The sequence below is a fragment of the Acinetobacter sp. CY17 genome (assembly GCF_059515825.1).
Genome location: NZ_JCAKMX010000001.1, coordinates 57,672 through 171,478, shown reverse-complemented (window position 1 = coordinate 171,478; position 113,807 = coordinate 57,672). Strand labels below are relative to the sequence as shown.

The window sequence follows — 113,807 nt, the reverse complement described above, 5'->3', positions numbered from 1 at the left end:
AGTGCCCATTGTGAAATCTCCAGTACCTTTAAGTTTTTATCAGACCTGTACAAAACCATGGGTTTAAAGGTGCCCAAATTTGCCATTGAGTTGCCATTTTTTGCCCCTGAAACCGACGAACTCATGGAAAATTATGCCCGTGTTTATGGTGAGAATTTAATTTTTGACCGTGGTGAAGCAGTTTTTTGGTGTGATCGTGCAGTTTTAGATAAGAAGATTCCCTCAGCAGATGCCATGACCTTTAAAACCTATGAACATAAGTGCATAAGTGAGATGAATCGGTTAAAAATTGATGAAAAAGAACCGGTTTTACTGCAACGGGTGTATGACTATTTAAAGTTACAACAAGGCATGTTGCCAAGCATGGCACAAACGGCACACGTGTTACAAATTCCAGAGCGTACGTTAAGACATCAATTACAACAGCTAGGGAGGAGTTATAAAGATATTCGTGAACAAATTATGAAAGATAAAGCCTTAGAATTAATTGAATATAAAGAATATTCCATAGAAATGATTGCTGAGCTGTTAGGTTATTCAGAGCCAGCTGCTTTTAATCATGCGTTTAAACGTTGGTTTGGACAAAGTCCGCGCCAATACCATAAATAAGCCAAAGTGTTATAGCACAATGCTGAATCTTGGTTATACTCCTTTAAGCTCAAAATAGTATGCAATGATATGTCTGACTTAACTTCAAACCCATTATCGCCCGCAGAGCGCTATGCCCAAGCTTTAGCGTCTGGGCAGTTTATGCCTGATGAGGCGCAAGCACAGGCTGTGCATGAGTTAGATCGTGTGTGGCAAGAACTGATCCAACGTTATAAAGCCGCAAAAAAACCATTTGCACGCTTTCGTCGTCAAACTGCACCACAAGGCGTATATATGTGGGGTGGGGTTGGACGTGGTAAAACTTGGTTGATGGATCAATTTTATAATGCTGTCCCATTTCGTCGTAAAACCCGTATGCACTTCCATCACTTTATGCAATATGTGCATAAAGAGCTGAATAAATTATCGGGTCAGCAAAACCCATTAGATATCGTTGCTGATCAAATCTATAAAGATGCTGTGATTATTTGTTTTGATGAATTTTTCGTGTCTAATGTGACTGATGCGATGATCTTAAGTGATTTATTCCAAAAATTATTTAAGCGTGGCATTACTTTAGTGGCAACGTCCAATATTGCACCCGATGGTTTATATAAGAATGGGATTCATCGTGATCGTTTTCTGCCAACCATTGAAATGGTTAAGCAAAACTGTGTGATTTTAAACGTAGATGCTGGTGTAGATTATCGTTTACGGGTGTTAAAACAAGCACAACTATTTAAATATCCATTGAATCCCGAACATGAAGCATGGATGCAACAACGTTTTGATGCCCTGACGCAAACACAAGCTAAATCTAGCGATGATATTGTGATTAATAATCGTCAGGTGAAAACGATTTGTCATACTGAAGATGTGTTGTGGTGTGATTTTGCTGATTTATGCTTAAAACCACGTAGCCCAGCCGATTTTATTGAAATTGCCAATATTTATAATACTGTGTTGGTGAGTAATATTCCGCATTTGACCGATTATTTGGCCGATGGTACGCGTCGCTTTATTTATTTGGTCGATGAATTTTATGATCGCGGTGTAAAATTATTACTGACTTCAGAAGATAATATTATTGAGATTTATTCAGGTGAAAAACTTGCCTTTGAGATTGAACGTACCCGTTCACGTTTACTTGAAATGCAGTCCGATGATTACTTAAATGCGGCACATCGACAAATTCAAGATAATAATCCTGAAAAAGCCGAAGTCTAAAATTAAGCGCCTACGGGCGCTTTTCTTTACTTGTAGCATGTAAATAAATCTAAAAAATTGCGTTATCGATGGTTTTTTGAACGAAAATCTGAACTTAAGTCTAATTTAGACATTTCAAAAACTTTATACACTATAAAAGAGCATTCATTCTGATGATGTTAATAAATCAATACTGTGTTTAAAAAATGCCCATTATTTTGTTTATTAATAATCCTATTCAGAACGGTATAAATGGGTATACTCGGAAGCTCTTGGAATAAAAAATAGCAATATCAGGAAAGACAATGACTGCACGTATTCAAAAAGGCAAGTTAGCGATTGCTAAAGAACTTTACGATTTCATCGAAAATGAAGCACTACCAGGTTCAGGTCTCGACAGTGAGACTTATTGGAGCAACTTCGAACAAGTCGTTGTCGATCTTAGTCCAAAAAACACAGCACTCTTGGCTAAGCGTGACCAAATTCAAGCACAAATTGATGAATGGCACCGTAATAACACTTTTGAATTAGAAGCTTACAAAGCCTTCTTAACTGAAATTGGCTACTTATTACCAGAAGTAGAAGATTTCCAAATTACCACAGAAAATGTCGACGAAGAAATTGCGACCATTGCAGGCCCACAGCTGGTTGTACCTGTACGTAATGCACGTTACTGCTTAAACGCTGCCAATGCACGTTGGGGTTCTTTATACGATGCACTTTACGGTTTTGACGTAATCTCGGAAGAAGATGGTGCAGAAAAAACCAAAGGCTACAACCCAAAACGCGGCGAAAAAGTAATTGCCTTTGCAAAAAACTACTTAGACGAAACTTTCCCTTTAGCGAATGGTTCACATGCCGATGCAACCCAATATACTGTTGAAGGCAATGCATTGGTTGTAAGCTTAAAAGATGGCTCTACAACTACAATTGCTGATGCATCTAAATTTGTGGGCTTTAATGGCGATGCTGCTGCACCAACAGAAGTTGTGCTTAAAAACAACGGTCTACATGCAATTATTCAAATTGATGCATCAAGCGCAATTGGTCAAACAGACGCGGCTGGCGTAAAAGACGTTGTATTAGAAGCTGCTGTAACTACGATTCAAGACTTAGAAGACTCAGTTGCTGCGGTTGATGCTGAAGAGAAAGTAGAAGGCTACCGCAACTGGTTAGGCTTAATGCGCGGTACTTTAGAAGAGTCTATTGAGAAAAATGGTAAAACAGTTACCCGTAAACTCAATGCTGATCGCACTTTCAAAAACCTTGAGGGTGGCGAAACTAAAGTTCACGGTCGTTCATTAATGTTGTTGCGTAATGTCGGCCATTTGATGACCAATCCTGCAATCCTTGTAGATGGTCAAGAAATCTACGAAGGTATTATGGATGCGTTAGTAACACCGTTATTAACCATTGCGGACATCCGTGGCGAAAACACGATTAAGAACTCGCGTAAAGGTTCAATGTATATCGTGAAGCCAAAAATGCATGGTCCTGAAGAAGTGGCATTTGCGGTAGAACTGTTTGAACGTGCTGAACAAGCGCTTGGTCTACCTGCCAAGTCAATCAAAATTGGGATCATGGATGAAGAACGTCGTACATCTGTGAACTTAAAAAACTGTATCGCGCAAGCCAAAGATCGTACCATCTTCATTAATACAGGTTTCATGGACCGTACTGGTGATGAAATTCATACCTTTATGGAAGCAGGTCCATTCGTACGTAAAGGCGAAATCAAAGGTCAAATTTGGTTCCCAGCCTATGAAAACCGCAACGTCATGGTGGGTTTACAAACAGGTCTACGTGGTAAAGCGCAAATTGGTAAAGGCATGTGGCCAAAACCAGACATGCTGCTTGATATGTACAAAACTAAAACTGAACATCCAGAAGCGGGTGCAAGCTGTGCATGGGTACCATCACCAACAGGTGCGGTGATTCACGCGATTCACTACCATCAAATTAATGTGGCAAACCGTCAGCAAGAACTTCTTGCAACAGAAGCATTGCCATTAGATGACTTATTGACACCACCACTTGCCAAAGACACCAATTGGACAGAAGAAGAAAAGCTCAAAGAGCTTGAAAACAACTGCCAAGGTATTTTAGGTTATGTGGTACGTTGGGTTGACCTTGGTGTTGGTTGTTCTAAAGTGCCGGATATCAACGATGTTGGCTTAATGGAAGACCGTGCAACTTTACGTATTTCTTCACAGCATGTGGCGAACTGGTTACGTCACGGTATTGTAACCCGTGCACAAGTTGAAGAAGTAATGCAACGTATGGCAAAAATCGTGGATGAGCAAAATGCCAATGATTCACTTTATACGCCAATGTCGGCTGACCTTGCCAATAACATCGCATTCCAAGCAGCCTCTGATTTAATTTTCAAAGGTGGTGAACAACCTGCTGGTTACACCGAGCCACTACTACACGCAGCGCGTTTAAAATTAAAAGGTTATACAGGTGACTAAACCTATGTAATTTAAAAAGCCTCTTCGGAGGCTTTTTTTATGCCTTGCGTATCACTGTTTAGCAATATGTATAAACAGGTAATAAATCGTGGCGGAGGTAGGCAGGTTTTTTCAGCTTCTGTTAAAGTGATGGCAGATCAAAATAAGGACTATCATCATGCAGGCTTACCACAATTTAAATCAACAATTTATTGCCGGTGAATGGCAGATCGGTAATTCAACACATCATTTAGAAAATATTAATCCTTATAGCCAAGCGCTCATTTTTCAGTTGCAATGTGCCAATAGTGATGATGTCGATACAGCTTATACCGCAGCCTCATTGGCTTTTCGCCAAGGGGTATTACACAGTAAAGAGACGCGAGTCAAAATTATTGAGAATTTAGCCCATATTATCCAAAAACGCCGTGAAGAGATTGTGCAATGGTTAATTAACGAATCTGGTAGCACACGCATGAAAGCTAATATTGAAGTAGATGCAGCCTTGGGTATCATTCAATATAGCGCGCAATTTCCAGATTGGTTCAAACAAGAACATTTAAGCAGCCAAGACCCCAGCCGTCAAAGTTATGTCCTACGTAAACCTTTAGGGGTAATTGCGGTCATTAGCCCATGGAATTTCCCCTTTCATTTGTCTATGCGCTCAGTGGTCACAGCAATTGCCTGTGGTAATACCGTGGTGTTAAAACCGGCCAGTGATACCCCAGTGACAGGTGGAACCTTATTGGCAAAATTATTTGAAGAAGCCGGTACACCGAGTGGGGTGCTGAATGTCGTGGTGGGCAGTGGTCGTGAAATTGGAGACTATTTTGTAGAGCATCCTACGCCTAAACTGATTTCTTTTACCGGTTCAACCGAAGTGGGGCAAGGGGTAGGCAGTAAAGCCTTGGCCAGCTCACGGATAAAACGCTTGGCTTTGGAACTCGGTGGTAATGCGCCTTTGGTCATTTTAGATGATGCTGATTTAGATTTAGCCGTTGAATTAACCATTATGGGGCGTTTTTTACATCAAGGGCAAATTTGTATGAGTACTAATCGTGTGATTGTAGATCAAATTATTCATGATGCATATGTGGAAAAACTGCTTGAGGCTGTGGCAAAAATTCCAGTGGGCGATCCAAACTTAGCAGAAACGATGATTGGTCCGATTATCAATCAATCTCAAGTCAGTAAGCATCAAGCGATCATTCAATATGCCCAAGATTTAGGCGCTGAATTGATCTATGAGGGGGGTATTCACGGTAATATTGTTGCCCCACATGTCTTTACTCATGTGGATCCCTACTTTGAGATTGCTCAGCAAGAAAGTTTTGGCCCAATTTTACCGATTTTAAAAGCCAAAGATGAACAACATGCTGTAGATTTAGCCAATAACACTGAATTTGGTTTGTCTAGTGCGGTATGTACCCAAAACATTCAACGTGGTCAAATGTTTGCTGAAAAAATTGATGCAGGGATGACGCATATTAATGGTATTACCGTTGCTGATCATGCCAATGCACCTTTTGGTGGTGAAAAAAACTCAGGCCTAGGGCGCTTTAACGGGCACTGGATTTTTGAAGAGTTTACTCGTAGCCATTGGTTGACCCTACCACAATAAAAAACCTCAGCTTAGAGCATGCTTCACGTTATAATAGCTGAAGTGTTGTAGAGGTGTTTTTTAGCATGTGTGCGAACTTTAAACCGCTAACCCGTAGCCAACAGCGTGAGTTACAACTCCCTGAGATTCCTTTTGACTATCCTGAGGAAGTTTATCCTAACTATGCTTTACCTTTACTGTTTAAATCCAACCAAGGTCTAGAGTGGCGTTCGGTCAATTTTGGCTTGGTACCTAAATGGGCAGAAGATAAATCAGTCGCGACACGTACTTACAACGCCCGTAACGAAACCTTATTACAAAAGCCAAGTTTTGCCGAAGCTGCGGCTAAAGCTAAATTTGGCGTGATTCCCGTGCATGAGTTTTACGAATCAAAATATTTTGATGGTAAACCACAGCGTTGGGGGGTACGTCGCCGTGATGGCAAGGGATTTTATATCGCTGCGCTGTATGAAATTTGCAAATTAGGTGATGAAATCGTACGTTCAGCCAGCATGATTACGATGGATGCGATTGATCACCCGATGATGAAAGACTTTCATGAGCCGGGACCGATTAAACGTTCAGTGATTGTGATCCCTGAAGCACGTTTAGGGGAGTGGCTGAGTTTAAAACAGCCCAATTTAAGTTCTTTTGTTCAAGGTTTTCCAGTAGAGGAGTTTGAATGTTCACACGTGTCTAAGGCGAAAATCGAAAAAGTGAGTCCACAACTCAACTTTTTCGATGCGCTATAGCATTAATGGGCCAAGTTCTTAAAGATTTGTTTGAGGCCATCCATCATTTTCTCAATTTGTAATGGGGTTAAGCCATCAAAAGATTGCTCTAACACAATACCCGTTAAGTCATTTACCTTTTCCGTCATCTCGATGCCTTTTTGTGTTAATACCACGCGTGTAATACGTGCATCATCTTCGCATGAATAGGTGTCGACTAAACCTTCATCTTTGAGTCGATAAATAATTTTTGTGGTGGTTGACATTTTAGACACCACCATTTGAGAGAGGTCAGAGACACTAGCATTGGGTTTACTTTGTAATGCCACTAAAATACGACGACGTGAATTGTCTAGACCATACTTTTTTAAGGCATGATCGACATTGTTGACGTATTGTGCATGAACTTGCATGATCCAATAAAAAGGAAACTCTTCAAAATTCGTATTATGCGACGAAGGCAAAAATTTAGCATATTTTTTAGTCATGTGATGTTATTCCTGTTACCGGTATTTTAGTTTTAATTGCGTCACAATTATTTGTTATTTTATGTGAAAACTCAAGTTGCTATATCAATTTTTTTGCCTTTTTGCCACCCAAGTCCATGAGGGGTGTTATGGCGTTGACAAGACACTTGAGTATACAAGGTCTAGATTTAAGATTTGATCCCTTGTTTAAGGGGGTTTATATAATAATCAATAAAAAATAAAGCATTTTTCAGCTAAAAATATGTGGCGTAGTGTGTAATAGATCACATATTTTAATAAAAAAAATAAAAAATATAATTACAACTGCGGCAGTTTATGCATAATGAAATTATCTCTAGTTGCAAAGGTCATATTGAATGGATCCGTCGCCGGGGGCGTATTTGCCCACACTTACGATTTCAATGAATCAATCCGGAGTTCTTGACTAATGGAATTTTTATTAGATCCGGGAATTTGGGTTGGTTTAATAACTCTAATTATTTTAGAAATCGTTTTAGGTATTGATAACCTCGTTTTTATTGCCATTTTGGCAGATAAACTTCCTCCAGAACAACGTGATAAAGCACGTGTTCTCGGTTTAACCCTTGCATTGCTGATGCGTTTGGGTCTTCTGTTTGCGATTTCTTGGCTGGTCACCCTAACACAGCCGTTGATTACTATTTTTGAACACAGCTTCTCCGGACGCGACCTGATCTTATTAGGTGGTGGTCTATTCTTATTGTATAAAGCTGTTTCAGAATTACATGAGATGATGGAAGGTAAACCGGAAGTTAAGAGCACAAATAGCAAAGTGGTGTATGCAGGTTTTGCTGCAGTCGTTGCACAAATTGTGGTTCTTGACGCGGTATTCTCATTGGATTCAGTGATTACAGCCATTGGTATGGTTGATGACATCCGTATTATGATGGTGGCCATGGTGGTTGCTATGGTGGTGATGTTGGTGGCGTCTAAGCCCCTCACAACCTTTGTAAACCGTCATCCAACTGTTGTCATCTTATGTTTAAGCTTCTTGCTATTGATCGGTATTAGCTTAATTGCTGAAGGTTTTGGTTTCCATATTCCAAAAGGTTATATCTATTCAGGCATTGGTGTTGCCATTTTAATGGAAGGCTTTAACCAATACCGTTTACGTAATACAGCCAAACATGCGGCTAAAATTCCGTTACGTCATCGTACTGCCGACTCTATTTTAAAATTAATGGGCGGAAAAATTGAAACTGATGATGAGACAAGCCATTCACCAGCACAAGAAGCATTTGCTGATGAAGAACGTTATATGATTGGTGGGGTATTGACCCTAGCAGAGCGTTCTGTTGCCTCAATTATGACGCCACGTAGTCAAATTTCATGGGTTGACTTAAATGATTCACCAGAAATGATCCGTGAAAAAATTCTATCTGTACCGCATAGCTTATTCCCGGTATGCCGTGGTAGCTTAGATAAAGTCATTAGTATTGTACGTGCCAAAGAATTATTAGATGTCCTTGATGATGAAGAGCAAATGAAAGCTTTAATTCGTCTACATCGTCCAATTTATATCTTTGAAACCATGAAGGTTATTGACGCGATTAATACTTTGCGTACTTCGAAGGGTTCATTGGTCTTGGTGAGCGATGAGTTTGGTAATGTACAAGGTTTAATTTCACCGCTTGATGTATTTGAAGCCATTGCAGGTGAGTTCCCTGACGCTGACGAGCAACTTGATTTAATTAAACTCGAAGAAGGCAAATGGAAAGCTACGGGTATGTTGGATTTATATCAGCTAGAACTTGAATTGGGTATGCTTGATTTAGTCGAAGAAGATGCTAGCTATATTAGTGTTGCAGGCTTAATTCTTGACCAGACTCAAGGTGAAGTGACCGTAGGCACAGAACTTGAGTATAAGGGTGTGCATTTTAGTGTCACAGAGCTTGATGGTAATCGTATTAAAACCGTCATGATTCAGCACTAAGTTAAAAAGCCTCACTTATGTGAGGCTTTTTTTATAGCAGTAGGGCATGTGCAAGTACAGGCCATAAATTTTGATGGCTCTTTTTAAACATGAGCATATGCCCAATTTGGCTGTGTTGGTAATCTTCTGGGTTTAACTCAAACATTGACGTCTGTGCATTGGGGTAACGCTCTAATAAATCTTTTACATTATGGGGTGTTGCGATTTGATCATCACTAGAAAAAATTGCAGTGATTGGACAAGAAATTTGCTGATGATAATCTGCCTGAAGGGCTTGCTTAGCGTTTAGAATATAACCGGGCTGACTACAAAACTTGGCCCAATCCCGTCCAACGTTTTGGGGGAGATTTTCTCCCATGCCGATGATTTGAGTGGGTGAAAAGCCTTTGAATATATGCCCTAAAGGAAAAAGGACATAAAACATGAGTGGAGCCAAAAGCTGTGTGCGACCTTTGAGCCCACCTAAATAGCCACTCGAACCTGCCACAGTAACAAGTTTGGCAACCTGTTTAAAATTATGCATCACGCCTAGCAGCTGCCCTCCAGCACTATGTCCCACCAAAAGCACTTGTTTAGCTTGGCTAAGATGCAGCAATGTATCTACAGCCGCAGGTAGATCATATTGCCCCCAATCTGAAATTGAGGCTCTGCTATGTTTAAGTTTGCCGTGTAGTGATTGCCCAATACCACGAAAATCAAAGCTCATAACATCATAGCCTAGCGTGGTCAGATAAGTGGCAAAGTGTCGATAGAAGCCTTGTACAATGCCTGTCGCAGGTGCGATGAGAACTGGTAAGTGACGTTTTTGAGCTTGATGAGGATAAAATTGTGCGGCGAGGGGGTAGCCATCTTGAGCATAAAAGTAAAAATTTTGTATAGACATAAGTGTGCGCAAATTATTGTTATGTCATGTGACTATAACGCAATGATAAGCAATTGAGGTGACGCTATAGTCAAAGATGGATGCAACGCATCCATCTGCTAATCATCTTTACGATATTTATGTTCAATGATCGCCCAGATCAAAAATACCAGCGATACCATTAAACCATAAACAAAATATTCGGCTTTCAGATTACCTTGGATGCTGCCGTAAATGGCCAGCGTTAAGATCAATGCAAAGGTGGTGCTCAAGTAGATGAGAGCATTGCTGTTCTGCTTTAGAGCATTCTGAAAGAATGATTTATTAAAGTCTTGAACTGACATCTCCACGCCTCCTTGTTGGATAAACCCTATTGTTATAATTGGTTGGTTTCTATTGTTGTACGTGTATTTTTTTTAAATAGCAAGTGATCTGTCACAAAATTGACATCATTTTATGATTTTTATTGTGCTGGTTTGAGTGGTATTTAGGCTTTACCATAAAGCTCAATTAAAATTATAGCTGTTTGTTCAGGCAGCATGTTTAGATGAGGTGTGCTGCTATCATTAAAATCATGTAGAAACAATAAAGGTCTGTTTGGGTAAAACCTGACATTTATTGCTTAAGCTTAAAATTGTGTTTGGGTAAAACAACAATTTTAACATTCGAAAAAATCTTATTTTTTCGCGTTATCCACGATAATACAGATGATCAGCACCACAAGAGATGGGATTAACCATGCTAAATTTTGTGCGCTTAATGGTAAGTGTGCCAGTACGGCAGGTAACCATTCTTCAAAGCCTGCTACTTTTAGACCGTCAATAATACCAAACACCAATGACACAGCTGTAACAGGTGCAATCACACGTGAAGGTTTGTTAAAGAAGCCCCAGCAGAAGCCAAGCAAAATGACAACAATTGCAGGTGGATAAATTGCGCTTAGTACAGGTACAGACACGGCAATCAGTTTAGTTAAGCCTAAGTTTGAAATGACAAAGGCAAAGCCAACTAAAATAAATACCCACGCTTTATAACCAATTTTGGTAATTTGCGAGAAGTATTCAGCACATGCACAGGTCAGGCCAATCGCTGTTACCATACATGCAATAAAGATCATGGCAGCAAGGAATAAGGAGCCAAAATCACCAAAAGCATGTTGTACATAAGCATGTAGGATCACTGCGCCGTTGGCTGCATTGGCTGCTACATCATGACTACCAAGACCCAGTTTAAATAAGCTTAAATAAACTAAAGTTAAACCAATACCTGAAATCAGGCTGGCAATCACAGCATATTTGGTAATTAATTTGCTATCTGTTACACCACGTGAACGGATGGCATTAATAATCACAATACCAAATACTAAGGCGCCTAGCGTATCCATGGTTAAGTAACCATTGACGAAGCCCTCAGAAACGGGACTATTAATGTAGTTACCTACAGGCTCATCAATAAAGCCGGCAGGAATGACGAAAGCCGCAACACCTAAGATTACTAACGCTAAAATCTTAAGGGGTGACAGTACATAGCCAACAGTATCTAAAATTTTATTGGGATAAAGCGAAACTAAAGTGACAAAGGCAAAATAAATTGCACTATAGATCAGTAAGCTAGACGCTGAAGTACCAAAGTATGATGAAAAACCAATTTCATAGGATACGGTGGCAGTACGCGGTGTAGCAAATAACGGGCCTACCGCTAAGTAACACACCACCGTCAGAATAAGACTGGCAACTTTACCTAAGGGAGAGCTTAAGCGTTGAATAGAGCCTTCTACACGAGATAAGGCCACAATAGTGATCACTGGTAAACCAACAGCAGTGATTAAAAAGCCAAAAGCAGCTAACCAAACATGGTCACCTGCTTGTTGTGCAACGATCGGAGGGAAAATAATATTGCCCGCACCGATAAACAGTGCAAAGGTCATAAAACCTAGAGCAATAATATCCCGGGTACGTAAACTCGTCATAATGGGAGAACAACTAGGTGGAACAAAAAAAAGCAATTTTAGAGCAAAGCATGTTTTTTTGGTAATTAAATTTATATAAATTATGAATAGTTTTTATATGAGCTGATTTGATTTTGATCGAATTGTAAAAACTGGGTTGATTTATAAGTTTGATTCAAGAACAAAAAATGCCAAAACTTCAATTTTAAGCGATTTGATTTTCAAATCATCGTTGGAATTCAGTATGCTATGCTATATAGATTAAATGCTTAATAAATCAACAAACACATCGATAAAAATGAGAATTATTCTGTTTTATAGGGCATGCTCAGCATCTGCGTGAAAAAAGGTCTATACTACGGATACGCTTAAAGAGGATAAAATTCATGCGAGCTCCTGCCATTACCATTAAAACTGCGCAAGATTTAGAACATCTACGTATCTCTGGCCGTTTGGCTGCACAAGTTTTAGAAATGATAGGTCCGCATGTCAAGCCCGGTGTCACGACAGAATATTTAGATGATCTTTGCTACGACTTTATTGTCAACACCTTAAAAGTGACCCCCGCTAATATTGGCTATTATGGCTATACCAAAACCACGTGTATCTCACCCAATGAAGTGGTATGTCACGGTATTCCAGCAGCCACTATTGAACTCAAAGACGGTGACATTATTAATATTGATGTGGCCATTATTAAAGATGGTTACTTTGGTGACACCAGTCGTATGTACTATGTCGGTAGTGTGCAGCCTGAAGCTAAACGCTTGGTTGATACCACCTATGAAGCGATGGTGGCGGGTATTCGTGCGGTTAAACCCGGTGCTACTTTAGGCGATGTGGGCCATGCAATTCAAACTGTCGCTGAACGTGAAGGTTATAGTATTGTGCGTGAGTACTGTGGTCATGGCATTGGTAAGGTGTATCATGAGCAACCGAATGTGGTGCATTATGGTCAACCGGGGCATGGTTTAAAATTAGAAGTTGGGATGGTGTTTACCATTGAACCGATGGTCAATGCAGGACGTGCTAGCGTTAAAGAACTCAAAGATGGTTGGACAGTCGTCACAGTGGATGGTGGTTGGTCGGCACAATGGGAACATATGGTGGCGGTCACTGAAACGGGCTTTGAGGTATTATCACCTTGGCCAGAAGGTACAGGAAGTTACATGCCAATTGAAGTGGCTGAATAAAGACAAAAAGCTGATCAACGATCAGCTTTTTTTTCAGTTAAATGTTCAACGAGGTAGTCAATGAACACCCGTACAGCAGGCAGTTGACCACGTCTTGAAGGATAAACTGCATGAAAAATACCATGTGCTGCGCTCCACTCGGGCAACACCCGCACCAGTTCACCTGATGTTAAATAATCGTGCACAATGCTATCGGGTAAAAGTGCAATGCCACAATTTTGACAGGCCAGTTGTGCCAGGAGCATTAAATCAGAGCCCATTACAGTTGGGTTGACTTTAATTTTCTTCTGCTCCTGCTTTTGATTGTGCACCACAATATATTGATCTAAATGCTCATCAGACATACTTAAAATATGGTGTTGCATTAGATCTTCAGGGGTTTTTAACTCACCAAATTGATTTAAATAGGCTTGGCTGGCAAATAAATGCTGCTCGATATGGGCAAACTGGCGAATAATCAGATTTGGGTCACTGTCTAGATTAGAGCGTACCCGTAGCGCTACATCAATCCCTTCATTGATTAAATCGACACGGCGATTACTGACCAAGAGCTGTACTTTAATTTCCGGGTAAAGCTTTAAAAATTGCGGTAATATTTTCGCAATTTCATTTTGTGCAATCGATACCGGTAAACTGACTTTAATTACACCGCGTGGCTGAATAGTTAAATGATCAACTAAATCATGCGCTGCTTGCGCTGCATTAATCATCACTTGCGCATGACGATAGATGTTGAGGCCAATCTCAGTCACTGCAAAGTGGCGCGAGCTGCGCTGAATTAAACGCACGCCTAAGCGTTCTTCGAGCTGATACACCCGACGACTCAATTTAGATTTGGGAATATCGGTCGCGCGTTCTGCAGCACTAAAGCCACCATGTTCTACCACTTGAGCAAAACAATAAAAATCATCCAGATCTGACAACATATCCTATGCCAATTATGCAACGATAAAAGATATTACATGTTGATTGTTGCATCTTGTCAATGCAAATTTATTGATGAATAAATAGCCTAAGTATTTATAGAATCAATATTGGCATGTAATTTTTTTTGCATGTTGAAATATTAATTTTTACACTAGCAGAAGTTTCTATTTGAGTTTTTGTCATGGCCTATCAACTGATTCAACTTGAGCATCAAGCTACAGATTCAATTGCTTGTCCGCATTGCGCGCACTGGGTGATTAACTGGCAAGAAGAGCAATATGTACAACCGTGTGAGCATACCTTATTTATTGCCATGGATATTGGCTTTGAATATATTACTGATGAATTTGAACAGACCATGCCGCATAGCGTAGATGAGTTGCATGCCAATGATGACCAAATGAATATGTTTGCTGCCATTGATCAAGCGACCTATAGCAACTTCTTAATTTTAAAAGCAGATTTAGGTATGCAAGGCTATTCACGCTACTTGGGCTTTACCCTCTAATATAAAAAAGCACCCGAGGGTGCTTTTTGATTTAGCCTTCGACTTCTTCTTCAACATCGTCATCGGCGGTGTCCATGCCCAGTTCTTTAAGTTTACGGGTCAAGGTATTACGCCCCCAGCCAAGTAACTCAGCAGCATGACGTTTACGTCCACGGGTTTGTTGTAAGGCGGCATTAATTAAAGTTCGTTCAAACATAGGCGTCGCAATGTCTAAAATCTTCATTTCTCCATTTTTGAGCTTTTGCACGGCCCATTGACCTAACAGCTCATCCCAATGATGAATAGCAAGACGATCTAGGGCCGCTTGACCATCACCCAATTTTTCAATTGGAATTTGTTTAAGCTCTGAAGGTAAATCTTCAGGATAAACCTCACGACCTGTGATCATGACTGTGAGCCAACGACAGGTATTTTCTAACTGACGCACATTGCCTTGCCATGGCAATTGCTGCATGTATTCTTGCGTTTCAGGGCGTAAGATTTTTGGACTCACGCCTAATTCTTTACCTGCGCGTGCTAAGAAATGCTGGGCTAGCATTGGAATATCTTCGGCACGGTGGGCAAGTTTTGGAATATGAATCCGAATCACGTTTAAGCGATGGTATAAATCTTCACGGAAACGTCCATCATGTACCAATTTTTCTAAATCTTGATGCGTTGCAGCCACAATCCGCACATCGACCTTCACTGGAATATGTCCACCGACACGGTAGAACTCACCATCTGCCAACACACGTAATAAACGGGTTTGGGTTTCAAATGGCATGTCGCCAATTTCATCTAAGAACAGCGTGCCACCATTGGCTTGTTCAAAACGACCTTGGCGCTGCGTATTGGCACCAGTAAAGGCCCCTTTTTCATGGCCAAAGAGTTCGGTTTCAATCAGGTCTTTGGGAATCGCCGCCATATTCAGTGCAATAAAAGGCTTAGCACTGCGCGGTGAGTGACGATGCAGCGCATGCGCCACAAGCTCTTTGCCTGTCCCAGATTCACCATTAATCAGTACAGTGATGTGGGATTGCGATAAACGACCAATGGCGCGGAACACTTCCTGCATAGCAGGTGATTCACCAATAATTTCAGTCGATTGAATAGGTGGGGCTGTTTTCGCCGATTCTTGTTGTTGTAGCTTCGTAATATGCAAAATGGCACGATTGACTAAAGCCAAAGCTTCATCAATATCAAACGGTTTAGGTAAATATTCAAAAGCACCTGTTTGATAACTCGACACCGCCGACTCTAAATCGGAATGCGCAGTCATAATGATCACAGGTAGGTCAGGGTAATTGCCTTTGACTTTGCCTAAAAAAGTTAAACCATCAATACCAGGCATACGAATGTCGGTTAAAATGACATCTGGTGCATCAATACTTAGTTGGTCGAGCGCAGATTGCGCTTCTTCAAAGCTGGTGACATCAAAACCTTCTTCTTTAAAGGTCTTTTCCAGTACCCAGCGCATGGCGCGATCATCATCAATCACCCAAATTTTATTTCGCGACATGACTCGCCTCCCAAGGTAAATATAAGCTAAATGTTGTTTTGCCTGGCACCGATTGGCACTCAATCATTCCTTGATGTTGATGCATAATGTTTTGTGCAATGCTCAGGCCTAGACCGGTGCCTTTGGCGCGTCCGGTCACCAGTGGATAAAAAACGGATTCGATAATATCTTCAGGCACACCTGGTCCATTATCTTCGATGTCAATACGCACCATTGAACGGTGAATCACCCCATTAATGGTAACTAAACGTTGAATACGGGTTCTTAAAATCAGTTGCGGTTGTTCATCAACAAAGAAATCTTTATTTTCATTCATGGCTTGTACCGCATTGACGCTGATATTGAGCATCACTTGAATGAGTTGATCACGATCCGCCAATACATCAGGCAGCGACAAATCATAATCACGAATTAACTGCACGCGTTTTTTGGTTTGATTGGCAATTAAAGAGCGTACTCGTTCTAAAGGTTCATGAATATTGACCGGTTCGTAACTTGGTAGTTGACGTGAACCGAGCATGGTGTCGGCTAAATTTCTTAAACGATCCACTTCACTAATAATAATGTCAGTAAATTCGGCATATTCTGGGTCATTGAGACTACGGGCTAATAACTGCGTGGCACCGCGAATACCCGCCAATGGATTTTTAATTTCATGTGCTACACCGCGAATGAGTTGACGTGCCACTTGATGCTGTTGAATAAAATTTTCTTCTTTGGAAATTTTCAGCATACGATCACGGGGATTCAGCTCAATAATTAATAAAGGGTGATACGGTTTATCGTAATTTAAAGCAGATACAGTATAATCAACATGAATGTCTTTAAAGTTGACATTAATGGTGGCTTCACGGCGCGTGTAAGGCTGGCCAGTACTGAGTGTATTTTTAAGCGCTTCTTTGGTATTAAACTCATCATCTGGCATATGCAATAAATTGAGTACCGGTTGACCAGATGCACGTAATAAACTCATATCAAATAAGGCTTCACAAGCCGAATTTAAATAGAAAACATTAAGATCACGATCGGCTAACAAAATCGCCGTGGTCATATTGTCCACTAAAAGGCGATAGTCGATCAGGTTGGGTTGATCCATTAGTGGCAACGTCCTGTATTAAAATAGCGCAGCGGCAGCGTCATAAAGCAAATCATCTTGATATAAAAGTTCTGAATTGAGGCAATTTAAGCAAGATACACGCCAACTTGAAAAAAATGCTGCAAATTGGTCAGCTTTGAAGAATGCGATGCGCTTAAATTGTTCTGAAATAAAAAAGGTATACCCAATTCATTGGGCACAGTAAAGTATTTTTGAACCAAAATGGTGCATGCATGTTTATATTGCTTAAATTATGGTTGTATTTTGGTGCATTATGCAAAGAGTGGCCTAAGCAACTATTTTTATAGACAGAAAAGACATACAATACGCCCATTCTAGTGGAGCGCAGATTCATGAAATCCCCCAAAGTCGGTTTTGTTTCTTTAGGTTGTCCTAAGGCATTGGTCGATTCTGAACGAATTCTAACTCAGTTAAAGACTGAAGGTTATGATGTAGCATCAGATTATGACGGTGCTGATTTAGTCGTTGTTAATACCTGTGGTTTTATTGAATCTGCAGTACAAGAGTCTTTAGACGCAATTGGCGAAGCCATGAGCGCGAATGGTCGTGTGATCGTAACAGGTTGTTTGGGTAAAGACGAAGACAAAATTCGTCAAATGCACCCAAATGTCTTAAAAGTCACTGGCGCAGCAGCTTATGAAGAAGTCATGGATGCGGTACACGAGTACGTGCCTGAACCGCCAAAACACAATCCATTTATTGACTTGGTGCCTGAACAAGGTATTCGTTTAACGCCAAAACATTATGCTTATTTAAAAATTTCAGAAGGTTGTAACCATCGTTGTACTTTCTGCATTATCCCAAGCATGCGTGGCGATTTAGTCTCTCGTCCTGTAGGTTCGGTGCTGTCAGAAGCACAAGCATTAAAAAATGCCGGTGTAAAAGAAGTTTTAGTCATCTCCCAAGACACTTCTGCATATGGTGTTGACACCAAATACAAACTGGATTTCTGGAACGGTCAACCAGTCAAAACCAAATTCTTTGACATGTGTGAAGCATTAGGTCAACTCGGTATCTGGGTGCGTTTACATTATGTTTATCCATATCCACATGTGGATGCGGTGATTGACTTAATGGCACAAGGCAAAATCTTGCCGTATTTAGACATCCCATTCCAACATGCCAGTCCGCGCATCTTAAAGCTGATGAAGCGTCCTGCACACAGCGAAAATACTTTAGAGCGTTTAAAAGTATGGCGTGAAAAATGTCCTGATTTGGTGATTCGTTCAACATTTGTGGTGGGCTTCCCAGGCGAAACCGAAGAAGATTTCCAAATGTTGCTTGATTGGCTCAAAGAAGCTGATTTAGATCGCGTCGGTTGCTTCACATATTCACCAGTTGAGGGTGCAACTGCTAACGATCTACCAGATCATGTGCCAGAAGAGATTAAGCAACAGCGTTATGAACGTTTTATGCAAGTACAGCAAGAAATTTCTGCGGCAAAATTGCAAAAACGTATTGGTCAAACCATGACCGTGCTGGTGGATGATTTAGAAGATGAGTTCCCAGTGGCTGTGGCACGCTCATATGCTGATGCACCAGAAATTGACGGTAACGTTTTTGTCGAAGATATCGATAAGAGCTTAATTAAAGCTGGTGATCTACTTGAAGTAGAAATCACTGATGCTGACGAATATGACTTATATGCGAAACTGATTCGTATTAAAGCCTAACCGATACCGATAACAAGATTGAGTTTGGAGTTTATTAACATGGTAACTGATTCTAAAAATCCACGTTATGGCCGTATTTTGCTAAAACTTTCAGGTGAAGCATTAGCGGGCAACAAAGACATGGGGATTGACGCACAAGTGCTCGATCAAATGTCTTTAGCAATTGCGCACCTTGTGGGTTTAGGTGTGCAAGTGGGTATTGTTGTCGGTGGTGGTAACTTATACCGCGGTAGCCAATTACAAAAAGATGGTTTAGTGGGTCGTGTAACAGGCGATCAAATGGGCATGTTGGCGACTGTAATGAATGGTTTAGCCATGCGTGATGCTTTGGTACGTCGTAACATTAAAACCCGTTTAATGTCAGCATTACCGATTGGCACTGTGGTTGAGTCATACTCAAGCCGCGATGCGATTCGTCACTTAACCCAAGGTGAAGTCTGCGTATTTGTGGCAGGTACAGGTAATCCATTCTTTACCACAGATACCGCAGCTTGCTTACGTGGTATTGAAATTGAAGCCAACTTGATCTTAAAAGCCACCAAAGTAGATGGTGTATACAATAAAGATCCAAGCAAACACGAAGATGCAGTGAAATATGACACCTTAACCTTTGACCAAGTGTTAGATGAAAAGTTAGGTGTGATGGATTTAACTGCAATTTGCTTATGTCGTGACCATAATGTGCCGCTACAAGTGTTTGATATGAACAAATCAGGTGCTTTATTGTCTGTGGTCATGGGCGAGAAAGAGGGTACACACGTCACCAATTAGACGTGTGCCCAAAAGCACTTTATACTACTTACTATTTTAGAATTAACTAAGGAAGATCATATGATTAACGATCTTAAAAAAGACGCTGAAGTTCGTATGCAGAAGTCTTTGGAATCTTTAGAACAAGGTTTTAACAAAGTCCGTACTGGCCGTGCGCATCCATCGATTTTAAACGGTGTGATGGTACCTTATTACGGTTCTGACGTGCCTTTAAACCAAGTGGCAAACGTCGGCGTTGAAGATTCACGTACTTTATTGGTACAACCTTTTGAACGTTCAATGGTATCTGCAATTGATAAAGCAATCCGTGAATCTGATTTAGGTCTTAATCCAATCACTGCTGATGCAATTCGTGTACCAATGGCTGCATTGACTGAAGAAACACGTAAAGACATGCAAAAAGTAGCACGTTCAGAAGCTGAAAATGCCAAAGTTGCGATCCGTAATATTCGCCGTGATGTATTGGGCGATATCAAAGCATTATTGAAAGAAAAAGAAATTTCTGAAGATGATGAGCGCCGTGCAAGTGATGAGATCCAAAAAATCACTGACAAACACATTGCAGAAGTAGACAAGCGTTTAGCTGCGAAAGAAGCTGAATTGATGAAGGTCTAATCAATGACCGCTGAAGACATCACACATCTTCCGAAACATGTTGCCATCATCATGGATGGCAACAATCGTTTTGCCAAAAAAAATCAGATGCAAAAAGGCGATGGCCATCGTGAAGGGAAAACTGTTCTCGATCCGATTGTGGAATATTGCCGTCAAGAAAAAATTCGTGCTTTAACAGTTTTTGCTTTTTCAAGCGAAAATTGGAATCGTCCGCAATTTGAAGTTGACTTGCTGATGAAGCTGCTCGAAGACACGATACAAGAACAAATTCCACGTATGGAGAAATTTGAAATTTCCTTACGTTTTATTGGGGATCGTTCGCGTCTTTCGCCACATTTACGTGAGTTGATGTTGCATGCAGAACAAAGGACTGCTAAGTTCACTGAAATGACACTGTGTATTGCAGTCAGTTACGGTGGTATGTGGGATATGGCACAAGCCGCAAAACAGCTCGCTTGTGATGTTATGGCCAATCAATTGGCGATTGATGACATCACCACGGAACGTTTTGGTGCTTATATTAGTATGTCGGATTTACCGCCTGTGGATTTATTAATCCGTACTGGGGGAGATTTTAGATTATCTAATTTCTTGCTTTGGCAAGCCGCTTATGCAGAATTGTATTTTACTCAGACACTTTGGCCTGAGTTTACAGTGGAAGAGCTTGAAGATGCCTTTCATGTGTTTGCAGGACGTGAACGCCGTTTTGGTAAAACTTCTGAGCAAATCCAACAAGAGAAAAATGAGAATTAATCGATGTTAGAGCGGATCATTACCGCATTGGTATTGGTCGCAATTGTACTTTGCTGCATGTTTGCGACAACTTCACCATATCCAATGTTAGTCTTAATGACAGGTGCTGCAGGGGTAGCAGGCTATGAGTGGTATAAGCTCATGCCGAAAACAGCAGACAGCCTGATCAATACACCTCTGGCCTATGGATATGGGATTTTAACTGCAGCACTTTCTGCTTTAGCACTTTATTTTAACGATATTGTTATTTTACTTTGGTCGGCCTCGATTTTATCGTGGTGCTTAAGTGTATATTGGGTAAAATCTTATCCAGATTATGATGCATGGTATAACCCAAGTCTAAAAATTATTGGGGTTGTATTAGTTGCTGCGGCAATTACCGCTATTTTTAGTCTGTGGAGCAGTTCTCCATGGTGGCTGATGTACCTGTTCCTCTTGGTATGGGGTGCAGACAGTGGTGCGTATTTTGTAGGTCGTAAATTAGGAAAGAATAAACTGGCACCCTGTGTAAGTCCCAATAAATCTTTAGAAGGTTTATATGGTGGTGTACTAACCGCTATGCTAATTGTGGTGGTGGTTGAAGTGGTTTATTTAGATTTAAGCCTAGCACAGCACTTACTGTTTTTGGGACTTTCTGTACTTACCGTATTTAGTTCAGTGCTTGGCGACTTATTTGAATCCATGATTAAACGCCGTGCAGGAATTAAAGATTCAGGCCGTATTCTACCGGGTCATGGTGGAGTACTTGATCGTATTGACTCTTTACTGGCTGCTGCACCGATTTTTGCAGCGGGCATGTATGTTTTAAAATTAATTGGCGTAGATTTATAAATGTCACAAGCTGTTTGTATCTTAGGTGTTACAGGTTCCATTGGTCAAAGTACCTTAAAAATTTTACAACAACATCCTGAGCAGTATGCTGTGTATGCAGTCACGGCGCATAGCCGTATTGATGCACTGGTGGACATTTGTAAACAGCATCAGCCCAAAGTTGCTGTTGTACCGCAGCATAAAGTCGATGAGCTTGCACAGAAGCTTAAAGCGGCTGGCTTATCACAGATTGAAATCCTAAGTGGTGAAGCCGGTTTAATTGCCGTGGCCGAGCATCCAAGCGTAGATGTGGTGATGGCAGCCATTGTTGGTGCGGCAGGGCTATTACCAACTCTTGCTGCAGTCAAAGCCGGTAAGCGCGTGTTATTGGCCAATAAAGAAGCTTTGGTGATGTCTGGTGACATCATGATGCAAGCTGCACGTGAGCATGGTGCTTTGTTGTTACCAGTGGATTCAGAGCATAATGCGATTTTCCAATGTTTACCAAGTAACTATTTAGACGCCGAGCGTCATGGTCAGCCAAAGTTGGGTGTGCAACAGATTTTGCTCACCGCTTCAGGTGGACCATTCTTAAACCATGACTTAGAACGGTTAAAAACAGTCACACCTGCCCAAGCCTGTAAACACCCTAATTGGTCGATGGGACAAAAAATCTCAGTTGATTCAGCGACTTTAATGAATAAAGGTTTAGAGCTCATTGAAGCCTGTCATTTATTTGCAGTGTCTGAAAACTATATTACCGTAGTGGTGCATCCTGAAAGTATTATTCACTCGATGGTGCAATATGTCGATGGCTCGACCTTGGCGCAAATGGGTAATCCAGATATGTGTACTCCGATTGCTCATGCGTTGGCATGGCCTGAGCGCTTAAGTACGCATGTGCCGCCGCTCGATTTATTTATCAATCAGCAATTGAACTTCCAAGCGCCAGATGTTGTTCGTTTTCCTGCCTTAAAATTGGCACGTCAAGCCATGCAAGCCGGTGGAACAGCGCCGACTATTTTAAATGCGGCCAACGAAGTGGCTGTGGCAGCGTTCTTGCAAGGTCAAATTGGCTTTACACAAATTCCACAAGTCGTAGAGCACAGTTTAACTACAATGGCGCACGCAGCAGCTGGCTGCCTTGAAGCCATTTTGGCGGCAGATCAACACGCGCGTGAGATTGCGTCTGACTATATTCGAACAGGAAGCTAAAACATGAGTGCCTTATTTATGATTGTGGCGGCAATTCTATTGCTTGGGCCGTTAATTGCGATTCATGAATTTGGTCATTATTTTGTGGCACGAAAACTCGGTGTCAAAGTTTTAGTCTATTCGATTGGTTTTGGTCCGACCTTATTGAAATGGACTTCGAAGAAATCAGGGATTCAGTATCAATTGTCAGCATTGCCTTTAGGTGGCTATGTCAAAATGCTAGATGAGCGTGAGGGTAATGTTGCAGCAGAAGATTTACCACATGCTTTTAACCGTCAGCATCCGTGGAAACGAATTGCGATTGTGGCAGCAGGCCCTTTAGTTAATTTGGTGTTTGCCATATTACTGTTTTGGGTCTTATTTTTACCTGAGCAAACCCAGCTGAATACCCGAGTTGGCAAGGTCATTGAAAATACGCCAGCTGCCAATGTGTTACAAGTGGGTGATAAAATTGAGGCCGTGGATGGCACGCAAACACCTAATTGGGAAAAGCTGAGCTTTGCATTGGTCGATCGTGCGGGTGAGACAGGTCAAATTGCCTTAAGTATTGACCGTGCTGGACAAGATCAAGTTGTGCAGCTCCCTATTCAAGATTTCTTAAAAGATCAAAGCCAATCGCCTCTTGATGAATTAGGCTTCTTGCCATACCGTCCAACGATTCCTGCGGTGGTATCGAAACTCACCGAAGATGGTGCAGCGATTCGTCAAGGTATGCAGGTGGGTGATCAAATTATCGCCATAGATGGCGTAAAAATGAACGATTGGTATGCTGTGGTTGAAAAAGTTCAAGCATCACCTGAAAAACTATTAAAAATTGAAGTGTTACGTGATAATAAAACTGTTTTGCTTGAGGTGATGCCTCAAGGTAAACGCGATAATATGGGACGGGTAACAGGAATGCTGGGTGTACAAAGCGATCCTGGCAAAATTACTATCCCAGCTGAATACAAACAAACCATCCAATATAGTCCAATTGAAGCTTTGGGTATGGCGACAGATAAAACTGTACATATCTCAAGTATGATCTTGAATTCTATGGTAAAAATGGTAAAAGGTTTGATTGGTCTAGACAATTTATCTGGTCCAATTACCATTGCGAAAGTGGCAGGTCAAAGTGCCGAAATGGGATGGCAAACCTTTATTGGCTTTATGGCGTTAATGAGCGTGAGTTTAGGAATTTTAAACTTATTACCGATTCCGATGCTTGATGGTGGCCATTTAGTTTATTATTTTATCGAGTTGATTCGAGGCAAACCTGTTTCGGAACAAATACAATTGGTTGGATTGAAAATTGGTATGGTACTGCTCGGAAGTATGATGCTTCTGGCATTATTTAATGACTTTATGCGTTTATAACAAAACGTAATGGAATAAACTAACAGCGGAAAAGACTGGCATGCAGCACAGATATTTATTTATGCCTTTGGCACTAGCTAGTGCTATGGCAGCAGTACCACAAGTATATGCAGCGGAAGCGTTTGTCGTACGTGACATTAAAGTAGATGGTCTCGTACGTTTAACCCCGGCGCAAGTATATAGCGCATTGCCAATTCAAGTGGGACAACGTGTTGACGATGCTGCAATTGCCGAAGCGATTCGTGCTTTATACGCAACAGAAAACTTTGATGATATTAAATCAGCCCATTTAGAAGATGTATTAGGCTTCCAAGTGGTGGAACGTCCATTAATTTCTAGTGTAGAACTCAAGGGCAATAAACTTATTCCTAAAGAAGCCTTAACTGAAGGCTTAAAGAAAATGGGCTTGGCAGAAGGTCAGGTTTTAAAAAAATCATTATTACAAACCGTTGAATCTGAGCTTGAACAGCAGTACATGCAGCAAGGTCGTTATGATGCTGATGTCAAAGTCATTACAACACCACAGTCGAATAACCGTGTTGCGGTGACTTTAGAATTTGTCGAAGGTAAAGCGGCTAAAGTTGTTGATATTAATTTAATTGGCAACACAGTCTTTAAAGACGATGAGATTAAACGTGCCTTTGCGGTTAAAGAAACGGGTTGGAATTCCATCCTGTCTAAAAATGACCGTTATGCGCGTGAAAAGATGGCGGCGAGTTTAGAAGCATTGCGTGCTTTATACTTAAACAAGGGTTATATTAACTTTGATATTACCAATTCAAGCTTAAATTTAAGTGAAGACAAAAAAAATGTCTTTATTGAAGTGGCAGTAAATGAAGGCGAACAATTTAAATTTGGTGAAAGCAAGTTCTTAGGTGATGCCTTATATGCACCAGAAGAATTAAAAGCCCTACAAGTTTATAAAGACGGTCAAACGTACTCGCAAGAAAAAGTCAATTCGGTTAAACAATTACTACAACGTAAGTATAGCAATGCGGGTTACTACTTTGCTGAAGTCAATGTGGTGCCACAAATTGACAACGACAGCAAAACTGTAGGATTAAACTACTACATTAATCCAGGTCAACAAGTCACGGTGCGTCGAATTAACTTTAGTGGCAATGTGAAAACTGCCGATGAAGTATTACGTCGTGAAATGCGTCAAATGGAAGGCGCGCTTGCTAGCACAGATAAAATTGATTTATCTAAAGTTCGTTTAGAACGTACCGGCTTCTTTAAAACCGTTGATATGAAGTTGGCACGTGTACCTAACGTACCGGATCAAGTTGATATCAATGTTAATGTCGAAGAACAGCATTCAGGTACAAGTACGCTTGCGGTAGGTTACTCACAAACCGGCGGTATTACCTTCCAAGCGGGTTTAAGTCAAACCAACTTCTTAGGTACCGGTAATAGTGTCGCGATGGATTTATCGCGCTCTGAAACCCAAGATTACTATAACCTAAGTGTGACTGACCCGTACTTCACCATCGATGGTGTGCGTCGTGGTTATAACATGTACTACCGTAAAACCAAGTTAGATGATGACTATAACGTTAACAACTATGTGACCGATAGTATTGGTGGTGGTTTAACCTTTGGTTACCCAATTGATGAAAACCAAAGTATTAGTTTTGGTCTAAATATTGACCAAACTGATATCTCAACTGGACCATACGCATCGACTTACATTAATGACTATTTAGAAGACCAAGGTACGGACAGCTTCTTAACCTATAACTTAAACTTAGGCTGGTCATACAATACTTTAAACCGTCCAATGTTCCCAACCAAAGGGACATTGCACCGTGTCAATGCGGAAGTGGCATTACCCGGTGGTGACGCTGAATATCAAAAAATTACCTATGAAGCACAAAGCTTCTTCCCACTTGGTAAAGACTTTGTACTACGTGGCTATGGTAAGTTAGGCTATGGTAATGATCTACCGTTTTATAAACACTTCTATGCGGGTGGTTATGGTTCGGTCCGTGGTTATGAAAACAGCACCTTAGGGCCTAAATATATTACCCAGTTTGATGCGGATAATAATTCAGAAAATCCATATTATGAAGAAGTGGGTGGTAATGCCTTGGTGCAATTTGGTACAGAACTGGTGTTGCCATTGCCATTTAAAGGTGATTGGACCAGTCAAGTACGTCCTGTCGTGTTTGCTGAAGGTGCTCAGGTCTTTGATACCACATGCGATGTGCCAAATGAAGCACGTGATCAACAGTCATGTAAAGATAACTATCAGTTTGACTTAAATGAAATGCGTTATTCGGTAGGTGTTGGCTTTACTTGGATTACCATGATTGGTCCATTATCCCTGAGTTACGCTTTCCCGCTCAATGATAAGCCAGGCGATGAAACCAAAAATATTCAATTTGAAATCGGTCGTACCTTCTAAGGTCGACCTTCAAAAAAATGCATAGGATAAAACAATGAAAAAATTAGTAATCGCAGCCATGGCAGCTTTAGCAGTCAACCTAACGCATGCAGCAGGCTATGGGGTGGTTGATCTTGAGCGTGTGGTGCAAAATAGCAGCTATTTGAAACAGCAAAATAGTAATTTGCAAACTACTATTAAGCCACAAACCACACAAATTGAACAGCTGCAAAAAGACTTGACTGCCATTCAGCAAAAAGGTCAAGCTGCTAAAACTCAAGCTGAGCGTGAGAAGTTGGCCAAAGATTTTGAAGCCAAAGCAGAGCAATTAGCAAAATTGCAACAGCAAGTTCAAACTACTGTGCAAAGCAGTATGCAAAACGTGAACAAAACCTTTGAAGGTCGTATTAAAGCCACTGCTGAACAATTGCGCCAAGAAAATAAGCTTGACTTGATTGTCAATAAAAATGCTGTGTTTGCTTATGACGTAAAAGCAGATTTAACTGATAAAATGATTCAAAAGGTTAATGCAATTAAATAACTTATGACTCATTCTTCATTTACCTTGCAAGATCTTGCTCGCCGTGTTCAAGGCGAGTGGATCGGGCAAGCAGATCTTCAATTGTCTAAACTTGCCAGTTTAGAACACGCACAAAAACAGCACATTGGTTTTGTGAATGGGGATAAATATGTAGCCCAAGCATTGGCTTCAAAAGCGGGTGCTTTAATTGTCACACAAGATTTATTGAAGCAATTACCTGCTGACGGTAATTATATTGTGGTGGCCAATCCCTATTTGGCATTTGCGATTTTAACTCACGTCTTCGAGCGTAAAGTCAGCAAACAGGGCATCGAAAGTACAGCACAAATTGATCCATCTGCCATTATTGCAGATACAGCTTATATTGGTCACTATGCGGTGATTGGTGAGAACTGTGTGGTTGGTGAGCATACTGTAATTCAATCACATGTCAAAATTGATGATTTTGTTGAAATTGGCAAAGATTGCTTTATTGATTCTCATGTGACCATTACTGGTGAGAGCCATTTAGGGGATCGTGTGCGCGTGCATGCCAATAGCGTGATTGGCAGTGAAGGTTTTGGCTTTGCCCCTTATCAAGGTAAATGGCATCGTATTGCACAATTAGGTTCGGTGCGTATTGGCAATGATGTGCGTATTGGCTCAAATACCAGTATTGACCGTGGTGCCTTGGATGACACAATTTTAGACAATGGTGTCATTATTGATAATCTTGTGCAAGTCGCACATAACGTCAAATTGGGTGCAGGCACAGCCATTGCTGCGAAAACAGCCATTGCGGGAAGTACTACAATTGGCAAAAACTGTATCATTGGTGGGGGATCTGCGATTTCAGGTCACTTAAATATCGCCGATAACGTGACTTTAACTGGAATGTCAATGGTGACAAATAATATTTCTGAAGCTGGAAAATACTCTTCAGGCATTGGATTATTTGAAAATCACAGATGGAAACGTACTGTGGTGCGCTTAAGACAATTAGCAGATGTGCCATTGACCCAAGTTGTGAAAAAAATTGATGATATACAGACTCAGATTGAGTCCCTTGAATCAACTTTAAAATTGCGTAAATAATTATGAACATGATGACAGAGTCAACTCCGCCAGCATTCACGAAACCAGAATTGCCAATGACAATTCAAACTATCCGTGAATATTTACCGCATCGCTATCCGTTTTTATTGGTGGATCGTGTGGTTGAAATTAATGATAACAGCATTGTTGGTTATAAGAATATCACCATTAATGAAGAGTTTTTCCAAGGACATTTTCCTGAATACCCAATTATGCCGGGCGTACTGATTGTAGAAGCTTTAGCGCAAATCTCGGGTATTTTGGGCTTCGTCATGAGCGGACAAAAGCCAACTGCAGATTCTTTATTCTTATTTGCAGGTGTAGATAAGGTAAGATTTAAGAAACAAGTGGTTGCAGGTGACCAACTTGTATTAAAATCTGAATTGTTAATGCACAAACGTGGAATCTACAAGTATGCTTGTACAGCCACGGTTGATGGCGTCGTTGCAACCACTGCGGAAATTACAGTTTCGCACCTAAAAGTCGAGCAGGCATGAGTAATACCGATTTAATCCATCCAACCGCCATTATTGATCCATCTGCTGTAATTGCAGCAGATGTGAGCATTGGTCCATACTGTGTTATTGGTCCCCATGTCACAATTGGGGCTGGGACAAAACTACATTCGCATGTGGTTGTCGGCGGTTATACCCGTATTGGTGAGCAGAATGAAATTTTTCAGTTTGCCAGCGTAGGTGAAGTTTGTCAGGATTTAAAATATCGTGGCGAAGAAACGTGGTTGGAAATCGGTGATCATAACAGTATCCGTGAACATTGCAGCTTGCATCGCGGTACAGTACAAGACCAAGGTTTAACCAAAATTGGTAGCCATAACTTATTGATGGTCAATACCCATATTGCCCATGACTGTATGGTCGGTGATCATAATATTATGGCCAACAACGTGGGTGTGGCCGGTCACGTGCATGTTGGTGACTATGTGATTTTGGGGGGGAACTCCGGAATTCATCAATTCTGTAAGGTCGGTTCTTACAGTATGGTGGGTGCAGCGTCTTTAATTGTGAAAGACGTGCCTGCTTATGTGATGGCTTCGGGTAACCCAGCACATGCTTTTGCTATGAATTTTGAAGGCATGCGTCGTAAAGGTTGGTCTAAAGAAGTGATCCAAGTGTTACGTGAAGCATTTAAACTGGTGTATAAATCTGGTTTAACCAAAGATCAGGCGGTCGAAAAAATTCGCGCTGATTTGCTACCACAATGTGCTGAGGTCGGTCTTTTTGTTGATTCAATTGAACAATCTGAGCGTGGTATCGTGCGTTAACCAAAATTGTGAAAAAAGACACCTTAGGGTGTCTTTTTTATTTTAAAAATCCAGCCTCTTCAGAATTTGGATAGTTCTTCTTAAGCATTGCTTCGTATTCACTCGCAAGCGTTGGATTGTTATCCACATTTTTGGCCATGCTATATAATCGATACAGAGCAGAGGCAGCTTTGGCTGAGTGAGGATATTGATGCACCACTTCAGCATAATTGGCTTGAGCACGTTTATAGTTAATGGGTTCGATGGCTAAATAAAACTCACCCATCCAAAAATAAGCATTACTCACATAAATACTATTGGGATGGTTTTTAATAAAATTGCGCATCGGTGCAATAGCTTTGGCGGCACCACCTTGTTTATAAACTTCTAAAGCAATGGTATACGCAGCACGATCTAATTCATTGTCATATTGTGCCGCAGTAACAACAGTTGGGGCAGCAGTCGGCTGAACTGGATCAGGGGCTTGAACCGTTATGCCACTGGGTACAGTATCTTGTTGATTATCCTCCGCTTGCGCTGGGCTCTCTTCAGTCTGTTCCGTATCAAGCTTTTGTTGTAGTAATTCTAAGCGCTGATCTAAATCGGTATAACGATTGTTCAACTCATGATTAAGCTTTTCGTTGGCATTTTCCAATTCTTCAATTTTGCCACGTAAATGACGTAATTCTGTTTCTAATTGTTGATTTTTTTGGATCAATTGCCAATTGAGATTGGTTGAAACCTGCTCTGCACCTGTACTGGCTGCAACAGGGGTCGAAACAGATGTGGCTTGAGTTAAACCACGTGATTCAATGGGAATATTAGCAAAACTGAGCGTTGTTGCGAACAAAGCACAGCCAAACAAAATGTGCTGATTGAGCATCATATTAAAAAATCCATATTTGTGATTATGGGCTTAAAACCTGAGTCCATTAAAAACACATGCCTATCGAAAAGCAAGTCTTAGATGCGGGCTAAAGTTGCTTTTATGTAGCAAAATGGCTTGGTATTTATAAAGTGTTCTTAATTTAATCAAACAGATAGCTTTATTGCTTTTTTTAGTGCTTAGGTCTTGCATGTGCTTCAAAAATCTCTATAATCGTTCTTGCAATGGTAGCCCTGCTGGTTACTTCGCAATTGTATCCTATGAACCCCGCCAGGACCGGAAGGTAGCAACGGTAATAGATATATGATGTGCCGAAGGCTTGCTGGTAGGGCTGCCACCAAATTCTTATAATAATAGCCAATATCTATTTTAAATGTCTCAAGTTTTATTCGTCTTCTTCTCGACGGCTAATTGCCTTAAAAATCGTATCTAAATCAAAACCACGATATTGCAAAAAGCGTATTTGTTTGGCTTTTAGCTTTGGATCTTTGCTGACCGCTACACCATATTTTTTGACTTTAAGTTGATAGGCTTGTTCTGCCCAATCTATCTCTTGCATTTCCTCCTGAATTAAATTGCTGTCAATTTTCTTATTTTTAAGTGCCAATTTAATGCGTGCCGGACCTTTGCCTTTACGTTGCTGGCTAGACAAAACAGTTTCTGCGACACGTTGATCACTTTGATAAAGTTGACTAGCGAGCTCTTCAACCAATGCCAGCACTTCATCACGATCCTCTGCATACAAGGCTAATTTTTCAATGAGCTCAGCTTTGGAATACTCTTTACGGGTCAGCACAGCAAACGCATAAGAACGTAAGCGTGAGCCTTTGAGTAAACCACGTTGTGATTTTTTTTCAGGCATGTCAAAACTTAAAGCTTCATAGCCTTGTACAGCATCATCAGTGCCGTATTCACGTTTTAATGCTTCATAATAAATAATTTTGCTAAATTTAGCATCACTCATGAAAATATCCTTAAAAAGACAAAAACGCCCCGTAGGGCGTTTTTATAAATATTGAGTTATTCTGCTGCTTCAAATTCAGCATCATCATCCTGATCATCGGCAGGCGCTTGATTGGTAGTAAGAAGTTGCTCACGAATCAAGCGTTCAATTTCTTCAGCCATCGCGGTATTTTCTTCTAACAAACGAATCACGTTGTTTTTACCTTGACCAATTTTGCTGCCTTGATAAGAGTACCAAGCACCTGCTTTTTGCACGATATCTTGTTGTACTGCAAGATCAACCAATTCACCTAAATGATTCACACCTTTACCATATAGGATTTGGAACAAGGCTTCACGGAAAGGCGGTGCCATTTTGTTCTTAACCACTTTAACTTTGGTTTCTGAACCAATAATCTCATCGCCTTCTTTGACCTGACCAATACGACGGATATCCAAACGCACAGAGGCATAGAATTTAAGGGCGTTACCACCTGTTGTGGTTTCTGGGCTACCAAACATCACACCAATTTTCATACGAATTTGGTTAATGAAGATCACCATACAGTTTGAACGCTTGGCATTACCTGTAATTTTACGTAAGGCTTGGCTCATCAAACGTGCTTGCAGACCCATATGTGAGTCACCCATTTCGCCTTCAATTTCGGCACGTGGGGTGAGGGCTGCGACTGAATCGACTACGATCATGTCAACTGCACCTGAGCGCACCAACATATCAGCAATTTCAAGGGCTTGTTCACCATGATCTGGTTGAGAAACCAAGAGATTGTCAATATCAACGCCTAATTTACGTGCATATTGTGGATCGAGTGCATGTTCGGCATCTATAAAGGCACAGGTGCCACCATTTTTTTGACACTGGGCAATGGCTTGTAAGGTCATTGTGGTTTTACCTGACGATTCAGGACCGTAAATCTCAATGATACGACCTTTAGGTAAACCACCAATGCCTAGTGCAATATCTAATGTTAATGAGCCTGTAGAGATGGCTTCAACGGCTTGTACCGTATTTTCGCCTAAGCGCATTACTGTGTTTTTACCAAATTGTTTTTCAATTTGGCTTAAAGCGGCATTTAAAGCTTTGCTTTTATTTTCATCCATCTTACAACCTCAAAACTGTAGATTCACGATTCACCCAAGTGGATGCCTATGGGTCAATAGTGACAGATTTTATTTTAATGTTCTAGTTTAATTGATGTAGGTGCGACATTCTATGACGCAGTGTATTAATCGTCTAAATACGACCAATGTTGCTCAAAGCCCGCATCATTATCATGTTTAAAACGTTGGATGTCACGACGATCTTTTTTGCTTGGACGATGATCCGGTCGTGCCAGATTATGCATTTTACGTTGGGTAGCAATCAATTCACGTTTAGCAATACTGACTTCAGTTTCTTCATACAGCAATTGTGCGACAGGTGCTGGGCCACGCACATCGGAGAGTGCCTTCACCAGCACGGTTTTTTTCTCAATGCCTTGTGCGATGGTAAGTTCCATACCAACACGTACTTCACGCGACACTTTAACACGCTCACCATTATGATGGACTTTACCGCCTTCAATGGCATTTTTAGCAATCGAGCGAGTTTTAAAAAAGCGTGCCGCCCACAGCCATTTATCAATACGCATGCCCACAGCATCTTCAGCTAAAGAAGATTTACGCATATTTTTTCTGTTCCTCAACCTGTTGCAACATGGGAATTAAATCGGTGAGATGCTCAAGCATTGGATAGTTGGCTTGAGTTTTCGCCTGTTTTGTAGATGAGGGCTGTGCAATGGTAATCAAGTTTTTGATGCCAAACTTTTTTGCGCCATTTAAGACTTTTTCTGTGTCATCAATAAAATAGCAATGTTTGCGATCAAATGGATAATGAGCGTGTAATTGTTGCCAAAATTCGACAAACTCTTTGGCATGACCTAAAGTTTCTGAGCTGACAATCACCTCAAAATACTGGGCTAAATCCATAGCTTTAAGTTTAAATTCAAGCCCTTTACAATCTGCATTGGTGGCCAGCCAACATGGATAACCTTGGGCTTTTAAAAATTCTAATAATTCAATACAACCATCACGTTTTGCTACTTTGTGCTGAAACTCAATTTGCATCGCCAATACGTCTACACCCACTTTACTGGTCCAAAATCGTGACGAATACCAGTTTAAAGTATGGTTGTGTTGTTGATAAAAGCCATACAGATGTTGTTTGCTGTGTTCAAGCGAACAGCCATGAGTTTGTGCATAGCGCTCAGGTAATAGCTCATTCCAAATAAAATCGTCATACGCTAAATCTAATAGCGTTCCGTCCATATCAAAAATGATCACCGGTTTTTGCATGACGCTTGCCTCATAGTCTACATAGGCCTCAAGCAACAAGAGGCTTAAAAAATCGAAAAATGAGTATACCTGATTTCGCTAAATGTGGTGTTGAGTCTCCAGCATTGTAGCGTGCTGTGCTTAAGATTTGTGATCAACCTTGCATTTCAAGCACAGGCCCATAACAAAAGCCCTTGAGTGAGGGAGGTGGTTTGGCATTACAATAGGGTTTTAAATTGTAAATAAAAAGAGATCGGCAATGTTTATCCGCACTCAAGCACCTAAAGATGCCTTAATAACAAAAATTTTGCCGCCGATGATGCATGCCTGCGAAATATTGCGTGAAGAATATCAACATTACTGTGCAGGTGGCAGCTTTGATGTGAATCAAAAAAGTGATGATTCACCAGTAACCCAAGCAGATTTTAGGGTCAATCAGTACTTAACTGAAGCTTTGCAAGCCGTTTCGGATTTACCTTTGCTTTCTGAAGAAGGTGACAAAACTGGCCGTGAAACTTGGAAAGAATTTTGGTTATTAGACCCTTTAGATGGCACTAAAGAGTTTTTACATCAGCGCCCGCAATTTACCATTAACTTAAGCTTAATTGAGGGGCATGAGACTGTTTTTGCAATGTTGGCTGTACCAGAAGACTATACGGTTTATATTTGCCCATTACAGGGCTTACCACTTAAATATGACGCTAAGATTGATGCATGGTTGCAATATCAAGCGCCTGCAGTCAATCAAGCCATTCAGGTGGGTTTAAGTCAAAGTAGCCAGCAAAAAGCGCAGTATGTAGAGTATCTTGCCGCTTTAGCGCAAATTACCCCGTATTCGATTTTTAAGTCAGGCAGTGCTTATAAATTTTGTATGATGCTTGAAGATAAAGTGGATATTTATCCACGTTTTCACCCAACGTGTGAGTGGGATACCAGTGCTGGACAATGTTTAATTGAACGTATTGGCGGTGGCTTAATCGATTTTCAAGGACGCCCATTTGTGTATAACCAGCGTCAAAGTTTACTCAATGATGGATTTTTGGCCTATCGTAGCCCCGAAATGAAACAACTTGCCTTACAAGCACTTGGACGAATGTCGAACAAGCATTGAGCTAGAAAATGAACATGTTATAGTGAAGTCTATCTTTTCATTGTGACAGTACTATGGCACTCGATTTGCTTCCTAGCAGCATGTTACATGCACTGGATCTACTCCCAGATCCTAAGACGCCTGTCACGCTGTTTACGCGGCATTCCTTGCGTGAAGACGTGAAGGGGCAAGGCTTAGCAGGTTATGACCTACAACTTACCAGACAAGGGCGTGAATTGGCTGAGGCGTGGGGTGAATATTTAATTGCCAAGAGTGGTCGCCAAATTCAGCATTGTATTTCAAGCCCCATTCAGCGTTGTGTTGATACAGCTGCCTTAATGATTCAAGGTGCTGATACTGTAGATACCGTCAATACGCATCATATTGAAATTGTAGAGCAAGGCTTATTGGTTGAACCGGGCAGTTTTGTCTTAGATATAAAAAAAGCAGGGCCATATTTTAAACGCCAAGGTGCTTTAGGATTCATCAATAGCTTTGTCAATAATGCCTTACCTGGCATGAAACACCCGATTAGCGGTGTGGTTGATGTACTAGAATTGATTTATAACACTCATCCGCGCAATAGCTATGGTTTGAGTTTGGCAGTGAGCCATGACACCATTATTGCCGCAATTTTAGCCATTATTTCTGAACGCAATGAAGTAACGGTAGAAGATTGGCCACAGATGATGGAGGGGTTATTTGTCTGGTTTGAAGGGGGTGAGTTTTTAGAGTGTCAATTAAAATGGATTTGGCGTGGTCAATTACATTGTCTTGATATTGCGAAATTTAATGCTGCACAATAAAAAAAAGCCCTATAAAAGGGCTTTTTTTTAATGCATAAATTAGTTAGCTAATGCTTTAACTTGTGCATTTAAACGGCTCTTATGACGAGCAGCTTTGTTTTTATGGATGATGCCTTTGTCAGCCATGCGATCGATTACTGGAACCGCAGTTTTGTAAGCTTCTGAAGCAACAGCATAATCGCCAGCAGCAATAGCAGCTACTGTACGTTTAAGATAAGTACGAACCATAGAACGTAAGCTTGCGTTGTGTTTGCGTGCTTTAACGTTTTGACGAGCACGTTTTTTAGCTTGAGCAGAGTTTGCCACTCGTGCACTCCTTGAAATAGATTAGTCTGGGCGGGCTGCAACTCAACTGAAAACCAACATCAGAAGAACTATACCCAGCCCGTAAACAAGTGCCATATTTTGATTTAACATTGCTGTTAAGTCAAGCCTTGACACGCCGTGATGCCATTTTAGCCGTATAAAAAACTTAAAGAAAACCTAAGATTACTCAGATTAAGTGGAGATTGTACAAAAAATGATTAATTCGATCAAAAAAGTCTTGGTGGTTGGCGCCACTGGACTGGTGGGCAAGGCCTTGGTTTTACAACTGAATGCACTAGATTGCTGTGAAGAAATCACACTGATTGTACGCCGTGAAAATAAAGTATTTTTACAGCAAAAAAAAATTCAACAAATTGTGTTAGATGACTTTTTATTGCTCAATTCTGAGCAGCTAAGTGGCTATAGTCATGTATTTAGCTGTTTGGGTACCACAATAAAGCAAGCAGGTTCTAAACGCGCCTTTTACAATGTGGACTACAAAATCAATGCGCATATTGCCCATTTACTCTTAAATACAAAGACACATTTTCTGCTACTGAGTAGTATGAATGCCAGTGCAAAATCGTTATTTTTCTATGCAAAAGTCAAGGGTCAGCTTGAAGATAAGCTAAAAAGTTTAAATTTATACCGTTTGTCGATTATTCAGCCGTCTTTGTTAATTGGAGAACGTGAAGAGAGGCGAATTTTAGAGGATTTGGGACAAAAGCTGTATCAGAAAGTTGCCCATCATCTGCCTAAAAACTTGAAGTACCGCCCCGTCACTGCCCAACAAGTGGCTCATACTATGGTCGATGCTGCGCAAAATCAGGATAAAACGTGTGAAATTTATGCTAATTTGCGTATACAACAATATGAAACATAATAGAGGGTTAAGCACGTGGCAGCATTTGTAACTTGCGATTTACTTGACGATCATCCAGAGCTTGATTTACAGGTGCTTTCACCATCCATTGATGGTAAAGCGTTTAAAAGCTATGGGGCATGCAAAACCTTTGGTGGCCAGGTGGTGACGGTCAAATGTTACGAAGATAATTCTCGTGTTAAAGAGTTATTAGCAAGCGATGGTACTGGTAAAGTCTTGGTGGTCGATGGTGGGGCATCGATGCGCTGTGCCTTAATGGGCGACTTGATTGCAGAATCTGCAGTGCAAAATCATTGGAACGGCGTGGTAATTTATGGCTGTGTACGTGATGTTGATGCTATTGCGGCGCTGGATTTAGGTGTATATGCCTTGGCAGCGACGCCGCAAAAAAGTACCCGCAAAGGTGTTGGTGAAGTGGATTTAACCTTAAGCTTTGCTGGTGTTGTCATCCGCTCAGGCGATTATTTATATGCTGATAACAATGGCATGATTATTTCGCGTAAAGCCTTGGTTAAGCTCTAATGGTTATAACACCCATGCAATAGCATGGGTTTTTTATTAAGTAATTTATCTTTGGACTAATGGGCTTGCTAAAAACTAAACCAATGGCCTGAGTATAAGTAGCGCAGTATGCTATGTCCGGTTAAAAGCAGTTACACTGTGCATTGGCTTAGTAAGGTAAATACGATGTTTGATAAAGTACGTCAGTTGTTTAAAACTAAAGAAGATCCACGATTGGTATTTATGCGTGAGCATCACATAGAATGGGATGACAGTCTTGGTTATAGTGTAGGCGGTGTGGTATTAAATGAGACGTTGTCTGAGCGTTTGGAGTATTTTTCCAACCGTCGCTTAAGAAAATTTGATGATTTAAAAGCGCTCTATTTTGCCGCCATGCTGATTAATGAAAAAATTGATTTGGAAATGGCCACAGGCCGTTATGTGGCACGTTTAGGCAATACACCAGAAAACTTAACTGAGTTTAAAGCGATTATTGCACTTTTAGGTGATTACTACCGTCAATTTCTACGTGAAAAACGTTAGGTCAATGTGGATAATCGATTGCACATAAAAATTACATAAAGCTTGAAAAACATCATGTTAAGATAGAAGCCTGTCTTTCATGCTTAGAATGGCCATGTTTCAAGATTCCATTACACAGCTTCAATTAAAACAACTTAAAGTCGGCGAAAAACGCTGGATCGGTAATTTGCAAGGTTCAGCCGCCGCGCTGTTATTGAAAGAAATCGCCAAAAATTTACCGCAGCTTTTGGTGGTGGTGGCACGTAATAATCAGCATTTGGCCCAGCTTGAAAGCGAGCTTGAATTTTATGGGCTTAAACCCACCATTTTCCCTGATTGGGAAATTCTGCCCTATGACCGCTTATCGCCACACCAAGACATTGTCTCTGAGCGTTTGGCGATCTTATCCAATATGCCAAAGCAAGGTATTTTATTGCTTTCTGCCTCAACCTTGGCTCAACGTGTGGCTCCGACGTCTTGGGTCTTAGGCGAACACTTTGATATTCATGTGGGGCAAAAGTTTGCCTTAGAGCAGCAAAAACAACGTTTGGTTCAAGCCGGCTATCAGTTGGTAGATACGGTGTATGACCATGGTGAATTTGCAGTGCGTGGCAGTATTATGGACATTTATGCCTCTGGACAAGAAGCCCCGATTCGGATTGATTTATTTGATGATGAAATCGAAAGCCTAAAATTCTTTGATCCAGAAACTCAGCGCACTACCAAGACCTTACAACACTTTACCGTGTTACCAGCCAAAGAGTTCCCACTCAAAGAAGCGCGTAGCCTGTTTCGTGATCGTTATGCGGAAAGTTTCCCAAGCGCCAATCCTAAAAAAAATCAACTTTATCAAGACGTATTAGAAGGTATTGCGTCACCGGGGATTGAATTTTATTTACCGCTGTTCTTTGATGCCAAAGCCATGCAAAGCCAAAGTACGCTATTTGATTATTTACCCGCCTCTGCAATTGTGATTACTGATAAATATGCCGAAGAGGGGTGGAGCAATTTTTATAAAGATGTCGTCACGCGCTATGAACAACGTCGTCATAATATCGACCAGCCGTTATTACCGCCTGAACAACTATTTTTAGCACCCAATAGTATTTTAGAGAAACTGAATACTTTTCCGCGTTTAATCGCTTCACCTGAGGCTTTTAGTACAGATAAAGCGGGTCATTTTAATTTAGCTACCCAAGCCCCGCCACGTTTACCGGTAGATCCAAAGCGTGAGAAACCATTTGCAGAAGTCAAAGCCTATGTCGATGCGGCCAATCATCCGGTGTTATTGGTTACAGAGAGTGCCGGGCGCCGTGAAACCTTAAAAGATGCCCTACGTAGCAGCCTGGGCGAAATTCCAGTGGTAGAGAGCTTTGAGGCCTTTCAGCAGTCCTTATTTGCCATTGCTATCACTCATGCGCCTTTAGATCGTGGTTTACTCATCACTGATCAACTCAGTGTGATTTCCGAAAATCAGCTCTATGAACATCGTGTGGTGCAGCGTCGTCGTAAACGCCAGCATGAGATTTCCGAAGAATATTTAATTAAGAGCTTAACCGAGCTGTCGATTGGTGCGCCTGTGGTGCATATCGATCATGGTGTAGGTCGTTATGCAGGTTTAGTGACTTTAGAGATTGATGGGCAAGATCATGAGTTTTTACAACTCGATTATGCCGATGGCGCCAAAGTGTATGTGCCTGTCACGAATTTGCATCTGATTAGCCGTTATAGCGGTGGTGATCCAGATTCGGCACCGCTGCATAAAATTGGTTCGGATGCTTGGAACAAAGCCAAACGTAAAGCACTCGAGCAAATTCATGATGTTGCGGCAGAATTATTACATATTCAAGCACGTCGTCATGCCAAACCCGGTTTTGGTTTTGAGGTAGATGAAAAAATGTATATGCAATTTGCGTCAGGCTTTGCTTATGAAGAAACTTTAGATCAAGCCAATGCCATTGAAGCCACGTTATACGATATGCAACAAGCCAAACCGATGGATCGTTTGGTCTGTGGTGATGTTGGCTTTGGTAAAACCGAAGTGGCGATGCGTGCAGCCTTTATGGCGGTGCAAAATGGCAAACAGGTGGCGGTATTGGTGCCTACCACGCTATTAGCACAGCAGCATTATGAATCTTTTAAAGATCGCTTTGCAGATTGGCCAGTACGTATTGAAGTCTTATCACGTTTTGGTTCGAGTAAAAGTCATCTCAAAACCTTAGAAGATTTAAAAGATGGCAAAGTGGATATTGTGGTCGGCACGCATAAAATCTTGCAAGAAAACGTGGAGTTTTCTGATTTAGGTTTAATGATTGTCGATGAAGAACATCGCTTTGGGGTACGTGATAAAGAACGTATTAAAGCCATGCGTGCCGATGTGGATATGCTGACCTTAACTGCAACACCAATTCCGCGTACTTTAAATATGGCGTTTGGTGGTATGCGTGATTTATCTATTATTGCCACACCACCCGCGCGTCGTTTAGCAGTCAAAACCTTTGTGCAAGAACAAACCGATGAATCTGTCAAAGAAGCCATTTTACGTGAATTGCTACGTGGTGGTCAGGTGTATTTCTTACATAACGAAGTCGATAGCATTGAACGGATGGCAGAAAATATTCGTCATCTAGTGCCAGAGGCGCGGGTAGCTGTAGCCCATGGGCAAATGCGTGAGCGTGAACTTGAGCAAGTCATGCAGCAGTTCTATCACAAAGAATACAATGTCTTGGTCTGCTCAACCATTATTGAAACAGGCATTGATGTCCCTAATGCCAATACCATTATTATTGAACGTGCCGATAAATTAGGGCTTGCCCAGTTGCATCAATTGCGTGGTCGCGTCGGGCGTTCGCATCACCAAGCCTATGCCTATTTGTTGGTGCCATCAATAAAAGGCTTAAAAGGCGATGCCGAAAAACGCCTTGATGCCATTCAACGTGCTTCAACTTTAGGTGCGGGTTTTATGTTGGCCACCGAAGATTTAGAAATTCGTGGTGCAGGTGAGCTATTAGGTGAACAGCAAAGTGGTTCGATGCATGCCATTGGTTATAGCTTGTATATGGAAATGCTGGAAAAAGCCACCAAAGCCATTCAAAACGGTAAAACACCGAATTTTGATGCACCGCTGGCGCTGACTTCAGAAATTAGCCTGCATTTACCGGCTTTAATTCCAGATGAGTATTTAGGTGATGTGCATCAGCGTTTATTGTTCTATAAGCGTATCAGTAATGCCACCACCCAAGACAAACTTGATCATATTCGTATGGAGTTGATTGATCGTTTTGGTATTGCCCCGCAGGCGGTCAAACATTTATTTGCGGTGCATCAAATTCGTTTAAAAGCAGAAACTTTAGGTATTACCAAAATTGATTTAAGTGCACATGGTGGGCATTTTGAGTTTTCGCCCGATACTCCAGTACAAGCGGGCAGCATTATTCAAATGATGCAACAACACCCAACTTATTTTAGGATGCAAGGTGGACAGCGTTTAAAGGTAATGCTGTTGCAAGAAGAGCCTGAAAAACGCTTGCAGTTTGTCAATGATATGCTGGACTATTTACTCAAAGACATCGCTAAAGCTTAAGAGGCTCGGCTTAAAGCTCGGGCAGGGTGAAAGCTTTGCCCGTTGTATTTTGATATTTATACTGAAAGCTTTATTCGGGCGTACTCAGGGCGAAATTGATGTGATAGTATTAGCCATCACTTTCATTTTGCGTCATAAATAAAGAATATGTTTAGTTTGCATCCACAACTTGCTCAAGATACATTTTTTGTCGGCGACTTTCCGCTCTCTACATGTCGTTTAATGAATGATATGCAGTTCCCTTGGCTTATTCTAATTCCACGCGTACCAGGGGTGACAGAATTATACGAACTCAGCCAAGCTGACCAAGAACAATTTTTACGTGAATCAAGCTGGTTATCTAGCCAATTATCACGTGTTTTCCGTGCCGATAAAATGAATGTTGCTGCTTTAGGTAACATGGTGCCACAACTACATTTTCATCATGTGGTGCGCTACCAAAATGATGTGGCATGGCCAAAACCAGTATGGGGTACGCCGGCTGTGCCATATAGCAATGAAGTGTTAGCGCATATGCGTCAAACTTTAATGTTAGCCCTACGTGGTCAAGGTGATATGCCATTTGATTGGCGTATGGACTAAGTCTGCGCTATAGGACGAACTCGTGTTGCCATTAGATTATTGGCTAGATCGCGAACCCAAGCAATTTAGCTATTTCCATCGTTTGATGGGATATTCGATGTTGTCCTTGGGTTTGTTGGTTTATACCTTTACCACTGATGGCAGCTATGCACCCCTGTATTTACCACTCTTGTTTATGGTGGTGTTGTTACTTAGCCCACGTTTAGCGCAGTGGTTACAGTATCGCTATAGCGTGCAAGTACAACGCAATATCTTGTTTTTAATAGATATTGCCATGGTTGCAGCGGTGCTCTCTGCAGTACATTTAAATCTGATAATTACCTTTTGTACCTTTGCTGCGCTGATTTACAGTACAGTTAATAGTAAAATTTCCTTCTTTATGATGTCTTTGGCAGGACTTTGGGGCATTACTGTCTTTTATCTTGCCAATATTTTTGTCTTTGGTTTTGGGGAGTATTTTGCCTCAGCCTCTACAGAACTTACGGTTTTGGCCTTTATTTGTTTAATTGCTTATTTTACTGTAGGGTCCGTTTATCAAGCACGCCGTGTTTATAGCGCTTCACAAAAACGTGAATACTATTATTCACAAATGAATCGCTATATGGAGTTTGCTAACCAACTGAGTCGTTATGCGCCGCAGCAATTGTGGCAATCGATTATGAAAGGTGAAACCGAAGCCAAAATTGAATACAAACGTAAAAAAATGACCATCTTCTTTTCAGATATTGAAGGTTTTACAGAACTCTCAGAAACGTTGATTCCTGACGATCTTGCCTTTGTCCTGAATGATTATTTAAGTCATATGACCGAAATTGCCAAACAATATGAGGCAACGGTTGATAAATTTATGGGCGATGCAATTTTAATTTTCTTTGGTGATCCAACCACACAAGGGGTTGAGCAAGATGCCAAGACCTGTGTAGATATGGCAATGGCCATGCGTCAGCAAATGAAAATTTTACGTGAACGTTGGATCAAGATGGGCTATCCAGCCTTACATATTCGTATGGGGATTAGTACAGGCTACTGCCACGTCGGGAATTATGGTGCTTCGCATCGTATGGCCTATACCATCGTTGGGCGTGATGCCAATTTGGCTGCCCGCTTACAAAGCGCAGCCGATGTAGATGAAATTCTGATTTCCGATGATACCTATCATTTAATTAAAGATGATTTTCTATGTGCGCCTAAACAACCCATGTTTTTAAAAGGCATTCAGTTGCCAGTAAAAACTTGGCAGGTCATGGAAAAACACAGCGCACGCCAAACCGAATATCAGCGTTGGTTCGATTATGAATATAAGGGCTTTCATCTATTGTTAAATTTAGATGAAGTGCAAAATTTTGAATATCCAGAACTGATTCAAGTGTTAGAAAAAATGGTGCAACGTATTCAAACCCAGCAACGCTTAGTCAACGCCCATGGTGTAGTGCGTTTAAATCTAGAAGATGAAGTGGTGGTAGATATTTTGGACGCCCCTACACGCTAACAGTGTCAAAGCTTGAGAGAAATGGGTGGAATCAATATCAGTCAACGCTGTCATTTAAGCAGGGGTGAACAGTATTTTAGCTGATTTATTTTGCGCCTATAGCACGATTATTTGCAGTAAATTTATACCTAATTCCACATTTATCCTGCCAAAGACAATAGGATTTTTGCCCCAAATCTCGTAACATAGACTGCTCTATATGTTGTGAGGTTTTCTATGTCATCCCCAACGCCCTATCAGGTGTTATGTGTATGTTTAGGCAATATCTGTCGCTCTCCTACGGCAGAGGTGGTGCTTAGGCAACATTGTGAGGCAGAAAAACTCTCCATCGATATCGATTCTGCTGGGACCAGTAATTATCATCCCGGTAAAGCGCCTGATCTACGCAGTCAACAGCATGCAAAATTGCGTGGTTATGACTTATCGCACTTGCGTGCACGTCAGATTCAACTTAATGATTTTATTCAATTTGATCTGATCTTAGCGATGGATCATGACAACTTAAAGAATCTAGAGGCCTTAGCACAACAAGCCAAACAGCACTTTGGTTTTGTACGAGCTGAGTTAGCTTTAATGAGCGCACATGATCCGATCTATCCAAATCAAGCTGTACCTGATCCGTATTATGGTGGTAGCGCTGGTTTTGAACGGGCACTTGATCAGTGTGAATCGAGTAGTCGCGCATGGGTCGCTTATTTTCAACAACAAAATTCACAGGTTTAAGAGAAGCCATGAATATTCAAAACAACGTGCAACTTAAACCGTTTAACACCTTAAGTCTAAGCTCAATTACCTCCCACTACGTTAAAATTCAAAATGTGGCGGATGTGCTGGATGCTGTGGCTTATGCGCATTTAACTGATTTAAATATTTTGGTGTTGTCAGGTGGCAGTAACATGCTTTTGCCTGAGCATGTGCACAGTCTAGTCTTGCATATGGATATTCAAGGCATTGATGTTGTCGCAGATGATGCTGAGTACCAGACTGTACGGGTGGGTGCAGGTGAAAACTGGCATCAATTTGTACTGTGGACGACACGCCAACAATTATATGGATTACAAAATTTAGCCCTGATTCCGGGTTTGGTGGGGGCTTCACCGGTACAAAATATTGGTGCCTATGGGGTTGAGGCGGGTGAATTTATTCAGTCAGTCCAAGTCTACGACCGTCAACACAAGCAGTTACGTTCCATTGTAGCGGCTGATTGTGATTTTGCTTATCGACATAGTGTGTTTAAAGATGAGCCAGATCGTTACATTATTACCCATGTTACCTTTCATTTACCCAAACGGGCCGAACTGAAGCTTGGCTATGGCGACTTAAAAGCAGCAGTGGGCGAAGAAAAAACCTTAGAAAACCTACAACAACAAGTAATTCAGATCCGTCAAAGTAAACTGCCAGATCCAAAAGACTATCCAAATGTCGGTAGTTTCTTTAAAAATCCAGTGGTGACTTCACAAGTCTTTGCGCGAATTTCGCATGAATTTCCTCATTTACCACACTATCCGCAGGCCAGCGGTCAGGTTAAATTGGCTGCAGGTTGGCTCATTGATCAAGCGGGTTGGAAAGGCAAACAATTGGGCAAAGTGGGCATGTTTCATAAACAAGCCTTGGTCTTGGTCAATTATGCCGATGCGAACCTAAGCGATGTACAGGCCACTTACCGTGCGGTACAGCAGGATGTGTATCGTAAATTCCATATTCAGCTTGAACCTGAGCCCGTGCTGTTTGCAAAAGATGGTTCACTTTGTGCGCATACGGACGCCTAATTGATGTTGCGATTGGTGCGCTTTGCGGCGATCTTTTTTGTCTTTCTCGGTGTATTTATTGTATTTTTATATTCACCGTTTTATTCAAAATTGGTGGTGAAAACACTGAATCAATTTGTGCCGGTAGATGTCAATCCAGTAGCGGCCAGCAGTCAAAAGCGTGGTGTGCTTAGTCCTTCAGAAAATTTGGAGCCGGGCTCTGAGCTGTGGATTGCGCGCCAAGCCTATCTGGCTGTCATGAAACAGCAGATGCAAAGCAATAACTCACATACGCTGACCTTGGTGCATGCACGTTATAAGGCTTTACAACAAAAAATTGAGGCGCAAAAGCAGGAGCGTACTCAACATGAGTTGGCTTTGCCCTTGTTTGCCGCAGAGCATGAAGCATCATTAGCCCAAGAAAATCAGCTTTACAGCTTTGATTTACAAAGCTCAGCCAATCAAGCACTCATGCAGCAATATCGTGATTTTTTAATCACGCATCCGCTTGACATCGATGCAACGCCAGTAGATGAAGAGATTTTCCAAGATATTGCACTGATTCATCAACAGAATGCACAACTGACACAGACAGCGCATGAACCTTATGCCATTGTGGTGTTAGGGGGCGGTTTGACCTTAGCCAAAAATGGCAAAGATATTATTGTCAATGACTATACGCGCTTACGTTTGGAAACCACTTTAGGCATGGCCAAACAATATCCAATGTTGCCTATTGTACTCAGTGGAGTTGAAGCACCTTATATGCAGCGCTGGTTAAAACTACGTGGACTAGATGCTCAGCTTTTGGAAAATCGTAGCATGAACACCTGTGAAAATAGTCGTTTTAGTTCTTTATTATTACAAAAAAAAGGTGGTGCGCCACGCGTGATTTTAATTACTGATGCTTATCATATGCCACGTACTCGGCGTTTATTTGCTTTAAATGGCATTCATACTGTGCCAGTTGAAGCCCCAATGCCCACCGAATTAACCCAGTGGCAACCCAGTATGCAAAATTATGATCATAGCCGCCGTGCCAATTATGAAATGTTAGCCACTCTACGTGATGTACTGTTAGGCTCAAGCGATTGCCGCGAGGTGCCATAAATGTCCAATATTCCATTTTTAAATCCGAGTATCTTAAAACAACTTAATTTGCCGGTACCGAGCCGTGAACAGACACCACAATTTTTACCTGAATTAAACTTAACTCAGCCAGATCAACCTTCTGTAGAAATTCAAGCCTATCGGCGCTTATATGGTTTGGATCAATTGGAGGCTGAGCACTGGCAGGGCTTTATTCAAATGCCATTGTTTAAGCTGCATGTACAAGTGTTTAAGCCCAAAGTGGAGCAGGTTAAAGGCACGGTATGGGTACTACATGGTTACTTAGAACATAGTGGGATTTATCAGCCGATCTTCCATGAATTGCTCGCGCAAGGTTTTAGTGTTTTAACCTATGATTTGCCAGGGCATGGCTTAAGTGATGGTTCACCGGCCAATATCCAAAATTTTGATCATTATCAACAAGTATTACATGCGGTCTATCATCGGGTCAAAGATGCACCGCAGTTGCTTGGTCCTTGGCTGGGAATTGGACAAAGTACTGGTGGGGCAATTTGGATGCATCATTTACTTGATTTTGCTGAGCAACGTAAAAATCCTTTTGTACAGCGTGTGTTGCTCTTATCGCCTTTAATTCGTCCGGCCAAATCGGCCTGGTGGCATAATCCTGTGGGATTGGGGATTATTCGTCGTATTAAACGCCAAGTGCCACGCCATTTTAGACGCAATAACCATAATCCAGAGTTTTTACGCTTTATCCGTTTAAAAGATCCGTTACAGCCGCGCATGATGGGCATGGATTGGATTTTAGCCATGTCAAAATGGATGCTGCAAATGGAATTGCGCCCAGCTTGCCGTATTCCTGTTTGGCTCGCGCAAGGGGCGCAGGATCAGACCGTAGACTGGCGTTATAATATTGAATTTATTCGACGAAAATTCCGTCTGCAAACTTTATTAATGTTAGAAGAAGGCTCACATCAGTTGATCAATGAGCGCGCTGATATTCGTGCTGCACTCACCGGATTGATTCCTGCCTTTTTACATGCCCAAAGCAGTGGCGATTATTATTAACATACCTATGAAAAAGAGGCTGTAAGCCTCTTTTTTTTAAAACTGTTCTAATTGAGCTAAATTCCACATTCGATAATAGAAATTATCTTCATCTTTTAAATGTGGATTTAATAACTCATTGGGCTTGAGCCAAAAATGCAATTGGGCATAGTTTTTAATTTCGCGATCATTGACACGCTGTGCTAAATGATGAGCCTTTACATCGGCAGGGTGACATAAACCTGCTGAGGCAATCATTTCAGCTAAGGCGTGCATGGTATTTTGATGAAAATGGAACACACGCTCAGCTTTGGTGTCGACATGCAGCGCTTTTTGGCGATCTTTATCTTGGGTAGCCACACCAACAGGGCATTGATTGGTATGACAACTCTGTGCCTGAATGCAACCAAGAGCAAACATAAAGCCACGTGCTGAGTTACACCAATCGGCTCCGGTGGCCATAATGCTGGCAATATCAAAAGCACTAATAATTTTACCACTGGCGCCTACTTTAATTTGCTCGCGTAGACCTGCACCTACCAAGGTGTTATGTACAAATAATAAGCCTTCTCGTAACGGCGTTCCCATGTGATTAATTAGTTCAATAGGCGCGGCTCCTGTGCCACCTTCAGCGCCATCCACCACAATAAAATCGGGGATAATTTGCGTATGTAGCATGGCTTTGACCATACTCATAAACTGCCACGGTTGCCCAATACACAATTTAAAGCCCACGGGTTTACCACCGGATAAATCGCGTAATTGTTGAATAAAGTGCATCATTTCAATGGGGGTGCTAAAAGCAGGATGACGTGATGGCGAAACACAATCTACCTCACGACTCACTCCTCGAATTTGCGCAATTTCTGCACTAATTTTATCTTTAGGTAAAATACCGCCGTGACCAGGCTTCGCGCCTTGTGATAGTTTAATTTCAATCATTTTAACTTGGGGGAGAGCAGCTTGTTTAGCAAATTTCTCTGGATCAAATTGGCCATCTAAAGTTCGACAGCCAAAATAACCACTTCCCAATTCCCAAATAATATCGCCACCATGTTCTAAATGATAAGGACTAATACTGCCTTCACCTGTATCATGATAAAAATTCCCCATCTGTGCGCCTTTATTTAAAGCTCGAATGGCATTGGCACTTAAACTGCCAAAACTCATGGCAGAAATATTAAAAATAGAGGCTGAATAGGGTTGGCTACAGGCGTGATTACCAATGGTAATACGAAAGCTTTGTGGGTCTGCAGGTTTACACGGGTTGAGGGCATGGGTCATAAAACGATAATCGGCTTGATAGACATCAATAATCGAGCCAAAAGGCTTATCGGCATTTTCATTTTTAGCCCGTTGATAGACCAGACTGCGTTGCATACGTGAAAAAGGCAGCGCATCTTGATCAGATTCAATAAAATATTGACGAATCTCAGGACGGAAATCTTCAAATAAAAAGCGAAAATGTCCCATAATTGGATAATTTTTTAAAATAGAATGCTTATTTTGGAGCACATCATATAAACCCACTAAGCTGAGTAGACCAGTGATCAGCCAAATACTATTGATGACTGTATCTGACATAAAATAATACAAATAGTGCGGGTCATAATATAAACGTAACCAAGTAAGAAATAATGCTAAAAAAATACAAGCGAACCAAATCGAATGTCGTGAAAAGAAAGTATTAAGTAATTTATGTCTGACGAGTTGAGCCGGTCCTGCCATTTCAGCGTGTCCTATTTTTGTCGTTTTAGCTACTGTGCCAAGATTTAAGTACACGCTCAAGTAGGGAATTGTGAAAGTATTTTTAAATCAAGGGATATTAAAACTACCCAATTTAAATTATGATTGATAAAAAAATAAATGATAAGTTTAAAATAATCCAGCTGAGCGATGACCTGATCAGCTGAAATAATTGGGGGAGCTCAAGATGAGCCAAACACAGCAGTATGCAAACCCCATCGGGATTTATAGCCAAGATGTGCAATTTTTTCAGCGTTTTTATGCCTTACTTCAACATATGGGCCATGTCACAGTCACGCTTTTTGAGCAAAGCACACTACAGCATCATCATGAAAAGTTATGGATTATTGATTTAAACGCAGCTGAGGTAGACGCGGTATTACATCGTTTATTACAGCAGAGTAAAGATGTATTTGTAGTGGCAGATTTAAGTCAAAGTGATGGCATTATTCGTGCGATTCATGCAGGGGTAACAGGGTGTACATTATCTGAACGTGATGATGCAGAAATGCTGTTAGCATTGCGAAGTTGGAGCAGTGGCGATGCCCCGATTGACCCCGCGATTACCAGACGGCTATTAGCGTCATTATTACAGCAACTGCCGCAGCAACAAAATATTCACGCACTGGTTAGCTCTGAAATTGAACTGACCAACCGAGAAAAACAAATTTTACAACTGGTGGCAGAAGGGCTATCTAATCAACAAATTGCCGAAAAACTGTATGTCTCCAGGCATACAGTTGATAGCCATATTAAACATATTTATCGGAAGCTTGAGGTGACCAAACGCATGCAAGCGGTCAGTACAGCGCGCAATTTAGGCTTATTATAAAAATGCCCAAGCGAACTTGGGCATTTCTCTGATGTCTTAAGCTTGCTGGTCTTCAGCAGGTAATAACATCAAAATAGATTCATTGAGTAAGCTTGCAATATCCTCTAATAAATCAGCATCATAGAAGCGATCGTCCATCAATACCACTTCGCCATCTGCCAATTGTTTTAAAATATCGCTTGAGGCATCACTTAGACATAAGCCTTCACCATTGGCCCAAAACAAGGTTTGACCGTCTTCTTCGCTATACAAGAGGCGCGATGCAGGTTCTAGCATCAATGAATAGCCTAAGCCTAAAGCATCTTCTAGGTCACCCGTACCAATTTCTTCAGCTTCAGGAATATTTTCAGGATATTTCGCTTCAGACATTAAACTCATAATTGCATCTTCAAGCACATTTGAGTTTTGCAGCTGTGCCATGAGCTTGTCTTTTAAATATGCCAATTCATTTACAGTGACTTCACCCGCCGCACTGAGTTGATCACGAATAATATCGCGGATTGGATTACGTAACACTTCATTGGCAGAGAATTTATCACTGACGCGATCCATCATATCGCTGACATTTGGCATACGGAAACCAAAAGAGAAAGTCAGACATTCATCTTCAGCCACACCATAGTGCGATAAACCCGGTGGAACATACAGCATATCACCCGGTGCTAACACTTCATCAAAATGCACATCCATTTCTGGCAATAATTTTAATGGCTGATTAGCTAAAAACTCGGTGTCGGCATCACACATTTGACCAAGCTGCCAACGACGATGACCATGAGCTTGTACTAAGAACACATCATAAAAATCGAAGTGTTTACCTACTGAACCACCTTTGGGTGCATAAGAAACCATGATGTCATCACGACGCCACTGTGGAATAAAAGGAAACTTTTTCCAAAGTGCTGCTAAATCAAAAGAATAATGATCGACAGCCTGAACCAAAACGCTCCAAAGTTTAGGCATTTTTTGGAAATCGGCTTTAAGTAGAGGTGATGATTTGACTGACCATTGATTTGGATCACGGTCTTTTTGTTTGATTAAACGTGCAGTGACGTTTTCATCGAGTGCCAATTCCATGACATCGTTTGGTTCTAACAAGCCAACAATTTCAGGCATGGCATTACGAATCAGGAGAGGTTTTTTTTGCCAATATTCGGCAAGGAATTGTTCAGCGCTGATACCGCCTAAGACGTCTAAAGTTTGGGACATAACACATACTACAACTAAATTTTGCTTATTGTCCCTTGAACGCTATAAGTTCTGCAAGTGACAGGGCTTTAAAAGCTTGTATTTTCTTATAGGCCAGCATAATGCAAGGAGATTTAGAATTGGTGGGAACAGTGATTCTTAAGAAATTGGACATTTATTTGGGCTTATATGTTAATTTTATATAAGAGATTTTATGTTAATAATTTCATTTATCTTAGCAAACTTAAAAAATTATCAAAACTATCAGAGACTTCGACTAATTTTAATTTAGGTTGTCCATATTGATCTTTAATATATTGATTATGGTGGATAAGAACTATGTTAGGACGATTAACGTCAGATCGGTAGTCAAATCCGATATAGTCACCACCACCATTGAGTCCAAAGATGACTACTCTGTCATGCCCATATATATCCTGATCTTGAAAGTTTTCAATATCATCACCTCCTATTGGCTTTCCAAAACAACAAAAGCTTATGCTAGATTCTTCGAGTATATTGTTAGAATCTTTATATTCAAAGCTATTCTCCATAAATTGCACGCCATTGTGGGAAGCAATCAGCTTTTTATAATTTAAAGGAAAATTAATTTTATTATCTTGCTCAAAACTCTCTATGACCTTTATATCGATCGGTCCAAAGTCATACATAATATTTAAGTTTTGATAAGGCATTTGATTGTTTACCTGCTGAGAGTAGTGAAATTTCGTATAACAGCCATTATGTTAAATGGCTTTAATTTTGCTTAGCCTTATATTCATTAAATGCTTGAAGCATTCGCTCTTTCTGTTCTTTGGCAGCATCTGGATATGAGTAAAATCTTTCATAATCTTTTCTAAATTGGCTGCTTTCAATTCTTTTAGCTAAGTCATCAATAAAACTTTTTCCTTGAGTCTGATATTGCTGAATCGTTTGTTTATCTAGGCAGATCGTTTTCGCCCAAGAAACTGCACTCATATTTATACAAACATTGAGGTATATATTTTCGCTATCCTCATATAGTTCCCAAAAATAAGGCTCTATTTCTATAAGTTGCATTTTACTAGTATTTCCAAACTTTTAATTATTTCTAAAATTAACATAATACCGGTTATACGAAATGAGTCTTATTAGTTTATAAAATTCAATGATTTAATCAAAAAACCTAGATTTAAGCAGTTGGGCTTTTTAAGTAAATTAGATCGTTCCACGCTTAGTATTTACACGATACTTCACGATTTTATGTAGAAAGATTAAATATAAAACAAGCTATTGCTATTTCACTTAAAAATGCTGTGCAGATCAAATATGCTTGAGACTTTTTTATTAAAATATTATCAAAAGACCAAGTTAAATGACTCGGTCTTTTTACAAAAAAAAGCCTAGATTAAGGCACTAAAACCTTTAAATCACGCAAAATTTGGCACAGCTTAATCATCGGCATACCCATTAATGTGGTTTGGTCTTGCCCAATCATCTCTTCAAATAAACTAATGCCTAAACTTTCACATTTAAAACTACCGGCACAGTGTAACGGTTGTTCAATTTCAATATAGCGTTCAATTTCAGCTTGAGACAGGCGGCGGAACTTGACTTTATAGTGTTCAACAATGGTTTTTTTAAAACCCGTTGATTTCTGTTGCACGCTTAAAGCTGTACTAAAGTAGACAATTTTATTTGAATTGGCTTGTAGCTGACGAATGGCCTTGTCAACAGTTAACGGTTTTCCCATAAAAATATCAGGTGCACCCTCACGCCAAGCTACTTGATCAGAACCAATCACAATCGCCTCAGGATGTAATTCGCTAATCGCTTTGGCTTTTTCAAAAGCTAAACGTTTGGCTAAATCATCAGCATGATTTTCACCTTGTGGGCTTTCATCAATATCTGGCACGATAGTTTGATAATCAAGATGTAAGCGATCCATTAAGGCTTTACGCGTTTGACTTGATGAAGCCAAGATGATTGAAGAATTATTCATTACACTGCATATTCCATAAGCACGTGAAGAGGGACGTAAGATAAAACGGCTTGATGGCACGCTTGTACCTTAACAGGCGGGGCAACGCCGGCTTGATAGGCTTCTACCCACCGGCTGACACAAATACACCAAAAATCACCCGGATGTAGGCCAGCGAAGCCCACCTCAGGCAAAGGAGTAATTAAGTCATTGCCAATTTTTTGTGAAAAATTGAGAAATTCTGCGGTCATTTGGGCACACATGGTGTGCTGACCGAGATCAGTGCTGGCAGTGTGGCAGAATCCATTGCGAAAGTATCCTGTAATCGGATCATAACAACAGCTGGCTAAAGGCTCACCTAACACATTAAAACGATTGAGTTTTGGATCTGGATGAATCGACATAGGCGCTGAAATCAGAAAAGACTTTTGCCTATCATAGCAAAACTTTGCATTTAGGCGGCTTTTATACAAAAGTTGCTAACCTTTTTTTGCATAATCATTTAAAATCACCGCGTTTTTGATATTTATAAAGTGAGCTATACATGAACTTTCAGCGTATGACTGACCTCGATTTAGCAGGCAAACGTGTTCTAATCCGTGAAGACTTAAACGTTCCTGTAAAAAATGGCGTAATTACCAGTGATGCGCGTTTACGTGCCGCGTTGCCAACAATTAAAGCCGCTGTAGAAAAAGGCGCTGCAGTCATGGTGTACTCACACTTAGGTCGTCCTGTAGAAGGCGAGCCAAAACCTGAGCAATCGCTTGCGCCAGTTGCTGCGTATTTAACACAAGCACTTGGTCAAGAAGTGAAATTATTCACTGACTATTTAGATGGCGTAGAGGTAGCGCCAGGTCAAGTGGTATTACTTGAAAACGTACGTTTTAACCACGGCGAAAAGAAAAATAATCCAGAGCTTGCACAAAAATATGCCGCGCTTTGCGACGTATTTGTCATGGATGCTTTTGGTACAGCGCACCGTGCTGAAGCTTCAACTGAAGGCGTGGCACGTTTTGCTCAAGTTGCCGCAGCAGGGCCTTTACTGGCAGCCGAACTTGATGCTTTAGGCCGTGCCTTACAAACGCCTGAAAAACCAATGGTGGCGATTGTTGCAGGTTCTAAAGTTTCAACAAAACTTGACGTATTAACGTCGCTTTCTGATATCTGTGATCAATTGATCGTAGGTGGTGGTATTGCCAATACATTCTTAGCAGCAGCAGGCTATAACGTAGGTAAATCATTATGTGAAAATGATTTAATCGACACAGCCAAAGCCATTGCTGCCAAAGTTTCTGTACCGCTTCCAACGGATGTTGTTGTTGCTGATGCTTCAGAAATCAATTTTGATGACTTCTTAGGTTCACTCGCTGCTGCCAAAGCAACTGTAAAAAAAGTAGCAGATGTATCTGATAACGATATGATTTTAGATGTAGGTCCAGAAACTGCGCAAGCATTTGCAGAGATCTTAAAAACCTCTAAAACCATTCTTTGGAACGGCCCAGTGGGTGTGTTTGAAGTGGATCAATTTGGCGAAGGCACAAAAGCATTATCTTTAGCAATTGCTGAATCTGCTGGTTTTTCAATTGCCGGTGGTGGTGATACTTTAGCTGCAATTGATAAATATGAAGTTGCTGACAAGATTGGCTACATCTCTACAGGTGGTGGTGCATTCTTAGAGTTTGTAGAGGGTAAAACCCTACCTGCAGTTGCAGCGCTGATCGAACGCGCATAAGTTTCGGTTGATTAAATCAAAGAGGTTGACTACGGTCAGCCTTTTTTTTATTGGTCTTCATCAAAGTGTCATATTAAGTTTTTAGAATCTGCTCAACTTAAAGCATCCTTGTTGCTAGGAAAACTAGATGAAATTGAAAATCACGCTTGCAGCACTTATCCTTGGTCCATTACTTTTAACAGGTTGTGGTAAAAAAGAAGCACCAGCAGAGGCAGGTGCAGAACAAGTGGCAACCACTGAAGCTACGACTGTTACTGCAGAACAACAAGCAGCAATTGATGCTATCGATCAACCTGTATTAGATGAAAACAATACAGATGTACCTCAAGAGATCGCTGATGCTGAGCCAAAGGTGCAATAGAGCGCACCTTAACATCAGTGAAGTGCCTAAAAGTCCTCGCAATCGCGGGGATTTTTTATGAAATAGTGTTTTTTGTTGCTGAATTACATGGCATGACCATGTAGAATATGCCGCATTACCTGGGAGGATATTATGGCTCTTATTTCATTGCGCCAGCTCTTGGATCACGCCGGCGAACATGCTTACGGCGTACCAGCGTTTAACGTAAACAACTTAGAACAAATGCGTGCGATCATGCTTGCTGCTGATCAAACCAACTCACCTGTTATTGTGCAAGCCTCTGCAGGTGCGCGTAAATATGCAGGCGCTCCATTCTTACGTCACTTAATTTTAGCGGCAATCGAAGAATGGCCACATATTCCTGTGGTAATGCACCAAGATCACGGAACCAGCCCTGATGTGTGCCAACGTTCAATTCAATTGGGCTTCTCATCAGTGATGATGGATGGTTCACTAGGTGAAGATGGTAAAACACCAACTTCATACGAATATAACGTGGATGTGACCCGTCGTACAGTACAAATGGCACACGCGTGTGGCGTTTCTGTAGAAGGCGAAATTGGTTGTCTTGGTAGCCTAGAAACAGGTATGGCAGGCGAAGAAGATGGCGTAGGCGCTGAAGGCGTTTTAGATCATTCTCAACTATTAACTTCTGTTGAAGAAGCAACTCAATTCGTTAAAGACACCAATGTGGATGCTTTAGCGATTGCGGTAGGTACTTCACACGGTGCTTACAAATTCACGCGTCCACCTACAGGTGATATTTTAGCCATTGACCGTATTAAAGAAATTCATGCGGCATTGCCAAATACCCATCTTGTGATGCACGGTTCAAGCTCTGTGCCACAAGAATGGTTAGCAGTGATCAATGAATACGGTGGTAACATCGGCGAAACTTACGGTGTACCTGTTGAGCAATTGGTTGATGCGATCAAACACGGTGTGCGTAAAATCAACATCGATACTGACTTACGTTTAGCCTCTACAGGTGCAATGCGTCGTATGATGGCTGAAAAACCAGCTGAATTTGATCCACGTAAATTCTTTGCTGCCACTGTTGAAGCAATGAAACAAATCTGTGTAGATCGTTACGAAGCATTTGGTACTGCGGGTAATGCAGACAAGATCCGTCCAATTTCTTTAGAGAAAATGGTAGGTTTCTACGGCAAATAATTTGCTATAGATTATCTTGTAAAAAAAGCCCACACTATGTGGGCTTTTTTTCGGCAGTTAGGATGCTAAAACAAGTATGGTATTTATTTTTTCTGCTGCTTTATGCAGTGTATTGGTATCAATTCTTCTAAAAATCGCCAAATTAAAAGGCTATCAGCCCTTACACATGATTAGCTGGAATTATTTAAGCGCGAGTGTTTTGTGTTGGCTGTGGTTTCAGCCAGATTTAACCCATATTTCTATACATGATACGCCGTGGTGGCTCATTATCGCTTTAGGGATCACTTTACCCAGCATTTTTTTATGTTTATCTCAAGCCTTAAACCATGCTGGAATTTTAAAAACTGAAATCGCCCAGCGACTTTCCGTGACTTTGTCCTTAACAGCAGCCTATTTTGTTTTTAATGAGAGTTTTAATGCTTTAAAACTACTTGGTATTGCTTTAGGGCTAGCGGCTATTGCTTTAATTTTATACTCACATCGTGGCGGCCAACAGGCATCCTCTCAGAGCTTAGTGTATTTGCTACTGGTATGGATCGGATATGCGCTAGTCGATGTATTGCTCAAATATACCACAGGTTTAGGGGTGCAATTGAGTGTGGCTCTAAACCTGATGTTTATTTGTGCTTTTATCATTTCTTTGAGCTTTATTAGGCTTCGCTATAAAACTTGGGGAAGTTTAAATAATATTGGGGCGGGTTTAATTTTAGGCTGCTTAAATTTTGCCAATATTGCACTGTATGTTAAAGCACATATGCTGCTCAAAGACAGTCCTGCGATTGTATTTGCCGGTATGAATATTTTAGTGGTGGTCTTGGGCGTTATGGCTGGTGTGTGGCTATTTAAGGAACAACTCAAACCAAGTTCGGTACTTGGCTTGAGTCTGGCTTTAATCAGTGTATTTTGCCTAGCATTTGCAATGTAACATGTAGGTAACTTTTGGCAACCAGCACAGGGTGCATAAACAGATCAATAGTTTCTGCACTACCTAACAAACGCCCTTGAGCTGAACAATGTGGACAGCACGGGTATTGATGTAAAGGATGTGCCTGTTCAAGACGCATATAAACTTGATGACAGCTGCCACATTCAAATTTCACGGGCAAGGGAGCAATAATTGACATAGTTATTCTACCGTTTTTATTTTGTATAGAATATACTCGATTTTTGTGAAGAAATTAAGTCATGAAGCGACCAATGGGCAAGCGAACTTGCCCAAGTTGTAACAATTTATAGATGAGTAAAAATTTGTGCTTTAGGTAGGCGTGATTTAGGCAGTTTGGCATTAAAATCATTTTCACTGCGATAACCTAAAGTCAGCAGTACAGATGGAATTAAACCTAAAGCATCCAGCCCAAGCTCTTGCGTCAGAATCTGCTCATCAAAACCACCAATTGGCGTAGTATCAATGTTTTCAATGCCTGCGGCAAGCAGCATTTGGCCTAAAGCAATAAAGGTCTGATTCTCTGCCCAGCGCCCAATATCACCTTTTTCATTGCGGTAATAATCAATATAACCTGTACGCGTGTCTTTTTGCCCTTGTTTGGCTTGTGCATCCTTAAAACGCCCACTTTGATCATCTTGCTGTAACAGTTGCTCTAAATGCTCAGCATTAATATCTGCTTTGGTACAAAATAAAATGGTATGTGAGGAATCTAAAACCTTAGGCGCGTTATAGGCATATTTACCCACTAAAGCTTGCGCAATGCGTTGCTTGGCTGCTGTATTGTCAGCGACAAAAAAATGCCATGGCTGGATATTAATTGAAGAGGGCGCAAGACGCAAAACTTCAAGCAATTGATTAAACTGCTCAGCCGGAATTTTCTTATTCGCATCATAGGCTTTAGTGGTATAACGACTTTGTAAAACTTTAAGCAGATTCATGTACAACGTCCAAAATTATTTTTAAGTTATTTTAGGATAAAATTCATGTTATTGGGCAGATATTTAAGCTTTTATTCACAGCTCTCACTGTATTTTAGACTTGGTCATTGGTCAAAAAAGGCGTATTAATAACAACAAGAATACACATGAAGACAGCCAATATGAGATTTGAGAACCATTTTAAACAGCGCTTAAAGACTCAACAGCAAATTGGTTTATGGGTTGGGCTTGCTGATGCTTATGGCACTGAAATTGCCGCCAATGCTGGTTATGACTGGTTATTGATTGATGGTGAACATGCACCGAGTGATCTAAGAACTACATTGGCGCAGCTACAAAGTATTGCGGCCTATCCATCACAAGCTGTGGTGCGTCCACCCATTGGCAGCGTGCAGTTAATTAAGCAACTATTAGATATTGGCGCGCAGACTTTACTGATTCCAATGATTGAAAGCGTTGAACAAGCTGAGCTGATGGTCAAAGCCGTACGTTATCCGCCCTATGGAATCCGTGGGGTTGGGGCGGCGCTGGCGCGTGCCACACGTTGGAACAGTATTCCCAATTATTATGCCACAGCCCATGAAAATATCTGCTTGCTGATTCAAATTGAATCTGTCGCGGGTTTAGAAAACTTAGATGCGATTTTACAAGTCGAGGGGATTGATGGTATCTTTATTGGCGCAGTGGATCTATCTGCCACCATGGGCTATGAAGGCAATCCGAATCATCCTGAAGTACAAAAAGCCGTGATCGATGCGATTAAACGGATTCGTATGGCAGGTAAGGCGGCAGGAATTTTATCCACCACGCATGAAGTTACGCAGCAGTATTTAGATTTAGGTACAGAGTTTGTGGCTGTGGGAGTAGATACCAGTGTGTTGATGAACGCATTGCGCGACTTATTGGCGCAATATAAAAACGATACCAATCGGCCTAAAATTGAAGCTGGCTATTAACTGCTCGAAAAGCCTACATGGTTAGGCTTTTTTAGTATTTAAATTCTGATAGTTGCCAGTCTGACTTAGTGTCATTGATAACCAAAATTTGCGCGCTATTTTCACGCCAATCACCGAGTACAATACGCGGTTTACCCTCTACATCATGAATATTCGGACGATGGGTATGACCATGAATCAGCACATCGACCTCTTGTAAGGCAAGTTCGACGGTCTGCAGGTTAACATCCATCACGCTATAGCTTTTCACTTGATTGGCTTGTTGACTTTTTTTACGAAAACCATTGGCGAGTTTTTGTCTAAAACTTAAAGGCGTGGCTTTTAATAGCCTAAGCAAAAGCGGATTGCGGATAATTCTTTTAAAGCGTTGATAGGAGACATCATCGGTACATAAACCGTCGCCGTGTTCTAAACGAATCCGTTGCTTATTCACTTGAATATGATGAATATCGTTTAACAAAATGCCATGAAACTGATCCAGAAACTTCTGTCCTAAAGCAAAATCACGATTGCCCACCAAGAAGTAGACTTGATTGCCTTGTTGATGAAATTTTTCTAAGGCGCTCACAATGTCATTGAGCCATGGTGCAGGATTGTCATCACCAATCCACGCATTAAACCAATCACCTAAAATATATAGTTGGGTATGTTGATCTTGATACTGGTTCAATAAAGCCAAAAACCCTCGAATGAGTCGAGGGTGTTCAGGTGACAAATGTAAATCAGCGATAAACAGATAGGTCACAATCGATTCCTTTGAATCTCCCTAAATCCCTCTTTATCAAAGAGGGACTTCTCCTCCCTTTCATAAAGGGAGGTCGGGAGGGATTCTTATTCAGAAATGATTTTTGCAGATTCAATCACAACGTTTTCTAGAGGAACGTCAGCGTGGTAGCCACGGTTGCCTGTGCGAACGCCTTTAATTTCGTTGACAACGTCCATACCCTCAACTACTTTACCAAATACAGCATAACCCCAGCCCTGTGCAGTTTTGCCAGTGTGGTTTAAGAATGTATTGTTAGATACGTTGATGAAGAATTGTGCAGAAGCAGAATGAGGTGCTTGCGTACGTGCCATTGCAATGGTACCGATGTCATTGCTTAAGCCGTTATCTGCTTCGTTTTCAATTGCATCACGTGTTGCTTTTTCTTTGAAGTTTTCGTCCATGCCGCCGCCTTGGACCATGAAACCATCAATCACACGGTGGAAAATTACGCCGTCATAGAAACCGTCACGTACGTACTGTAAAAAGTTTTCAGCAGTTTTTGGTGCTTTTTCTGTATTCAGTTCAAGAACAATACGGCCTTTATTGGTGTTTAATTCAACTTGAGGAAAACTCATTGGGTAATCTCCTAAACATGGACACTAAAGCCATGGGTTTTTTGGTTGAGAGAAGCATAAGCAAACTGTAAACTACATAGCAAGCAAAAAACGTGATTTTCTTTGTGAAAAACTGGAAAACGCGTTTTAATTATCCTAATTTTTTATTTTAGAAGTGATTTTACTGTTATGAAGCCAAATGATGTTGTTGCGTCTCTGCCAAATACCAATGCCTCAGTCGATGCTGCGCAGCAAGAACAACAGCCAGGCTTAGACTTTGTACGTCAAGTCATTACTGACGACTTAGCTGAGGGGCGTACGCAAAAAGTGGTGACGCGTTTTCCACCTGAGCCAAATGGTTACTTACATATTGGTCACGTGAAAGCCATCTGCTTAAACTTTGGTATTGCGGAAGAGTTTGGTGGTGCATGTAACTTACGTTTTGACGACACTAACCCAGATGCTGAAGAACAAGAATATGTAGATGGGATTGCTAACGATGTAAAATGGTTAGGCTTTAACTGGGATGGCGCACCACGTTATGCATCAAGCTATTTTGATCAACTCTATACATGGGCGATTCAGCTGATTAAGCAAGGTGATGCCTATGTGGATTTACAAAGCCCGGAAGAAATTAAGTTAAACCGTGGTAACTTTATTGAACCAGGTAAAAACTCTCCGCAACGTGATGCCAGTGTAGAAGAAAACCTTGAGCGTTTTGAAAAAATGCGCAGTGGTGAATATGCAGAAGGTCAAGCGGTCTTACGTGCTAAAATTGACATGACGTCACCAAACGTACATATGCGTGACCCAATTATGTACCGTATTTTGCATTCCGAGCATCACCAAACGGGCGATACGTGGAAAATTTACCCAATGTACGACTATGCGCATCCATTATCAGATGCGATTGAAGGCATTACCCATTCATTGTGTACTTTAGAATTTGTCGATCACCGTCCATTCTATGATTGGGTTGTGGCAAAAGTACAATCACCATCGGTACCACGTCAGTACGAATCTAGCCGTCTAAATGTAGATTATACCATTACCTCTAAGCGTAAATTACGTCGTTTAGTGGAAGGTGGTTATGTACAAGGGTGGGACGACCCACGTATGCCAACGGTTGTCGGTATGCGTCGCCGTGGTTTTACTCCTGAAGGCTTACGTGACTTCTGTAAGCGTGTTGGTGTCACTAAAGTTGATGGCAGTATTGTTGATGTGGCGATGCTTGAATTCTGTATCCGTCAGTCTTTAGAAAATACTGCGGCACGTGGTATGGCGGTACTCAATCCACTGAAAGTGACTTTAACCAATCTACCAGAAGCGATGGATTTGGTTCATGCACGTCATCCAAATGTGGATATGGGCGAACGTATTATTCCATTGACCCAAGAAATCTTTATTGATCGTAAAGACTTTGAAGAAGTGGCACCAAAAGGCTTTAAACGTTTAATTCCGGGCGGTGAAGTTCGTTTACGTCACGCGTACGTGATTAAATGTGACGAAGTGATTAAAGATGAAAATGGTGAAGTGATTGAGCTGAAATGTTCGATTGACCCAGCCACTTTAGGTAAAAATCCTGAAGGTCGTAAAGTGAAAGGTGTGATCCACTGGGTATCTGCGACAAAAGGTGTAAAAGCAGAAGTGCGTATTTATGATCGTTTGTTTACAGAAGCAGACCCAGAAGTGGGTGATGATTTCTTGGATAACTTAAACCCTGAATCACTCAAAGTGGTTGAAGCGATTGTGGAACCTGCTTTGGCGACCGCACAGCCTGAAGATCGTTTTCAATTTGAACGTGAAGGTTACTTCGTGGCGGATCAACATGATCACAGCAGCGAAAAACCAGTGTTTAACCGCATTTTAGATTTAAAAGATAGCTTTAAACCGGCTAAATAATCGACTCTACAACACAGGCATATTCTGTTTGAATGTGGTGGCTCAAGTTTAACTTCAACAAGACCTTTAAAAGCTCAACTTCGGTTGGGCTTTTTTTATATGGCTTTAAAACGTGACTGAAACTCGGCTAAAAATGGAGTGATTTGGTACGTATGGGCTTTGGCATAGCGCTGTTCGCTACGCTTTTTACGAAAGCTTGTGATGATTAATTTAGACTTGGCCCGAGTGATGGCAACATAAAGTAAACGCTGTTGCTCAGTGAAGAGGTGTAACCCCTCTTGTTGATGTAATGGATCAGGAGAGTGTAATTTTTTAATAACTGGATAACTCGGAAAATAACGGTCAACTAAATCAGGCAAAATAACCTGATCAAACTCTAATCCTTTCGCACGATGCATGGTGCTGACAATCACATAGTCATTGTGGGTAATTAAATCTGACTCTTTGGCATTTTGGTAGAAATCTAAGGCTTTTTGCCAGTCACTTAAGCTACGTAAGGATGCAAAGTGCAGTTGACTATGTCGGCCAAGTTTATCTTGTAGTTGCTTGCGTTCAGATGGCTCATATTGTGCATAGAGATGGGGTAAATGCTGCTGAACATAATCAAAAAATAAATCCATGAGCGCCTCAAGATTGAAACTATGCTTGGATAGATAGTACTGGGCGGCTTTAAATAAAGGACTAAACTTGATATTAAAGTGTTCTAAGCAAGTTTGACTACGCTGATATAAACCTACCATCGCCTGCTGATTTTCAGTTATTTTATGGGCAATCATCGGCAATAGATTAAAACCTGCTTTCACATCATCTAAAGCATTATGGCTATTGATGCCTTGGAGTTGAAAGGTATTGAGTAAATCTCCTAGCTTATACGAACTTAAATGTGGATACAGTTGCCGCATCAATTGCAGTGAGCAAAATTTTATACGCTGTAGATACTTTGGCAGTACATCAGGTGCATAGCGTTTTAAGTTTTCAATCAGCATTTGATCATCAAAGTGCAGATGATGTGCAATTAAGGCATACGGTTCGCTTTGATCAAGTAGCTTTTTAATTTGTATAGAAAAATCCTGTGCGTGCTGTTGTAACAGCACCGCACTAATCTGATGAATTTTTTGGCTTTGGCTTAAGTCTTGTTGGCTATGGCAATAGAGGTCTAATTCCTGTTCTGAGTTAAAGGCTGCAATTTGAATAACGTCATCTTGCGTTGGATTGAGGCCTGTGGTTTCAGTATCAATAAATAGCAGTTGCTGTTGTTGATACAGATATAAAAACAGCTCATGTTGAGAGGCAAAGCCATCGGGCACCTGCTGAAAATCCTGTAGCGTTAAACCATAATGTTTTAAATCATGTTGTAATTTAATCGCTGCGAGTTCTGCATCTAAGTGAGCCAAATGCCGTGGCGGATGCATTTCGATATTGCCAAAATGCCAAAGCATACGTGCCCAAGCAGCCTGATCATTTTGGCTGATTAAACAGCGCCAAAACGCGATAAAATCTAAATAGATAGGGCGGCTGAGTAAATCATGTTGGGTGACACAAAAATGTGTAATACCTTGCTGCTGCAGCTGTTGGGAGAATGCTTGAACCTGTTGATTGCTGTGGCATAAAACTGCACTGGTGTGCTGATCGTGGCAGGCTTGGGCTAAAATCTCAAAAATCGCAGCATACTGTTGATCATCAAATTCACGCTGTATATGTATGAGGGCAGATGGATCTGCAGCTTGAGTGGCTTGCGCTGCAATAAAAAATTGCTTGCTGAAATGAGCTTGCCGATAGGCATTGCTTAAGTCAACTAGATTTTCAGGATTACGAAAATTCTCCAGCAAATGATAAGCCTGCTGACCCAAGCGTTGGGTGGTGACTTCAATCGAGGCACCTAGAAAACGATAAATCGACTGATCTACATCACCTAATAGTACTAGGTGAGCGTCGGGTGCTTTTAAATAATCAATAAACAACCAATGCAGTGGAGATAAATCCTGTACTTCATCAATTTGTAGCCAGCTATACTGCTGAGTAGGCGCTGTTGCTTGTCGAATGAGTTGCTGTAACAATAAATCATCATAATCTTGGACTTGATAATAGTGTTTGAGCTCCTGATATTGGGCCTGTACATACACCGCACAAGCCAAGGCGAGATGAATGTCATCAGCAGCAATATTTTCATCTAAACATTTTAGTTGCTGCCAAATAGACTGTTTATGCTGTAGATTGAGTAAAGCACTAGCTGAGCAAAGCAGCGGTAAAATAAGGCAGCGAATTTTTTCAATTTGCCATGCATGATAAGCTTTATGGGCAAAAATGGCTTGTTGAGCATGTTCAATCTGCGACTGATCAAAGCTTAAAATGGCTGTAGCATCTAAGTTAAATTGTTGATAACAGCTAAAAAACTCTGCTTGAATATACGAGAAAGACTGACTTAATAAATAATTAAGCTGGTGCATACTTTGCTGTAACAATTTTTGTTGCAAAGCGCTTTGCATTAAGCCTGCTGGCTGTTTTTGCTGCTGCTGGCGCATAAAACAATAGCGATGTAAATTACCAATAAACAAGTTCTGTGGCAGTTGTCCTAAACGTTGTTCAATCTGAGCGCGCATATTTAAAGCAGCACGATTGGTAAAGGTTAAGCACAGCATCTGTGCTGGCGCTATGCCTTGTTGCAAGGCCTGATAAATGCGCTCAGTTAAAATGGCTGTTTTGCCGCTCCCCGCAGGTGCAAGGCAAGCGTGTTGACCTCTAGATAAGGCAATCACATGTGCTTGGGCAGGACGAAAAGACAACATAACAACTAAAAGGAATGCGCGGTCAAGGAGTGTTACTATAACAAAAATAGGCCATGTTCAACATCGCATCAATCTTTTGCATATAAGCTACCAGTTGCGCAATTTAATTCGATTGACACAGAAGCTAAAAATTTGCCTATTTAAAGTGAAATATCATTTTCATTTTCTTATAATGCTTTGATATACAGTGATTTTTTATTTATGTTGTTTTAATGCATTCATTGCTTTGGCTTTATCACGGAGCTTTTTTTTAATATACAACACCAAAGCAAAGCAGGTGGTGGTAATGGTCAAGAGCATACCGTTCATATAGCTCAAAATCGAACTAATGTAGCCAATGGTGGTAAGACGATTCATCATCATTACCACTTGTGGGCTACTTTCCACCCCTGTAATGGCCCAAGTGCATAAATGTTCACAATTGTTAATGATGAGATGGTAATTATTTTCGTGCATACGTGAACGCATGCGCCTAACCACTTTACGCCCTTGATATTTAGGCTGTTGATAATGCTGAATATGAATTTTTTTGCCACGACTAAAATGTTGCAAAGTAGTGATCTCAATCGGATGTTTCTTAAAAAGATGAGCAAAACCTGAATAATGAATGACACGACCACGCCCAGCATAAATACCATGATGAGAATAGCCTAAGTGTTTCACCACCAAATGGGCACCTAAACGATAATGCGTTTTAGAATTTTGCTGCATTGTCATGATACGATGACTCAGAAAAAAGCACCTTAAAAGAGCATATTGCATGAGCGCCAACCTCAAGATTGGCCCACTTGCTTATAAACAATTGGCAGGTTTAGGCACCCCGGCCAAACGACTTAAATGACGTGCCACTAGTCCAGTGTTAAAACGAGCTTGTAATAGGGCATTATCAATCTCAGGACTCACTGTTTTCATTAAAAATTTAATCAAGGGGCGAGTTGCAGGCGAATGACCAAATTGTTGATAAAAAGCGCGCACTGCATGTAAAACTTCAAAATGCCAAGCGGTTAACTCAAGTTCTAGCGTTTGTGCTAATTCTTGCGCAACTTGTTCATTCCACACAGTATAATCAACTAAATGACCATCTTGGTCTAAAGCTAAACTCATAATTTCACTCGTTTATTTAAAGCGTATACAACGTTGATAACTTAAACTTAAATCTGCAAACTCAGCATAAGACAAAACCTGGATTTGCTCAGGCATAGCCGTCAACATGTGTGCATCGTGTTCTAAAATATAGGCTTGGCTAAACCTAAAACTTTGAGCTTGAAGTACCGCATCACCCATAATTACAACCGCATCACCTTGCTGATAGATGCACTGCAACTGAGTTAGAGCGCGTTCAGTTGCTGCATAATCAGATTGAATCAAATACAAACAATTTGACATGATGTTTTACCTTACCAATACAGCACATGTTGAAATTGAGCTAAAAACTCAGCATTAAAATCAATCACTTGTAGTTCTTGTTGCGCATGAACAACAAATGGGTTGGTAGCCTGCTCACGCGATATTAAAATTGGGCTCAAGTCATAAAACTCAAAGCTATCAACCATATTAGAGGCCACTTTAAAAGCATGTTTGAGTCTATCAAAGCTGAGATCGGATTTTAATAAGCTTAAGGCAGCATCTTGTAGTAACACCTTTACCTCACAGCCAAAGGTGGCTAAAACCATGGTGGCGGCTAAGCTTTCATGCACTTGCAGACTGCTTAAATTGGGATGGTTTAAAATAACCAATACAGATTTCACACAATTTACCTTTTTAAACGCAACAATGTTGCAAAAATAACCACTTAGAATTGAAGAATGCGCTCTGCACTTTGTACAGCGTCAGCCAGTTCACCTAATCCCACCAACTCAAAATGAGCTGCTAGGTTATGTTGTTCAAGCTGATGTCGCTTAGCATTTTCAGGATCGGTAATACCACGTGCTAAAGCTGCACTTACGCATACTGGTAAACGAATACCCAACTTTTGCCATTCTTGACTTAAGTTGCGTTGATCATCAGGTTGCCATTGCAACGTGTTAGCTACATAAACACCATCTTGATAGAAAAATACACGAAAATTGTGCTGTTTTTCCTGTAAGGCTTGAGCCAGACCGAGCGCATGCCAAGCGTGGATAGTGCTTGGAGCGGAGGTAATCAGTAATAAAGTAGACATGGCATCTCATTGTCCCCCACGGGACTTTAGACTTCATAACAAAAAGGTAGTATACAATGATTTTAGGTGTGATTTACTGAGCATAAAAATAAATATCAGAATTATTATAAAAATAGTTATTTAAAAACAATACCTTATAAAAATAAGAGATCTTAAAAAGCTACTAAACCTTTTCTTTACCTGCACAAAATACAGCTTATTTTCTTTCATTTTTTTACATTACAGATAAAATGAAAAGTAATCTGCACCAAATCTGCACCAAGAAATGAAACTACCAAAACCCATTCAGCGAGGGTCAAGCTGGCGTATCACCATCTCTTTCGAGAATAAACGATATTCAGCAACTAGGGATAGTGCTAAAGAATGTGAGCATTGGGCTTTAAGCAAATTAGCAGAATTAAAAAACGGCAAAATTAGTGAAGAAAAGGGGATTAAGGCTGCTTACCCATTTCGTGATCTATGCAATAAATACTATCAAGAGCATGGCAGGCACATGCGATCTGCCAGAACAATTTTATTCAAGATAAAAAACCTTGATCGTATCGCGCCAAATCTTGCTGACAAATCCATTTATGATTTTAAACCTGCAGATATTGCAGAGTGGCGCAATCAACGTAAAAAAGAAGTAAAAGTTGCCACACTCAGAAATGAACACGGTATTTATTCGGCGGTTTTCACTTACGCCATGAAAGAGCTATTTTTACTTGAATCTAATGTATGGCAATCAGTGACCATGCCAAGTAAATCTAAACCGCGTAATCAGCGAATTACACCGGAGGATCAAGAGCAACTACTACAAGCATTTGGCTGGGATGGTACTAAGTCACCTGAAAAGACACGAGACTATGTTGCATGGTCATTTTTATTCGCTATGGAAACAGCAATGCGACAAAGCGAAATATTGGCAATGCGCCGTGCTGATTTAAAAGATGGCTTTGTGCATCTGCCTTTCACTAAAAATGGTGAATCGCGAAATGTACCTTTATCTAAAGAGGCAAAGCGACTCTTGGCATTATTACCAGGTAAAGATGCCTTAGTGCCTATAGATAAAGATAAATGCTGTGCGACATGGACCCGAGTTAAAAACAAAGCCAATCTTCCACATATCAATTTTCATGACTCACGACATGAAGCAATCACAAGAATGGTAAAAGACAAGGGCTTGCCAGTTGAAGTCTTAGCTAAAATTACAGGGCATAAAACCATTGGGATGTTAGTGAATACTTATTACAATCCCGATGCTCAAGATCTAGTAGAGATGTTTAATAAAACCGAGAGCTAATTCACTCTCGGTCTGCCTTTCTTGGGTCTTTGAGTGAGCAAGGTGCGTGCTAATTTAGGATCGTATAAGCATTTACCCTGAGTACCTTGATTGATGCTTGCTAACCTTTCACGAATTGTGGTGACACTCAAATTGTAGAGCTTTGCTAAATGTGCAGCTGATACCAGTTCGACATCTACTTCTTTTAATTCCTTTACAATCCCACCAAAAAGATTCTGCCCAAGCGTAATTTGAGGGGGAGTATCACTTTCAACCGTGATGAGATACTTTGTTGACACTATGACACCTCAGCTAAGCTTTTTAGGATTGATTCGGGTAGATGGGTACGACGATTCATTTGAATCTCCGTAAGATTAGCAGGTCTAATTTCTGCTACAAACAGCGTCCAAAAACCGCGACTACCACCGTTATCACCCACGATAAAATTTCCGTGATTTTCTTTTACTGTGTAAACATCGTTGTCATTGATGCCATCTACATGAACAACTTTGTCACCCGATTGATAAGTTTGATTTTCCATATCTGTACTCCAAGTCAGCCGCACCTGTTAGAGTGCGGCCATTTGCCTATTAGCCTTGTTGGATCTCGTTTAATTTTTGGTTGGCCATACTGTTGAGCATGCGTTTTTCTTCTTGGTCTAGCTCTGCAAAATCAGGACTCATCGTGATATCAAAAACATCTTGCTCAGTTGTAGCGCTTTGGATTTTCTCTACAGCAATTTCATAGTAGCTATCATCAAACATGCTGATTTGATTTTCTAAGAACGTCTTACGTTCAGCGTAGGCAGACTTAACTTGATTTAGATGCTCAACAGTCATCTGACTTGCATGAGCATTGATTGATGGCGCAATAGTTTTCTCTAAAACTTCTACTGTGGCAGCATCAGAAATCATTTTGCTGAGATTGTTGGCAACGGCTTGACTCTTAGTGAGATCCACAGTCTTAGGCTTGGTCAGTGTGGCCATCTTTTGACTAAGCGCCGTGTGGAGTTCTTTATGCTGTTCATCATTTAAAGTACCGTTGGCTGAGAACGTAGCACGGATCTTCGTGAGTGCTTCTGGTGTCTGAGCAGCTTCGATTTGTTCCTTAAACTTAGTCAATTCTAGTTCGGTTTCATCGAATTCGACTGCAGGTACTTCTTCTGTAGGTGTCAGCTTTTGTTCAACTTGCTGTACATTGGCTTCTAGGTATTTGCGGTCTTTATCGTTCAGTATTTCATTGCATGCAATCTGTGATTCGATTGCAGCTACTTCACGTAAATCTTTGGCATTGTTTAATGCTTTGGCAAATTGCTTTTTAAGCTCTGCTGATGTTGGCTTTTTCTCAACAGGTTGCTCGGCTTGTTGCACAACTTGAGGTTCAGGCTTTTTTGCTTCCACCATTTGCGTTGCCACAGCTTGGGTGGGATTAAACTTTTCACGCTGGGCACGTACAAGCTGCATAAGCTGTTTACGTTCTTCACTATTGTCATGATCCAGTGCTTGTTCTTCGCAGAAATCTAAATGAGCAGGGGATTTCACAGTTAAAATACTGTGCTTGATCATGGTAAAAGTTGGTTTAAGACTTTCTGATGGCAACTGCTCTTGTGGCTGTGGCTCATAGTGCTGCTGTGGTTGTTGTGCATAGACCGCAGGTTGATCGATTTGCTGTGGCTGTTGGTATGCATCAACCAGAGCTGATTCACCTTGCGTATTAGCATTATCTTCAACAGTGACAAAATCGCCATCAATGGTGATATTTTTACCTTGCTCTACAGCATGTGAAACATCCATAGCGTTAGACATTTCAATTGACTGCGGCATGTACTTTAAGACTTGGAGTAATGCAACTTTTTTAGCGTAAGCTTCAAAGTGCTTTTTAGAATAGTGGTTAGGTTGTAATGCCGGCACCACTGTCTTTTTAAAATGAGCATGCACCTTTCTGACAGGCCATACCTCAATAACAGGCATTTCAGAATCTTTTACACGACCAATCGCATAAACATGGGTCAGTTTAGATTCTTCAAATTCGCCACATGGTTTATGTTTACAGTAAGGTGTATCACCGAGCATGTAATCAAATTCATCACCCTCATAAACAGCACCAGTCCAAACTGTGCAACGTCCGCCACGGTTCGCAAGATCAACAAGACCTTTCCAACCAGGAATAAATGTGCATGTTTTTTTGTAAGGTACTAAATAACCCTGACCATTTACCCCCGGCTCTAAACCAAGTTGAGAAGCTACAATAATGCTGGCAAAGATCGTTTTAGGGTCGCAGTCTTGAAGTGCTTTGTTTTGACTAAATGCCGTTAACGATAGGCGTACCATGCGATCCGCATTTAAGTGCTTAGGTAAAGCTAACTCAAGCTGAGCTTTATGCTTTTGCATAAAAGCATTGAAAGAAGCAGCAGGGCTAGTTTGGCGAGTTTGTACTTGATTGTTCATGAATAAAATTCCTTAAATTTGAATAAAAATGCTTAAAAACGAATAAATTTTGAGTAAAAACGGCTAAAAATGAATAAAACTATCGAAAGTCCTGATCTAGGGCTTTGTTTACTAAATAATTTGGAAGTGAAATTTCTTCTAACTCTGTTGAGTAACCATCCCACTCGTCTAATAAAAGTGACTCGGCAAGTTTTTCTTTAGCCTGTTCATAACGCTTAGCGCCTACAGCGAGAAAAGTGTCATCTGCTTTGTACTGCTTACCTATAAAAGGGGCATCATTCTCAGCAACCATAAATACAAATGGCGCTTTTTCTTCTGTTCCGTAATATTGCTGCATACCTTCTCGATACATTGCAGCAGATAAATCGTATGCGTAATTTCCACACGCCTTAGAGAATGCTGAAAAACGTGCATCATTGGCTGTTTTAATGTCAATAATTAGACCGTTAGGGAATTTTGAGCAGGGTGCAATATGCCAATCTGGGCGAACGCGCAGCTGTAAACTATAAGTTGGGTCTGTGAAGAAAATACTTGCCTCAGGCATACCGTAGTTATTAAGCATCTCCTTATACATGCCAAGTGATTGTAGGGTGGCTACAATGCGTTGAGCACCTTGGATCTGCTCCTCAGATACCACAATCTTTCCTGAATTTTCAGCTTCGAATCTTTCCCACCACAAGATCTTCTCTAGTGTTTCAGGTGATGGATTTTTTGCTTTTAACATTGCTTCCGTTGGTTTGCGTGGTGCATTGATAGGTAGTAGAGCAAACTCACTCTGAAACAGCTCAGGTTCAAGAAACAATGAGTGAGCCAAGGTTCCAAGATCGAGATGTTTCTTGGTTTCACGCTCATGTTCTTTGGCAATATTATGAGAATAAAAATGAGCACCAGAGCGAAGCATATCTTTTAGTTGGCTTGAGCTAAATTCAGGGCGATTGTGGTAAGCGTTATTGCTCATACGCTCAACCATGTATGCCGTATTTAGCATTTGGGTCATAGCATTCATGATCAGCTCCCCAATACTGCAGTCAAAATCACTGTAATGACGCACCAAGCCACGATTGATAGGCCAATGAATAGACCAAAATCAAGGATGTCAGCTTTGAGCTTTTGGAAGCGTGGTGAGCCTTGTTCAGTGGGTTTAGGCTCACGGTAGAGGATAGGGGTTGTTTGAGTTTTGTTCGTATCAAACTTAGGTGTTTGACTGTTTTTAATGGTTTGTTGCATAATGACCTCGCAGTTTTGCAAAGCACATTGGAAGGTAAGAGGTTCAATGTGCTTTTTTGTTGTTTATGAGATAAATATAAGAAATCTTATTTATTGTGTCAATTGTATTTATAAGAAATCTTATTTTTAAATAGTGACAGTACTTTGCCCTTTAGGAATTTTTCTTAATTAATGATTGATAAGAACCGATAAATAAATACAATAAAATCAATAATTACTACCTAACTAAAGATATGAAAAATACTCTATTAGGAATATCATTAACATTGATAGCATTACCTACATTGGCAGCTACGGATGAGCTATCTCAAAAAAAAGAAGTTTTGGATATCATGAAAAGATATGCAGAGGTTACCTCATGTATACATTCATTTACTAAATCTCCTGATAACACTGAGCCTACTACATTAAAGGATGTATTTACCGTCGAGAGAGATAGCGAGTTTAGTGCTTATAGTTACTATGTTCTATGGTCCGGAGATCTCGGATGTGCAGGAGGAAGTGGTACTTTATCGAATTATGTTACGGAAGTTGCTAAGTATGGAGGTGGCTCTTGGAAACCATTTACAGTACAAACTGATTATGCATTTGGTGAAGATATTGGGATAAATTACAGATTTATTGATTCCTTAAAAAGGATCAGTAATGATAAATTTATATTAGTGGGTTGGGATTATGCAGATGAAAAATATGGTGGAAATGATGGTGGCAACAATTTTCCAGCAAATAAGTTTGAATACACTATAGAAATGGTAATGGGTGAGGGTTGGAAAATAACAAATCAGAAATTATTGGAACAGAATAAGTGAAAATAAAACCCACATTATGTGGGTTTTCTAGTTTTTTACATTACCAAATTGGCATTTTAAAGAGCCTTCCAGTATCATCTCCATCATGAAGAGTTAATATAATTTCACTTTTATTAAAGACAGGAAAATCTTTATTCAATAATTCTGAGATTTCTGATTCAATAGTAGTAATTATAATTTGTAACCCCATATTAGAATATGTGCGAATAACATCTAAGGTATTTTTTTTCTTTCGTATATCTAAGTTATCAAAAATCCCATCAATATATAAAAAATTAGGATAATTTTTATCCAAATAAGCACGAGAAACAGCTAAATCAAATGCAAAACATAAAAGTTTCTTATATGAATGGCCATCAGCTTCATTAGTATCTAAACCATTTTTATCTCGATAAGATGCCTCAAACTCAAAATTACCTTCTTTATTTAGAAAAACAGTGATACTACCCTCCTTATCTAAAATAGTAGAGATTATTTCGTTAAAGTAAATTCTTATCTGAGAAAAAGTACTTGTAATGTCTTGACTAACTTTATACATATCAGACTGCATATCATGCTGAATTTTATTTAATTGATTATTGAGGATTTTTTTATCCTCATCTAACTGAAGAATTTTTTGTATTTCTTCTTTCTGTTTAATTAAGAATTCTATGTCAGCCTTAATTTGAGCTAGTTGATGGTTAGATTTCTTAAATTTTCTCACTATTTCAGTTTCACTCAAAAATTTAATTTGATTAGATCGTTCTATATTTAATTCAGCTAGACGAGCTTGAGTTTTTGTCAAATCTTTTTGTAAAGAGGATAATTCTTCAATTAAATAATGATTTCTTTCCTCGGTTATTTTTTTATTAAAATCAATAAGTTGATCGAAATCTTTAACAAGTTGATCAGGGAATAAAATACATGCTTCATCAAAAAGTTTTTTTACCTTATTAGTATTGAACTTGATCTGATCAGCATTTAAAGAATTTTCAATTCTTGCTATATTATTCTTAATGGTATACTCAAGCATATTGAGTTGAGCAATTTTATCATCTAAAGACGATACCAAATTTTCGATTGCTTCTTGGTCAACAGGGTTAAAATTAAAGTCATTAACAAAAACTTCAATCTTATCTAATTCACTCTTACGAATTAAAATTTTTCCATCAATTTTGCTTAACTCCTCATGAAGATTTAAATTGCTCTTCTTATGAGGTTTAGTTAGGGCTTCGATCTTCTGAACTTCTTCTTGCTTTTCATAATTCTTTATAGCTAATTTACCATCGAAACCTAATAGATCAGCCATATAGGGTTTCCAATAGATATCCTTACCTATTTGTTTCTGTAATCTAAAAACATTATTAAAGTCATTTTGAGTTCGAACAAGATAACCTAATATATTTCTATATTTCCACGAAGACAAAGCATCAAAATGCAACCAACCATCTAGCAATATTTTTGCTTGATCCAATGATACATTATTGTGAGTCCAATCAGTATCAGGCAAATTAGAAAAATCTTGGAACTCATTTTCGTGAAGTTTAAAACTAATTTTAGTATTTTTTTCTACAGACCGTTTGATTGTAATATATTTAAATTCTGATAGTTTTATCTCTAAATAAAAAACAAAAGATTTAAAAACATTAAAATTTTTAAATAAGAATTGTTTTTTATCACGCTTAGCTAAAAATAGAAAGTCTAGAACTTTAGCTAATGTGGTTTTACCTAAGTTATGAGTATCTTTCTTATAGTTTTCCGGGTGTCTTATTTGGCCCAATACTACATTAAACCCATCATTAAATTTAATAGGTTCAAATAAAGATGACTGATTACTATATAACTTAGATAAATACATATTACTTCTCTATATATTCAATTGAGTCAGTTTTGGTACGATATTCAACTAACCCTAAGAGATATAAAAAATCTAAGGCAGGGAGGAATAAAAATTCGCCACTTTTAATGTTGATCTTTATATAGTCCAAAAGATCATTATACAGCATTACACGCTGCGCACGAAGCTTATTTAATATCAAATAGATAGCGTACATTAAGGTCTTGTCTGGATGATTTTGTTTCGATGGTCTAATCACTTTTAGATATTCCAATATCGCAATTCCAATACATGTAAAATACCATAATTCTTGTTAAGCGTTTGTTAGTTGATAATATATAATTTCTAGAAATAAGTAATTCTACTAAGTTGTTGAAAATTTTATCAAAACAGTCAAATTTTTCATCATTCAGACTGGGAATAATATACCTTAGTTGGAATTCTTCTACCGCCTCTTGATATAGTTCTAAAACATCTTCATTTTGTGCATCTGTCAAAAAATCATAAATTTGAGGTTCGTAACTCATATAGTTTCTTTTTAAGGTTTTTGCAAACTCAGATGTCATATTATTTAAAGCATTTTTTTCTTCAAAAGTTGTACGCTCTATTGGAGAAATTTTTTTATCTTTCATACTTGAGTTGAATGTTTTAGCGAATTGCGTGATCACATCAGCTAAAGTTTCAGGCCTAATAATAGGGGAAATTGACAATGGCGTTAATTGCGCCATATCGGCAATATATTGATATCTAGCTATCCATTTGTCTAGATCATCTATTCCTAAAACAGCTATATTATGCGATGACAAACCAGTTTTTTCAGCTATATAGTTTTTAATAGTAGTCTGAGCACCTCCTGTTAAATTGCGATTAGCAAATAAAATATAATTATCTAATAAGTTTTCATTTTTAAGCTTTATGATTTTTTGAATTTCTTCATTGAGTATACAAGTGGTAGCTGTTGGACTGTAAAAATCTGACTCTAAAAAATGCTTATTTATTCCTGTTGTATGTTTGGCTTGAATTATTGTTTTTCCTTTCCATGGGGAAGCTATACTAGGAAATAAATTAGCGGTGCCATCAAATGTACCATCTTTGCCACCATCAGGGCCTTTTGAGAAACCTTGTACACCAGCACCAAAAATCTCATCACAAATATAAATAACTAACCGCTCAAAGTCACTATCGTGAATGTCATGGTATTGATACATCATTTTAAATAATTCCTTTTATAAATATAATCTTATGAGGATTTCTTACGTCGTTTTGCTTTATAAATGTACCTTACACAATCAACGACTTGTCCAATGAACATGCACTGTTCATCTATAGCTAAGATATTTGGCTTAAATTCAGGATTTAGAGCCTGCAAATACTTAGTACCATCGGTTTCTATTACTAATTTTTTAAAAGTAGCATCATCTCCACGGCGTACGACAATCATGTCGCCAGATTGCATATCCCCAAAATAAACATCTGGATCCACAACAATATAATCACCCTCTAAAAAATCAGGAAAATTACTTAAACCTTGAACTTTCAAAAAGAAACAGTTAGAGCATTCATCCTCAGGTAAAGGTAACCATTCATCAATTCCATCTAAATTTACTGATTCAATATTGGTCCAATTACCAGCTTGTACCCAAGAAAGAACAGGTGCCATCCGTGCATTAACTTTAGCTACGTTAGAAATGATTTTATTTTCAGGCTCTACTTTACCTTCGCCTGTTAATAAATATTCTGTAGTTACCTGAAAAAGGTTGGCCATAGCATCTAGAGATGCTGCTTTAGGCAAATAGCTATCCTTTTCCCACTCCGTAACCGCAGGGGAACTTACTCCAGCTACTTTTGCAAGTTGGGCTTGAGTCATTTTTTTTGCACGTCGAAGCGCACGGATGCGCTGACCAATAGTCTGTTTTTCCATATAAGTTATCTTACATATTGCTAAAATAAGTTTTCTTTGATTAAATAATAAGAAATCTTATTTTTAGGGTTAAGAATGACTAAACAGGAAGCATTGAACTTATTACAAGTTAATGGTGTTCAGTTGGCTGAGTTACTTGGAATCAAACCTGCTGCTGTATACCAGTGGCCCCAAGACAAAATTCCATTAGCTCGTGAATATCAGATTAAAGATTTGGCTGCTGGAAGAGAGCCAATTAAAAAAGCTTGCACAGCATAGAAAACCCCATGAGCCTCGAAAAAGAAGACCTCCGGTTAAAAATGCTGCCAGACATGATGGAGCGTTTACGCTTAATCGCGGACGTTCATGGAAAAGAATACGGACATCAGGCTGTCATCCTCTTAGAAAAAGCAATCATGGGTGAATTCCATGAAGTTAGCTTAATGCTAGAGCGAGCAAATAAAAACAGGCTGAAAAGGGAGAGTTTGGGCTTGGTGGGTAACATCGAGACAGACTTGGCCAATACACAAATCGTGGATATGAAAAAAGCCTGACAGGGGTAGGCATTGTCAGGCTTTTTATATTCATATACTGCAAGGTACAGAATATGAAATCGAATTTAGCACAAGAAATAGACAAAGAACAAGGAAAGTTAGTCAAATTTCCTAAAAAGGCAACAACTATGTCCGAAGATCTAGAACAAGGCTTCGTAATGTCTAGTCGTTTGTATAGAAAAGAGGTGTATCCATTTTTAAGCGATGCGGCGCGTAACGTCTATACCGAGTTAGAAAATCGTATTACCGGACATAACAAGAAATCTGATTTTGTCAGCTACTCACAATTGCAGGGTGGTGACTTACCAGGATCACGTAAATTGAGCTCCAAAACGGTCTCAAATGGCATTAAAGAACTTATCGAATTGGGTGTCATTTCGGTGATTGCATCAGGTAAACAAGGTGTGAAAAGTTACCAAATCCATGAGGTATCTTTGGTAGATCACTTTACTAGGGAAAGTGCTTTACCTAACCCTAGTCCTAAGGAAAGTACTTTACTAGGGAAAGCAGACCACTTTACTACGGAAAGTGAAACTACTTTACTAGGGAAAGACACAATAGATATTAATAGAGATTATAGAAATAAAGAGGAAGAAGCGCGCGCGAGTTTTCAACCATCGCCGTGTTCACTTTTGCAGTTCACCGAATACCACAACTCGGATTTTCAAAAACGAACTTTGAAAGAACTCACCACCGTGTATCCAGTTTCATCTGATTTCATGGCTCAGGCAAAATCGAGTTTTCCAAATCTAACCGAAGAACAAATTCAAACCGAACTCAAAAAACTGGGTCGTTGGTCTTTGACCGCAGATGCTCGTTCAGCGCAAAAGTGGATGACCACTTGGATGAACTGGCTAGACAAACTCGTCTTGCCAACAGGCGAAGCGAAACCAAAACACGCCACTCAAAAACCACAAGCACCGAAAACAAGACGCTTTGGCAAACTTGGCCAAACTCAAGACAACCCAATGCGAGATATTCAGGGAGAGGTAACTCATGTTTGATTTACAACAATTTCAATCCGCACTGCAGGTCAATTTCCCGATTGAAATCGCAGACCAAGTGCTTGCAAAGCTTGAGCTCTTGTACGGGGCAGAGTTCGACAAGAAGTTTGGCCATATCGAACCTGATGAACTTCGTGGCCAAGTTTGTGAAGCACTCGAGGGAATCACACCCAAGCAGCTGCGCCGTGGTCTTGAACGTATGCGATCGGAAGAGTTTTGCCCATCGTTGCCAAGATTTCGCAAGTGGTGTGTCGAGGATCTTACGTGGTGGACAGCTGATCAAGCTTGGGCAAAATCACTGAGTTTCCTTGCTGATCCCAAGCAACCGATTACCACTTTGGCCAAACGGACTTTGGATGAGGTGAAACATATCATCGAAGTGGAAGGGCAGGCAAAAGCGCGTTACGCGTTTCGGGATATCTACAACGACTACCTAAAGCGTGCACAGGAGCAAGATCGTGATCAGGTGATGTATGTGGTACCCAAGGTTAAAAAAATACCGTACAGCGCAAAAGAACAGCGTTCTGGGATGCCTTGTCCACCTGATCTACTGATGAAAATCCGTAGTGCGGCTAAACGTGTGTGAGGTGATGGCATGAATTTAATTCAAAAAGTCGGCGGCCAAGGTAACGCTGAAATCATTGTAAGCAGAGCATTTACAAGCTCAATCGGTGCGAACTGCTATTTGCCTGAGTGCAAGGCTTATGGACATTCATCCCCTGATTGCGGTCTTTTTTGGTACGACGAAGATGATCGTCAGTTTAAAAAATGCGATCCGACCACTGTTGTGATGTTGGTAGATTTGGAAAAAGAATTAAAACAGGTGGCGGTATGAGTGAGAAAGCTAAATTTGTGCAGCTGTGCTGTGATTTTTATAACAAGCATTCAGAAAGTGACAAGCAATGGTTTGCTCGAAATTATGAGCAGTGTGATGAACCCTATGAAAAAACAATCTGTGTATGCATAAATGGCAATTTCCATTATTTGTACTGCGCGCTCAACAGGCGGAGATTGAAGAACTATATCCCGAAAAACCTCAAGCAGCTTTGACTAACGATGATCTTGAAAAAATAGGTTTTTTTAAGCACTCAGCATTATTCACATTGGGTAATACGATGCGCTGTGATTTAGGGCGAGATCGTTATCTAAAAGCGATCTGCGTTGGTACACGTAATGAGATGGTGTTTCTTTGTGCTGATGAAGAAGAGACTTGTTCTGATTTAATTTGTGTTCACAATTTTGACTACGATGGTCTGCTCACAATTAAACGTATCAAATCACTTATTGATTGGTTTGGTGGTGAAGTATGAGCTCTTTCATCCAGCACGGCGAAGTTTTTACCCGAGTTTTAAAGTTGGCCATACAAAAAACCGGACGTTTGGCAGTGGCAGATATTGAACCCATGTTTAAAACCAAACGTGATGCTCAGCGTTGTTTATACCGCTTAGCAGTTCATGGCTATCTGATTGGTGATCGCTGTGCGCCCCAAGGATTTAAGCCTACAAACAAGGCGAAACAGCTGTTTGAGGTGAAACATGACACCACATGACGCGCAGTATCAGGAAGAGGATGGCACTTGGTGGAAAAATGAGGGCGGTCAATGGTATTACTGGTATTCCTTCGATTGGGCACCGTATGTTGGACCGGTAAATAAGAATTTTGAAATGCGGTTTAGGTGGATGGCCAATGACTAACAGAATGTCGGTGGCAGAATACAAGAAACTATGCCGCAAGCTCACCAAGACCAAGCCACGTACTCAAGCAGCAAAACCTACAAGGAAAAAACACGAAAGCGCAGAGGGAATCTTGGCCATGCAGTTGCAGGCGCTTAATGTGCCGTTTGAACGAGAGTTTAGATTTCATAGTACACGGCGTTGGAGAGCTGATTTTCACATCGTAGGACGGCAGCTGCTGATTGAGGTTGAAGGTGGTGTATGGAGTGAGGGTAGACATACACGCGGTAAGGGATACATGGGTGATATGGAAAAGTACAACGAGGCAACCGCATTGGGGTACCAGATCATTCGCTTTGAAACGAGTCAGGTTAAATCTGGGTATGCGTTTCGTTGGATAGAGAAATTTTTAGGTTTAAGCCAGGATAAATCATTATGAATGCAGCAGTACAACAGCAACATATTTTACAAGCAGTAAATTGGTCACGTTTTAATTTAGAGGAATGGCTGTATCAGTTTGGGGCATGGATGAATAGCGTATCAGGTACGTGTGGCCGTAGTGTAAATCCAATTGCAGTTGCTATGGATCAGGCTGTGGTGAAGCGTAAGCAGCAGAAGAAGCTGACTGAAGCTGAGAAGAGTCAAATTATTGCGAACTACTTTACCAGTGAAGATAAACCAAAACGTAATCGCTCGAGCATTGTTTGCCAAATTGATGATAACGAAGCTCGCGCCGTGCAGAAGCTCATTTTGGATGTACAGGGCCAGTCGGAAATTTTGGACGATTGGATAGATGCGGTGATTAGTCGTTATTTTTATGGCAACTCATGGTCGCAGATGGTGACTGAGAATCGCAGCCAAAATGATGCACGTTCAGATGTGAAGTGTGGTTTGGCTGCATTGCATAGTCGGTATGGTTTTATTGAATATTAGCAAAAAAAAATCTAAAGAATTGTAAACGAAAAAAAGCGCCGACTTCGAAAAGTCAGCGCATATTAAAAATAAAAATTATGTGCCGATACTATCATTTAATTTGTAAATGATAAGTATGGGTATTGTTTATTTTTTGTTTTTGTTCAATGTGTTTCTTGATTGTAACTCATTAAAAATAAATGTATTTTTTAAAAAATTTTTGAGTCAATCCTATGAGTGTCGATCAATTAAAGAACTTATCAGAGAATAATTCTGTATCCATTATAAAACCTTGGCTTAAAGACTTATCAGAGTTGGATGGTAAGTGCTGTTATATCTCTAAGGTTTCCACGTTAAGAGCCGAATTGGTGATGATGCTGAATTTAAGTGATCGGGATCATGCAGAAATATTGGAGATCTTTGATAAAAATCTATGGATAAATGATGGTCGAATTTATGAGATAAAATCTGCAGTTTTAAAGGAGCTACAAGAAAAGATTGCTCGATTTACATATGGTCAATCGACTCTAGATCCTCAGATATTTAATTCTAAAGATGAAGTATTGAAGTTCACACTAAATCAATCAACACTTTTAGCATTAGGTATAATGTGTGTCATTATTTCTCGAGTGATAGCTAAAAGTTTTGCGAATATTTATTATGTAGATGTGATTCTAATATTAATTTACATTTTCAGTATATTTGCTATTTTACCTTTTATTGATAAAGGAACAAAAAAATTATCAATCGTTGGGATGGTTGTATTTGCTGTCATTGGGTTGGTGGTTTTTGTAGTTTTTTATCCAAAAGCACAGAATATTAAAGAATACTTAAGCTGGAATGATTCGATAGCATTGTCGATCCTGATAATTTTTAACTTTGGTCTAATTTGCTGTTATTTATTTTCCAGTCTTTATAGTATGAATATTTTTTCGACTAATCATTCAAAGACGCCTAAGTGGTTGTTTATGATTTTAGTTTTAATGATTTATGCGCTATTGATAGGTGTCTTCATGCAAGTATTCTCAACAATAGATATTAGCTTTAAAAAGTAAAATTATAATTGTCACTGAAAGTATTTGCTGATTGACCTTGTACAAGGGATATGGCATATTTCAGCTATAGTGCACGAAGTATGTAAGTTGCACAGTAAGAAGCTCACCAAACGGTGGGCTTTTTTTAATGCTGGTAGTATGATTCTTAGCTATTAAATTCAATTACCTTCGATCATAAGAAAATAACAATGTTTAAAGGAAACTACCCAATAATCATTTTAATTGCTGTTGTTGCTGGGGGAATTTACTACTCCATAAACAGCGGTAACTCTTTAATTGTCCGCAAGCCCCTTATGCTTGATTCAAAGTGTTACGGTATTGATGTTCCAAAGTCAGTAAAAGTTGGCGATATGGCTAACTTTTGCTCATGCATTAAAGCGGGTAGTCATGTAAGTAGAGAAGCTAACTATAACTATTGTTTAAATCGATTTAACAAATAATTTGTGTTTTAAGAATTTAGGTTGGTTTACCAGCCTATGCCGAGAAATGGCCTTGAAAGCAATATCGGGGCTCCATGGCGGGGTTTTTCTTTTCTGGTTGGTGGTACCCATGACAGACAAAGTACAAGCCAAACAAGATTTAGAATTTTGCAGTGCTGAGCTGTCTAAGTATCAGAATCTCAGCCGTTCAGGATTGACACGAAATGAGCTGCTGGCAATTGACGGCATCATGATTAAGCTGAAAGAGCGTATTAAGAATTTGCGTATGGCGTTATATACATGATTAAGAAAAATATAACTCTGGGGTTATTGTTTTAATATAACTCTAGGGTTATAATTGCTCCATAATGTTAATATGGGGGGTTGAATGAAAAGTCTGGATTTAATCAAGATGATTGAAGCAGACGGTTGGTATCAAGTTAGATGTAAGGGTGATCATCATCATTTCAAACATCCTACTAAGAAGGGGTTGGTTACGATTCCTCATCCTAAAAAGGATTTACCACCTGGCACTGTGAATAGCATTCTGAAGCAAGCGGGTCTCAAGTGACCCGCCGCAATTCCAGATAAATTTAACCTTTTTTGGAGTGGGCAAATGTTATATCCAATCGCAGTAGAGAGAGGCTCGGATAATGAAGCCTTCGGTGTGATTGTCCCTGATATTCAAGGGTGTTTCTCTGCAGGGGATACTTTTGAAGAAGCACTTGAAAATGTTAAAGAGGCAATCGCTGGACATTTAGAGATCCTAGCTGAAGATGGTGAAGATATTCCTTTAGCATCGGAAGCAGCTAAGTTCTTCGATAGTGAAGAATATAAAGGCATGGTTTGGGCGGTCGTTGATGTCGATGTAAGTCGCTATCTAGGTAAAGCTGAAAAAGTAAATGTCACTTTACCAAGCCGCTTAATTCATTTAATTGACGATCGAGTGAAGAAAGATGCACGTTTTAAATCACGCTCAGCATTTTTGGCTGCGAGTGCAGAGAGAATGCTTCATGCTTAACTGGTATTGAAATAAGAACCCGCCTAGTGCGGGTTTTCTAATGGGTGAAATTTATGAATGAAGTCGAGCAAGCCATACCAGTTCGACCATACCCACCACAAGAAATGTTCGAATTGGATGGACCTGATTTTGTGCCTTGCCCTGAATTATGGAATTGGATTAAACAGACCTTTTTAGATCCTGATAGCCCGCTATTTAACGAAGATCATAAACATTTAATAGATTATCAATATCCAAAAATCGCCGTGATGTGGGCTGCAGGTGGCTTTGAACAAAAAGGTCGTATGGTGATTGGTCAAGCTGAAAAAGTCATGATCAATGTCGGTGGATGGAAAAAGCGCAGACAGGAAGTTCAGTACGAACAGTGGTTTGGAACTCAGCCTGAATATCTAATCACATTAGATGCCTATTACTGCTCACAAGCCAATGATGTTGATTTTTGCGCTTTGATCGAACATGAGTTGTATCACATTGCCCAAGAAAAGGATGAATGGGGTACACCAAAATTCAGTCAATCTACAGGCTTACCTAAGCTCAAAATTCATGGTCATGATGTCGAAGAATTTATTGGTGTTGTCCGTCGTTATGGTGCCAGTGAGGATGTTAAAAAAATGGTTGAAGCTGCAAATCAACGTCCTGAAGTGGCAAAGTCTGATATCTATCATGCTTGCGGAACTTGTTATTTAAGAGTGGTTTAAATATTTTTTTGCCATTCTTCCTTGTTGTACCTTGTGGGAATGGTAGAAATGGCACGTATTAATAAAAAGGTGAAAATCTTCATCGTCAAAATGCTTGCTGAGTTTGAAACCACAACCGACACAGCTAAAGCGGTCAAAGATATTTTTAATGTAGATGTTAGTCAGCAGCAGTGTGAATGCTACGACCCAACTAAGAAGATGGGCCATGATTTAAGCCAAGAACTTAAAGACCTATTTTATAAATACCGCCGTGCTGCCAATGACGAAATTGAAGCGATCCCAATTGCGAATAAACGCTATCGACTGCAGAAGCTACAAAGCTTAGTTGATAAATTTGGCGATAACCCAGTCTTTACACCTAAGTTTCTTGAGCAGGCAGCTAAAGAAGTTGGGAATCAATACACCAACAAGCAAGAAATTACTGGCAAGGACGGTGGCCCATTACAGAGTGAGAGTGTCACTTATGTGACTGCCACAGATGAACAAGTAAGGCAGGCAATGAATGAACTCGAGAGTGAATACTGACCCTGTAAAAATTAAAGCAAAACGTGTTAAGTGTGAGGATGAGCATCTATTTTTTACACGTGCTTTCTTTAAGCCGCGTATGGGTTTTAAGTTCTCAGTTAATTGGCATCATGCTTATATCGCTTGGGCGATTGATGAAGTCATTGCTGGGCGTATTAAAAACCTAGTTATCAATGTTCCACCGGGTTCGGGTAAAACTGAGCTGCTGACCAACTTGATTGCACGCGGTATTGCTAAAAACCCACGTTCACGCTTCTTGTACTTATCATTCTCGCAATCCTTGGTTGAAGATGTGTCTGCTACAGCACGAAATATTGTGAAGTCTGAGGATTTTCAGCAGTTATGGTCTGTGAAGATTTCAACCAGTACCGATGCTAAATCGAGCTGGAAAACCACTGTAGATGGTTACGATGCAGGGCATGTTTACTCTGCGTCTATGGGTGGTCAGGTCACGGGTCGCCGTGCAGGTACTTTGGCTGATGCTGGATTTACTGGTGCAATTACACTTGACGACCCATTAAAGCCCGAAGATGCTTTTAGCTCCACAGCACGTAAGAAAGCCAATCGTAAGATTCTAAACACGGTCAACTCACGTAAAGCACGTTCTGATACACCGATTATCTTAATTATGCAGCGATTGCATGTTGAAGACCCGACTAACTTTGTGATGACGGGTAACGTACCGGGCGAATGGACACAAATTGTGGTCCCTGCGTTGATTGATGATGATTACATTGCCACGCTGCCTGAGCATATTCAGAAGCTTGTACCTCGTGACGTTGAGCGTGATGCCAAAGGCCGTCAAAGTTATTGGCCCTTAAAAGAGTCGCTTCAATCATTGTTGCAGCTCGAGCAAGGTGGTCAAGATAAAGATGGGGCAACCGTATCGCGTTACACATTCAGTAGTCAGTACCAACAGCAGCCGAAAAAACTTGGCGGCGACTTGGTGAAATCTGAATGGTTTGGGCGTTATCACGAATTACCTGAAATGCAGTGGCGTGCGGTATTTGCCGACACGGCGCAAAAAACCAAAGAGCACAACGACTGGTCAGTGTTTATCTTGGTGGGTTTTGGTGTTGATCAAAAGCTCTACATCATTGATATTTTGCGTGGTAAATGGGAAGCGCCTGAGTTAAATCGTCAAGCCAAGGCATTTTTGAATAAGCATAAGGCTTACGATTGGCGATCTAAACCAATTCGTTACTTAAAAGTGGAGGATAAGGCATCTGGTACACAGTTAATTCAAACACTCGCAAGTGAAACCGAGATACCTGTACTGCCAATTCAGCGCAATATCGACAAATTAACACGTTGGATGGATGTCACCCCACATATTGAAAACAACTACGAGCAGCAGCCCGACAATCGCTTTGTCATGGTTCCTGTGAGTGCGCCGTGGTTACAACCATTCTTTGATGAAATTGAGGGATTAACTGCGGATATGACACACGACCATGATGACCAATTCGACCCACTTGCTGATGCGGTTGCTGAAGCAAAAATCATGATGAACTACAGTCCACCAGCTTCATAGGTTTTGATATGGCTAAAAAAGGTAAAGGCAAGAATCAAGCGCCTGTATCGGGTGGTTTTAGCTTCCATGAAGCTGAAAGCGCCTTAATTAAATACTTAACACAGATGTCCGATGGTGATGAAGTCTTGCGTAAAGCAGGGATTACTCGTCATCGACTCAGTGTAATGATGTATGACGATGAGATTTATCAATGTATTGAAAAGCGTCAAGATCGACTTGAATCAGCGCCGTGGCGTTTAGAAGCAACCTATCCTGATCGACCTGAAACCTTGATCTTGCAGGCCCATTTAAAAGAATGGTGGTCTGAGATTGTGTTAGGTGCTCAAAATGCACGTTGGTATGGTTATTCGGTCTTAGAGGCGGTTTACAACGAGGCTGATAAACCATTGCTGCATATTGATGGGGATACCATCACGCCATTTAACGGCTTTAGTTGGATTGGTGTGAAGCCAATGCAGTGGTATCGACCGCAAAGCGATGGGCGTTTAAAGCTCTTAGCTAATCACAATGCATCAAAGCGAGATATGCTTGCTGATCAACAGTACAAACACTTTTTAACACGCTGCAAATCATCGTATGAAAATCCACTGGGTGAAGCGCTATTGAGTCGTTTGTATTGGGTGTGGTTCTTTAAAACATCAGGCTTTAAGTTTTGGGCTAAGTTTGTTGAAAAGTTTGGTATGCCGATGTTAATTGGTAAATCAGCAACGGGACAAAATGAAGCCATGCGTGATGCTTTGTTGCGTGCACACTCAAGCGCTGTTATTGCAATTCAGTCATCAGATAGTGTTGAGGTAAATGCATCGGGCACTAATGGTAATGCATCACAGACGTTTGAGGATTTTGATAAAAACCTAGAACGCCGTGTTCAAAAGGTCGTTTTAGGGCAAACACTCACCAGTGGTACAGATGGTGCGGGTAGTCGGGCTTTGGGTGATGTGCATCTTGAGGTGCAAAACGATAAGTTTAAAGCTGATGTGCGCATGATCTTGCCAACAATCCAAGCTATTGTGAATGCTCTATGTGATGTGAATGGTTGGCAGCGTCACACAATTATTATTGGTGAAGAAAAATCACTTGAAATGCCGAAAGCTGAGCGTGATGCAAAGCTTAAACAAGCAGGTGCTGAGTTTTCTAATCAGTATTTTCAGCGTGAATATGGTTTAACTGATGGTGATTTAAAAGAACCTCAGGTTTTGGGTACCACACAATTCACGGCGCTACCGCAGCAAGCCTTTCGCTTTTCAGCTAAGCCCAACAAAGTGGATAAAGACCAAGCCGAAATTGACGAACTGGCAGACAGTCAAAGCTTTAAGTTGCTGGATAATCAGCAGATGAAAGAATTGATTTTTAAGTCTGAGAGTCCTGAAGAATTAGCGAATAATTTAATGCACATGATTCCAAATGCAACAAAGCAGCAATTTAATGCGCAGTTAGATGAAGCGTTATATGCAGCTAGTGTATTTGGTGTGATTGCAAGTAGTGGTGGTTAGAGATGCAACCCGTCACCTTTCTTGAAGCGCTACAGTATGTGCATGATCGTAAGATTTTATTGCCTGATGACTTCTATGCGCTTGATCTAAAAACACGGCAGATGGCGACGACAGTGAGCTTTCTATCGAGCTTAGAGCAGATCGAGAGTGTGATTCAGTCGGTCAATAAAACCATGGCCAACGGCGGTACGTTCAAAGACTTTAAAGATTTAGTTGCTGAGCGCAATATCATCTTGCCTGAGCATTATCTTGATAATGTCTTTCGTACCAATATTCAAAATGCTTATGGCTTTGGGCGTTGGCAACAACAGCAGCGCAATAAAGATAAACGTGGCTATTTGATGTATAGCGCAATCAACGACAGTCGGGTGCGTCCAGATCATTTGAAGCTAGACCGCATTGTACTGCCGATTGATCATCCGTTTTGGCTTACACATTACCCGCCATTAGCGTTCCGCTGTCGCTGTGTTGTACGTGCACTGACAGAGAAACAGGCGCTTAAATACGGTATTACACCGGATGACCAATTACCTGATGTAGCTGCCAACCTGAATTGGAGTTCACATCCTCTGCAATTTGGTGAGTTTGAAGCCTTGGTCGATCAAAAGATCAATGAATCAGTTTTAGATAAAGCCTATTTGCTTGAGCAAAAAGAGCTGATTCGTGCCGAATGGACTGCATCAAGCAAGCTGACAAGCCTATTAGCGCCGATGAATGAGCAAAGCCGTGATCTATTCCAAACCGTATTTGATACCGTGATTCCATTGGATCCAAAGATTAAACCAAGTGCGATCAAAACGTTCATTGATTATGTGCAAGGCAATGACACGGCGTTGACCAATTATTTAAACGCTCAAACAAGCGGATTGGCTGATGATGTACTGAAGCGTTGGCTCATAGATGATATGGCAGCTATTCAAGCTGTAGCAGCCACAACAACGCAAACAGTGGTGTCATCTGTGCCACTGACTGCGGTAGTGGGCTTAAGTGTAGGCTCAACGATGGACCTTACAGCGCCGTGGCTCTTACATGGTGCAGATGGAGTACAGATCATCATTGAAAATGCCAAGGGCTTGGGGATTGATTTAGCGCTACTGAATGCAGGCGATGGGGTTTTACTTCCTATCGGCCTGCGTTTTGAAGTGATCTCGATTGATACGCTAGATGAGCAATTAACTTACACATTAAGAGCACTGGTGAACTAATGGCAACAAAAATTACTTTAACAAGCGACCCACAGCTATTGTCCGATGGCACAAAGCAAGTGCATGTGACTGTAGAGCAAGGGTCAGTCTTTCATTACGCCGTGAGTGATACCAAGCCAAGCACGGCGACATCACCCACGGAAATTCCGCACACTTGTAATGAAAAAGTGATGAACATTGAAGTGGGCTTCAAGGTGTGGGCGTGGGCATCGCATGGCTTTGATGTTGTATTGGCGTGTTCATCATCCACTTAACATACATTTTCTTTTTATGCCGTCCTTATTAGGGCGGTTTTTTTATGCGAGTAAAGCATGGCAGATCAACAAGAAGAACGTTACAAGTTTCTCTTTAATGCCTCATCTGTAGATATTCCCCAATCAGAAGAAGGTAAGAAACGGACGTTTAAAGGGCAGGCATATGGCGGTGGCCGTGTAGATGGGCACTGGTATTGGGGGCGTGAGGGCGTAGTGTTTGATCTTGAGGGGATTGAGATTCAAACGCCTACACCGTTGCTTGGTGAGCACTTTAGTTCATCGCGTATTGGTGTAGTAAAGACGGTAAACACAACCAATGGCATCACGGTTGAGGGGAATTTTCTAAGCAACACACAAGCTAAAGAGTTTGTGCAAGATGCTGATGACGGCTTTCCATTCCAGATGTCAATGTTTATTGATCCGGGTTCCGTTGAAAACGTATCACAGGGTCAAAAAGTCACGGTGAATGGTCAGGTCTTTGAGGGCCCAATCGCTATTTTCCGCAATAACCGCATTCGTGAATTTACGATTTGCTCTACTGGTGCAGATCGCAACACAAGCATTCAGGCTTTCTCAGCCAAAAATCAAAATCAAACAGAGGACATAGACGTGACCGAACTCGAACAAACGAAACAAGCTCTAAAACAAGCCGAGCAAGATCGTGATGCAGCACGTAATGAGCTGCAACAATTTAAAGCAAGCAAACGTACTGAAGATATTGAAGCCTTGGCTGCTGATTTAAAAACGCAATTTAGTGCTGAAGATAAAACCATGTATCAGAACATGGATGATGCCACTTTTGCTTTCACTGCAAAAAATATGCGTCAGTTCTCAAGCAAACCATCTGAGCCACAAAAACAAGGTCTACCAAGCTACTTAACACAACATCAAGCAGGCGGTGATCAGGGGCAGCAGCAGTTTAATGGTGGCGGCCAAGATCAACATCGTTTTGCAGCAGGCATTCAAAAACTTCAAGAAATGAATAAGGCGGGTAAATAATGACGAAATTCGCAAACACCACACGCACCCACCAAGATTTGAGTCTTGATATTGGCAAAGAACGCACAGCAACCGCATTGGTAACAACGGCCACGGCGTACAAAAAAGGTGATTTGCTCACCCTGTCGGATGCAAATGTTTTAACTCACGCCGTGGATGAAAAAACATGGGATGTGATTTGTAAAACCGATATTACAGCAGCAGAGGCCACAGCAATGGCAACAGCTGGTGTTGAAACGCCAGTGTTTTATGCGGGCATGTTTAATGTTGCGGCAGTCTCATTAAATGGCACCAAATTAGCAGAAAGCAAATATGCAGCGGCACGCGCCAAAGCAACTAAAAACCGTATTGAATTAGCAAAGGTGTAAGACATGCCACAGACTTTTACGATTAATAATACATCCCTCGAATTACTTGATGTAAGCGAAATGGTGTTGGTGCACGAAGCGCACAAGCCACTTGATCTTTGGTTACTCAACAAGTTTTTCCCCAACTTGCGTGGTTTTGCGCGTGACGAAGTGCCGATTGCTGAATTAAGTGCGGAAATCGATGTAGCGCCATTGGTTTACTACACTGAAGCAGGTGTTCCGTTTGACCCAAAAACTGCAACCAAAGTTGATTTTGTTCAGCCTGCGTATTTAAAACCTAAAAACATGGTGACACCAAGCAACTCGTTTGATTTGGCCTTGGTGAATAAATTGCGCACGGTGGGTATTTTGGCAACAGGTGCGCAAGCATTATCTGATGCTGAAAAGCTGATTTTAGGTCAGGTTGAAACAATTAAGCGCAACCGTGACTCAATTGATAACCGCAAAGTGCTAATGGCTGCTGAGTACATTACGACTGGCCAGATGGTTCTTGAGTCTAAAAAGTACAAGCGCAACATTGTGTCTTTTGGTCGTGATCCATCAATGAGCTACAACCCAACCGTAGCATGGGATCAGTCAGGTGCTAAACCATACCAAGACATTAAAACCATGGCGCAGCGTTTGGTTGATGGTGGTGCGGGTGCTGCTAAGGTTTTACTCACATCATCTAAGAATTGGGGTTATTTAAAAGATGATCCTGAATTTCAGGCTGACTATGTAAAACCGAACGAAGGGATTAATATTCCATTTGCTCAAACAATGGGTATTAGTGAAAGCGCCGTGTATCGCGGTTCATTCGATAACATTGAAGTGTGGACCTATGATGCTACTTATGTACAAGGTGGTCAGCGTAAACGTTACATTCCATCAGGTTATGTGGGTTTAATCGCTGACATCAGTGGTTTTATTGCACAGTGCCAAGTGAAACACATGGAAGCAGCAGGTCAGCCGCTTGAATACTTCGATGTTCAATGGCAAGAAAAAGACCCATCGGGCATTTTTGTTTTAACTGAGTCTGCACCATTACCAGTGCCAAGCAATAAAAACGGTATCTGCAGCGGCACGGCGTTTAGCGCATAAGGGGGTTAAATGACAAAGGTTTATATTGCAGTTGGTAGTGTGGGTCACTTCTTACCGGGTGATGAAATTAAGGGCTTGGATGTAGATCGCATTCAAGCCCTTTTAGCATCTGGAGCAATTAAAGAGCAATTACCTGAAGAAGCACCTGCACCTGATCCAAAAATTGCTGCACTTGAAAAACAAGTGACCGATTGGAAAGCCAAAGCTGAAGCTGCTGAAAAAGAAGTGACTGAGCTTAAAGCAGAAGTGGCAGCACTGAAGAAAGCGGCTGCTGCTGAGAAAAAGGCGGCAACCACCAAAGAACCTGAAAAATAAGGTAGATCATGTACGCAACCGAAGTTGATCTAATTGAGCGCTTTGGTGTTAACGCCGTGGAAAACCTAAAGTTAATGCACGAAAACCCGGACAAGGCGGTGCAAGTCGCCTTATCTGACGCAGCGGAAGAAATTAACGGCTACATTGGTCGTCGTTATGCTCTGCCAGTGCAAAACGTGCCGTCTAACTTAAAGCGTATTGCGTGTGATATCGCACGCTATCGCCTTTACTTTGAGCAACCGACTGAGCATGTAGAAAACCTTTATAACCAAGCCATTAGCTTTTTAAAGCGTGTGCAAGACAATAAAGCGGATCTGCAAATCATGGATGCTCAAAGCAATGAAGTTGTGAATGATGACTTGAAAGGCCGACCATCCGTTGCACCAGTAGGCACAACATACCGCGATGGTATTTTTGGTGATAACACACTGGATAAGATGCCAACGCCGTGGAGCTAAACCATGCTTGCAATGAATATTAAGTTTGATGATGACTCACCGATCACGGCGCTACTGCATCGTTTAGCGCAGTTTGACCAATCCAAACTGTATGACGAAATGGGTGCAGGTCTTGTAGATAGTGTACATAACCGCTTTGTCACGGGTACTGATGTTGATGGTAATCCATGGAAAATGTCGTGGCGTGCACAACTGCAAAACGGTCAAACACTGCGTGATACAGGGCGTTTAATGAACTCCTATACACACAATGTTTTGCCCAATGGTGTGGAGGTGGGTACTGATGTTGAGTATGCCGCACCGCTTCACTATGGTGCTGAGATTGTGCCAAAAACAGCAGGTTATCTGCTTTTTAATGTTGCAGGTCAATATCGCAAAGTTAAGCAAGTCACATTGCCACCACGCACGCAGCTTGGTGTAAATGCGGACGATGAAACAATGCTGCTTGATGTAGTACAGGGGTTTATGAATGACATTCTTCGCGGTACGTAAACAGATTGCTGATGAATTAGAGCGATTTGTAAAAGATGGTAGTGTCAAAAAAGTGTACACGCCAAACAACTCGCTTCAAGTCACTGAGAGTCAGCAAGTCACACCATCATTGCATGTCAATTATGCAGGGGTTGGTGATGTTGAGTCTCGTGCATCAGGCAAAGTGAATGCTTTAACCAAGCGTTACGCCGTGTCTATAGCGTGTCGAAATGAAGCATCACAGCGTGATAATGGCTTGGCGCTTGATGACCAATTGGGTGAGTTGACCAACAAGGTCATCAAGGTTTTGGGTGGCTTCTATCCTGAAGATGCACTTGAACCTTTACGACTTTTAGTAAATCTACGTGAAAGCTACAGTCTGGGTGGTTTTGCGTATATGACCCTTATTTTTGAAGTTAAAGAATTAGTTCGATAGGAAAATTATGCAATACAAAGCATTGAAACACGTTGGGCGCTTTAAGCCGGGGGATATTGTCGGTGGTATCTCTGACACAAAACTTGCCGAATTGGAGCAAAACGGCGTTATTGCCAAAGTTCCTGAAGTAAAGAAAAAAGCTCAAACTGAGCCAAAACAGGATGAAAAATAATGTCACAAAACTATATTTATCTGCACGGCAAAGTGCATTTGGCCAAGATTGTAAATGGCGTACCAGGTGAACTACGTTTAATTGGTAACGTGCCCAATTTGGCTTTGGCTATTTCTGCTGAAACCATTGAGCATAAAGAATCAATGACAGGCACAGGCTCTACAGACTTCACTATGACTGATACCACAGGGGTTGAGTTTAGTGGTGAGCTGGAAGAAGCATCAGTCGATAACATTGAATACATCCTATCGGGTACACAGCATGCTATCGCAAGCGAAGCGGTAACAGGTAAAAACTTAGGTACAGTTACAGCAGGCAAAAAGATTCGTCTTGGTGGTTACAATGTGACTGATGTGGTCTTAACCGCAGGCTCTACACCGATTGATGCATCTAAATATGTATTAGATGCTGCATTTGGTACAGTGACATTTAAAGAAGCGATTGCTGAGCCTGTAACTGCATCATTTAGCACAGGGGAAGCTACAGCGGTATCCATTGCAGACAACTTTAATGATGAATTTGAGTTGTACTTTGAGGGTATTAACCGTGCCAACAAGGAAAAATGGGTGGTTACACTGCATCGTACCAAAAAGACCCCTGAGTCTGAATTCCCATTGATTCACAGTGAATTGGGTAGCTACAGTATTTCAGGTCAATGCTTGGCAGATTTAAGTAAGCAAGATGACCCAGAGCTTGGGTTATACGGCAACATTGTCAAAATCCCAAATCAAGTGTAATCCAATATAGGCACAAAGAATCATGGCGCATTGCGTCTTTTTTTGTGCCTATTTTTTATGAGACCCTATCATGAATGATTTTTTCCTTGCTCTTGGTCGATCAATCTACGTTAATTTATTTGGCATAGAAGCCTTAGAAATTCGACAAATTACAGTCGAAAAATTAGAAGATTGGCTGATTGTGGCACAACCGATTAAAGAATTTTTAAGCAATAAAGATTATTCAGATGCGGTTTTAACTGAGCTATTTTTAACGCATGGGCCTTATGTAATTGCGATGTGTGCCTTGGTGACGCATTTAAATCAAGATGAACTCATTAAGCTTGCCAAAGATCAGCCTGAGTTTATTCGACTTATGCGCCATGTTTTAACCGTTAATCAGGCCTACTTTAAAGAAAAAGAGCCTAAACGCCGTGGCTTAAAAGATTCAGTAAAAGAATCCACATGGTTTGATTCATTTCAAGCATTGATTCGCCATGGTCATACGCATTCTGAAATCTTAAAACTGTCGTATGGTGCATTTTTAGCGTACTTAAAGGCAGCAAATAAAGCTTACCGCCGTGAATTGGCAAGCCGCTTAAATGTGTCGAGATTGGCACACCATGGTGATGCTAAAGCTATAAAAACCTTTGTAAATGATTTAAGAGCACATAATTAAAGAGCACCCTAGGGTGCTTTTTTAACACCTAAAGAAAAACCCCAAGACTGCAATCTCGGGGTTTTTTGTTTCCAGAACCTTAATGAAAGGATCAGAAAAATTATCGTATGAATGATTTTATCACAAACTTAAATGGGTTGTTGAAAATGACAGCAGATATTTCCATTTGGCGATTAGCGTTTTTGTTACTAGCTGTGATTGTTTGCATATTGGCTTGGCAATCACCACATTTTTTTAAAGCCTATCTTGAATATAAAAAACATAAAGGTGGTCAGAATGAATGACCTAAAGCTTGGTAATCACGTTAAGAGTTTCTGGAAGGTAACAGGAGTTTTCTTGTTATCAATATTGCTGTGGCAATTTTCCAATATTATTAATGCCTTCGCTAAGCTTATTGAAGTATTGAAATAAGTTTACTCCAAACAAGGTTGTTTTTTTTAATATAACAAAGGGAAGACTATGATTGAGAAATATGGCAGATGACTCTTGCATTCCTAATATTGTTCGCCGTGCCAATTCTGTTTTGGAAATTACCAGAGTAATTATTGCAATCAAAACTTAAACAGGTTGTTGAAAATGACAGTAGATATTTGGCTATGAGATAAATATTTAATGGAGTTACAAAAAATGCAAGCATGGCGATTTATAGCAATTTTACTAACCATCATTATTTGTACCTATATCTGGAAAATGTAAACCAATCATCAGGCGTTAGTTTTTTATTTCCTATGCCACTGTTAATATGATTAAAAATTAACAGGGGATAGGGGTGGAAAGAGAAAAACATAAGCAATGGTTTAACGAATCTTTTTCACTGGATGAGTTGGAGGTGTTGCGTAGTATAGGGGTGGTTTGTGAAGCTGATCATCGTTTCTTTAAATTGGAGATTTTGACTATTTTTGGTTATCTAACAAATCAAAAATTAAAAAATTATCCACACTTATATCAAAAAATTATAGATAGATACATTGATATTAACCCCCCTTTTATTCGTGCGCAAATTGATCGAAATTTAATAGAAAATGATAAATATTATGCAGCTTGGTTTTTTAATAGGGTTGTATTTTTTGAAAATTACAAGCAGGGCAAAGAAAGACTAAAAAATACAAGGCTTAAGCTTTTATGGGAACCTTTATTGGATAATCACACCCCACTTAATTGTTATGACTTTAAAAACAAGATATTTGATTTTGGTGAGGTATTTTTAGAGCAAGCTATAATTCACTGGGAAAAACCAAACAAAGGTTGTAGATGCTCTTTAAGAGTTGTGCGCGAGTCGGTAATTGAAAGTAAAATAGAGTTGAAGCAATACCAAATATGGAACACATAAAACCTCTTGTTATTTAAGTGTTAGTATATGTTGAAAATGAATAGGAGGGTGTTATGAAATATTTAGTATTTTTAACTTTACTTTTTACTGCAGCAGCTAATGCAACCATTTACGAGTGTAATATTAATGGTTCAAAAACTTTTCAATCCAAGCCATGCCCAGGTAGTAAAGAATTAAGACAACAAGTTGAACAATCAAAAGCACAACAAGTACACCGTGAACAAGCTAAAGCCAACTATGAGGCACAAGAAGCAAAGCGTATAAAACCAAGAGTTGGTATGACAATGCGTGAGGTTGAGCAATCAACATGGGGGTATCCAAGTAAAACCAACAAAACCACTACTACAAATAATGTGTTTGAGCAGTGGGTATACCGAGATAGTCGCAGTACACGCTATCTGCACTTTACAAATGGCAAGCTAACAAGCATTAGTGAATAATCTTTAAGATACGTAATACACCCCACCAAATTGGTGGGTTTTTTATTGGGAAAAAAGAATATGGCAGGCAAAGATTTAAAGTTTAAATTGGTATTGGAAGCTGACAGCAAGACCTTTATTGCTAATATCAAACAATCTGAAAATGCAGCTAAACAAGCGCTAAATGCGATTAAATCGGGTGCTGCTTCTTTTTCTACAGAATCAAACAAGGCTGCTCAATCTGCATCATCACTTGGTGAGCAAGCCAAAGTTACAGCTAACCATGTGAGCGTACTCGAACAAAGTGTTAGTGAAGCAAATAACGAACTTCAACAAACAAAGAGCGCAGCAACTCAAGCTCTTGGCGGCATTAATGGCTTAAAAACAGGATTCACGGCGCTTGCAGGTGTATTAGCATCGCTTGGTGTAGGCTTAGGTGTAAGTGAGCTTGTCAAAGCTGCTGACTCATACACCAATTTAAGTGCCCAAATCACTATTGCCACTCAAAAAGGCGGTGACTTTGAATCTGCTATGGCAGGCGTGCATCAAGTGGCTTTGGCGACAAATAGCACCTTAGATGCCACAGCATCACTATTTACACGTATGGCCGCCGTGGGTAAAGAGGTGGGCTACTCGCAAGAGCAAGCCTTAAAACTCACCCAAACAATCACCCAAGCTATTCAAGTGGGTGGTGGATCTGCTGAGGCAGCGGAAGGCGCTGTAATTCAGTTTATTCAAGCTATGCAGCAATCCGTTCTACGCGGCGAAGAATTCAACTCAATCATGGAAGGTGGTATTGGTCTTGCTGATGCCTTGGCGCGTGGTTTAGGTGTCACCACTGGCGAATTGCGCAAGATGGCCGAAAATGGCGAGTTATCGTCTGAGCGTGTCGTTAAAGCTTTAAGTAGCCAGGCTGAGTCAGTTCAAGAGCTTTACAATCAATTCCCAACTACCATTGGCAACGCCTTACAGCGCATTGCAACACAATGGCAAATCCTCATCGGTGAAATGGATCAAGCCAATGGTGCATCGGCAACCGTAGCACAATGGTTGGTCACACTTGCTGATAGTATGAGTGTAGTAGAAGAGCTACTCGCTGATATTGGTCAAGGTGTTATGTGGGTATCTGACCAATTTCAAAAGATTGATGTTGCAACAATCGAAGCACTAAAAGTTGCATTATATACATCATATGAAGCAATTAAGTCGTTAGTTGAGTCATTGGGGTCTATTTTTGGATCAGTCACTACTGTATTAAATACCGCACTTTCTGCAATTTTTGATTTCAATAGTGGTATTGATACTGCTAATGATAAAACCAATGGTTTCACCAAAACACTTCAAGCTGCCAGTGTTTTAGCTGCTTTATTCAATGACGGCTTCAAAGGTATTGCTATTACAGTAAATTTGTTCGCTGGTGCTATGTATGAGGCAACTGGTGCATTTATGTACTGGAAGTCCAAGTTCATGCTTGGTGATGCAAAGGAAGCAGCATTTAAGGAGTTTCAAGACCTTACAGCGAAAGCTAAGGAACTTTATCATCAAGCAGATGAGTTAGCTTTAAATCATGAGGTACAGGTTACCAAAGCATTAGATGGTATTGGACAAACAAGACAAGAGAAAACAGAAGAAGCTAAACTACTTTCTAAATCTCAATTAGATCAAGTTTTATCGGATCAAAAAACGGAAGTAGATCAGAAGAAAGCCACAGAGCAAGAAAAAATTGCCGCTGTACAAGCCTATGCTGAAGCTGCCATTGCTGCCAATAATGGTGCTATGGATGGGGTAATGCAGGCTGATCTCCTTGCTAAAGGTTATATTGTTACATTGGGTGATGCAGGTAATGTATCTGTTAAGGCTTGGTCACAAAATAAGGATGCTGTTGAGTCATCTGTTACAGCTACAGATCGAGCACGCAAAGCTGCGACAGGGTTGGGGTTGGATTTAGATAATGCATTGAATCGCGTTTCATCCAAGTTTATGGAAACAAGTAAGCATGTTGATAATCTTGGTAGTGATGTTGAGGGTCTGGGGGTTGAGGGGCAAGAAGCTACTGATGTGATCTATAAGGGTTGGGTAAAATGGCTTGAAACAGCCAAAAACCAAACCGAGCTTGATTATGCTGAGCAAAAACTTAGAGATTTTGGTGGCACAGGGCGACTATCCACTAAGCAAGTTGAGCAAGGTTTACATGCAATTAAAATTATTGCTCAAGAACTACCTGCTGACCTTGATCCTGTTGAGCAAGCTTTTGAACGTCTTGGCATTAAAACCAAAGAACAGCTTCGACTTGCCGCACAAATTGCATTGGCGGACTTTGAAACCGTGCGCGCCAGTGGTCAAGCCACCCAAGAGCAATTGCAACAAGCATACGAAAAAACAATTCAACTTGCTTACGCATCAGCTGATGCACAGAGTATAGCTGCTGCAAATTCTAAAGCTGCTTCACTCGGTCTTAAAGTTCAAGTAGATGAAACAGGCAAAACCTCGGTCACATCCATGAATGAGGTTGAAAAAGCGGTAAACCGTGTAGGTCGTTCATTTGGTGGTTTACAGGGTCATGCGCGTGATGCTGGCAAGGTGATGCGTGAAGAAGCTAAATCATCCACACAAGCATGGAGCGATATGTTAAACGCCATGTCAGGTGCTATGCATGCTACACCAACAGGTTCACGCTCAAAAATGGCTTACGATGAGTCAGCAATTGTTGAGCAACTTAAAGCCCAGGGTTATGACGAAAAGCGCGCTAAGCAGCTTGCTAATGAGATTTATCAAAGCTCTATCTCTGCCAACGGTTCACGCTATAAAAATGTGAGTGGCTCAAATAGTTGGTCATTTAGCAACGGCGGTGGTGGTATGTCCAATGTGGATTATGTAGATCAACAGATTGCACGTTATGCGCAGTATGCAGGCAATCAAACTGTATCTACTGGTTCAAGCATAAGTGCTGCTAAGAATGTGAATTATCAAATCCAATTTGATGGGCAAACATTAAATTTGCAAGGTGATGCAGGCCAAGAGGACTTGCTAAATCAATTGGTGAGCAAACTACAGGCACAGGCAAAATCAACATGAAACTGATCCGAAAATCAACACAAGAAGCCGTCTCATTAGAAGACGGTTTTTTATGGTCTGATGAATTTAATTGGCAGTCTAAACAACAGACTGTGAAGTATGCCATCGATGGCACGCCACATATTCAAGAAGGCACAAAGTTGGGTGCGCGCCCAATTAGTTTAGTGCCTGCTGATACAGGCATGGGCTGGGCAAGACTGAGCGCCGTGCGTGTACTGCGTGAGTGGTCTACATTGGCTGAAGAATTTGAACTGCAATTTGACCTGCCGCACGACAAACGTACATTCACTGTTGTGTTTAACCACACATCAGCGCCAATGGAAACGTCCTACGTCAAAGGCATTCCACCGGTATCACTGGATGATTTTTTAAACTTAACGCTGCGTTTTTGGAGCAAACATGCCAATTGAAACAAAAGATTTGGTTATTTACCACGCTGAACGTGACACTGACAACGCAGATGGTGGCGGCAAGTATTCCGGTGTTGTGGTTCAGGATGGTATCAGTAATAACCTATTCAATGATGTGTCTGAGATGGATCGCACCATGGGTGACGTCTCCATGCGCAAGGTCTTCCCGGCAGTTACCACTGAAGACACTGATTTGCTCATGGGGGCAACGGTATTTGTATCTGAGCTACCAGAAGATCCAAACGTCTCGGCATTACTTTTCAGCACAAAGAACTGGACCGATGAGCGCCAGTCTGCCCAGAACCGGGTGGAAAACTACCTAGCAAAAGGCGGCCAGATCGCAGGTACACCATTGGATACCCATTGGCAGGGAATGTCATCACTTCAGGTGGCTATGTTCCCGCAAGAGGTTGAATCATCCGTTGGGGATACGATTGTCCTGATTAGTGATGAAGGTAAAGTTTTAGAGCGTGAGCAGTACTTGCGAATCACTAAAGTTGAAACACGTACCGCAATTATGGTGATTGATGGTAAAAGTGTGGAATATAAAATAGCCACCTATTCCTTAAATGATGCCCTGGAAGTCGATTTTGTCGGCCTTTCAGCACGCCAGTGGTACAACGGTGAGAAATCCAAGACCATCATCCGCGATACCATTGTTGCTGATACTGGTCTGTATTATTCATCGACTGCATTGGCATCTGATGCGAACGTGGGTGAATTTACGGTCAATGCCAAAAGTATCTTTGCCCAGCTGATTCCATCAGCTCAGACTGAAACACCAATCATTGATGTGAATGCGGCTGGTGAAAGCGTGGTACTGGTTGCGGGTAATGAAGGCACCATCACCGTAAATTATCCCGGCATGACTGTTGGTGTCAGTCAAAACCTGTATATCGGCTCTGCGGTGATTCCATCAAGTGTGTCGTTTAGCCTGCAAGGCCAGCAGATTAATGACCAAGGTGGACTATTAAAGAACACTCAAGGCACGCAAGTCGGTACGATTGATTATCAGCGCGGCTTAATCCAGTGGACTTCCTCGGCCCCAGCAGGAACTGCAAGTCTGAATATTACGTTCAAGCCTGCCGCTGCACCAAATCAGTATTACCAAAGCCACGCCATTCCAGTGACGCAAAATAACCAGGGCACCAACTGGACTGGGGTTTTAATTCCGATTCCAGCACCGGGAGCTTTGTCGATTTCTTATATGTCCCAAGGTAAGTTCTATGAACTTAAAGATGATGGCTCAGGCCAGTTAAAGGCTACCAGTCCATCTTTTGGTTCGGGCATGATCAATTATGAAACTGGTTCTTGGTTACTCACCACAGGCGCATTACCGGATGTAGATACGCCGATCCTGCTGAACTGGGGTACACCGATTATCACTTTTGTACGATCGAATTTAAGTGTTGAGAAAGCAGCATTCGAGTTTGATCTAGGGCGTCTAGGTGTGCTGCCTGGAATCACTATTAACTGGCTGCTTGAGGGTGAAGAGAAAACTGCAACATCAAATGCTCAAGGTAAGTTTACTGGGGATGCCACAGGTGAAATTAACTATGCCACCGGTATTGGTAAAATCATTCCAAATAAGTTGCCACAAAAAGGCACAGTATTTTCTGTGGTTTACAACTACGGAGAATCATTGCACCAAAGCAAGCCTGCTGTGACACCTGATAGTAGCCAAAAACTCACTTTTACCATCGGCACAGGGGCAAGCATTCAGCCCAATAGTATGGCTTTAGATATTCCTGTGGTCAGTGCGGATGGATTACTCAATGGCGTGGTCACACTCAAAGATGTACCTGTAAGCTCTACGCTCGGTCATCTTGTAAATGAGTATGAGCAGGTGCAAGGCACAATTAATTACAGCACAGGCTTGGTTGAAGTCACACCAATCGGCACAGGCTACAGGTTGAAACCTACCTTTACGATTAGCAGTGCAATGGTTGCAGCATAAGAGGAAAATCTATGTCGTTTTATTCTCCACAGTATTCGAGTGTTTTGAATGAACGTGTTGAACTTAAAGCCTTTCGTGCAGCTGATATTACAGTAACCTATCGAGATACATCAGGCGCTAATTCAGCCACACATACGGTGGTTGCCGAACAACTCAAAGTGGATTTGTCATCAGGCTATGATGAGCAGATCATTGCAGGCTCAGCCCGATTTAAGGTGGGCGTTGATACCTTTCTGGATCGTACCGGCTTGCTGTATCGTAATGTGAATCCGGCCAATAACAGCGGGATTCAATCTGGCATAATCCAGTATGGTACAGGGATTGTTGAAATTGATTCATGGACTCCGAATGCAGATAACACGATTACTCTGGAATCCCTAACCACCACAACTGACTTATTGCCGGTCAACAAGATCAGCTTTAGAACACCAATCATGCCAATCCGGCCACAATCCTTAACTGTGGTGGTGGGAACAATTGAATATGGCCAGCTCACACTGACAGCTGATGAAAATGGGGTGATTGAAACCAGCCGGGCACATGGTCAGGTCAATTGGGATAATGGCTTTGTCACGATTTACTTTTATACCAAAACCAAAATCACCGAAGCCAACCGTACAGAGATCGAGGCAAACGACTGGTATGACCCGCTGCTTGAGTATGATGACGTAGATGGTCGTTATATTAATGTCCCGGTCTGGGTCGACGCTTCATCCGTGCGTTATAACGCAGTGGCTTATACCTATATTCCTTTGGATTCCGAAATTCTAGGTCTGTCTGCTACACGTTTGCCGATTGATGGCCGGGTGCCGATCTTCCGTGTTGGTGGCATTGGTATTGTCAGCTCAAGCAAAGCTCAGGAACTACCAAGTGCAATTCCGGGTACCACCTACGATCTGAATGATCAGCGCATTTCATGGGCTGAACTTGAAGATGCTAACGGAACGAAAGCAGCTTTCGATTTGTACACAGTTGATTATGATTATGGCCGTGTGACGCTGGGTGGTGACTTCGTACTGGGTAATCTGGTAGCTCCACTGACAGTTAAATACCGCTATCAGGATATGGGTCTGATCCGCGATGTACAGATCAATGGTCAGCTGACATTTACCAAGCCTTTAACCCATAACTATGATGCAGTCGATACCATTGTTGGCTCTGCTTTGGTGATTGGTGATATGCAGGCGCGTTATACTCGTAAGTTTGTGCAGGGTTCGTGGAGTAATGCCTGGAGCGATGAGCCAACTGGTTCAGCAATTTCAGCTAATTTTAATGATTCGCTTTATCCAATTCAGGTCACCAACAAAGGCGTGATTCAGGAACGTTGGGCAATCGTACTCACAGGCAATGAAACATTCTATTGTGTAGGTGAATATACAGGTCGCTTAACACTTACAGGGTCAACCAGCACAGATTATGCGCCACTCAATCCAGTAACCGGTGTACCTTACTTCATTATTAAAAAAGAAGGCTGGGGTGCTGGCTGGGCCAATGGTAATGTCCTGCGTTTCAATACAGTAGCTGCAAACTTTCCGGTCTGGGTAATTCGCACCGTGAAGCAATCTGAACCAGCTCTCATGTCAGACCAGTTCCAGATCATGCTACGCGGTGATATTGACCGCGTGGTTTAAAGTTAAATCAAATATGACCGCTATATGCGGTCTTTTTTATGAGTAAATAAAAATGGCAATGAAGCAGACACAGACTAAATTATTTGACTTCTCAGACGTGGGTTTAGATTTTTGTGCAGGATCTAAAAACCTATTCCCAGATCGTTTTAAAAAAATGTTGGCACTTGGCTATAACGAGCAGACTGTTTCAAGCGTGGCTGTGGCAGGCAATCAGGTCACACTTACTTATGGTGGTACGCATGGCTATGTGGCTGATCGTGTTTTAAAAGTCAGTGCTCCTGAGCTTTTAGGTATAAATGGTGGTGAATTTGTCATTGATAGTGTGACTGCAAATACAGTCACGATGACGATTGATGGTGCGCCAACTTCTATTACAGGCAATTTCATAACCAAGGTTGCATCACTTGGATGGGAGTTGGTGTATGAAAACTCGAATGTGCATATTTACAAGTTTAAGCATATTGATGAAAGTAACCTCTATCTTCGTATCTGCTTCCAGACCAATGCATCACATCGAAATGCCATTGTGGTTGCAGTGGGAAAAACAGCCGATCTTGCACTGGGGACAATAAACGATATAAATGTTCCAGGGAATCTCGGAACAGTAACCAATTCAAATAACGCAAGCCCGACCATGCTCTGGGATTTCACAGATGATGCAAGTAGCACCCCTAATAATTATACATATTCTCAGGGAGCATCTACATACGGTCGTGGCGTACTTGTGGGCAGTCTTTATCATATTGTGACTATGATAAATAGCTACAGCCCAAATAGCGTAGAGCTCAGGGAAGCCGCAAGGTGTTTATTTTCGGTCTTACCGACATATTGTTTTAATTATGAAAGCTTAGATTACCCGATTGTGATTGGTGATAGTGAGGGGGCAACATCAATAATAAAGCCATCAGTACAGTCTCGAAGAGGTTTTTTAGCTTATGTTGGTCGGCATCGTGTTGCAATAAATATTGCAAGAATAGAGGAAGATGTAGAACTGTATTATCCACAGGCGAAAGATTCAATACTACCATCCAGCATCGACACATTTAACACAACAACATCAAGACCAATCCAGCTTTTTGAATATTCAACCAAACAATTCATTGGTTTTATCTCAGGTGGGCTGCAAACTTTATCAATAGGGCCGCTAAATATGCCGGTTTTATCTAGTGTGAATACAAGTCCTATTTTCACTAAAGATATCGATCTTGACTCTAATGTTTGCGTGCATGGCATTGGGCGACTGTGGGTTGCTGTGCCTGTCGAGGAGATTAAAATTGCTTAAAATTTTAAGAACCTTTTTTGGTGGGTATGATCCTGATCATGAAAAGCTCAAAAGCATGGGGTATGCAATTATTAGATTGCCACGTCCGATTATTTCAGTACTGAATAGTAACCAAGGCTTTGGGCGAATTAAAGGTACAACAAAAAAAGTAGGTGCCAATTATTCACCTGTACCCGTTTGTGTTTTTAAGCGTAGTAACAGACAATTGCTTTGGGAAACCACCTCAAAAGCTGATGGCTCTTACGCATTTCGTAATATCGCTGTAGGGCTTGAGTGCTTTGTAGTGGCATTTGACCCGAATAATCAGTACAACGCAGTAATTCAAGATAATGTGGTGGCCAAATGACGATTATTTCTTCGCAAGCAGCGCAAATCTTAGCGCTACAAGCCTATGCAAATTTTTTAGATTCGGGAAGTGGTGTTGCTTATATTGTGTATTACTCAGGTGATAAACCCACATCAATTGATGTTGCTGCAAACGCAGAAAATGCACTCTGTACACTGACTTTACCTAAGCCGTGCTTAAAGCAAGTGTTAAGTGATGGGATTGAGTTGCACGAAACCAATACAGCTTTGGCAACTCAAGCAGGTGTGGTGACGTTTGCACGGCTATATAACGGCAATCATGAAGCCTTTGCTGATTTTAATGTGGGCTTAAATGGTACACACATCACTTTAAATAACACTAATATTGCGTTGGGTTCTAGTCAAAAACTCGAGAGCATTATTCTCAATCCGCTTTAATAAAAAAGGTGGTTTATGTCTTACACACCACCTGATGCACACAGCGTCAATCTAAATTTTGATACACCCCTCAGCCCTATTGATAGTCACAATTTAGTCTTAAATTTTGGTGAATTAGGTGTAAAGCCTAACGTATTAAAAGCACCAATCAGCACAGCTTTTAAAGCAACAATATCGGGCACTAACACACAAAGTGAAGTCAATCACGGGCAGTTACATGCATCGATTAAAACAGGATTTGTGGCACAAATTAATGGCACAAATTATGAAGCGGTTGATAATCGCGGTGTATTGCGTGCACGCTTTGATTTAGGTTTTTTATCAAACATTGCTGCAACCAATGACATCAATCATTTGGTCGGTGTTTCGGTTGGTTTAAGTAATCGCTATCAAAAAGCAATCGCGTGTTTAAGTGTTGTTAAATTGCCATGGTCCAAGCCAATCCTAAGAGTCTCAAATGAGGCTCTTTTTTATGATCTAGGCTTAAGCTTAAGCCAACAGACAGTGATTAATTTTGAGAATAGTTTGAAGCTAAGCCGCGCTGTGCAGGCTATTCATGAGCAAAGCACAGGCTTGAGTAGCTCTACATCTTTAGATTGGCAAACAACAGAAACGCGCTTTATTTATCAGCATTATGTGCATGATGAGGGTTTAAAGCTCACACAACAGCGACAGACCACTTGGCAAGAAATGTTGCGCAGACGTAAAACTCTAACTTACGCACACGAAGTTGCTGATGAGCTGACCCATTGTTTTAGCTTTGTTTATGATTTGGGTCTTGAGATTTTGACCAAGACTCAGATCAATTGGGATCAAGCCAAGGCCATTCATTATCGCAAACACAAAATTGAATCTTGGCCAACACCCGAAAAACCAAAGTACCTCGGCAGCACGGACTTAAACTTTACTTGTTTATGCACTCACAGCCAAAGCAATAATGTTGTCTTAAATTTTGGTGCAGAGGATTGCATCCCTGCATTAGCAAAAAAACAATGGTGGTACGTTTTGAATCATTTACATGCTGAACGACTCGACACGGGCGAGAAGATTATTGTTTTAGATGGCTCGTATAGTTGCAGCCGTGACACATGGTGCTGGTCACATTCCATTACCGTAGCACACACCGAAAAAGCCAAACTACAGCCGATCAATGATCAACCTGTGATTTTAAAACTATTAATTAACGGCTTTGAGCATCACGTATTGCTTGAGACAGATCGAGAGACAATTAAGTTTGCAGATCGAACTTATACCTACAGTGGTCGCAGCATCACCGCTTTAAATTCAAGTGATTACACTGCTAAACGCTCATTTATTCAAGATAACGACCGCAGTAGCGTGCAGCTTGTGCAAGCCGAGCTTGATCGTGCTTTGGCAAATACACAATTAGATTGGCAGCTCATTGATGATGTGGGTTGGCCTGTGGCAGCACAAAGCTTAAGTTATGCAGAACTTGCGCCAATGGATGCGATTAAGCAAGTGGTTGAGTCGGGCGGTGGCTTTATTTATAGCCAAAAAGCAGGCAACCAATTAACCATTTTGCCAAAGTATAAAAAGGGCCATTGGGATGTGTTAAGCGCTGCTGATTACGATATTTTGATCAATGAAAGCGCCGTGATTGAGCAGACCATTGAAAAGAATCCTGAATATTTAGCCGACTATAACGCTGTGACTTTGGTGAATAGTCGCAGCGGTGATGATTGGAAAATTAAGCAGCGTAATTCGTCAGGTGATATTCCGCTTGAAACCACTGTTGGTCCCATGTTTGATGCGATGTCAGCACAAAGCAACGGCAAAATGCAATTGATTCAAGCCAACGTGCAAGAGATTCATACCTTTGCAGGCTTACCGATCACCAGTGAGCTTGGGGAAATGCTACCTGGTAAAACAATCGCATTTGGTGGTCAATGGTGGGGAGTGATTGACTCGGTATCGGGAAGTTACTCACACAGCGAAGCGACTGAAACAATCAAAGTGGAGCGCATTCATCGTGACCAATCCATTATTTGAGCTTAGAAAATTACTCAACCCAACACACGCTGAATACATCGGCGTGATTACATCAAAAGACCACCCTGAATATCGAGTGCAGATTGATGGCAGCACAGGTCCGGTACTCTGTACCAGTGGTACACAGTACAACCTTGGCCAACGAGTCTTTATTTCTAATCAAACGATCTTGAGACCTGCACCGATTACGGGTACACATTCAGAAATTGAAGTTTAAGCACCTTTGAGGTGCTTTTTTTATGGAAAAGAGTTATGTCACAGCAAAAAATTGAACTTAGCAACACACCGCAAAACCTTGGCTCTAATGCTGCCTATATCAGTAGTCATGGCGGTAACTTCCGCTTTGCGTTTGGTAGTACACCAAACCTAAATATCATCAATGGCCACACAGACTCAAAGCTCTACTATGATGGCTCACTTGGTGACTTGTGGGTGTGGAAATCAGTGAGCAATCAAGTTGCTTTGGAAGTCTCTATTGCGGGGTAACACATGATCAAAACACCGCTAAGCACCGCAATCGGCGGTGTGGGAATGTACACAAAAAATTCATTAATTATTGGTGGTGGTAAGACTGAGCCGCCGTTTGACCCTAAGAGCTTATTTGAGAATGGTGAGATTGGGACGCTGCTTGATGCGACTGATTTGAATAATATTTATCAAGATGCGGCTGGTTTAATTAATTCAACAAGTAATCAACCAGTTGGATTAATATTAGACAAAAACTCAACTGAATTTAATGCATCTAATATTTCATTTGATGATGGGTATTTTGACGCATCATCTACAAACGAAATACTAAACGCTTCGTCAAGTAATGCAAAAACAACAAAATGGATTGCTGTTGATAGTGCATCAACTTATGAGATTTACTCTGAAATCAGTAATCGTTGTCGTATTCAGCTAAAAAAATTAGATGGCACTATTCGCTATGACTCAACTCAAAGCTCTGAAACATCAGCACACAATAAATACATACACATACCAAACGACATTGTATTTATTAGATTGTATTTTGTTACCGGCATTCAGGGTAATACTTTTGCATTTAACATCAAAAAAATAAGCGGTTATCACGCAAAACAATTCACAAGTGCTGCACGCCCACTTTTACAAAACGACATTAAATTCGATGGTATTGATGATGCACTAAACATCGCATTCCCCAGCGCATTAACAAACTGCACTATTTTCACTGTAAAACACGGTCAGCAAGCACAGATTTTAGACGCTCAATCTGTCGCTCAAAACCATGTAATCAATCAAGACTTCAAGTATTACGGCATCGTCAACCGCGCACTCACCAGTGCAGAACGTGCTGGTCTTACACGTTTTTTAAATAAATTGGGGGCGCAGTGATTTACAACCTATCAGTCGTCAACATCATCCCCACTGCTTACTTAGACTTGATCAACGCACTCGCTGAAGCATACGGCTGCGGTCCAAACAATATATCTGTACCGCTTTCTAAAAATAGCGAGATCACGCACTACGGCTGTCACAGCTTTTGGCGTGTAGATGACTATGCTCAATTTAGTAGTGATGAATTGCGTAATGCATTTATCAGTCAGTTAGATCTTGAGCTACAAGAGCCGATGCAAGCAGCTATATCAGCACTCTATGAACGTGTAGTCGTAGATGGTGATCCGCAGCAGAATTGGCAAGCTGCACTGCAAGAATTGGGCTTAACACAGATTGAGTCTGAATAAATCAAACCAACTTTACACCCGCCATACGGCGGGTTTTTTATTACCAAAATATAGGGACTGCTATGCAGGAACATGAGAAAAACTTACTTTTTATTATCGTAATCGGCGCATTGATTGGCTTTGCTAACTTGCTCGTATCTGATGAAAAGCTGACATGGCGCTTAATCATTGGCCGGACAATCTTAGGTGCAGCAACTTCTACGATTGCTGGAGCAATAGTGTTACAGATCCCAGATGTAAATCCTTTAGTATTGATTGCTGCAGCATCTGCATTGGGTATTTTAGGAAGTACGTTTGTTGAGTCTTGGTTGAAACGTCGTGCAACTGGTTGGGGTGTAAAATGAAGAAACAAATTTTTGATCTTATTCGTAGCGTATTAGGCAAACTTTCTCAATCACAAGTCGATGTATTAGATCGGGCATTGAATGAAATTGGTGTAGCAGAAGATTCTGCAAAAACCATTAGTACCAATGGCACAAAGCTGATTGCGAGTTTTGAAGGCTTGGAGCTGACTGCTTATTTATGTCCAGCTAAAGTATGGACCATTGGTTTAGGTACAACGGTCTACCCAAATGGCCAACCTGTAAAGAAAGGAGATACCTGCACCAAAGAGCAAGCCTTGCAGTACAAATCCCATGATCTACGACGTTTTGAGAACTGTGTAAATAGCGCTGTAAAAGTCTCAATCAATCAAAATCAGTTTGATGCCTTAGTTTCTTTGGCATACAACATAGGTGAAAAAGCCTTTTCTAACTCAACACTGGTCAAAAAATTAAATGCTGGTGATTACCAGGGCGCAGCCAATCAATTCCCGGTGTGGAATAAAAGCAAAGGCAAAGTGCTAAACGGTCTCACAAACCGCCGTGCTGCGGAACGTACGCTGTTCTTAAAGCCTTGAGATTAGAAAAGCCCTCAATAGAGGGCTTTTATCTTCTCTGATTAATAAGAAATACATGACTTTTCATGTTGACTTGATACCTAAAATAAATATATTAAAGGTTAATACATATAATTTTCATATTAAGTTATTGAATTTTATTAGTATTAAATCTTTATGAAAATAACGTTAACATATTTTTTTGTATATAATTTATACAGGGTAATCATCATGTCTAACTTAATAGAAATCATTCAAATTTATAATTTTGTAAAAGAGCGTCCTCATCTTAATAAATTGCGTAACTCTGAGAAAATTCTTGAGCTCTTAAAAGAATTTCATGTAGATGGATTAAGCACTTTTACTGTAAATAATAATGGTGAGCTTAGTTGCAGTTTAAAGAGAAATGAACGCTGTACAATTAGGCTATCGCAAGCCCCAGAGTTTGAAGATCGTGACTCGATAGTGAAGTGGCTTTACTCATACATAAGAAGCTCCTCAATCTAAACTAGATAAAAAGCCCTTTAATTGGAGCTTTTACTTCCTAATTTACTTTCAGCATATAGATACTTATATTCGTAAGAAACTATGCATATTTAACTATAAACCACAACATTTACTATTCAGAACACTAACAAAGGAAACATTTCAACTCTGTAAAATGAAGCTATAATGCTCTTGCAGATTAGCCGGCTCAAGAGAAATTTTGGGTCGGTTTTTTGGTTTTCATGCCTGTGGATAAGTTCTTAATAACACCAAAACTACGCCATTTATATGCAAGTTGTTGATAATTATACGGAGTAGATAAACAATGATTTTAGTGACGGGTGGTTTAGGCTTTATTGGCTCCCACATTGCATTAAGCCTTATGGCGCAAGGCCAAGAAGTGGTCATTGTGGATAATCTTTCCAATGCCAATATGCAAATTTTACAACGTCTTGAATATAGTTCGGGCATGTTTGTACCTTTTGTTAAGGTGGATATCCGAAATACGCCTGCCTTGAATAAAGTCTTTGAACAATATTCAATTGATGCTGTTGTACATTGTGCAGGTTTTAAATCCTTGCATGAGTCTGCGCTCAAACCGCTGGAATATTATAATGATAATGTCAGTTGTATCATGAGTTTATTGCGTGCTATGCAACGCACTGGTGTACGTAATTTAGTGCATTTATCAAGCCTTACTGTCTATGGTCAATCCAGTTTAAGCTTAGATGAAGATACCCCCATTCATTATAATTTCCCAAACCCTTATATTAAATCCCAGCAAATGATTGAACAAATCATTCAAGATACCTTTGCCACAGACAGTGAATGGAAAATTGCCATTTTACGTTTGGGGAATGTTGCGGGTGCATTTGGTAATGGAGTGTTAGGTGAAATTATCGCACCATTACCTAAAAATATTTTACCATTGGCTTTACAAGTTGCGGCCGAACAGCGAGATCTTGTTGAACTACGTCAAGATGCTGTCACCCAAGACCATACTGTAGAGCGGAGTTTTTTACATGTCATGGATGCCAGTCGTGCCGTGATTGCTAGCTTAAAATGGTTATTCCAACAGCATAATGTCTGTGAAGCGTTTAATATTGCCGGGGATGTGGTATCTATTCAGCAATTGCTAGATCAAGTAGCAGAAGTGACTCAAAAACCTATTCCTGTACAGACCGCAATTGCGCATAGTGAAAGTGAAATTGCCGAATTGGGCAGTCAGTCAAGCAAAGCACAACACATCTTAGGTTGGACAGCTGAACATAGCCTTAAAGACATGATTCAGGATCAGTGGGAATTTTATCAAAATGTCCTCAATGGTCAGTAATGTAAATAATTATCATTTACTAAACTTTAAGCTTACATTAGAATAAATTTTCCAGCCATAGCATACGGGTTGTGCTAAAGCCAATAATTGAAAAAACAGAGGTTGAACATGTCGACACGTATTGAACATGACACGATGGGTGAGGTTGAAGTACCAAGCGAAGCCATGTGGGGCGCACAAACACAGCGTAGTCTACAAAACTTTAAGATTGGTAATGAGCGTTTGCCGCGTCCAATGATTCGTGCGATGGGCTTAGTCAAAAAAGCAGCGGCACAAACCAACGCAGCGTTAGCACAAATGCCTGAACAGCTTGCCACTTATATTGTGGATGCTGCTGAAGAGGTGATTGCAGGGCAGTGGGACAGTCAATTCCCGCTTGTGGTTTGGCAAACTGGTTCAGGTACGCAAAGCAACATGAACTGTAACGAAGTGATTGCCAATATTGCTAACCAGAAACTCGGTAATACTTTAGGTTCTCAAAATCCTGTGCATCCAAATGATCATGTCAATCGTGCCCAGTCGACCAATGATTCCTTTCCTACTGCCATTCATGTGGCAGCAAGTTTACAAATCAACGAATTATTGATTCCTGCGGTGACAGCGCTACGCAATACCCTAGATGCGAAAGCGCAAGAATTTAATGATATTGTAAAAATTGGTCGTACTCATTTACAAGATGCAACGCCACTCACCTTAGGTCAAGAATTTAGTGGCTATGTATCACAGCTTGATCATAGTTTAAAACGCCTAAACCAAGCATTAGAAGGCTTATACGAATTACCGCTTGGTGGTACTGCGGTAGGTACGGGGCTAAATGCGCATCCTGACTATGCAGTCAAGGCTGCAGCGCAATTGGCAACTTTAACCGGTTTACCTTTTGTCACTGCACCCAATAAATTTGAAGCTTTGGCAGGGCGTGATGCTGCGGTATTTGCTTCAGGTGCTTTAAAAACCCTTGCGGCAAGTTTAAATAAAATTGCCAATGATATTCGTTGGTTAGCCAGTGGCCCGCGCTGTGGTTTTGGTGAAATTCGTATTCCTGAAAATGAACCAGGTTCAAGTATTATGCCAGGTAAAGTCAACCCAACTCAAAGCGAAGCTATGACGATGGTAGTGGCACAAGTCTTGGGTAATGACACCACGATCAATATTGCGGGGGCTTCTGGTAACTTTGAGCTGAATGTATTTATGCCTGTGATTGCCCATAACTTATTACAATCGATTCAGTTATTAGGTGATGCGTGTAATAGCTTTAATGAGCACTGTGCGGTGGGTATTGAACCAAACCGTGACAAAATTGATCATTTCTTACATAACTCACTGATGTTGGTGACTGCATTAAATCCTGTAATTGGTTATGAAAATGCCGCTAAAGTGGCTAAAACGGCTTATAAAGAAGGTAAAACTTTAAAGCAAGTTGCAGTTGAACTCAATTTAGTGACGGAAGAGCAATTTGATGCTGTGGTAAAACCTGAAGAAATGGTTGCACCAAATGTAAAGTGATTGAAAATGTTTGAACTGAATCAGCTGTTATGTAATAGCAGCTGATTCTTTACATTAGAAAAAATCAATCACCAATGTATATGCTGCTACTTCATATCTTGTAATATTTTTTTAAGATTTCTTATATTATTCATAGTGTTTTGATATGCATCTGAATAGCGAACTTCAGGAGCATCTATCCATGTGGCGAGCGCACCCTTGGTATGCTCTTGATATTCACGACTAGG

Annotated in this window: 129 protein-coding genes and 1 other RNA gene (2 of these 130 cut by a window edge); 91 read left to right on the top strand and 39 right to left on the bottom strand. The window is 40.7% G+C overall.

The features are described from left to right. The 5 genes from AC5YCI_RS00920 to AC5YCI_RS00900 all read left to right on the top strand — a co-directional run. A protein-coding gene (locus AC5YCI_RS00920) for an AraC family transcriptional regulator ligand-binding domain-containing protein (RefSeq protein ID WP_496129094.1) crosses the window boundary here: on the top strand, positions 1-609 show its 3' portion. Its footprint begins 399 nt before the window's first position; 609 of the gene's 1,008 nt are visible here — the last part of the coding sequence; its start codon lies beyond the left edge, outside the window; the stop codon is at positions 607-609. 69 nt (positions 610-678) lie between these two features. Further along, entirely contained in the window at positions 679-1,815 is a 1,137-nt protein-coding gene (zapE, locus tag AC5YCI_RS00915; RefSeq protein ID WP_496129095.1) for a cell division protein ZapE, read from the top strand. 284 nt (positions 1,816-2,099) lie between these two features. After that, positions 2,100-4,265, top strand: a complete 2,166-nt coding sequence (locus AC5YCI_RS00910; protein ID WP_496175110.1) for a malate synthase G — start codon at positions 2,100-2,102, stop codon at positions 4,263-4,265. Positions 4,266-4,422: 157 nt separating this feature from the next. Next, positions 4,423-5,865, top strand: coding sequence for an aldehyde dehydrogenase family protein (locus AC5YCI_RS00905; protein WP_496129097.1), 1,443 nt, complete (start codon positions 4,423-4,425; stop codon positions 5,863-5,865). Between the two features lie 65 nt (positions 5,866-5,930). After that, entirely contained in the window at positions 5,931-6,596 is a 666-nt protein-coding gene (locus tag AC5YCI_RS00900) for an SOS response-associated peptidase family protein (RefSeq protein ID WP_496129098.1), read from the top strand. Between the two features lie 2 nt (positions 6,597-6,598). Here the strand turns inward: AC5YCI_RS00900 and AC5YCI_RS00895 are convergent, their stop codons facing one another. Then, positions 6,599-7,063, bottom strand: coding sequence for a MarR family winged helix-turn-helix transcriptional regulator (locus AC5YCI_RS00895; RefSeq protein WP_496129099.1), 465 nt, complete (start codon positions 7,061-7,063; stop codon positions 6,599-6,601). Positions 7,064-7,490: 427 nt separating this feature from the next. On the opposite strand from AC5YCI_RS00895, the gene AC5YCI_RS00890 reads away from it, so the two are divergent. Continuing rightward, a complete protein-coding gene (locus AC5YCI_RS00890; RefSeq protein ID WP_496129100.1) occupies positions 7,491-9,014 on the top strand; it encodes a DUF475 domain-containing protein in 1,524 nt (507 codons plus the stop codon). 31 nt (positions 9,015-9,045) lie between these two features. Here the strand turns inward: AC5YCI_RS00890 and AC5YCI_RS00885 are convergent, their stop codons facing one another. From AC5YCI_RS00885 to brnQ, 3 genes are all read right to left on the bottom strand, one after another. Then, a complete protein-coding gene (locus AC5YCI_RS00885) occupies positions 9,046-9,897 on the bottom strand; it encodes an alpha/beta hydrolase family protein (RefSeq protein WP_496129101.1) in 852 nt (283 codons plus the stop codon). Positions 9,898-9,995: 98 nt separating this feature from the next. Then, on the bottom strand, positions 9,996-10,220 hold the full coding sequence (locus AC5YCI_RS00880) for a hypothetical protein (RefSeq protein WP_496129102.1): 225 nt from the start codon (positions 10,218-10,220) through the stop codon (positions 9,996-9,998). Between the two features lie 332 nt (positions 10,221-10,552). Beyond that, complete coding sequence (brnQ, locus tag AC5YCI_RS00875) at positions 10,553-11,845, bottom strand: branched-chain amino acid transport system II carrier protein (RefSeq protein ID WP_496129103.1); 1,293 nt, start codon at positions 11,843-11,845, stop codon at positions 10,553-10,555. A gap of 365 nt (positions 11,846-12,210) precedes the next feature. Here brnQ and map point away from each other — a divergent pair, with 365 nt between their 5' ends. Next, the gene (map, locus tag AC5YCI_RS00870) at positions 12,211-13,017 is read left to right on the top strand and encodes a type I methionyl aminopeptidase (RefSeq protein ID WP_496129104.1); all 807 of its coding nucleotides are present in this window, start codon (positions 12,211-12,213) and stop codon (positions 13,015-13,017) included. 14 nt (positions 13,018-13,031) lie between these two features. Here map and AC5YCI_RS00865 read toward each other — a convergent pair whose 3' ends face one another. Next, positions 13,032-13,943 (bottom strand): LysR family transcriptional regulator, encoded by a 912-nt coding sequence (locus AC5YCI_RS00865; RefSeq protein ID WP_496129105.1) that lies wholly within the window; start codon positions 13,941-13,943, stop codon positions 13,032-13,034. 182 nt (positions 13,944-14,125) lie between these two features. On the opposite strand from AC5YCI_RS00865, the gene AC5YCI_RS00860 reads away from it, so the two are divergent. After that, complete coding sequence (locus AC5YCI_RS00860; RefSeq protein WP_496129106.1) at positions 14,126-14,452, top strand: hypothetical protein; 327 nt, start codon at positions 14,126-14,128, stop codon at positions 14,450-14,452. 31 nt (positions 14,453-14,483) lie between these two features. Here the strand turns inward: AC5YCI_RS00860 and glnG are convergent, their stop codons facing one another. Together glnG and glnL are read right to left on the bottom strand one after the other, a co-directional pair. Further along, a complete protein-coding gene (glnG, locus tag AC5YCI_RS00855; protein ID WP_496129107.1) occupies positions 14,484-15,953 on the bottom strand; it encodes a nitrogen regulation protein NR(I) in 1,470 nt (489 codons plus the stop codon). Beyond that, positions 15,940-17,049, bottom strand: a complete 1,110-nt coding sequence (gene glnL, locus AC5YCI_RS00850; RefSeq protein ID WP_496129108.1) for a nitrogen regulation protein NR(II) — start codon at positions 17,047-17,049, stop codon at positions 15,940-15,942. The genes glnG and glnL overlap by 14 nt, the downstream gene beginning before the upstream one ends. Before the next feature lie 353 nt (positions 17,050-17,402). Here glnL and rimO point away from each other — a divergent pair, with 353 nt between their 5' ends. The 12 genes from rimO to lpxA are packed head-to-tail and all read left to right on the top strand — an operon-like array spanning position 17,403 to position 29,546. Next, entirely contained in the window at positions 17,403-18,743 is a 1,341-nt protein-coding gene (rimO, locus tag AC5YCI_RS00845; protein ID WP_496129109.1) for a 30S ribosomal protein S12 methylthiotransferase RimO, read from the top strand. A 39-nt stretch (positions 18,744-18,782) separates the two neighbouring features. Further along, on the top strand, positions 18,783-19,514 hold the full coding sequence (pyrH, locus tag AC5YCI_RS00840) for a UMP kinase (protein WP_122897912.1): 732 nt from the start codon (positions 18,783-18,785) through the stop codon (positions 19,512-19,514). A gap of 60 nt (positions 19,515-19,574) precedes the next feature. Further along, entirely contained in the window at positions 19,575-20,129 is a 555-nt protein-coding gene (frr, locus tag AC5YCI_RS00835) for a ribosome recycling factor (RefSeq protein WP_496129110.1), read from the top strand. 3 nt (positions 20,130-20,132) lie between these two features. Continuing rightward, entirely contained in the window at positions 20,133-20,882 is a 750-nt protein-coding gene (gene uppS / locus AC5YCI_RS00830; protein WP_496129111.1) for a polyprenyl diphosphate synthase, read from the top strand. A 3-nt stretch (positions 20,883-20,885) separates the two neighbouring features. Further along, the gene (locus AC5YCI_RS00825; protein ID WP_496129112.1) at positions 20,886-21,713 is read left to right on the top strand and encodes a phosphatidate cytidylyltransferase; all 828 of its coding nucleotides are present in this window, start codon (positions 20,886-20,888) and stop codon (positions 21,711-21,713) included. Beyond that, positions 21,714-22,907 (top strand): 1-deoxy-D-xylulose-5-phosphate reductoisomerase, encoded by a 1,194-nt coding sequence (gene ispC / locus AC5YCI_RS00820; RefSeq protein WP_496129113.1) that lies wholly within the window; start codon positions 21,714-21,716, stop codon positions 22,905-22,907. A 3-nt stretch (positions 22,908-22,910) separates the two neighbouring features. Next, complete coding sequence (rseP, locus tag AC5YCI_RS00815; RefSeq protein ID WP_496129114.1) at positions 22,911-24,263, top strand: RIP metalloprotease RseP; 1,353 nt, start codon at positions 22,911-22,913, stop codon at positions 24,261-24,263. 40 nt (positions 24,264-24,303) lie between these two features. Further along, entirely contained in the window at positions 24,304-26,670 is a 2,367-nt protein-coding gene (bamA, locus tag AC5YCI_RS00810; RefSeq protein WP_496129115.1) for an outer membrane protein assembly factor BamA, read from the top strand. Positions 26,671-26,704: 34 nt separating this feature from the next. Beyond that, positions 26,705-27,190 (top strand): OmpH/Skp family outer membrane protein, encoded by a 486-nt coding sequence (locus AC5YCI_RS00805; protein WP_496129116.1) that lies wholly within the window; start codon positions 26,705-26,707, stop codon positions 27,188-27,190. A 3-nt stretch (positions 27,191-27,193) separates the two neighbouring features. After that, a complete protein-coding gene (gene lpxD, locus AC5YCI_RS00800; protein WP_496129117.1) occupies positions 27,194-28,264 on the top strand; it encodes a UDP-3-O-(3-hydroxymyristoyl)glucosamine N-acyltransferase in 1,071 nt (356 codons plus the stop codon). A gap of 11 nt (positions 28,265-28,275) precedes the next feature. Continuing rightward, on the top strand, positions 28,276-28,761 hold the full coding sequence (gene fabZ / locus AC5YCI_RS00795; protein WP_496129211.1) for a 3-hydroxyacyl-ACP dehydratase FabZ: 486 nt from the start codon (positions 28,276-28,278) through the stop codon (positions 28,759-28,761). Beyond that, positions 28,758-29,546: an acyl-ACP--UDP-N-acetylglucosamine O-acyltransferase gene (lpxA, locus tag AC5YCI_RS00790; RefSeq protein WP_496129118.1), complete on the top strand. Its 789-nt coding sequence runs from the start codon at positions 28,758-28,760 to the stop codon at positions 29,544-29,546. Before fabZ ends, lpxA begins: the two co-directional genes overlap by 4 nt. 37 nt (positions 29,547-29,583) lie before the next feature. Here the strand turns inward: lpxA and AC5YCI_RS00785 are convergent, their stop codons facing one another. Beyond that, the gene (locus AC5YCI_RS00785) at positions 29,584-30,411 is read right to left on the bottom strand and encodes a YbgF trimerization domain-containing protein (protein ID WP_496129119.1); all 828 of its coding nucleotides are present in this window, start codon (positions 30,409-30,411) and stop codon (positions 29,584-29,586) included. A gap of 234 nt (positions 30,412-30,645) precedes the next feature. Here AC5YCI_RS00785 and ffs point away from each other — a divergent pair. After that, an RNA gene (ffs, locus tag AC5YCI_RS00780) (signal recognition particle sRNA small type) lies at positions 30,646-30,742 on the top strand. A gap of 54 nt (positions 30,743-30,796) precedes the next feature. On the opposite strand, the gene AC5YCI_RS00775 is transcribed toward ffs, so the two are convergent. The 4 genes from AC5YCI_RS00775 to AC5YCI_RS00760 all read right to left on the bottom strand — a co-directional run bounded on the left by AC5YCI_RS00775 (position 30,797) and on the right by AC5YCI_RS00760 (position 33,708). Beyond that, a complete protein-coding gene (locus AC5YCI_RS00775) occupies positions 30,797-31,273 on the bottom strand; it encodes a regulatory protein RecX (protein WP_496129212.1) in 477 nt (158 codons plus the stop codon). A gap of 158 nt (positions 31,274-31,431) precedes the next feature. After that, positions 31,432-32,475 (bottom strand): recombinase RecA, encoded by a 1,044-nt coding sequence (gene recA, locus AC5YCI_RS00770; protein ID WP_496129120.1) that lies wholly within the window; start codon positions 32,473-32,475, stop codon positions 31,432-31,434. A gap of 125 nt (positions 32,476-32,600) precedes the next feature. Further along, positions 32,601-33,041, bottom strand: a complete 441-nt coding sequence (locus tag AC5YCI_RS00765) for an RNA-binding S4 domain-containing protein (protein ID WP_496129121.1) — start codon at positions 33,039-33,041, stop codon at positions 32,601-32,603. Continuing rightward, a complete protein-coding gene (locus AC5YCI_RS00760; RefSeq protein ID WP_496129122.1) occupies positions 33,034-33,708 on the bottom strand; it encodes an HAD-IA family hydrolase in 675 nt (224 codons plus the stop codon). The genes AC5YCI_RS00765 and AC5YCI_RS00760 overlap by 8 nt, the downstream gene beginning before the upstream one ends. A gap of 238 nt (positions 33,709-33,946) precedes the next feature. Here AC5YCI_RS00760 and AC5YCI_RS00755 point away from each other — a divergent pair, with 238 nt between their 5' ends. After that, the gene (locus tag AC5YCI_RS00755) at positions 33,947-34,798 is read left to right on the top strand and encodes a 3'(2'),5'-bisphosphate nucleotidase CysQ family protein (protein WP_496129123.1); all 852 of its coding nucleotides are present in this window, start codon (positions 33,947-33,949) and stop codon (positions 34,796-34,798) included. Between the two features lie 53 nt (positions 34,799-34,851). Next, the gene (locus AC5YCI_RS00750) at positions 34,852-35,583 is read left to right on the top strand and encodes a phosphoglycerate mutase family protein (RefSeq protein ID WP_496129124.1); all 732 of its coding nucleotides are present in this window, start codon (positions 34,852-34,854) and stop codon (positions 35,581-35,583) included. A gap of 39 nt (positions 35,584-35,622) precedes the next feature. On the opposite strand, the gene rpsT is transcribed toward AC5YCI_RS00750, so the two are convergent. Further along, a complete protein-coding gene (gene rpsT, locus AC5YCI_RS00745) occupies positions 35,623-35,889 on the bottom strand; it encodes a 30S ribosomal protein S20 (RefSeq protein WP_122897879.1) in 267 nt (88 codons plus the stop codon). A gap of 214 nt (positions 35,890-36,103) precedes the next feature. Here rpsT and AC5YCI_RS00740 point away from each other — a divergent pair, with 214 nt between their 5' ends. The 10 genes from AC5YCI_RS00740 to AC5YCI_RS00695 all read left to right on the top strand — a co-directional run bounded on the left by AC5YCI_RS00740 (position 36,104) and on the right by AC5YCI_RS00695 (position 47,336). After that, positions 36,104-36,772, top strand: a complete 669-nt coding sequence (locus tag AC5YCI_RS00740; protein ID WP_496129125.1) for an NAD-dependent epimerase/dehydratase family protein — start codon at positions 36,104-36,106, stop codon at positions 36,770-36,772. Positions 36,773-36,787: 15 nt separating this feature from the next. After that, a complete protein-coding gene (gene rraA / locus AC5YCI_RS00735; RefSeq protein WP_496129126.1) occupies positions 36,788-37,294 on the top strand; it encodes a ribonuclease E activity regulator RraA in 507 nt (168 codons plus the stop codon). Between the two features lie 165 nt (positions 37,295-37,459). Next, the gene (locus AC5YCI_RS00730; protein ID WP_496129127.1) at positions 37,460-37,816 is read left to right on the top strand and encodes a hypothetical protein; all 357 of its coding nucleotides are present in this window, start codon (positions 37,460-37,462) and stop codon (positions 37,814-37,816) included. A gap of 94 nt (positions 37,817-37,910) precedes the next feature. Then, positions 37,911-41,378, top strand: coding sequence for a transcription-repair coupling factor (gene mfd, locus AC5YCI_RS00725; protein WP_496175109.1), 3,468 nt, complete (start codon positions 37,911-37,913; stop codon positions 41,376-41,378). Between the two features lie 147 nt (positions 41,379-41,525). Continuing rightward, positions 41,526-41,960 (top strand): HIT domain-containing protein, encoded by a 435-nt coding sequence (locus AC5YCI_RS00720; RefSeq protein WP_004976660.1) that lies wholly within the window; start codon positions 41,526-41,528, stop codon positions 41,958-41,960. Positions 41,961-41,985: 25 nt separating this feature from the next. Then, positions 41,986-43,449, top strand: coding sequence for an adenylate/guanylate cyclase domain-containing protein (locus AC5YCI_RS00715; RefSeq protein ID WP_496129213.1), 1,464 nt, complete (start codon positions 41,986-41,988; stop codon positions 43,447-43,449). 216 nt (positions 43,450-43,665) lie between these two features. Further along, a complete protein-coding gene (locus tag AC5YCI_RS00710) occupies positions 43,666-44,172 on the top strand; it encodes a low molecular weight protein-tyrosine-phosphatase (RefSeq protein ID WP_496129129.1) in 507 nt (168 codons plus the stop codon). A gap of 8 nt (positions 44,173-44,180) precedes the next feature. Further along, the gene (murB, locus tag AC5YCI_RS00705) at positions 44,181-45,218 is read left to right on the top strand and encodes a UDP-N-acetylmuramate dehydrogenase (protein WP_496129214.1); all 1,038 of its coding nucleotides are present in this window, start codon (positions 44,181-44,183) and stop codon (positions 45,216-45,218) included. Between the two features lie 3 nt (positions 45,219-45,221). Further along, positions 45,222-46,307, top strand: a complete 1,086-nt coding sequence (locus AC5YCI_RS00700; RefSeq protein ID WP_496129130.1) for a YdcF family protein — start codon at positions 45,222-45,224, stop codon at positions 46,305-46,307. After that, positions 46,308-47,336, top strand: a complete 1,029-nt coding sequence (locus tag AC5YCI_RS00695) for an alpha/beta hydrolase (protein ID WP_496129131.1) — start codon at positions 46,308-46,310, stop codon at positions 47,334-47,336. A 36-nt stretch (positions 47,337-47,372) separates the two neighbouring features. Here AC5YCI_RS00695 and AC5YCI_RS00690 read toward each other — a convergent pair whose 3' ends face one another. After that, positions 47,373-49,043 (bottom strand): FMN-binding glutamate synthase family protein, encoded by a 1,671-nt coding sequence (locus tag AC5YCI_RS00690; protein WP_496129132.1) that lies wholly within the window; start codon positions 49,041-49,043, stop codon positions 47,373-47,375. Positions 49,044-49,248: 205 nt separating this feature from the next. Here AC5YCI_RS00690 and AC5YCI_RS00685 point away from each other — a divergent pair, with 205 nt between their 5' ends. Further along, positions 49,249-49,893, top strand: coding sequence for a response regulator transcription factor (locus tag AC5YCI_RS00685; RefSeq protein WP_496129133.1), 645 nt, complete (start codon positions 49,249-49,251; stop codon positions 49,891-49,893). 36 nt (positions 49,894-49,929) lie between these two features. On the opposite strand, the gene AC5YCI_RS00680 is transcribed toward AC5YCI_RS00685, so the two are convergent. The 5 genes from AC5YCI_RS00680 to AC5YCI_RS00660 all read right to left on the bottom strand — a co-directional run bounded on the left by AC5YCI_RS00680 (position 49,930) and on the right by AC5YCI_RS00660 (position 53,445). Further along, the gene (locus AC5YCI_RS00680; protein ID WP_496129134.1) at positions 49,930-51,102 is read right to left on the bottom strand and encodes a ribosomal protein uL16 3-hydroxylase; all 1,173 of its coding nucleotides are present in this window, start codon (positions 51,100-51,102) and stop codon (positions 49,930-49,932) included. A gap of 209 nt (positions 51,103-51,311) precedes the next feature. Then, on the bottom strand, positions 51,312-51,776 hold the full coding sequence (locus AC5YCI_RS00675; RefSeq protein WP_496129135.1) for an SMI1/KNR4 family protein: 465 nt from the start codon (positions 51,774-51,776) through the stop codon (positions 51,312-51,314). A gap of 61 nt (positions 51,777-51,837) precedes the next feature. Then, positions 51,838-52,140: a hypothetical protein gene (locus AC5YCI_RS00670; RefSeq protein ID WP_496129136.1), complete on the bottom strand. Its 303-nt coding sequence runs from the start codon at positions 52,138-52,140 to the stop codon at positions 51,838-51,840. Positions 52,141-52,468: 328 nt separating this feature from the next. Continuing rightward, entirely contained in the window at positions 52,469-53,062 is a 594-nt protein-coding gene (locus AC5YCI_RS00665; protein WP_496129137.1) for a Maf family protein, read from the bottom strand. Continuing rightward, the gene (locus AC5YCI_RS00660) at positions 53,062-53,445 is read right to left on the bottom strand and encodes a DUF2237 family protein (RefSeq protein ID WP_496129138.1); all 384 of its coding nucleotides are present in this window, start codon (positions 53,443-53,445) and stop codon (positions 53,062-53,064) included. Before AC5YCI_RS00660 ends, AC5YCI_RS00665 begins: the two co-directional genes overlap by 1 nt. A 140-nt stretch (positions 53,446-53,585) precedes the next feature. Here AC5YCI_RS00660 and AC5YCI_RS00655 point away from each other — a divergent pair, with 140 nt between their 5' ends. The 4 genes from AC5YCI_RS00655 (at position 53,586) to AC5YCI_RS00640 (ending at position 57,232) form a co-directional block, all read left to right on the top strand. Further along, entirely contained in the window at positions 53,586-54,773 is a 1,188-nt protein-coding gene (locus AC5YCI_RS00655) for a phosphoglycerate kinase (RefSeq protein WP_496129139.1), read from the top strand. A gap of 127 nt (positions 54,774-54,900) precedes the next feature. Beyond that, a complete protein-coding gene (locus AC5YCI_RS00650; RefSeq protein WP_496129140.1) occupies positions 54,901-55,134 on the top strand; it encodes a hypothetical protein in 234 nt (77 codons plus the stop codon). A 132-nt stretch (positions 55,135-55,266) separates the two neighbouring features. Beyond that, positions 55,267-56,307: a class II fructose-bisphosphate aldolase gene (gene fba, locus AC5YCI_RS00645; protein WP_496129141.1), complete on the top strand. Its 1,041-nt coding sequence runs from the start codon at positions 55,267-55,269 to the stop codon at positions 56,305-56,307. 76 nt (positions 56,308-56,383) lie between these two features. Beyond that, positions 56,384-57,232, top strand: a complete 849-nt coding sequence (locus tag AC5YCI_RS00640) for an EamA family transporter (RefSeq protein ID WP_496129142.1) — start codon at positions 56,384-56,386, stop codon at positions 57,230-57,232. Here AC5YCI_RS00640 and AC5YCI_RS00635 read toward each other — a convergent pair. Together AC5YCI_RS00635 and nfsB are read right to left on the bottom strand one after the other, a co-directional pair. Next, positions 57,201-57,431: a hypothetical protein gene (locus AC5YCI_RS00635; RefSeq protein WP_496129143.1), complete on the bottom strand. Its 231-nt coding sequence runs from the start codon at positions 57,429-57,431 to the stop codon at positions 57,201-57,203. The two genes, AC5YCI_RS00640 and AC5YCI_RS00635, sit on opposite strands and share 32 nt — an antisense overlap. 106 nt (positions 57,432-57,537) lie before the next feature. Next, entirely contained in the window at positions 57,538-58,191 is a 654-nt protein-coding gene (gene nfsB, locus AC5YCI_RS00630; protein WP_496129144.1) for an oxygen-insensitive NAD(P)H nitroreductase, read from the bottom strand. A gap of 161 nt (positions 58,192-58,352) precedes the next feature. On the opposite strand from nfsB, the gene hpaI reads away from it, so the two are divergent. After that, on the top strand, positions 58,353-59,147 hold the full coding sequence (hpaI, locus tag AC5YCI_RS00625; RefSeq protein WP_496129145.1) for a 4-hydroxy-2-oxoheptanedioate aldolase: 795 nt from the start codon (positions 58,353-58,355) through the stop codon (positions 59,145-59,147). Positions 59,148-59,178: 31 nt separating this feature from the next. On the opposite strand, the gene AC5YCI_RS00620 is transcribed toward hpaI, so the two are convergent. Next, positions 59,179-59,892 (bottom strand): UDP-2,3-diacylglucosamine diphosphatase, encoded by a 714-nt coding sequence (locus AC5YCI_RS00620; protein WP_496129146.1) that lies wholly within the window; start codon positions 59,890-59,892, stop codon positions 59,179-59,181. Between the two features lie 86 nt (positions 59,893-59,978). After that, positions 59,979-60,488, bottom strand: a complete 510-nt coding sequence (locus AC5YCI_RS00615) for a peptidylprolyl isomerase (RefSeq protein WP_496129147.1) — start codon at positions 60,486-60,488, stop codon at positions 59,979-59,981. 168 nt (positions 60,489-60,656) lie between these two features. Between AC5YCI_RS00615 and AC5YCI_RS00610 the strand changes: the two genes are divergently transcribed. Next, positions 60,657-62,369, top strand: a complete 1,713-nt coding sequence (locus AC5YCI_RS00610) for a glutamine--tRNA ligase/YqeY domain fusion protein (RefSeq protein ID WP_496129148.1) — start codon at positions 60,657-60,659, stop codon at positions 62,367-62,369. A gap of 95 nt (positions 62,370-62,464) precedes the next feature. Here AC5YCI_RS00610 and AC5YCI_RS00605 read toward each other — a convergent pair whose 3' ends face one another. The 6 genes from AC5YCI_RS00605 to tusD all read right to left on the bottom strand — a co-directional run bounded on the left by AC5YCI_RS00605 (position 62,465) and on the right by tusD (position 67,316). Further along, entirely contained in the window at positions 62,465-65,155 is a 2,691-nt protein-coding gene (locus tag AC5YCI_RS00605; RefSeq protein ID WP_496129149.1) for a 3'-5' exonuclease, read from the bottom strand. Positions 65,156-65,350: 195 nt separating this feature from the next. Further along, a complete protein-coding gene (locus AC5YCI_RS00600) occupies positions 65,351-65,866 on the bottom strand; it encodes a lecithin retinol acyltransferase family protein (protein ID WP_496129215.1) in 516 nt (171 codons plus the stop codon). 81 nt (positions 65,867-65,947) lie between these two features. Then, a complete protein-coding gene (locus tag AC5YCI_RS00595; RefSeq protein ID WP_496129150.1) occupies positions 65,948-66,259 on the bottom strand; it encodes a TusE/DsrC/DsvC family sulfur relay protein in 312 nt (103 codons plus the stop codon). Positions 66,260-66,271: 12 nt separating this feature from the next. Beyond that, entirely contained in the window at positions 66,272-66,541 is a 270-nt protein-coding gene (locus AC5YCI_RS00590; protein WP_496129151.1) for a hypothetical protein, read from the bottom strand. An 11-nt stretch (positions 66,542-66,552) separates the two neighbouring features. Continuing rightward, positions 66,553-66,903 carry a hypothetical protein gene (locus AC5YCI_RS00585; RefSeq protein WP_496129152.1) on the bottom strand — a complete coding sequence of 117 codons (351 nt, stop codon included), beginning with the start codon at positions 66,901-66,903 and terminating at the stop codon, positions 66,553-66,555. A gap of 44 nt (positions 66,904-66,947) precedes the next feature. Next, on the bottom strand, positions 66,948-67,316 hold the full coding sequence (tusD, locus tag AC5YCI_RS00580) for a sulfurtransferase complex subunit TusD (RefSeq protein WP_496129153.1): 369 nt from the start codon (positions 67,314-67,316) through the stop codon (positions 66,948-66,950). A gap of 265 nt (positions 67,317-67,581) precedes the next feature. On the opposite strand from tusD, the gene AC5YCI_RS00575 reads away from it, so the two are divergent. Next, a complete protein-coding gene (locus AC5YCI_RS00575; RefSeq protein ID WP_496175108.1) occupies positions 67,582-68,598 on the top strand; it encodes a tyrosine-type recombinase/integrase in 1,017 nt (338 codons plus the stop codon). Here AC5YCI_RS00575 and AC5YCI_RS00570 read toward each other — a convergent pair. From AC5YCI_RS00570 to AC5YCI_RS00550, 5 genes are all read right to left on the bottom strand, one after another. Continuing rightward, positions 68,595-68,879 (bottom strand): DNA-binding protein, encoded by a 285-nt coding sequence (locus tag AC5YCI_RS00570; protein ID WP_496175126.1) that lies wholly within the window; start codon positions 68,877-68,879, stop codon positions 68,595-68,597. The two genes, AC5YCI_RS00575 and AC5YCI_RS00570, sit on opposite strands and share 4 nt — an antisense overlap. Next, positions 68,876-69,118, bottom strand: a complete 243-nt coding sequence (locus AC5YCI_RS00565; protein ID WP_496175107.1) for a hypothetical protein — start codon at positions 69,116-69,118, stop codon at positions 68,876-68,878. The genes AC5YCI_RS00570 and AC5YCI_RS00565 overlap by 4 nt, the downstream gene beginning before the upstream one ends. Positions 69,119-69,167: 49 nt before the next feature. After that, positions 69,168-71,024 carry a recombinase RecT gene (locus AC5YCI_RS00560; RefSeq protein WP_496175106.1) on the bottom strand — a complete coding sequence of 619 codons (1,857 nt, stop codon included), beginning with the start codon at positions 71,022-71,024 and terminating at the stop codon, positions 69,168-69,170. Between the two features lie 79 nt (positions 71,025-71,103). Next, positions 71,104-72,030 carry a PD-(D/E)XK nuclease-like domain-containing protein gene (locus AC5YCI_RS00555; RefSeq protein WP_496175105.1) on the bottom strand — a complete coding sequence of 309 codons (927 nt, stop codon included), beginning with the start codon at positions 72,028-72,030 and terminating at the stop codon, positions 71,104-71,106. A gap of 2 nt (positions 72,031-72,032) precedes the next feature. Continuing rightward, complete coding sequence (locus AC5YCI_RS00550; protein WP_496175104.1) at positions 72,033-72,251, bottom strand: hypothetical protein; 219 nt, start codon at positions 72,249-72,251, stop codon at positions 72,033-72,035. Between the two features lie 233 nt (positions 72,252-72,484). Between AC5YCI_RS00550 and AC5YCI_RS00545 the strand changes: the two genes are divergently transcribed. After that, entirely contained in the window at positions 72,485-73,060 is a 576-nt protein-coding gene (locus AC5YCI_RS00545; RefSeq protein ID WP_496175103.1) for a hypothetical protein, read from the top strand. A 40-nt stretch (positions 73,061-73,100) separates the two neighbouring features. Here the strand turns inward: AC5YCI_RS00545 and AC5YCI_RS00540 are convergent, their stop codons facing one another. The 4 genes from AC5YCI_RS00540 to AC5YCI_RS00525 are packed head-to-tail and all read right to left on the bottom strand — an operon-like array spanning position 73,101 to position 76,797. Further along, positions 73,101-74,897: a hypothetical protein gene (locus AC5YCI_RS00540; RefSeq protein WP_496175102.1), complete on the bottom strand. Its 1,797-nt coding sequence runs from the start codon at positions 74,895-74,897 to the stop codon at positions 73,101-73,103. Position 74,898: 1 nt separating this feature from the next. Beyond that, positions 74,899-75,135 (bottom strand): ABC-three component system middle component 8, encoded by a 237-nt coding sequence (locus tag AC5YCI_RS00535; RefSeq protein WP_496175101.1) that lies wholly within the window; start codon positions 75,133-75,135, stop codon positions 74,899-74,901. Beyond that, complete coding sequence (locus AC5YCI_RS00530; RefSeq protein WP_496175100.1) at positions 75,128-76,087, bottom strand: ABC-three component system protein; 960 nt, start codon at positions 76,085-76,087, stop codon at positions 75,128-75,130. The genes AC5YCI_RS00535 and AC5YCI_RS00530 overlap by 8 nt, the downstream gene beginning before the upstream one ends. A 29-nt stretch (positions 76,088-76,116) precedes the next feature. Further along, a complete protein-coding gene (locus AC5YCI_RS00525; RefSeq protein ID WP_496175099.1) occupies positions 76,117-76,797 on the bottom strand; it encodes a LexA family protein in 681 nt (226 codons plus the stop codon). Positions 76,798-76,872: 75 nt separating this feature from the next. Here AC5YCI_RS00525 and AC5YCI_RS00520 point away from each other — a divergent pair, with 75 nt between their 5' ends. From AC5YCI_RS00520 to fumC, 49 genes are all read left to right on the top strand, one after another. Next, positions 76,873-77,055, top strand: coding sequence for a Cro/CI family transcriptional regulator (locus AC5YCI_RS00520; RefSeq protein ID WP_496175098.1), 183 nt, complete (start codon positions 76,873-76,875; stop codon positions 77,053-77,055). Positions 77,056-77,063: 8 nt separating this feature from the next. After that, complete coding sequence (locus AC5YCI_RS00515) at positions 77,064-77,330, top strand: hypothetical protein (RefSeq protein WP_122897795.1); 267 nt, start codon at positions 77,064-77,066, stop codon at positions 77,328-77,330. A gap of 53 nt (positions 77,331-77,383) precedes the next feature. Next, positions 77,384-78,334: a hypothetical protein gene (locus tag AC5YCI_RS00510; protein WP_496175097.1), complete on the top strand. Its 951-nt coding sequence runs from the start codon at positions 77,384-77,386 to the stop codon at positions 78,332-78,334. Then, positions 78,327-78,920 (top strand): restriction endonuclease, encoded by a 594-nt coding sequence (locus AC5YCI_RS00505; RefSeq protein WP_496175096.1) that lies wholly within the window; start codon positions 78,327-78,329, stop codon positions 78,918-78,920. The genes AC5YCI_RS00510 and AC5YCI_RS00505 overlap by 8 nt, the downstream gene beginning before the upstream one ends. Positions 78,921-78,929: 9 nt before the next feature. Then, entirely contained in the window at positions 78,930-79,169 is a 240-nt protein-coding gene (locus tag AC5YCI_RS00500; protein WP_168402500.1) for a hypothetical protein, read from the top strand. A 124-nt stretch (positions 79,170-79,293) separates the two neighbouring features. After that, positions 79,294-79,644, top strand: a complete 351-nt coding sequence (locus AC5YCI_RS00495) for a hypothetical protein (protein ID WP_496175095.1) — start codon at positions 79,294-79,296, stop codon at positions 79,642-79,644. Then, positions 79,641-79,883 carry a hypothetical protein gene (locus AC5YCI_RS00490; RefSeq protein WP_496175094.1) on the top strand — a complete coding sequence of 81 codons (243 nt, stop codon included), beginning with the start codon at positions 79,641-79,643 and terminating at the stop codon, positions 79,881-79,883. The genes AC5YCI_RS00495 and AC5YCI_RS00490 overlap by 4 nt, the downstream gene beginning before the upstream one ends. Before the next feature lie 137 nt (positions 79,884-80,020). Next, the gene (locus AC5YCI_RS00485) at positions 80,021-80,446 is read left to right on the top strand and encodes a DUF559 domain-containing protein (protein WP_496175093.1); all 426 of its coding nucleotides are present in this window, start codon (positions 80,021-80,023) and stop codon (positions 80,444-80,446) included. Continuing rightward, positions 80,443-80,940 (top strand): hypothetical protein, encoded by a 498-nt coding sequence (locus AC5YCI_RS00480; protein WP_496175092.1) that lies wholly within the window; start codon positions 80,443-80,445, stop codon positions 80,938-80,940. Before AC5YCI_RS00485 ends, AC5YCI_RS00480 begins: the two co-directional genes overlap by 4 nt. A 212-nt stretch (positions 80,941-81,152) precedes the next feature. Then, a complete protein-coding gene (locus tag AC5YCI_RS00475) occupies positions 81,153-81,974 on the top strand; it encodes a hypothetical protein (RefSeq protein ID WP_496175091.1) in 822 nt (273 codons plus the stop codon). A gap of 549 nt (positions 81,975-82,523) precedes the next feature. Next, the gene (locus tag AC5YCI_RS00470; protein ID WP_496175090.1) at positions 82,524-82,697 is read left to right on the top strand and encodes a hypothetical protein; all 174 of its coding nucleotides are present in this window, start codon (positions 82,524-82,526) and stop codon (positions 82,695-82,697) included. A gap of 84 nt (positions 82,698-82,781) precedes the next feature. After that, complete coding sequence (locus AC5YCI_RS00465) at positions 82,782-82,964, top strand: type II toxin-antitoxin system HicA family toxin (protein WP_026441143.1); 183 nt, start codon at positions 82,782-82,784, stop codon at positions 82,962-82,964. Between the two features lie 45 nt (positions 82,965-83,009). Next, on the top strand, positions 83,010-83,414 hold the full coding sequence (locus AC5YCI_RS00460) for a type II toxin-antitoxin system HicB family antitoxin (RefSeq protein ID WP_496175089.1): 405 nt from the start codon (positions 83,010-83,012) through the stop codon (positions 83,412-83,414). Between the two features lie 53 nt (positions 83,415-83,467). Further along, positions 83,468-84,112 (top strand): putative metallopeptidase, encoded by a 645-nt coding sequence (locus AC5YCI_RS00455; protein ID WP_496175088.1) that lies wholly within the window; start codon positions 83,468-83,470, stop codon positions 84,110-84,112. A 48-nt stretch (positions 84,113-84,160) separates the two neighbouring features. Then, entirely contained in the window at positions 84,161-84,637 is a 477-nt protein-coding gene (locus tag AC5YCI_RS00450) for a DUF2280 domain-containing protein (protein ID WP_496175087.1), read from the top strand. Continuing rightward, positions 84,615-86,171 carry a phage terminase large subunit gene (gene terL, locus AC5YCI_RS00445; RefSeq protein WP_496175086.1) on the top strand — a complete coding sequence of 519 codons (1,557 nt, stop codon included), beginning with the start codon at positions 84,615-84,617 and terminating at the stop codon, positions 86,169-86,171. The genes AC5YCI_RS00450 and terL overlap by 23 nt, the downstream gene beginning before the upstream one ends. Before the next feature lie 8 nt (positions 86,172-86,179). Beyond that, positions 86,180-87,664 (top strand): phage portal protein family protein, encoded by a 1,485-nt coding sequence (locus tag AC5YCI_RS00440; protein WP_496175085.1) that lies wholly within the window; start codon positions 86,180-86,182, stop codon positions 87,662-87,664. 2 nt (positions 87,665-87,666) lie between these two features. Continuing rightward, positions 87,667-88,869, top strand: a complete 1,203-nt coding sequence (locus AC5YCI_RS00435) for a phage head morphogenesis protein (RefSeq protein WP_496175084.1) — start codon at positions 87,667-87,669, stop codon at positions 88,867-88,869. After that, positions 88,869-89,123: a hypothetical protein gene (locus tag AC5YCI_RS00430; protein WP_496175083.1), complete on the top strand. Its 255-nt coding sequence runs from the start codon at positions 88,869-88,871 to the stop codon at positions 89,121-89,123. The genes AC5YCI_RS00435 and AC5YCI_RS00430 overlap by 1 nt, the downstream gene beginning before the upstream one ends. A 57-nt stretch (positions 89,124-89,180) precedes the next feature. Next, a complete protein-coding gene (locus AC5YCI_RS00425; RefSeq protein ID WP_496175082.1) occupies positions 89,181-90,122 on the top strand; it encodes a hypothetical protein in 942 nt (313 codons plus the stop codon). Next, positions 90,122-90,490, top strand: a complete 369-nt coding sequence (locus AC5YCI_RS00420; RefSeq protein WP_496175081.1) for a hypothetical protein — start codon at positions 90,122-90,124, stop codon at positions 90,488-90,490. Before AC5YCI_RS00425 ends, AC5YCI_RS00420 begins: the two co-directional genes overlap by 1 nt. A 3-nt stretch (positions 90,491-90,493) precedes the next feature. After that, a complete protein-coding gene (locus tag AC5YCI_RS00415) occupies positions 90,494-91,570 on the top strand; it encodes a major capsid protein (protein WP_496175080.1) in 1,077 nt (358 codons plus the stop codon). Positions 91,571-91,579: 9 nt separating this feature from the next. Beyond that, positions 91,580-91,885 (top strand): hypothetical protein, encoded by a 306-nt coding sequence (locus AC5YCI_RS00410; RefSeq protein WP_496175079.1) that lies wholly within the window; start codon positions 91,580-91,582, stop codon positions 91,883-91,885. A gap of 8 nt (positions 91,886-91,893) precedes the next feature. After that, positions 91,894-92,343, top strand: coding sequence for a gp436 family protein (locus AC5YCI_RS00405; protein ID WP_496175078.1), 450 nt, complete (start codon positions 91,894-91,896; stop codon positions 92,341-92,343). Between the two features lie 3 nt (positions 92,344-92,346). Beyond that, positions 92,347-92,835 (top strand): phage virion morphogenesis protein, encoded by a 489-nt coding sequence (locus AC5YCI_RS00400; protein ID WP_496175077.1) that lies wholly within the window; start codon positions 92,347-92,349, stop codon positions 92,833-92,835. After that, on the top strand, positions 92,813-93,250 hold the full coding sequence (locus tag AC5YCI_RS00395) for a phage tail terminator protein (protein WP_496175076.1): 438 nt from the start codon (positions 92,813-92,815) through the stop codon (positions 93,248-93,250). The genes AC5YCI_RS00400 and AC5YCI_RS00395 overlap by 23 nt, the downstream gene beginning before the upstream one ends. Positions 93,251-93,257: 7 nt before the next feature. After that, complete coding sequence (locus AC5YCI_RS00390) at positions 93,258-93,422, top strand: hypothetical protein (protein ID WP_496175075.1); 165 nt, start codon at positions 93,258-93,260, stop codon at positions 93,420-93,422. After that, entirely contained in the window at positions 93,422-94,159 is a 738-nt protein-coding gene (locus AC5YCI_RS00385; RefSeq protein WP_496175074.1) for a phage tail tube protein, read from the top strand. Before AC5YCI_RS00390 ends, AC5YCI_RS00385 begins: the two co-directional genes overlap by 1 nt. Before the next feature lie 70 nt (positions 94,160-94,229). Continuing rightward, the gene (locus AC5YCI_RS00380) at positions 94,230-94,817 is read left to right on the top strand and encodes a hypothetical protein (RefSeq protein WP_496175073.1); all 588 of its coding nucleotides are present in this window, start codon (positions 94,230-94,232) and stop codon (positions 94,815-94,817) included. Between the two features lie 107 nt (positions 94,818-94,924). Continuing rightward, positions 94,925-95,101, top strand: coding sequence for a hypothetical protein (locus AC5YCI_RS00375; protein ID WP_496175072.1), 177 nt, complete (start codon positions 94,925-94,927; stop codon positions 95,099-95,101). Positions 95,102-95,586: 485 nt separating this feature from the next. Further along, positions 95,587-96,147 (top strand): hypothetical protein, encoded by a 561-nt coding sequence (locus AC5YCI_RS00370; RefSeq protein ID WP_496175071.1) that lies wholly within the window; start codon positions 95,587-95,589, stop codon positions 96,145-96,147. Positions 96,148-96,200: 53 nt separating this feature from the next. After that, positions 96,201-96,587, top strand: a complete 387-nt coding sequence (locus AC5YCI_RS00365; RefSeq protein ID WP_496175070.1) for a DUF4124 domain-containing protein — start codon at positions 96,201-96,203, stop codon at positions 96,585-96,587. A 60-nt stretch (positions 96,588-96,647) separates the two neighbouring features. Continuing rightward, a complete protein-coding gene (locus AC5YCI_RS00360; RefSeq protein ID WP_496175069.1) occupies positions 96,648-99,641 on the top strand; it encodes a tape measure protein in 2,994 nt (997 codons plus the stop codon). After that, the gene (locus tag AC5YCI_RS00355) at positions 99,638-100,051 is read left to right on the top strand and encodes a hypothetical protein (RefSeq protein ID WP_496175068.1); all 414 of its coding nucleotides are present in this window, start codon (positions 99,638-99,640) and stop codon (positions 100,049-100,051) included. The genes AC5YCI_RS00360 and AC5YCI_RS00355 overlap by 4 nt, the downstream gene beginning before the upstream one ends. After that, positions 100,041-102,008, top strand: a complete 1,968-nt coding sequence (locus AC5YCI_RS00350) for a hypothetical protein (protein ID WP_496175067.1) — start codon at positions 100,041-100,043, stop codon at positions 102,006-102,008. Before AC5YCI_RS00355 ends, AC5YCI_RS00350 begins: the two co-directional genes overlap by 11 nt. An 11-nt stretch (positions 102,009-102,019) precedes the next feature. Then, complete coding sequence (locus AC5YCI_RS00345) at positions 102,020-103,639, top strand: hypothetical protein (protein ID WP_496175066.1); 1,620 nt, start codon at positions 102,020-102,022, stop codon at positions 103,637-103,639. A 52-nt stretch (positions 103,640-103,691) separates the two neighbouring features. Beyond that, positions 103,692-104,921, top strand: coding sequence for a hypothetical protein (locus AC5YCI_RS00340; protein WP_496175065.1), 1,230 nt, complete (start codon positions 103,692-103,694; stop codon positions 104,919-104,921). Then, positions 104,914-105,267, top strand: a complete 354-nt coding sequence (locus AC5YCI_RS00335) for a carboxypeptidase regulatory-like domain-containing protein (protein WP_496175064.1) — start codon at positions 104,914-104,916, stop codon at positions 105,265-105,267. Before AC5YCI_RS00340 ends, AC5YCI_RS00335 begins: the two co-directional genes overlap by 8 nt. Beyond that, positions 105,264-105,665 carry a hypothetical protein gene (locus tag AC5YCI_RS00330; RefSeq protein ID WP_496175063.1) on the top strand — a complete coding sequence of 134 codons (402 nt, stop codon included), beginning with the start codon at positions 105,264-105,266 and terminating at the stop codon, positions 105,663-105,665. The genes AC5YCI_RS00335 and AC5YCI_RS00330 overlap by 4 nt, the downstream gene beginning before the upstream one ends. Before the next feature lie 15 nt (positions 105,666-105,680). Next, positions 105,681-107,675, top strand: a complete 1,995-nt coding sequence (locus AC5YCI_RS00325) for a hypothetical protein (RefSeq protein ID WP_496175062.1) — start codon at positions 105,681-105,683, stop codon at positions 107,673-107,675. Continuing rightward, positions 107,656-107,892: a hypothetical protein gene (locus tag AC5YCI_RS00320; RefSeq protein ID WP_496175061.1), complete on the top strand. Its 237-nt coding sequence runs from the start codon at positions 107,656-107,658 to the stop codon at positions 107,890-107,892. The genes AC5YCI_RS00325 and AC5YCI_RS00320 overlap by 20 nt, the downstream gene beginning before the upstream one ends. Positions 107,893-107,927: 35 nt before the next feature. Next, positions 107,928-108,161 carry a hypothetical protein gene (locus tag AC5YCI_RS00315; RefSeq protein ID WP_496175060.1) on the top strand — a complete coding sequence of 78 codons (234 nt, stop codon included), beginning with the start codon at positions 107,928-107,930 and terminating at the stop codon, positions 108,159-108,161. A gap of 3 nt (positions 108,162-108,164) precedes the next feature. Continuing rightward, positions 108,165-109,031: a hypothetical protein gene (locus tag AC5YCI_RS00310; RefSeq protein ID WP_496175059.1), complete on the top strand. Its 867-nt coding sequence runs from the start codon at positions 108,165-108,167 to the stop codon at positions 109,029-109,031. Further along, positions 109,028-109,381: a hypothetical protein gene (locus AC5YCI_RS00305; RefSeq protein WP_496175058.1), complete on the top strand. Its 354-nt coding sequence runs from the start codon at positions 109,028-109,030 to the stop codon at positions 109,379-109,381. Before AC5YCI_RS00310 ends, AC5YCI_RS00305 begins: the two co-directional genes overlap by 4 nt. A gap of 62 nt (positions 109,382-109,443) precedes the next feature. Next, the gene (locus AC5YCI_RS00300; RefSeq protein WP_168401987.1) at positions 109,444-109,725 is read left to right on the top strand and encodes a phage holin family protein; all 282 of its coding nucleotides are present in this window, start codon (positions 109,444-109,446) and stop codon (positions 109,723-109,725) included. After that, positions 109,722-110,279, top strand: a complete 558-nt coding sequence (locus tag AC5YCI_RS00295) for a lysozyme (protein ID WP_496175057.1) — start codon at positions 109,722-109,724, stop codon at positions 110,277-110,279. Before AC5YCI_RS00300 ends, AC5YCI_RS00295 begins: the two co-directional genes overlap by 4 nt. Positions 110,280-110,489: 210 nt before the next feature. Beyond that, positions 110,490-110,765, top strand: a complete 276-nt coding sequence (locus AC5YCI_RS00290) for a hypothetical protein (protein ID WP_496175056.1) — start codon at positions 110,490-110,492, stop codon at positions 110,763-110,765. Positions 110,766-111,069: 304 nt separating this feature from the next. After that, a complete protein-coding gene (locus tag AC5YCI_RS00285; protein WP_496129154.1) occupies positions 111,070-112,077 on the top strand; it encodes an NAD-dependent epimerase/dehydratase family protein in 1,008 nt (335 codons plus the stop codon). Between the two features lie 108 nt (positions 112,078-112,185). Further along, on the top strand, positions 112,186-113,580 hold the full coding sequence (gene fumC / locus AC5YCI_RS00280) for a class II fumarate hydratase (protein WP_496129155.1): 1,395 nt from the start codon (positions 112,186-112,188) through the stop codon (positions 113,578-113,580). A gap of 86 nt (positions 113,581-113,666) precedes the next feature. Here fumC and AC5YCI_RS00275 read toward each other — a convergent pair whose 3' ends face one another. After that, positions 113,667-113,807: the final stretch of a hypothetical protein gene (locus AC5YCI_RS00275; protein ID WP_496129156.1), read on the bottom strand. The gene runs 456 nt beyond the window's last position; the window shows 141 of its 597 coding nt (coding positions 457-597); its start codon lies beyond the right edge, outside the window; it ends in the stop codon at positions 113,667-113,669.

Excerpts from the sequence above, each read along its gene's own strand:
- AC5YCI_RS00455 (WP_496175088.1), top strand. The coding sequence starts at position 83,468 with ATGAATGAAGTCGAGCAAGCCATACCAGTTCGACCATACCCACCACAA.
- AC5YCI_RS00360 (WP_496175069.1), top strand. The coding sequence starts at position 96,648 with ATGGCAGGCAAAGATTTAAAGTTTAAATTGGTATTGGAAGCTGACAGC.
- AC5YCI_RS00310 (WP_496175059.1), top strand. The coding sequence starts at position 108,165 with ATGATCAAAACACCGCTAAGCACCGCAATCGGCGGTGTGGGAATGTAC.
- glnG (WP_496129107.1), bottom strand. The coding sequence starts at position 15,953 with ATGTCGCGAAATAAAATTTGGGTGATTGATGATGATCGCGCCATGCGC.
- AC5YCI_RS00730 (WP_496129127.1), top strand. The coding sequence starts at position 37,460 with ATGTTTGATAAAGTACGTCAGTTGTTTAAAACTAAAGAAGATCCACGA.
- AC5YCI_RS00425 (WP_496175082.1), top strand. The coding sequence starts at position 89,181 with ATGGCAGATCAACAAGAAGAACGTTACAAGTTTCTCTTTAATGCCTCA.
- fumC (WP_496129155.1), top strand. The coding sequence starts at position 112,186 with ATGTCGACACGTATTGAACATGACACGATGGGTGAGGTTGAAGTACCA.
- AC5YCI_RS00375 (WP_496175072.1), top strand. The coding sequence starts at position 94,925 with ATGAATGATTTTATCACAAACTTAAATGGGTTGTTGAAAATGACAGCA.
- AC5YCI_RS00380 (WP_496175073.1), top strand. The coding sequence starts at position 94,230 with ATGAATGATTTTTTCCTTGCTCTTGGTCGATCAATCTACGTTAATTTA.
- AC5YCI_RS00755 (WP_496129123.1), top strand. The coding sequence starts at position 33,947 with ATGTTTATCCGCACTCAAGCACCTAAAGATGCCTTAATAACAAAAATT.
- AC5YCI_RS00500 (WP_168402500.1), top strand. The coding sequence starts at position 78,930 with ATGAATTTAATTCAAAAAGTCGGCGGCCAAGGTAACGCTGAAATCATT.
- uppS (WP_496129111.1), top strand. The coding sequence starts at position 20,133 with ATGACCGCTGAAGACATCACACATCTTCCGAAACATGTTGCCATCATC.
- brnQ (WP_496129103.1), bottom strand. The coding sequence starts at position 11,845 with ATGACGAGTTTACGTACCCGGGATATTATTGCTCTAGGTTTTATGACC.
- AC5YCI_RS00610 (WP_496129148.1), top strand. The coding sequence starts at position 60,657 with ATGAAGCCAAATGATGTTGTTGCGTCTCTGCCAAATACCAATGCCTCA.
- AC5YCI_RS00510 (WP_496175097.1), top strand. The coding sequence starts at position 77,384 with ATGAAATCGAATTTAGCACAAGAAATAGACAAAGAACAAGGAAAGTTA.
- AC5YCI_RS00505 (WP_496175096.1), top strand. The coding sequence starts at position 78,327 with ATGTTTGATTTACAACAATTTCAATCCGCACTGCAGGTCAATTTCCCG.
- AC5YCI_RS00590 (WP_496129151.1), bottom strand. The coding sequence starts at position 66,541 with ATGTCAAATTGTTTGTATTTGATTCAATCTGATTATGCAGCAACTGAA.
- AC5YCI_RS00325 (WP_496175062.1), top strand. The coding sequence starts at position 105,681 with ATGTCTTACACACCACCTGATGCACACAGCGTCAATCTAAATTTTGAT.
- AC5YCI_RS00670 (WP_496129136.1), bottom strand. The coding sequence starts at position 52,140 with ATGCAACTTATAGAAATAGAGCCTTATTTTTGGGAACTATATGAGGAT.
- AC5YCI_RS00450 (WP_496175087.1), top strand. The coding sequence starts at position 84,161 with ATGGCACGTATTAATAAAAAGGTGAAAATCTTCATCGTCAAAATGCTT.
- AC5YCI_RS00605 (WP_496129149.1), bottom strand. The coding sequence starts at position 65,155 with ATGTTGTCTTTTCGTCCTGCCCAAGCACATGTGATTGCCTTATCTAGA.
- AC5YCI_RS00395 (WP_496175076.1), top strand. The coding sequence starts at position 92,813 with ATGACATTCTTCGCGGTACGTAAACAGATTGCTGATGAATTAGAGCGA.
- AC5YCI_RS00825 (WP_496129112.1), top strand. The coding sequence starts at position 20,886 with ATGTTAGAGCGGATCATTACCGCATTGGTATTGGTCGCAATTGTACTT.
- AC5YCI_RS00530 (WP_496175100.1), bottom strand. The coding sequence starts at position 76,087 with ATGATGTATCAATACCATGACATTCACGATAGTGACTTTGAGCGGTTA.
- AC5YCI_RS00750 (WP_496129124.1), top strand. The coding sequence starts at position 34,852 with ATGGCACTCGATTTGCTTCCTAGCAGCATGTTACATGCACTGGATCTA.
- terL (WP_496175086.1), top strand. The coding sequence starts at position 84,615 with ATGAACTCGAGAGTGAATACTGACCCTGTAAAAATTAAAGCAAAACGT.
- AC5YCI_RS00515 (WP_122897795.1), top strand. The coding sequence starts at position 77,064 with ATGAGCCTCGAAAAAGAAGACCTCCGGTTAAAAATGCTGCCAGACATG.
- AC5YCI_RS00885 (WP_496129101.1), bottom strand. The coding sequence starts at position 9,897 with ATGTCTATACAAAATTTTTACTTTTATGCTCAAGATGGCTACCCCCTC.
- AC5YCI_RS00575 (WP_496175108.1), top strand. The coding sequence starts at position 67,582 with ATGAAACTACCAAAACCCATTCAGCGAGGGTCAAGCTGGCGTATCACC.
- AC5YCI_RS00860 (WP_496129106.1), top strand. The coding sequence starts at position 14,126 with ATGGCCTATCAACTGATTCAACTTGAGCATCAAGCTACAGATTCAATT.
- AC5YCI_RS00895 (WP_496129099.1), bottom strand. The coding sequence starts at position 7,063 with ATGACTAAAAAATATGCTAAATTTTTGCCTTCGTCGCATAATACGAAT.
- AC5YCI_RS00290 (WP_496175056.1), top strand. The coding sequence starts at position 110,490 with ATGTCTAACTTAATAGAAATCATTCAAATTTATAATTTTGTAAAAGAG.
- pyrH (WP_122897912.1), top strand. The coding sequence starts at position 18,783 with ATGGTAACTGATTCTAAAAATCCACGTTATGGCCGTATTTTGCTAAAA.
- AC5YCI_RS00410 (WP_496175079.1), top strand. The coding sequence starts at position 91,580 with ATGACAAAGGTTTATATTGCAGTTGGTAGTGTGGGTCACTTCTTACCG.
- AC5YCI_RS00470 (WP_496175090.1), top strand. The coding sequence starts at position 82,524 with ATGACAGACAAAGTACAAGCCAAACAAGATTTAGAATTTTGCAGTGCT.
- AC5YCI_RS00345 (WP_496175066.1), top strand. The coding sequence starts at position 102,020 with ATGTCGTTTTATTCTCCACAGTATTCGAGTGTTTTGAATGAACGTGTT.
- AC5YCI_RS00430 (WP_496175083.1), top strand. The coding sequence starts at position 88,869 with ATGGCAACAAAAATTACTTTAACAAGCGACCCACAGCTATTGTCCGAT.
- AC5YCI_RS00765 (WP_496129121.1), bottom strand. The coding sequence starts at position 33,041 with ATGCGTAAATCTTCTTTAGCTGAAGATGCTGTGGGCATGCGTATTGAT.
- AC5YCI_RS00700 (WP_496129130.1), top strand. The coding sequence starts at position 45,222 with ATGTTGCGATTGGTGCGCTTTGCGGCGATCTTTTTTGTCTTTCTCGGT.
- AC5YCI_RS00490 (WP_496175094.1), top strand. The coding sequence starts at position 79,641 with ATGAGCTCTTTCATCCAGCACGGCGAAGTTTTTACCCGAGTTTTAAAG.
- AC5YCI_RS00495 (WP_496175095.1), top strand. The coding sequence starts at position 79,294 with ATGCATAAATGGCAATTTCCATTATTTGTACTGCGCGCTCAACAGGCG.
- frr (WP_496129110.1), top strand. The coding sequence starts at position 19,575 with ATGATTAACGATCTTAAAAAAGACGCTGAAGTTCGTATGCAGAAGTCT.
- AC5YCI_RS00460 (WP_496175089.1), top strand. The coding sequence starts at position 83,010 with ATGTTATATCCAATCGCAGTAGAGAGAGGCTCGGATAATGAAGCCTTC.
- AC5YCI_RS00690 (WP_496129132.1), bottom strand. The coding sequence starts at position 49,043 with ATGGCAGGACCGGCTCAACTCGTCAGACATAAATTACTTAATACTTTC.
- AC5YCI_RS00675 (WP_496129135.1), bottom strand. The coding sequence starts at position 51,776 with ATGCCTTATCAAAACTTAAATATTATGTATGACTTTGGACCGATCGAT.
- AC5YCI_RS00480 (WP_496175092.1), top strand. The coding sequence starts at position 80,443 with ATGAATGCAGCAGTACAACAGCAACATATTTTACAAGCAGTAAATTGG.
- AC5YCI_RS00695 (WP_496129131.1), top strand. The coding sequence starts at position 46,308 with ATGTCCAATATTCCATTTTTAAATCCGAGTATCTTAAAACAACTTAAT.
- AC5YCI_RS00400 (WP_496175077.1), top strand. The coding sequence starts at position 92,347 with ATGCTTGCAATGAATATTAAGTTTGATGATGACTCACCGATCACGGCG.
- rimO (WP_496129109.1), top strand. The coding sequence starts at position 17,403 with ATGAAATCCCCCAAAGTCGGTTTTGTTTCTTTAGGTTGTCCTAAGGCA.
- AC5YCI_RS00545 (WP_496175103.1), top strand. The coding sequence starts at position 72,485 with ATGAAAAATACTCTATTAGGAATATCATTAACATTGATAGCATTACCT.
- AC5YCI_RS00865 (WP_496129105.1), bottom strand. The coding sequence starts at position 13,943 with ATGTTGTCAGATCTGGATGATTTTTATTGTTTTGCTCAAGTGGTAGAA.
- AC5YCI_RS00315 (WP_496175060.1), top strand. The coding sequence starts at position 107,928 with ATGTCACAGCAAAAAATTGAACTTAGCAACACACCGCAAAACCTTGGC.
- zapE (WP_496129095.1), top strand. The coding sequence starts at position 679 with ATGTCTGACTTAACTTCAAACCCATTATCGCCCGCAGAGCGCTATGCC.
- map (WP_496129104.1), top strand. The coding sequence starts at position 12,211 with ATGCGAGCTCCTGCCATTACCATTAAAACTGCGCAAGATTTAGAACAT.
- AC5YCI_RS00415 (WP_496175080.1), top strand. The coding sequence starts at position 90,494 with ATGCCACAGACTTTTACGATTAATAATACATCCCTCGAATTACTTGAT.
- ispC (WP_496129113.1), top strand. The coding sequence starts at position 21,714 with ATGTCACAAGCTGTTTGTATCTTAGGTGTTACAGGTTCCATTGGTCAA.
- AC5YCI_RS00555 (WP_496175105.1), bottom strand. The coding sequence starts at position 72,030 with ATGAATGCTATGACCCAAATGCTAAATACGGCATACATGGTTGAGCGT.
- AC5YCI_RS00910 (WP_496175110.1), top strand. The coding sequence starts at position 2,100 with ATGACTGCACGTATTCAAAAAGGCAAGTTAGCGATTGCTAAAGAACTT.
- AC5YCI_RS00720 (WP_004976660.1), top strand. The coding sequence starts at position 41,526 with ATGTTTAGTTTGCATCCACAACTTGCTCAAGATACATTTTTTGTCGGC.
- AC5YCI_RS00680 (WP_496129134.1), bottom strand. The coding sequence starts at position 51,102 with ATGTCCCAAACTTTAGACGTCTTAGGCGGTATCAGCGCTGAACAATTC.
- nfsB (WP_496129144.1), bottom strand. The coding sequence starts at position 58,191 with ATGAATCTGCTTAAAGTTTTACAAAGTCGTTATACCACTAAAGCCTAT.
- AC5YCI_RS00525 (WP_496175099.1), bottom strand. The coding sequence starts at position 76,797 with ATGGAAAAACAGACTATTGGTCAGCGCATCCGTGCGCTTCGACGTGCA.
- AC5YCI_RS00540 (WP_496175102.1), bottom strand. The coding sequence starts at position 74,897 with ATGTATTTATCTAAGTTATATAGTAATCAGTCATCTTTATTTGAACCT.
- AC5YCI_RS00635 (WP_496129143.1), bottom strand. The coding sequence starts at position 57,431 with ATGTCAATTATTGCTCCCTTGCCCGTGAAATTTGAATGTGGCAGCTGT.
- AC5YCI_RS00365 (WP_496175070.1), top strand. The coding sequence starts at position 96,201 with ATGAAATATTTAGTATTTTTAACTTTACTTTTTACTGCAGCAGCTAAT.
- AC5YCI_RS00760 (WP_496129122.1), bottom strand. The coding sequence starts at position 33,708 with ATGCAAAAACCGGTGATCATTTTTGATATGGACGGAACGCTATTAGAT.
- AC5YCI_RS00905 (WP_496129097.1), top strand. The coding sequence starts at position 4,423 with ATGCAGGCTTACCACAATTTAAATCAACAATTTATTGCCGGTGAATGG.
- AC5YCI_RS00900 (WP_496129098.1), top strand. The coding sequence starts at position 5,931 with ATGTGTGCGAACTTTAAACCGCTAACCCGTAGCCAACAGCGTGAGTTA.
- bamA (WP_496129115.1), top strand. The coding sequence starts at position 24,304 with ATGCAGCACAGATATTTATTTATGCCTTTGGCACTAGCTAGTGCTATG.
- AC5YCI_RS00805 (WP_496129116.1), top strand. The coding sequence starts at position 26,705 with ATGAAAAAATTAGTAATCGCAGCCATGGCAGCTTTAGCAGTCAACCTA.
- AC5YCI_RS00285 (WP_496129154.1), top strand. The coding sequence starts at position 111,070 with ATGATTTTAGTGACGGGTGGTTTAGGCTTTATTGGCTCCCACATTGCA.
- murB (WP_496129214.1), top strand. The coding sequence starts at position 44,181 with ATGAATATTCAAAACAACGTGCAACTTAAACCGTTTAACACCTTAAGT.
- AC5YCI_RS00740 (WP_496129125.1), top strand. The coding sequence starts at position 36,104 with ATGATTAATTCGATCAAAAAAGTCTTGGTGGTTGGCGCCACTGGACTG.
- AC5YCI_RS00350 (WP_496175067.1), top strand. The coding sequence starts at position 100,041 with ATGCCAATTGAAACAAAAGATTTGGTTATTTACCACGCTGAACGTGAC.
- AC5YCI_RS00295 (WP_496175057.1), top strand. The coding sequence starts at position 109,722 with ATGAAGAAACAAATTTTTGATCTTATTCGTAGCGTATTAGGCAAACTT.
- AC5YCI_RS00665 (WP_496129137.1), bottom strand. The coding sequence starts at position 53,062 with ATGAATAATTCTTCAATCATCTTGGCTTCATCAAGTCAAACGCGTAAA.
- AC5YCI_RS00405 (WP_496175078.1), top strand. The coding sequence starts at position 91,894 with ATGTACGCAACCGAAGTTGATCTAATTGAGCGCTTTGGTGTTAACGCC.
- AC5YCI_RS00685 (WP_496129133.1), top strand. The coding sequence starts at position 49,249 with ATGAGCCAAACACAGCAGTATGCAAACCCCATCGGGATTTATAGCCAA.
- AC5YCI_RS00710 (WP_496129129.1), top strand. The coding sequence starts at position 43,666 with ATGTCATCCCCAACGCCCTATCAGGTGTTATGTGTATGTTTAGGCAAT.
- AC5YCI_RS00565 (WP_496175107.1), bottom strand. The coding sequence starts at position 69,118 with ATGGAAAATCAAACTTATCAATCGGGTGACAAAGTTGTTCATGTAGAT.
- lpxD (WP_496129117.1), top strand. The coding sequence starts at position 27,194 with ATGACTCATTCTTCATTTACCTTGCAAGATCTTGCTCGCCGTGTTCAA.
- tusD (WP_496129153.1), bottom strand. The coding sequence starts at position 67,316 with ATGTCTACTTTATTACTGATTACCTCCGCTCCAAGCACTATCCACGCT.
- AC5YCI_RS00890 (WP_496129100.1), top strand. The coding sequence starts at position 7,491 with ATGGAATTTTTATTAGATCCGGGAATTTGGGTTGGTTTAATAACTCTA.
- AC5YCI_RS00650 (WP_496129140.1), top strand. The coding sequence starts at position 54,901 with ATGAAATTGAAAATCACGCTTGCAGCACTTATCCTTGGTCCATTACTT.
- AC5YCI_RS00390 (WP_496175075.1), top strand. The coding sequence starts at position 93,258 with ATGCAATACAAAGCATTGAAACACGTTGGGCGCTTTAAGCCGGGGGAT.
- AC5YCI_RS00485 (WP_496175093.1), top strand. The coding sequence starts at position 80,021 with ATGACTAACAGAATGTCGGTGGCAGAATACAAGAAACTATGCCGCAAG.
- AC5YCI_RS00465 (WP_026441143.1), top strand. The coding sequence starts at position 82,782 with ATGAAAAGTCTGGATTTAATCAAGATGATTGAAGCAGACGGTTGGTAT.
- AC5YCI_RS00655 (WP_496129139.1), top strand. The coding sequence starts at position 53,586 with ATGAACTTTCAGCGTATGACTGACCTCGATTTAGCAGGCAAACGTGTT.
- AC5YCI_RS00615 (WP_496129147.1), bottom strand. The coding sequence starts at position 60,488 with ATGAGTTTTCCTCAAGTTGAATTAAACACCAATAAAGGCCGTATTGTT.
- AC5YCI_RS00475 (WP_496175091.1), top strand. The coding sequence starts at position 81,153 with ATGAGTGTCGATCAATTAAAGAACTTATCAGAGAATAATTCTGTATCC.
- AC5YCI_RS00600 (WP_496129215.1), bottom strand. The coding sequence starts at position 65,866 with ATGCAGCAAAATTCTAAAACGCATTATCGTTTAGGTGCCCATTTGGTG.
- AC5YCI_RS00420 (WP_496175081.1), top strand. The coding sequence starts at position 90,122 with ATGACGAAATTCGCAAACACCACACGCACCCACCAAGATTTGAGTCTT.
- AC5YCI_RS00775 (WP_496129212.1), bottom strand. The coding sequence starts at position 31,273 with ATGCCTGAAAAAAAATCACAACGTGGTTTACTCAAAGGCTCACGCTTA.
- AC5YCI_RS00640 (WP_496129142.1), top strand. The coding sequence starts at position 56,384 with ATGGTATTTATTTTTTCTGCTGCTTTATGCAGTGTATTGGTATCAATT.
- fabZ (WP_496129211.1), top strand. The coding sequence starts at position 28,276 with ATGACAGAGTCAACTCCGCCAGCATTCACGAAACCAGAATTGCCAATG.
- recA (WP_496129120.1), bottom strand. The coding sequence starts at position 32,475 with ATGGATGAAAATAAAAGCAAAGCTTTAAATGCCGCTTTAAGCCAAATT.
- hpaI (WP_496129145.1), top strand. The coding sequence starts at position 58,353 with ATGAGATTTGAGAACCATTTTAAACAGCGCTTAAAGACTCAACAGCAA.
- rseP (WP_496129114.1), top strand. The coding sequence starts at position 22,911 with ATGAGTGCCTTATTTATGATTGTGGCGGCAATTCTATTGCTTGGGCCG.
- AC5YCI_RS00520 (WP_496175098.1), top strand. The coding sequence starts at position 76,873 with ATGACTAAACAGGAAGCATTGAACTTATTACAAGTTAATGGTGTTCAG.
- AC5YCI_RS00435 (WP_496175084.1), top strand. The coding sequence starts at position 87,667 with ATGCAACCCGTCACCTTTCTTGAAGCGCTACAGTATGTGCATGATCGT.
- AC5YCI_RS00880 (WP_496129102.1), bottom strand. The coding sequence starts at position 10,220 with ATGTCAGTTCAAGACTTTAATAAATCATTCTTTCAGAATGCTCTAAAG.
- AC5YCI_RS00355 (WP_496175068.1), top strand. The coding sequence starts at position 99,638 with ATGAAACTGATCCGAAAATCAACACAAGAAGCCGTCTCATTAGAAGAC.
- AC5YCI_RS00660 (WP_496129138.1), bottom strand. The coding sequence starts at position 53,445 with ATGTCGATTCATCCAGATCCAAAACTCAATCGTTTTAATGTGTTAGGT.
- mfd (WP_496175109.1), top strand. The coding sequence starts at position 37,911 with ATGTTTCAAGATTCCATTACACAGCTTCAATTAAAACAACTTAAAGTC.
- AC5YCI_RS00300 (WP_168401987.1), top strand. The coding sequence starts at position 109,444 with ATGCAGGAACATGAGAAAAACTTACTTTTTATTATCGTAATCGGCGCA.
- AC5YCI_RS00440 (WP_496175085.1), top strand. The coding sequence starts at position 86,180 with ATGGCTAAAAAAGGTAAAGGCAAGAATCAAGCGCCTGTATCGGGTGGT.
- AC5YCI_RS00330 (WP_496175063.1), top strand. The coding sequence starts at position 105,264 with ATGACGATTATTTCTTCGCAAGCAGCGCAAATCTTAGCGCTACAAGCC.
- AC5YCI_RS00340 (WP_496175065.1), top strand. The coding sequence starts at position 103,692 with ATGGCAATGAAGCAGACACAGACTAAATTATTTGACTTCTCAGACGTG.
- AC5YCI_RS00550 (WP_496175104.1), bottom strand. The coding sequence starts at position 72,251 with ATGCAACAAACCATTAAAAACAGTCAAACACCTAAGTTTGATACGAAC.
- glnL (WP_496129108.1), bottom strand. The coding sequence starts at position 17,049 with ATGGATCAACCCAACCTGATCGACTATCGCCTTTTAGTGGACAATATG.
- AC5YCI_RS00785 (WP_496129119.1), bottom strand. The coding sequence starts at position 30,411 with ATGATGCTCAATCAGCACATTTTGTTTGGCTGTGCTTTGTTCGCAACA.
- AC5YCI_RS00595 (WP_496129150.1), bottom strand. The coding sequence starts at position 66,259 with ATGAGTTTAGCTTTAGACCAAGATGGTCATTTAGTTGATTATACTGTG.
- fba (WP_496129141.1), top strand. The coding sequence starts at position 55,267 with ATGGCTCTTATTTCATTGCGCCAGCTCTTGGATCACGCCGGCGAACAT.
- lpxA (WP_496129118.1), top strand. The coding sequence starts at position 28,758 with ATGAGTAATACCGATTTAATCCATCCAACCGCCATTATTGATCCATCT.
- AC5YCI_RS00560 (WP_496175106.1), bottom strand. The coding sequence starts at position 71,024 with ATGAACAATCAAGTACAAACTCGCCAAACTAGCCCTGCTGCTTCTTTC.
- AC5YCI_RS00385 (WP_496175074.1), top strand. The coding sequence starts at position 93,422 with ATGTCACAAAACTATATTTATCTGCACGGCAAAGTGCATTTGGCCAAG.